The 114,966-nt window shown below is 66.3% G+C and carries 92 protein-coding genes and 1 pseudogene (1 of these 93 only partly in view); 50 read left to right on the top strand and 43 right to left on the bottom strand.

Annotation, left to right across the window (positions count from 1 at the left end):
* From A6723_RS19305 to aldA, 6 genes are all read left to right on the top strand, one after another.
* A protein-coding gene (locus A6723_RS19305) for an IclR family transcriptional regulator (RefSeq protein WP_054907667.1) crosses the window boundary here: on the top strand, window positions 1-745 show its 3' portion. 98 nt of this gene lie to the left of the window's left edge; 745 of the gene's 843 nt are visible here — the last part of the coding sequence; its start codon lies off the left edge, out of view; it ends in the stop codon at window positions 743-745.
* 277 nt (window positions 746-1,022) lie between these two features.
* Window positions 1,023-2,372: an MFS transporter gene (locus A6723_RS19300; RefSeq protein ID WP_054907666.1), complete on the top strand. Its 1,350-nt coding sequence runs from the start codon at window positions 1,023-1,025 to the stop codon at window positions 2,370-2,372.
* Between the two features lie 125 nt (window positions 2,373-2,497).
* The gene (locus A6723_RS19295) at window positions 2,498-3,451 is read left to right on the top strand and encodes an AraC family transcriptional regulator (RefSeq protein ID WP_054907665.1); all 954 of its coding nucleotides are present in this window, start codon (window positions 2,498-2,500) and stop codon (window positions 3,449-3,451) included.
* Between the two features lie 786 nt (window positions 3,452-4,237).
* The gene (locus A6723_RS19290; RefSeq protein WP_064979849.1) at window positions 4,238-5,758 is read left to right on the top strand and encodes an aldehyde dehydrogenase family protein; all 1,521 of its coding nucleotides are present in this window, start codon (window positions 4,238-4,240) and stop codon (window positions 5,756-5,758) included.
* A gap of 541 nt (window positions 5,759-6,299) precedes the next feature.
* The gene (locus A6723_RS19285) at window positions 6,300-8,483 is read left to right on the top strand and encodes a PQQ-dependent dehydrogenase, methanol/ethanol family (RefSeq protein WP_054910247.1); all 2,184 of its coding nucleotides are present in this window, start codon (window positions 6,300-6,302) and stop codon (window positions 8,481-8,483) included.
* 37 nt (window positions 8,484-8,520) lie between these two features.
* Window positions 8,521-9,957 carry an aldehyde dehydrogenase gene (aldA, locus tag A6723_RS19280; protein WP_054910246.1) on the top strand — a complete coding sequence of 479 codons (1,437 nt, stop codon included), beginning with the start codon at window positions 8,521-8,523 and terminating at the stop codon, window positions 9,955-9,957.
* A gap of 360 nt (window positions 9,958-10,317) precedes the next feature.
* On the opposite strand, the gene A6723_RS19275 is transcribed toward aldA, so the two are convergent.
* Complete coding sequence (locus A6723_RS19275; RefSeq protein ID WP_139093017.1) at window positions 10,318-12,246, bottom strand: sigma-54-dependent Fis family transcriptional regulator; 1,929 nt, start codon at window positions 12,244-12,246, stop codon at window positions 10,318-10,320.
* Between the two features lie 402 nt (window positions 12,247-12,648).
* Between A6723_RS19275 and pqqA the strand changes: the two genes are divergently transcribed.
* The 8 genes from pqqA to A6723_RS19240 all read left to right on the top strand — a co-directional run bounded on the left by pqqA (window position 12,649) and on the right by A6723_RS19240 (window position 20,578).
* Window positions 12,649-12,720, top strand: coding sequence for a pyrroloquinoline quinone precursor peptide PqqA (gene pqqA, locus A6723_RS31375; RefSeq protein WP_003106462.1), 72 nt, complete (start codon window positions 12,649-12,651; stop codon window positions 12,718-12,720).
* A 47-nt stretch (window positions 12,721-12,767) separates the two neighbouring features.
* Window positions 12,768-13,682, top strand: a complete 915-nt coding sequence (pqqB, locus tag A6723_RS19270; protein WP_054910244.1) for a pyrroloquinoline quinone biosynthesis protein PqqB — start codon at window positions 12,768-12,770, stop codon at window positions 13,680-13,682.
* Between the two features lie 25 nt (window positions 13,683-13,707).
* Window positions 13,708-14,457, top strand: a complete 750-nt coding sequence (pqqC, locus tag A6723_RS19265) for a pyrroloquinoline-quinone synthase PqqC (protein ID WP_054910243.1) — start codon at window positions 13,708-13,710, stop codon at window positions 14,455-14,457.
* Window positions 14,457-14,735, top strand: a complete 279-nt coding sequence (gene pqqD / locus A6723_RS19260; protein ID WP_017518379.1) for a pyrroloquinoline quinone biosynthesis peptide chaperone PqqD — start codon at window positions 14,457-14,459, stop codon at window positions 14,733-14,735. Before pqqC ends, pqqD begins: the two co-directional genes overlap by 1 nt.
* A complete protein-coding gene (gene pqqE, locus A6723_RS19255) occupies window positions 14,707-15,855 on the top strand; it encodes a pyrroloquinoline quinone biosynthesis protein PqqE (RefSeq protein WP_054910242.1) in 1,149 nt (382 codons plus the stop codon). Before pqqD ends, pqqE begins: the two co-directional genes overlap by 29 nt.
* 2 nt (window positions 15,856-15,857) lie before the next feature.
* Entirely contained in the window at window positions 15,858-17,651 is a 1,794-nt protein-coding gene (locus tag A6723_RS19250; RefSeq protein ID WP_054910241.1) for a S9 family peptidase, read from the top strand.
* A gap of 85 nt (window positions 17,652-17,736) precedes the next feature.
* Window positions 17,737-18,900: an alcohol dehydrogenase-like regulatory protein ErcA gene (gene ercA / locus A6723_RS19245; RefSeq protein WP_054910240.1), complete on the top strand. Its 1,164-nt coding sequence runs from the start codon at window positions 17,737-17,739 to the stop codon at window positions 18,898-18,900.
* The gene (locus A6723_RS19240; protein ID WP_054910239.1) at window positions 18,884-20,578 is read left to right on the top strand and encodes a NahK/ErcS family hybrid sensor histidine kinase/response regulator; all 1,695 of its coding nucleotides are present in this window, start codon (window positions 18,884-18,886) and stop codon (window positions 20,576-20,578) included. Before ercA ends, A6723_RS19240 begins: the two co-directional genes overlap by 17 nt.
* Before the next feature lie 15 nt (window positions 20,579-20,593).
* Here the strand turns inward: A6723_RS19240 and A6723_RS19235 are convergent, their stop codons facing one another.
* Window positions 20,594-23,044 (bottom strand): PAS domain-containing sensor histidine kinase, encoded by a 2,451-nt coding sequence (locus A6723_RS19235; RefSeq protein ID WP_054910238.1) that lies wholly within the window; start codon window positions 23,042-23,044, stop codon window positions 20,594-20,596.
* Between A6723_RS19235 and A6723_RS32165 the strand changes: the two genes are divergently transcribed.
* The 6 genes from A6723_RS32165 (at window position 23,043) to A6723_RS19210 (ending at window position 31,473) form a co-directional block, all read left to right on the top strand.
* Window positions 23,043-23,207, top strand: coding sequence for a hypothetical protein (locus A6723_RS32165; protein WP_175405565.1), 165 nt, complete (start codon window positions 23,043-23,045; stop codon window positions 23,205-23,207). The two genes, A6723_RS19235 and A6723_RS32165, sit on opposite strands and share 2 nt — an antisense overlap.
* Before the next feature lie 190 nt (window positions 23,208-23,397).
* Entirely contained in the window at window positions 23,398-26,871 is a 3,474-nt protein-coding gene (locus A6723_RS19230; protein WP_054910237.1) for a response regulator, read from the top strand.
* Window position 26,872: 1 nt separating this feature from the next.
* On the top strand, window positions 26,873-27,691 hold the full coding sequence (locus A6723_RS19225) for a protein-glutamate O-methyltransferase CheR (RefSeq protein WP_054910236.1): 819 nt from the start codon (window positions 26,873-26,875) through the stop codon (window positions 27,689-27,691).
* Entirely contained in the window at window positions 27,688-28,275 is a 588-nt protein-coding gene (locus tag A6723_RS19220) for a chemotaxis protein CheB (RefSeq protein WP_054910235.1), read from the top strand. Before A6723_RS19225 ends, A6723_RS19220 begins: the two co-directional genes overlap by 4 nt.
* Window positions 28,265-29,449 carry a hybrid sensor histidine kinase/response regulator gene (locus A6723_RS19215; RefSeq protein WP_054910234.1) on the top strand — a complete coding sequence of 395 codons (1,185 nt, stop codon included), beginning with the start codon at window positions 28,265-28,267 and terminating at the stop codon, window positions 29,447-29,449. Before A6723_RS19220 ends, A6723_RS19215 begins: the two co-directional genes overlap by 11 nt.
* A 74-nt stretch (window positions 29,450-29,523) precedes the next feature.
* Entirely contained in the window at window positions 29,524-31,473 is a 1,950-nt protein-coding gene (locus A6723_RS19210) for a PAS domain-containing sensor histidine kinase (RefSeq protein WP_054910233.1), read from the top strand.
* Between the two features lie 27 nt (window positions 31,474-31,500).
* Here A6723_RS19210 and A6723_RS19205 read toward each other — a convergent pair whose 3' ends face one another.
* The 3 genes from A6723_RS19205 to A6723_RS19195 all read right to left on the bottom strand — a co-directional run bounded on the left by A6723_RS19205 (window position 31,501) and on the right by A6723_RS19195 (window position 35,449).
* Entirely contained in the window at window positions 31,501-31,815 is a 315-nt protein-coding gene (locus tag A6723_RS19205; protein WP_054910232.1) for a hypothetical protein, read from the bottom strand.
* 144 nt (window positions 31,816-31,959) lie between these two features.
* The gene (locus tag A6723_RS19200; RefSeq protein ID WP_054910231.1) at window positions 31,960-33,531 is read right to left on the bottom strand and encodes a sensor domain-containing diguanylate cyclase; all 1,572 of its coding nucleotides are present in this window, start codon (window positions 33,529-33,531) and stop codon (window positions 31,960-31,962) included.
* A 463-nt stretch (window positions 33,532-33,994) separates the two neighbouring features.
* A complete protein-coding gene (locus tag A6723_RS19195) occupies window positions 33,995-35,449 on the bottom strand; it encodes a sodium:solute symporter family protein (protein ID WP_054910597.1) in 1,455 nt (484 codons plus the stop codon).
* 381 nt (window positions 35,450-35,830) lie between these two features.
* On the opposite strand from A6723_RS19195, the gene A6723_RS19190 reads away from it, so the two are divergent.
* The 3 genes from A6723_RS19190 (at window position 35,831) to A6723_RS19180 (ending at window position 38,064) form a co-directional block, all read left to right on the top strand.
* A complete protein-coding gene (locus A6723_RS19190; RefSeq protein WP_054910596.1) occupies window positions 35,831-36,439 on the top strand; it encodes a DedA family protein in 609 nt (202 codons plus the stop codon).
* A 67-nt stretch (window positions 36,440-36,506) separates the two neighbouring features.
* Window positions 36,507-37,391, top strand: coding sequence for a Dyp-type peroxidase (locus tag A6723_RS19185; protein WP_054910595.1), 885 nt, complete (start codon window positions 36,507-36,509; stop codon window positions 37,389-37,391).
* Between the two features lie 253 nt (window positions 37,392-37,644).
* Entirely contained in the window at window positions 37,645-38,064 is a 420-nt protein-coding gene (locus A6723_RS19180) for a cupin domain-containing protein (RefSeq protein WP_054910594.1), read from the top strand.
* Between the two features lie 55 nt (window positions 38,065-38,119).
* On the opposite strand, the gene A6723_RS19175 is transcribed toward A6723_RS19180, so the two are convergent.
* Window positions 38,120-39,454: an MFS transporter gene (locus tag A6723_RS19175; RefSeq protein ID WP_054910593.1), complete on the bottom strand. Its 1,335-nt coding sequence runs from the start codon at window positions 39,452-39,454 to the stop codon at window positions 38,120-38,122.
* Between the two features lie 550 nt (window positions 39,455-40,004).
* Between A6723_RS19175 and quiC the strand changes: the two genes are divergently transcribed.
* Window positions 40,005-41,930 (top strand): 3-dehydroshikimate dehydratase QuiC, encoded by a 1,926-nt coding sequence (quiC, locus tag A6723_RS19165; protein ID WP_054910591.1) that lies wholly within the window; start codon window positions 40,005-40,007, stop codon window positions 41,928-41,930.
* A 102-nt stretch (window positions 41,931-42,032) separates the two neighbouring features.
* Window positions 42,033-42,701 carry a TetR/AcrR family transcriptional regulator gene (locus A6723_RS19160; RefSeq protein WP_054910590.1) on the top strand — a complete coding sequence of 223 codons (669 nt, stop codon included), beginning with the start codon at window positions 42,033-42,035 and terminating at the stop codon, window positions 42,699-42,701.
* A 143-nt stretch (window positions 42,702-42,844) separates the two neighbouring features.
* On the opposite strand, the gene A6723_RS19155 is transcribed toward A6723_RS19160, so the two are convergent.
* The 6 genes from A6723_RS19155 to A6723_RS19130 form a co-directional block, all read right to left on the bottom strand.
* The gene (locus tag A6723_RS19155) at window positions 42,845-43,693 is read right to left on the bottom strand and encodes a shikimate dehydrogenase (protein WP_054910589.1); all 849 of its coding nucleotides are present in this window, start codon (window positions 43,691-43,693) and stop codon (window positions 42,845-42,847) included.
* 5 nt (window positions 43,694-43,698) lie between these two features.
* Window positions 43,699-44,139 carry a type II 3-dehydroquinate dehydratase gene (gene aroQ / locus A6723_RS19150; protein WP_054910588.1) on the bottom strand — a complete coding sequence of 147 codons (441 nt, stop codon included), beginning with the start codon at window positions 44,137-44,139 and terminating at the stop codon, window positions 43,699-43,701.
* Window positions 44,140-44,584: 445 nt separating this feature from the next.
* Window positions 44,585-46,009 carry a dihydrolipoyl dehydrogenase gene (gene lpdA / locus A6723_RS19145; RefSeq protein ID WP_054910587.1) on the bottom strand — a complete coding sequence of 475 codons (1,425 nt, stop codon included), beginning with the start codon at window positions 46,007-46,009 and terminating at the stop codon, window positions 44,585-44,587.
* Window positions 46,009-47,292: a dihydrolipoamide acetyltransferase family protein gene (locus tag A6723_RS19140; protein ID WP_054910586.1), complete on the bottom strand. Its 1,284-nt coding sequence runs from the start codon at window positions 47,290-47,292 to the stop codon at window positions 46,009-46,011. The genes lpdA and A6723_RS19140 overlap by 1 nt, the downstream gene beginning before the upstream one ends.
* Window positions 47,293-48,345, bottom strand: a complete 1,053-nt coding sequence (locus A6723_RS19135; protein WP_017518320.1) for an alpha-ketoacid dehydrogenase subunit beta — start codon at window positions 48,343-48,345, stop codon at window positions 47,293-47,295.
* On the bottom strand, window positions 48,342-49,574 hold the full coding sequence (locus tag A6723_RS19130; protein WP_054910585.1) for a 3-methyl-2-oxobutanoate dehydrogenase (2-methylpropanoyl-transferring) subunit alpha: 1,233 nt from the start codon (window positions 49,572-49,574) through the stop codon (window positions 48,342-48,344). The genes A6723_RS19135 and A6723_RS19130 overlap by 4 nt, the downstream gene beginning before the upstream one ends.
* Window positions 49,575-49,846: 272 nt before the next feature.
* Between A6723_RS19130 and A6723_RS19125 the strand changes: the two genes are divergently transcribed.
* Window positions 49,847-50,308 (top strand): Lrp/AsnC family transcriptional regulator, encoded by a 462-nt coding sequence (locus A6723_RS19125; RefSeq protein WP_024762520.1) that lies wholly within the window; start codon window positions 49,847-49,849, stop codon window positions 50,306-50,308.
* 166 nt (window positions 50,309-50,474) lie between these two features.
* Here A6723_RS19125 and A6723_RS19120 read toward each other — a convergent pair whose 3' ends face one another.
* Complete coding sequence (locus A6723_RS19120) at window positions 50,475-51,437, bottom strand: GlxA family transcriptional regulator (RefSeq protein ID WP_054910584.1); 963 nt, start codon at window positions 51,435-51,437, stop codon at window positions 50,475-50,477.
* Window positions 51,438-51,698: 261 nt separating this feature from the next.
* On the opposite strand from A6723_RS19120, the gene A6723_RS19115 reads away from it, so the two are divergent.
* The gene (locus A6723_RS19115; protein ID WP_054910583.1) at window positions 51,699-51,941 is read left to right on the top strand and encodes a DUF2790 domain-containing protein; all 243 of its coding nucleotides are present in this window, start codon (window positions 51,699-51,701) and stop codon (window positions 51,939-51,941) included.
* Window position 51,942: 1 nt separating this feature from the next.
* On the opposite strand, the gene A6723_RS32700 is transcribed toward A6723_RS19115, so the two are convergent.
* The 10 genes and pseudogenes from A6723_RS32700 to A6723_RS19070 form a co-directional block, all read right to left on the bottom strand.
* Window positions 51,943-52,698 carry a methyl-accepting chemotaxis protein gene (locus A6723_RS32700; protein WP_371914065.1) on the bottom strand — a complete coding sequence of 252 codons (756 nt, stop codon included), beginning with the start codon at window positions 52,696-52,698 and terminating at the stop codon, window positions 51,943-51,945.
* A 102-nt stretch (window positions 52,699-52,800) separates the two neighbouring features.
* Window positions 52,801-52,965: pseudogene (locus tag A6723_RS32695) on the bottom strand (HAMP domain-containing protein); the annotation flags it as partial.
* A 1,119-nt stretch (window positions 52,966-54,084) separates the two neighbouring features.
* Complete coding sequence (locus tag A6723_RS19105) at window positions 54,085-55,425, bottom strand: alginate export family protein (RefSeq protein WP_054910581.1); 1,341 nt, start codon at window positions 55,423-55,425, stop codon at window positions 54,085-54,087.
* Between the two features lie 227 nt (window positions 55,426-55,652).
* Window positions 55,653-56,600: a helix-turn-helix domain-containing protein gene (locus tag A6723_RS19100; RefSeq protein ID WP_054910580.1), complete on the bottom strand. Its 948-nt coding sequence runs from the start codon at window positions 56,598-56,600 to the stop codon at window positions 55,653-55,655.
* Window positions 56,601-56,692: 92 nt separating this feature from the next.
* Window positions 56,693-57,727, bottom strand: coding sequence for a phosphotransferase enzyme family protein (locus A6723_RS19095; RefSeq protein WP_054910579.1), 1,035 nt, complete (start codon window positions 57,725-57,727; stop codon window positions 56,693-56,695).
* A 10-nt stretch (window positions 57,728-57,737) separates the two neighbouring features.
* Window positions 57,738-59,012 (bottom strand): aspartate aminotransferase family protein, encoded by a 1,275-nt coding sequence (locus A6723_RS19090; protein ID WP_054910578.1) that lies wholly within the window; start codon window positions 59,010-59,012, stop codon window positions 57,738-57,740.
* A complete protein-coding gene (locus A6723_RS19085; protein WP_054910577.1) occupies window positions 59,005-60,324 on the bottom strand; it encodes an amino acid permease in 1,320 nt (439 codons plus the stop codon). Before A6723_RS19085 ends, A6723_RS19090 begins: the two co-directional genes overlap by 8 nt.
* Before the next feature lie 346 nt (window positions 60,325-60,670).
* Window positions 60,671-61,003, bottom strand: a complete 333-nt coding sequence (locus A6723_RS19080; protein ID WP_054910576.1) for a DUF1508 domain-containing protein — start codon at window positions 61,001-61,003, stop codon at window positions 60,671-60,673.
* 147 nt (window positions 61,004-61,150) lie between these two features.
* Window positions 61,151-62,416 carry a carbohydrate porin gene (locus tag A6723_RS19075; RefSeq protein ID WP_054910575.1) on the bottom strand — a complete coding sequence of 422 codons (1,266 nt, stop codon included), beginning with the start codon at window positions 62,414-62,416 and terminating at the stop codon, window positions 61,151-61,153.
* A gap of 92 nt (window positions 62,417-62,508) precedes the next feature.
* The gene (locus A6723_RS19070; RefSeq protein WP_054910574.1) at window positions 62,509-64,947 is read right to left on the bottom strand and encodes a glucose/quinate/shikimate family membrane-bound PQQ-dependent dehydrogenase; all 2,439 of its coding nucleotides are present in this window, start codon (window positions 64,945-64,947) and stop codon (window positions 62,509-62,511) included.
* A gap of 339 nt (window positions 64,948-65,286) precedes the next feature.
* Here A6723_RS19070 and A6723_RS19065 point away from each other — a divergent pair, with 339 nt between their 5' ends.
* The 4 genes from A6723_RS19065 to A6723_RS19050 all read left to right on the top strand — a co-directional run bounded on the left by A6723_RS19065 (window position 65,287) and on the right by A6723_RS19050 (window position 70,370).
* A complete protein-coding gene (locus A6723_RS19065; protein ID WP_139093019.1) occupies window positions 65,287-67,284 on the top strand; it encodes a TonB-dependent receptor in 1,998 nt (665 codons plus the stop codon).
* A 301-nt stretch (window positions 67,285-67,585) separates the two neighbouring features.
* Window positions 67,586-68,209: a hypothetical protein gene (locus A6723_RS19060; protein WP_054910573.1), complete on the top strand. Its 624-nt coding sequence runs from the start codon at window positions 67,586-67,588 to the stop codon at window positions 68,207-68,209.
* Window positions 68,210-68,627: 418 nt separating this feature from the next.
* Complete coding sequence (locus A6723_RS19055; protein ID WP_054910572.1) at window positions 68,628-70,013, top strand: FAD-binding oxidoreductase; 1,386 nt, start codon at window positions 68,628-68,630, stop codon at window positions 70,011-70,013.
* 12 nt (window positions 70,014-70,025) lie between these two features.
* The gene (locus A6723_RS19050; RefSeq protein ID WP_054910571.1) at window positions 70,026-70,370 is read left to right on the top strand and encodes a cupin domain-containing protein; all 345 of its coding nucleotides are present in this window, start codon (window positions 70,026-70,028) and stop codon (window positions 70,368-70,370) included.
* Here the strand turns inward: A6723_RS19050 and A6723_RS19045 are convergent.
* On the bottom strand, window positions 70,360-71,847 hold the full coding sequence (locus tag A6723_RS19045; protein WP_054910570.1) for a PucR family transcriptional regulator: 1,488 nt from the start codon (window positions 71,845-71,847) through the stop codon (window positions 70,360-70,362). The two genes, A6723_RS19050 and A6723_RS19045, sit on opposite strands and share 11 nt — an antisense overlap.
* A gap of 255 nt (window positions 71,848-72,102) precedes the next feature.
* Here A6723_RS19045 and A6723_RS19040 point away from each other — a divergent pair, with 255 nt between their 5' ends.
* Window positions 72,103-73,143 carry an ABC transporter substrate-binding protein gene (locus A6723_RS19040; protein WP_054910569.1) on the top strand — a complete coding sequence of 347 codons (1,041 nt, stop codon included), beginning with the start codon at window positions 72,103-72,105 and terminating at the stop codon, window positions 73,141-73,143.
* Window positions 73,144-73,495: 352 nt separating this feature from the next.
* Here A6723_RS19040 and A6723_RS19035 read toward each other — a convergent pair whose 3' ends face one another.
* Together A6723_RS19035 and A6723_RS19030 are read right to left on the bottom strand one after the other, a co-directional pair.
* Window positions 73,496-74,857, bottom strand: coding sequence for an MFS transporter (locus tag A6723_RS19035; RefSeq protein WP_054910568.1), 1,362 nt, complete (start codon window positions 74,855-74,857; stop codon window positions 73,496-73,498).
* A 208-nt stretch (window positions 74,858-75,065) separates the two neighbouring features.
* The gene (locus A6723_RS19030; protein WP_054910567.1) at window positions 75,066-76,796 is read right to left on the bottom strand and encodes a response regulator; all 1,731 of its coding nucleotides are present in this window, start codon (window positions 76,794-76,796) and stop codon (window positions 75,066-75,068) included.
* Between the two features lie 155 nt (window positions 76,797-76,951).
* Here A6723_RS19030 and A6723_RS19025 point away from each other — a divergent pair, with 155 nt between their 5' ends.
* Window positions 76,952-78,508, top strand: a complete 1,557-nt coding sequence (locus A6723_RS19025; RefSeq protein WP_064979848.1) for an EAL domain-containing protein — start codon at window positions 76,952-76,954, stop codon at window positions 78,506-78,508.
* A 32-nt stretch (window positions 78,509-78,540) separates the two neighbouring features.
* On the top strand, window positions 78,541-78,945 hold the full coding sequence (locus tag A6723_RS19020) for a hypothetical protein (protein ID WP_054910717.1): 405 nt from the start codon (window positions 78,541-78,543) through the stop codon (window positions 78,943-78,945).
* Between the two features lie 71 nt (window positions 78,946-79,016).
* On the opposite strand, the gene A6723_RS19015 is transcribed toward A6723_RS19020, so the two are convergent.
* From A6723_RS19015 to A6723_RS18995, 5 genes are all read right to left on the bottom strand, one after another.
* A complete protein-coding gene (locus A6723_RS19015; RefSeq protein ID WP_054910716.1) occupies window positions 79,017-80,552 on the bottom strand; it encodes an MDR family MFS transporter in 1,536 nt (511 codons plus the stop codon).
* Window positions 80,542-81,702, bottom strand: coding sequence for an HlyD family secretion protein (locus A6723_RS19010; protein WP_054910715.1), 1,161 nt, complete (start codon window positions 81,700-81,702; stop codon window positions 80,542-80,544). Before A6723_RS19010 ends, A6723_RS19015 begins: the two co-directional genes overlap by 11 nt.
* Window positions 81,699-83,186: an efflux transporter outer membrane subunit gene (locus tag A6723_RS19005; protein WP_054910714.1), complete on the bottom strand. Its 1,488-nt coding sequence runs from the start codon at window positions 83,184-83,186 to the stop codon at window positions 81,699-81,701. Before A6723_RS19005 ends, A6723_RS19010 begins: the two co-directional genes overlap by 4 nt.
* Window positions 83,187-83,299: 113 nt before the next feature.
* Complete coding sequence (locus tag A6723_RS19000) at window positions 83,300-84,034, bottom strand: helix-turn-helix transcriptional regulator (protein ID WP_082450875.1); 735 nt, start codon at window positions 84,032-84,034, stop codon at window positions 83,300-83,302.
* Between the two features lie 195 nt (window positions 84,035-84,229).
* Window positions 84,230-85,183, bottom strand: coding sequence for an AraC family transcriptional regulator (locus tag A6723_RS18995; RefSeq protein WP_139093016.1), 954 nt, complete (start codon window positions 85,181-85,183; stop codon window positions 84,230-84,232).
* A 92-nt stretch (window positions 85,184-85,275) separates the two neighbouring features.
* On the opposite strand from A6723_RS18995, the gene A6723_RS18990 reads away from it, so the two are divergent.
* Window positions 85,276-86,109, top strand: coding sequence for an oxidoreductase (locus A6723_RS18990; protein WP_064979847.1), 834 nt, complete (start codon window positions 85,276-85,278; stop codon window positions 86,107-86,109).
* Window positions 86,110-86,117: 8 nt separating this feature from the next.
* Here A6723_RS18990 and map read toward each other — a convergent pair whose 3' ends face one another.
* The 7 genes from map to A6723_RS18955 form a co-directional block, all read right to left on the bottom strand.
* Window positions 86,118-86,888 (bottom strand): type I methionyl aminopeptidase, encoded by a 771-nt coding sequence (gene map / locus A6723_RS18985; RefSeq protein WP_054910710.1) that lies wholly within the window; start codon window positions 86,886-86,888, stop codon window positions 86,118-86,120.
* Complete coding sequence (locus A6723_RS18980; RefSeq protein WP_054910709.1) at window positions 86,885-87,094, bottom strand: ParD-like family protein; 210 nt, start codon at window positions 87,092-87,094, stop codon at window positions 86,885-86,887. The genes map and A6723_RS18980 overlap by 4 nt, the downstream gene beginning before the upstream one ends.
* 93 nt (window positions 87,095-87,187) lie before the next feature.
* Window positions 87,188-88,468 carry a CaiB/BaiF CoA-transferase family protein gene (locus A6723_RS18975; RefSeq protein WP_054910708.1) on the bottom strand — a complete coding sequence of 427 codons (1,281 nt, stop codon included), beginning with the start codon at window positions 88,466-88,468 and terminating at the stop codon, window positions 87,188-87,190.
* A gap of 26 nt (window positions 88,469-88,494) precedes the next feature.
* The gene (locus A6723_RS18970) at window positions 88,495-89,817 is read right to left on the bottom strand and encodes an MFS transporter (protein ID WP_054910707.1); all 1,323 of its coding nucleotides are present in this window, start codon (window positions 89,815-89,817) and stop codon (window positions 88,495-88,497) included.
* 60 nt (window positions 89,818-89,877) lie between these two features.
* A complete protein-coding gene (locus A6723_RS18965) occupies window positions 89,878-90,876 on the bottom strand; it encodes an acyl-CoA dehydrogenase (protein ID WP_054910706.1) in 999 nt (332 codons plus the stop codon).
* Window positions 90,877-90,884: 8 nt separating this feature from the next.
* A complete protein-coding gene (locus A6723_RS18960; protein WP_371914064.1) occupies window positions 90,885-92,033 on the bottom strand; it encodes an acyl-CoA dehydrogenase family protein in 1,149 nt (382 codons plus the stop codon).
* On the bottom strand, window positions 92,030-92,503 hold the full coding sequence (locus tag A6723_RS18955) for a MaoC/PaaZ C-terminal domain-containing protein (protein WP_054910704.1): 474 nt from the start codon (window positions 92,501-92,503) through the stop codon (window positions 92,030-92,032). The genes A6723_RS18960 and A6723_RS18955 overlap by 4 nt, the downstream gene beginning before the upstream one ends.
* A 110-nt stretch (window positions 92,504-92,613) precedes the next feature.
* On the opposite strand from A6723_RS18955, the gene A6723_RS18950 reads away from it, so the two are divergent.
* A complete protein-coding gene (locus A6723_RS18950) occupies window positions 92,614-93,525 on the top strand; it encodes a LysR family transcriptional regulator (protein ID WP_054910703.1) in 912 nt (303 codons plus the stop codon).
* A 28-nt stretch (window positions 93,526-93,553) separates the two neighbouring features.
* On the opposite strand, the gene A6723_RS18945 is transcribed toward A6723_RS18950, so the two are convergent.
* A complete protein-coding gene (locus A6723_RS18945) occupies window positions 93,554-94,468 on the bottom strand; it encodes a LysR substrate-binding domain-containing protein (protein ID WP_054910702.1) in 915 nt (304 codons plus the stop codon).
* Window positions 94,469-94,603: 135 nt separating this feature from the next.
* Between A6723_RS18945 and A6723_RS18940 the strand changes: the two genes are divergently transcribed.
* The 5 genes from A6723_RS18940 to A6723_RS18920 all read left to right on the top strand — a co-directional run bounded on the left by A6723_RS18940 (window position 94,604) and on the right by A6723_RS18920 (window position 100,128).
* Window positions 94,604-95,431 carry a MaoC family dehydratase N-terminal domain-containing protein gene (locus tag A6723_RS18940; protein ID WP_054910701.1) on the top strand — a complete coding sequence of 276 codons (828 nt, stop codon included), beginning with the start codon at window positions 94,604-94,606 and terminating at the stop codon, window positions 95,429-95,431.
* Window positions 95,432-95,480: 49 nt separating this feature from the next.
* Window positions 95,481-96,641, top strand: coding sequence for an acyl-CoA dehydrogenase family protein (locus A6723_RS18935; RefSeq protein WP_054910700.1), 1,161 nt, complete (start codon window positions 95,481-95,483; stop codon window positions 96,639-96,641).
* Window positions 96,642-96,660: 19 nt separating this feature from the next.
* Complete coding sequence (locus A6723_RS18930; RefSeq protein ID WP_054910699.1) at window positions 96,661-98,010, top strand: MmgE/PrpD family protein; 1,350 nt, start codon at window positions 96,661-96,663, stop codon at window positions 98,008-98,010.
* A gap of 79 nt (window positions 98,011-98,089) precedes the next feature.
* On the top strand, window positions 98,090-99,280 hold the full coding sequence (locus tag A6723_RS18925; protein ID WP_054910698.1) for a CaiB/BaiF CoA-transferase family protein: 1,191 nt from the start codon (window positions 98,090-98,092) through the stop codon (window positions 99,278-99,280).
* A gap of 14 nt (window positions 99,281-99,294) precedes the next feature.
* Window positions 99,295-100,128: a CoA ester lyase gene (locus tag A6723_RS18920; protein WP_054910697.1), complete on the top strand. Its 834-nt coding sequence runs from the start codon at window positions 99,295-99,297 to the stop codon at window positions 100,126-100,128.
* Window positions 100,129-100,247: 119 nt separating this feature from the next.
* Here the strand turns inward: A6723_RS18920 and A6723_RS18915 are convergent, their stop codons facing one another.
* Complete coding sequence (locus A6723_RS18915; RefSeq protein WP_054910696.1) at window positions 100,248-100,907, bottom strand: MarC family NAAT transporter; 660 nt, start codon at window positions 100,905-100,907, stop codon at window positions 100,248-100,250.
* Between the two features lie 169 nt (window positions 100,908-101,076).
* Between A6723_RS18915 and A6723_RS18910 the strand changes: the two genes are divergently transcribed.
* Window positions 101,077-102,804, top strand: a complete 1,728-nt coding sequence (locus A6723_RS18910; RefSeq protein WP_054910695.1) for a SulP family inorganic anion transporter — start codon at window positions 101,077-101,079, stop codon at window positions 102,802-102,804.
* Window positions 102,805-102,853: 49 nt separating this feature from the next.
* Here the strand turns inward: A6723_RS18910 and A6723_RS18905 are convergent, their stop codons facing one another.
* Window positions 102,854-103,594: a hypothetical protein gene (locus A6723_RS18905; RefSeq protein WP_054910694.1), complete on the bottom strand. Its 741-nt coding sequence runs from the start codon at window positions 103,592-103,594 to the stop codon at window positions 102,854-102,856.
* A 141-nt stretch (window positions 103,595-103,735) separates the two neighbouring features.
* Here A6723_RS18905 and katE point away from each other — a divergent pair, with 141 nt between their 5' ends.
* From katE to ligD, 3 genes are all read left to right on the top strand, one after another.
* Window positions 103,736-105,958, top strand: a complete 2,223-nt coding sequence (gene katE, locus A6723_RS18900) for a catalase HPII (protein ID WP_082450873.1) — start codon at window positions 103,736-103,738, stop codon at window positions 105,956-105,958.
* A 120-nt stretch (window positions 105,959-106,078) separates the two neighbouring features.
* Window positions 106,079-106,510, top strand: coding sequence for a hypothetical protein (locus tag A6723_RS18895; RefSeq protein WP_054910692.1), 432 nt, complete (start codon window positions 106,079-106,081; stop codon window positions 106,508-106,510).
* Between the two features lie 3 nt (window positions 106,511-106,513).
* The gene (gene ligD, locus A6723_RS18890; protein WP_054910691.1) at window positions 106,514-109,042 is read left to right on the top strand and encodes a DNA ligase D; all 2,529 of its coding nucleotides are present in this window, start codon (window positions 106,514-106,516) and stop codon (window positions 109,040-109,042) included.
* Between the two features lie 25 nt (window positions 109,043-109,067).
* Here the strand turns inward: ligD and A6723_RS18885 are convergent, their stop codons facing one another.
* Window positions 109,068-109,445 carry a Rho termination factor N-terminal domain-containing protein gene (locus A6723_RS18885; RefSeq protein ID WP_054910690.1) on the bottom strand — a complete coding sequence of 126 codons (378 nt, stop codon included), beginning with the start codon at window positions 109,443-109,445 and terminating at the stop codon, window positions 109,068-109,070.
* A gap of 204 nt (window positions 109,446-109,649) precedes the next feature.
* Between A6723_RS18885 and A6723_RS18880 the strand changes: the two genes are divergently transcribed.
* Window positions 109,650-112,109: a glycogen/starch/alpha-glucan phosphorylase gene (locus tag A6723_RS18880; protein ID WP_054910689.1), complete on the top strand. Its 2,460-nt coding sequence runs from the start codon at window positions 109,650-109,652 to the stop codon at window positions 112,107-112,109.
* Between the two features lie 4 nt (window positions 112,110-112,113).
* Here the strand turns inward: A6723_RS18880 and A6723_RS18875 are convergent, their stop codons facing one another.
* A complete protein-coding gene (locus tag A6723_RS18875) occupies window positions 112,114-112,518 on the bottom strand; it encodes a hypothetical protein (protein WP_054910688.1) in 405 nt (134 codons plus the stop codon).
* A gap of 181 nt (window positions 112,519-112,699) precedes the next feature.
* On the opposite strand from A6723_RS18875, the gene A6723_RS18870 reads away from it, so the two are divergent.
* The 4 genes from A6723_RS18870 to A6723_RS18855 all read left to right on the top strand — a co-directional run.
* Entirely contained in the window at window positions 112,700-113,218 is a 519-nt protein-coding gene (locus tag A6723_RS18870; protein ID WP_024762551.1) for an MgtC/SapB family protein, read from the top strand.
* Entirely contained in the window at window positions 113,208-113,474 is a 267-nt protein-coding gene (locus A6723_RS18865; RefSeq protein ID WP_054910687.1) for a hypothetical protein, read from the top strand. The genes A6723_RS18870 and A6723_RS18865 overlap by 11 nt, the downstream gene beginning before the upstream one ends.
* The gene (locus A6723_RS18860) at window positions 113,462-114,343 is read left to right on the top strand and encodes a Ku protein (protein WP_054910686.1); all 882 of its coding nucleotides are present in this window, start codon (window positions 113,462-113,464) and stop codon (window positions 114,341-114,343) included. The genes A6723_RS18865 and A6723_RS18860 overlap by 13 nt, the downstream gene beginning before the upstream one ends.
* 44 nt (window positions 114,344-114,387) lie before the next feature.
* The coding region (locus tag A6723_RS18855) for a maltotransferase domain-containing protein (protein ID WP_256546942.1) at window positions 114,388-114,966 on the top strand (579 nt) is incomplete at its 3' end.

Here is a 114,966-nt window from a genome sequence, read left to right as displayed (position 1 = left end):
CATGACCTCGCTGGCCCGCGGCCTGGCGGTGATCCACGCGTTCCAGGAGCGCAAACGGCACCTGACCATCGCGCAGATCAGCCACCGCACCGAGATTCCCCGCGCCGCCGTGCGCCGCTGCCTGCACACGCTGATGAAGCTGGGCTACGTCACCTCTGACGGCCGCACCTATTCGCTGTTGCCGAAGGTGCTGACCCTCGGTCACGCCTACCTGTCGTCGACGCCGCTGGCGGTCACCGCGCAGCCGATCCTCGACCGCCTGAGCGAGCAACTGCACGAGGCCTGTTCGATGGCCACGCTCGAAGGCGACGAGATTCTCTACATCGCCCGCTCGGCCACGCCGCAGCGTCTGATCTCGGTAGACCTGAGCGTCGGCAGCCGCCTGCCGGCGTACTGCACCTCCATGGGCCGCATCCTGCTCGCCGGGCTGAATGACGAAGCCCTGGAGGACTACCTGGCCCACGCCGACCTGCAGGTGAAGACCAGCCGCACCGTGCATACCCCGGAAATGCTCCGCGCGAGCATCGCCGAGATCCGCCAGCAGGGCTGGGTGATCATCGATCAGGAATTGGAAGTCGGCCTGCGCTCCATCGCCGTGCCCCTGAAGGACTCCGCCGGCCAGGTACTGGCCGCGCTGAACGTCGGCACCCACGCCGGGCGCGTGTCACGCCAGGAGCTGGAAACGCGCTTCCTGCCGGTACTGCTTGAGGCCAGCCGTGAGCTGGGCACGCGGCTGTTCCATTGATTGCCTTGCGCGGTCCGTCTTGCGGTAATCCCGTTCGCTAACCGCCCACAGTGGCGATTATCGAATTGATCGGCTGAACGTCTCTTCGTACTGTTGCTCGACCCGTCCAGCCGGACGGGCAATAACAACAATGAGCGTCAGCCATGGCCCCTGTGTGCCTGCCCCATCCGCCGGTCCGTGCGTCCACCGGCTCGCGCCTCATTCCTGTCCAGCTTGCGGGAGTGCAGGGCGATCCAGCCGGCCTTCCCGCGACGACGCCTTCGCAGGAAGTCTTCGCATGACCAGTTCCGCCCACGTGCCCGCTGCCGGCACCCTCGACGTCCAGTCCTTCATCAACGCCCAGCCGCTGTCGCTGTACCAGTGCCGCATCGTGCTGCTGTGCTTCCTCATCGTCTTCCTCGATGGTCTGGACACCGCCGCCATGGGCTTCATCGCCCCGGCGCTGACCCAGGACTGGGGCATCGACCGTGCCAGCCTTGGCCCGGTGATGAGCGCCGCGCTGATCGGCATGGTCTTTGGCGCCCTGGGCTCCGGCCCGCTGGCCGACCGCTTCGGGCGCAAGGGCGTGCTGGTGGTGGCGGTGTTCCTGTTCGGGCTGTTCAGCCTTCTGTCGGCCTACAGCAGCAACCTCGAACAACTGATGGCGCTGCGCCTGCTGACCGGTATCGGCCTGGGCGCGGCGATGCCCAACGCGACCACGCTGCTCTCGGAGTACACCCCCGAGCGCCTCAAGTCGCTGCTGGTGACCAGCATGTTCTGTGGTTTCAACCTTGGCATGGCCTCGGGCGGTTTCGTCTCTGCCAAGCTGATCCCGGCCTACGGCTGGCATAGCCTGCTGTTGCTCGGCGGAGTGCTGCCGCTGGTGCTGACGGTGGTGCTGCTGGTCTGGCTGCCGGAATCGGCGCGTTTCCTGGTGGTGCGCAATCGCGGAGCGGACAGGGTCAAGCGCGTGCTGGCGCCGATTGCTCCGGCCGAGGTGGTCACGGCCCGCGAGTTCAGCGTGCCGGAACAGAAGACGGTGCAGAGCCGCAACGTGTTCAAGGTGATCTTCTCCGGCACCTACAGCGCGGGAACCCTGCTGCTGTGGCTGACCTATTTCATGGGCCTGGTGATCGTCTACCTGCTCACCAGCTGGCTGCCGACGCTGATGCGTGACGCCGGCGCGAGCATGGAGCAGGCCGCCTTCATCGGCGCGCTGTTCCAGCTCGGCGGGGTGCTCAGTTCGGTGGCGGTGGGCTGGGCCATGGACCGCTTCAACCCGCACAAGGTCATCGGCATCTTCTACTGCCTGGCAGGCGTATTTGCCTACTTCGTCGGGCAGAGCCTGGGCACCGTCACGTTGCTGGCGACCCTGGTGCTGGCTGCCGGCATGTGCGTGAACGGTGCGCAGTCGGCCATGCCGTCTCTCGCCGCGCGCTTCTACCCGACCCAGGGGCGCGCCACCGGGGTGTCCTGGATGCTCGGCATCGGCCGTTTCGGTGCCATCCTCGGTGCCTGGATCGGCGCGACCCTGCTGGGCCTGGGCTGGAACTTCGAGCAGGTGTTGACCGCGTTGATGGTGCCGGCCGCCATCGCCACGGCGGCGGTGCTGGTCAAGGGGCTGGTGAGCCACGCCGACGCTACCTGAGCAGTGAGCGGGGCAGGGATTGTGTTGCCATTCATCTCTGCCTCGCGCCGACCCTGCTGCACTTGCATAGACTGGATGCACCGCAACGCAGATTGCGGCCACTAACAACAACTGTGAGTGCCTGTATGCAAAGCCTGCTGAGCGAGCGCAGCCGAGTGTTCGAGCGCGCTGATCCCTATGCGGTATCCGGCTACGTCAACCAGCATGTGGGCACCCACGACCTGCGCCTGCCGGCGCACGGCCATCCCCAGGCCAGCCTCAACCACCGCCGCTTCGCCAGCCTCGACCTTTGCCGTATCAGCTATGGCGGCGCGGTGCGCGTCACCTCGCCAGCGTTGGAAAGCATCTTCCACCTGCAGATTCTCCTCAGCGGCCACTGCCTTTGGCGCGGCCAGCGGCAGGAGCATTACCTGGCGCCGGGGGAGCTGCTGCTGATCAACCCGGATGATCCGGTCGACCTGACCTACTCGGACGACTGCGAGAAATTTATCCTGAAGGTTCCGGTGACCCTGCTCGAAGCCATCTGCGCCGAGCAGCGCTGGAACGCACCGCGCGGTGGCGTGCGTTTCACCGAGAATCGCTACCGGCTGGGCGAACTGGAGGGCTTCGTGAACCTGTTGTCGATGGTCTGCCAGGAGTCCGAAGCTGGCGAACGTCTGGCTCGGGTGGACGAGCACTACCAGCAGATTGTCGCCAGTAAGCTGCTGACCCTGTTGAAGACCAATGTCAGCCGCGAGCCCATCGCTGGCGGCAGCGCCTCCTTCGAGCGCATCGAGGCGTACATCGAAGGCCACCTGCGCGAGGACATCGATGTCGAAGCCCTGGCGCGCCAGGCGTCCATGAGCCTGCGCTCGTTGTACGCGCTGTTCGAGCGCCAGGCCGGCACCACGCCGCGGCAATATATCCGCCGGCTCAAGCTGGAGCGTATTCGCTCGTGCCTGGCGGACCCGGCGTGCAATGTCCGCAGCGTGACCGAGTTGGCGCTGGACTATGGCTTCCTGCACCTGGGGCGGTTTGCCGAGGGGTATCGGCAGCAGTTTGGCGAGTTGCCTTCGGAAACTTTCAAGCGTCGCACCTGAGCCGTTCCTGCTGGTTAGCCTTGGTTCCAAGATTGGATTGGTGTGCCGTTTGGGCGTCCTGCGCCGCATCGGCGTGCGCTCGGACTCTTTGTTTCGCCCCCTCGGGCGAGTCACTTTGGCAAACGACGAATGGCCGCCCCGCCCACCAAAGATCTTGCCCCGGACATCCGGTTTTTCGCTTAGGCGAAAAATTCCCTCGTTGAAGCGCAGTTTCAGGGGCCCGAACTAGGCGTCCCCCCACGAAGGGCCATCCCTGGCCCATCGCGGCTCTCGCGACATCCATGTCGCTCAACCCCTGAAACTCCGCTTCAACGAGGCCTCCTGAACGGGGGTTCGGCGTGTGCGGAAGTCTCTCTGGAAACCTTCAAAATCCAGGGCCAGGGCCAGGGCCAGGGCCAGGGCCAGGGCCAGGGCCAGGGCCAGGGCCAGAGCCAGAGCCGTGTTGTGGAGTTCCCGTAGGAGCGGACCTTGTCCGCGAAATCCTTCGCGGCGGACCTAGCGCTGATAAGCAACATCAGATGCTCGCCGCCACCTGTAGGAGCGAGCTTGCTCGCGAACCACCCGGCACCTTAGGGCGCATAACGCGACAGCGTTATCCGCCGTGGTGGCGTCGGCGGATAATCCGTTCCGGGTTAGGCGCCCTACAACCTGCGACGCTCGCCGCATCTACTACCAAATGAGGAACCCATCCCTCCCATGGGTGCATTCCGGGCCGGGAAGGGCGCTGCCTAAGATCGCTCCATGACCTGGCCGATGGAGGCCGGGACCCGACAGGAGAGCATCCCCATGATCTACGCCCCACCCGGAACCCCAGGCGCCGTCGTCACCCTCAAACCGCGCTACGGCAACTACATCGGCGGCGAGTTCGTCGCGCCGGTGCTGGGCCAGTACTTCAGCAACACCTCGCCGGTGAATGGCGAAATCATTGCCGAGTTCCCGCGCTCCACCGCCGAAGACATCGACAAGGCGCTGGACGCCGCCCACGCCGCTGCCGGCAGCTGGGGCCGCACGTCGGTGCAGGACCGCGCGTTGATCCTGCTGAAGATCGCCGACCGCATCGAGCAGAACCTCGAGCAACTCGCCGTCGCCGAAACCTGGGACAACGGCAAGGCCGTGCGTGAGACCCTGAATGCTGACGTACCGCTGGCCGCCGACCACTTCCGCTACTWCGCCGGCTGCATCCGCGCMCAGGAAGGCRGCGCCGCCGAGATCAACGACAGCACCGTCGCGTACCACATCCATGAACCGCTGGGCGTGGTCGGGCAGATCATCCCGTGGAACTTCCCGCTRCTGATGGCCGCGTGGAARCTCGCCCCGGCSCTGGCCGCCGGCAACTGCGTGGTGATCAAGCCGGCCGAGCAGACCCCGCTGTCGATCATGCTGCTGGCCGAGATCATCGGCGACCTGCTGCCGCCGGGTGTGCTGAACATCGTCCAGGGCTTCGGCAAGGAAGCCGGCCAGGCGCTGGCCACCAGCAAGCGCATCGCCAAGATCGCCTTCACCGGCTCGACCCCGGTCGGCTCGCACATCCTCCACTGCGCGGCGGAGAACATCATCCCGTCCACCGTGGAGCTGGGCGGCAAAAGCCCGAACATCTTCTTCGAGGACATCATGAACGCCGAGCCGGCGTTCATCGAGAAGGCCGCGGAGGGCCTGGTGCTGGCCTTCTTCAACCAGGGCGAAGTCTGCACCTGCCCGTCGCGGGCGCTGGTGCAGGAGTCGATCTTCGAGCCGTTCATGGTCGAGGTGATGAAGAAGATCAAGGCGATCAAGCGCGGTAACCCGCTGGACACCGACACCATGGTCGGCGCCCAGGCCTCGCAGCAGCAGTACGAGAAGATCCTCTCCTACCTCGACATCGCCCAGAGCGAAGGCGCCGAGTTGCTCACCGGCGGCTCCAGCGAGCGCCTGGAGGGCGACCTGGCCAGCGGTTACTACATCCAGCCGACCCTGCTCAAAGGGCACAACGGCATGCGCGTGTTCCAGGAAGAAATCTTCGGGCCGGTGGTGGGCGTGACCACCTTCAAGGACGAAGCCGARGCMCTGGCGATTGCCAACGAYACCGAGTWCGGCCTKGGCGCCGGCGTCTGGACCCGCGACATCAACCGCGCCTGGCGCATGGGGCGTGGCATCCAGKCCGGCCGCGTRTGGACCAACTGCTACCACCTGTACCCGGCSCACGCCGCSTTCGGTGGCTACAAGAARTCCGGCGTKGGCCGCGARACCCACAAGATGATGCTCGACCACTACCAGCAGACCAAGAACCTGCTGGTGAGCTACGACATCAATCCGCTGGGCTTCTTCTAAAGCTTGCAGTAACCCGGCGGACCTTCCCCCATCAGGTTCGCCGGCCCTTTCCGCTGTACCCCGCCTGGCACTCCACCAGGCATTTCTTGTGTCGACGCGCCTGTTCGGGCGGCCGTCCGCTTCCGTACCCATTCCACGGGTGACGGCCTTCGTCGAACGCGGCTCCGGCCGCGTTTTCTTTTTCCGGATGAGTCGTTGTTCGCGAGCAAGCCCATGCGCCGAAATGTCCGGACAAGCACGTTCCGTAGGATGGGTGGAGCGCAGCGATACCCATGCGGACGGCGCGCGAAATCGATGGGTATCGCTGCGCTCCACCCATCCTACAAGGGCTTTTGCGGCGTCCCGCACCTGCAACACCTGCCGCCGATGAGCGCAACACCTGTAGCGCGCGCAACACCCGTACAGCATCCGGCAGACAACGCCAGAAGCCCCGAACCGCAAGCCCTCCAGCCCAATTCGAAAAGCCTGGCACAGCGGTTGCTCTGAGCCTTGCAAGCCGCGGCGAACGATCCGCGGCACCAACAAGAATCGGAGAACCTCCATGAGATCGATTGGCCTGTCTGTGCCTTCCGTTCGCCTGCAACCCGCCCTGCGTCATTCCCTGCTGACCGCCTCGCTGCTGATGGCCGGTCTGTCCGCCAACCTGCAAGCCGCCGAGGGGCCGGCCAACGTCGATGGCCAGCGCATCGCTGCTGCCGACAAGGAACCGGGCAACTGGATGACCACCGGGCGCACCTACGACGAGCAGCGCTACAGCCCGCTCAAGCAGATCGACCAGAGCAACGTCGGTGGCCTGGGGTTGGCCTGGAGCCACAAGCTGGATATCGACCGCGGCGTGGAAGCCACACCCATCGTGGTCGACGGTGTGATGTACACCACCGGGCCGTTCTCCATCATCTACGCGCTGGACGCCCGCACCGGCGAGTTGCTGTGGAAGTACGACCCGCAGTCCGACCGCAGCCGCGCTGGCGAAGCCTGCTGCGACGCGGTGAACCGTGGCGTGGCGGTGTGGAAGGGCAAGGTCTATGTCGGCGTGCTCGATGGCCGCCTGGAAGCCATCGACGCCAAGACCGGCAAGCGCGTGTGGAGCGTCGATACCCGCACCGACCCCTCGCGCAGCATCACCATCACCGGCGCGCCGCGCATCGTGAAGGGCAAGGTGATCATCGGCAACGGCGGCGCCGAATTCGGCGTGCGCGGTTATATCACCGCGTACGATGCCGAGACCGGCAAGCAGGACTGGCGCTTCTTCACCGTGCCCGGCGACCCGAAGGAAATGCCCAAGGGCAAGGGCATGGAAATCGCCGCCAAGACCTGGTTCGGCGATAACTACGCCAAGCAGGGCGGTGGCGGCACCGTGTGGGACTCCATGTCCTACGACCCCGAGCTGAACCTGCTGTACATCGGCGTCGGCAACGGCTCCTCGTGGAACCCGCGCATCCGTAGCGAAGGCAAGGGCGACAACCTGTTCCTCTCGTCCATCGTCGCGATCAATCCCGATAACGGCGAATACGTCTGGCACTACCAGACCACGCCTGGCGATGCCTGGGACTTCACTGCCACCGCGCACATCATGCTGGTGGACATGGAGATCGACGGAAAACAACGCAAGGTGCTGATGCAGGCGCCGAAGAACGGCTTCTTCTACGTCATCGACCGCGAGACCGGCAAGCTGCTCTCGGCCAACAACATCGTGCCGATCAACTGGGCCAAGGGCGTTGACCTGAAGACCGGCCGGCCGATCCGCAACGAGGCGGTGTCCGACTACTGGAAGGACCCGCAGAAGAAGGCGCGGCTGATCCAGCCGGCGTTCTGGGGCGCCCACGACTGGCAACCGATGTCGTACAACCCCAATACCGGGCTGGTCTACATCCCGGCGCACATCATGTCGGCGATGTACCAGGACGTCGACGGCGCGCCGCCGCGCTCCAAGTTCAAGAGCATCTACCAGCTCGACGTCAACACCGGGATGATGCCGGAAGACCCGGAGGGCCTGCGCAAGATCGCCGACACCTGGACCGGCAAGCTGATCGCCTGGGATCCGGTGAAGCAGGAACAACGCTGGGAAGTGCCCTACAGCACCATCTTCAACGGCGGCACCCTGAGCACCGCCGGCAACCTGGTGTTCGAAGGCACCGCCGACGGCCGCGTGGTGGCCTACGCCGCCGAGACCGGCAAGAAGCTCTGGGAGTCCCCGGCCAACACCGGCGTGATGGCCGCACCCATCACCTATGAAGTGGACGGCGAGCAATACGTGACCTTCATGGCCGGCTGGGGCGGCGCCTTCTCCACCTTCGCCGGCGCCCTGTCGCTGCGCGCCGGGGTCAAGCCCAACGCCCAGGTGCTGACCTACAAGCTCGGCGGTACCGCCAAGCTGCCGGACATCAACTACAAGTGGGCCGACCGCAAGCCCGAGCCGCCAGCGCTGACCGGCACCACCGCGCAGATCGACCAGGGCCGCGAGCTGTTCAATGGCAGTTGCTCCCAGTGCCACGGCATCAACGCCATCAGTGGCGGCGTAGTACCCGACCTGCGCACCCTCAGCGCGGAAAACCACCAGCGCTTCCTCGGCATCATCTACGGCGGACGCATCCCCGACGGCATGCCCTCGTTCCAGGGCCACCTCGACCTGCAACAGGCCGAGGCCGTGCACCAGTACCTGATCAAGCGCGCCTACGACCTCAAGGAACAACTGGCCGGTGCGCAGAAGACCGCTGCCAAGTGATGGCTCCCCAAGAAACAGCCCAGCAGGAGACTGATTCATGACCGAAGTAACGACCTACCAGCACTACATCGACAACCGCTTCGTCGCCGGCGAGCCGTTGATCGAAGTGCACAACCCGGCCAACGGCGAGCTGCTGGCGCGCATCCCGGAAGCCAGCGCGGCGCAGGTGGACAGCGCCATCGGCGCCGCCCGCGCGGCGCAGAAGGGCTGGGCGGCCAAGCCGGCCATCGAGCGCGCCGGCTACCTGCGCAGGATCGCCGAGAAGGTCCGCGCCAACGCACCGCGCCTGGCCAGGATCATCACCGCCGAGCAGGGCAAGGTGCCGGCACTGGCGGAAGTGGAAGTGAACTTCACCGCCGATTACCTCGACTACATGGCCGAGTGGGCGCGCCGCCTGGAAGGCGAAGTGCTGACCAGCGACCGCGCCGGCGAGCACATCTTCCTGCTGCGCAAACCGCTGGGCGTGGTGGCGGGCATCCTGCCGTGGAACTTCCCGTTCTTCCTCATCGCCCGGAAGATGGCGCCGGCGCTGCTGACCGGCAACACCATCGTCATCAAGCCCAGTGAAGAAACGCCGATCAACTGCTTCGAGTTCGCCCGCCTGGTGGCGGAAACCGACCTGCCTACCGGCGTGTTCAACGTCGTCGGCGGCACCGGAGCCAGCGCCGGCAGCGCGCTGACCAGCCACGCCGGGGTGGACCTGATCAGCTTCACCGGCAGCGTCGCTACCGGCTCGCGGATAATGGCCGCGGCCGCGCCGAGCATCACCAAGCTGAACCTTGAACTGGGCGGCAAGGCGCCGGCCATCGTCCTGGCCGATGCCGACCTGGACCTGGCGGTGAACGCCATCAAGGCCTCGCGGGTGATCAACACCGGGCAGGTGTGCAACTGCGCCGAGCGCGTCTACGTGCAGCGCCAGGTGGCTGACCAGTTCATCGAGAAGATCGCCGCCGCGATGGCCGCCACCCGTTTCGGCGACCCGAACGTGCAGGCCGACCTGGACATGGGCCCGTTGGTCAACCGCATCGGCCTGGACAAGGTCGCGCAGATGGTCCGCACGGCGACCGGGCAGGGCGCCCAGGTCATCACCGGCGGCGCGGTGGCCGACCTCGGCCAGGGCTTCCACTACCAGCCCACCGTGCTGGCCGGCTGCTCGGCCGGCATGGAGATCATGCGCAAGGAAATCTTCGGCCCGGTGCTGCCGATCCAGGTAGTGGAAGACCTCGACGAAGCCATCGCCCTGGCCAACGACAGCGACTACGGCCTGACCTCATCGATCTATACCCGCAACCTCAGCGCCGCGCTCAAGGCCAGCCGCGAGCTGGACTTCGGCGAGACCTACATCAACCGCGAGAACTTCGAGGCGATGCAGGGCTTCCATGCCGGCACGCGCAAGTCCGGCATCGGCGGCGCGGACGGCAAGCATGGGTTGTACGAGTACACCCATACCCATGTGGTGTATGCGCAGGAGTGAGTGGCAGGGGGCTTCCAGGAGCCCCTCTCCCTAACCCTCTCCCGCAAGCGGGAGAGGGGGCTGGATCGGCGTGGGCGCAACCACGGTTTTTTCCTGATCCAAATGTGCCAGGAAACACGGCGGGGACGCTTCCCTCGAATACCCCCTCTCCCTTCAGGGAGAGGGCTGGGGAGAGGGTGTCAAGACGCGCACGGAGTTTCCTGGGGAAGGGAATGCTGTCTCCGAAAATGCATCACCGTTTCGACTGGGCGGGCCGTCCTTGCCAGGTGCGGTCCGCTCCTTTTTCCCTGCGCCTGCAGGTGGCCGTTGCGTAGAGCGGGTTAGCCAGCTGATCAGCGGACGCAGGGGAAAGGGAAAGGATCAATACAGCGCATTGGGCTGCACGATGCCGTGCTTCTTCATCTTCCGATACAGGGTCGACCGGGCAATGCCGAACTGTTCCGCTACCGCACTGATGTTCCATTGCCGCTCGCGCAGCACGGCCAGCAAGTGGCGGGCTTCGTCATCGTCCAGGCGGGCGGCGAGGGCGCCATTCTGCGGTTCCGGCATGGCCATGACGGCGGGAGCCGCCTGATGCAATTCCATCGGCAGGCAGTCCAGGTCGATGCGGCCGTCCTCGGCGAGGGCGGCGGCATAGCGCAGGCAGTTCAGCAATTGGCGGATGTTGCCCGGCCAGGGATGGCTGCGCAGCTGTTCGCGTACGCCGGCGTCCAGGCGCAGGTTGCCGCCCAGGCCAGCCAGCAGGCTGTCGATCAGCGCCTCGCGGTCGCTGCGTTCGCGCAGGGCCGGCAGCTGCAGGGTCATGCCGGCGAGGCGGTAGAACAGGTCTTCGCGGAAGCCCTTGGTGCGGATCATCTCGGCCAGGTTCTGGTGGGTGGCCGAGACCACTTGCACGTCCAGCGCCACCGGCGCTTCAGCGCCCAGCGGGAGGATTTCCCGCTCGGCCAGCACGCGCAGCAGGCGCGTCTGCAGGTGCGCCGGCATGTCGCCGATCTCGTCGAGGAACAGGGTGCCGCCATTGGCCAGCTCCAGCTTGCCCTTCATGCCTTTCTTGCTGGCGCCGGTGAAGCTGCCGCCGCGGTAGCCGAAGAGTTCGCTCTCGATCAGGCTTTCCGGGATTGCCGCGCAGTTCAGCGCGACGAAGGGCCCGGCATGCCGCGCGCTGGCCTGGTGGATAGCGCGGGCGAAGGCTTCCTTGCCGGTGCCGGTCTCGCCAGTGACCAAGATGGAAATGCCCTTGTCGAGCACCCTGCGCAGCTTGCGCACGCCGTCCTGCAGGCGCGGGTCGGTGCCGGCGAGCCGGGTGAGATCGGGATGTTCCGGGCTGTTCGAGCCGTTGCGCAGGGGCGTACTGCGGCGTGGCGGGCTGGCCGGTGTGCGCAGGCCGACGTCCACCAGCGCATGGTCGGCCAGGGTGCGCAGGCGGATACCGCGCGCGCCGCCCTTGCTCAGGTCCAGCAACTGATCGACGTCCGCCTCCAGCAACTGCTCGATGCGGCTGCCCAGCAGCTCGCCCCGGCTGGCGGTGAAGGCGGCGTGGTTGGCGCCGATCACCCGGCCCTGTTCGTCGAGGGCGATGAGCTGTTCGTTGGCCAGGTCCGACACCTCGTCGCGGGCCTTCACCGAGAGCGTCAGGCGGTCGCGGTAGCGCTGGCGGAAGCTGGCGTTCTCGATCAGCCGGGCATACAGGATCACCAATTGCAGTGTCAGGTACTGCGCGTCCTTGGGCCCGTCGTTGTACAGGCAGGTGGCGTTCAGGCAGCCGCGCAGCTGGTGCTGGGCATCGAAGATCGGCGCCACCGAGCAGCTCAGGCGGAAGTTGCTCACCAGGAAGTGCTCCTGGCGGTGGATGGTCAGCGCTTCGCCGGCGGCCAGGGCGGTGCCGATGCCGTTGGTGCCGGCGATGGATTCGTCCCAGCGCGCACCGACGATCAGCCCGGCCTGGGTGTAGCGGTCGCGCTCGCTGGGCAGGCGCGCGTCGAGGGTGATGCCGTTTTCGTCGCTGAGCAGCACCGCGAAGCCAGCCGGCAGCACGCGCCGGGCGAGGCCGGTGACGCCCTGGCTGGCGATGGCCAGGTAGTCCTGGTGCAGGCTCTGGTGCTCGCGGATTTCCCCGGCGGTGAGGATGTGTTTTTCCGCCCGTGCGCGGGGGTCGAGATGGTGCTCCATCACGCTGCGGTACCAGGAGCGCGCGATGGCGCCCTCGGGCTGGATGTCACGTTCGCCGAAGTGATCGGCGATGAAGGCGGCAAGGTCGTTCGGGCAGTTTTCCAGGGATTGCGGGTGCATGGTCACTCCCGGCGGCCGTCAGTCGGACTGCGGCGCATTGTTTTTGTAGGGGATCGGCTTCGCGTGGGACCGATCCTAGGACTGAGGCTCTTGGGATTGGACAGTCTAGACCGGTCGGTCACGGGCGACGAGAGCCCGAGCAAGGCCTGTGCCGAATCACACCGCGCGGAGCGCCGAGCCCCGCGCCAGACCGCCCGCCGCCCAAGGGCGCGGGCGCAACCGGGCAACGGCTGTCGCAGCGATGGGACAGTTGTAGCGGCGGGGCGCGACAGCTGTCGCCGGCCTGCTACCAAATCAGGGGGGAATCTCCTTCGAAAGTATCATTCGGAGCCTTCCCCCCTGGTGTTTAACTCGACCTGCCGGTTTTGCCGGCACCATGCCTAACAAAAAGAGGACAGACCCATGTGGACCAAGCCTAGCTTCACCGACCTGCGCCTTGGCTTCGAAGTGACCCTGTACTTCGCCAACCGCTGATCCACTCGGCCCCGGTCCGCCGGGGCCCCTGCCCACGGGGCACTGTCATGCACATCCGAATTCTCGGGTCGGCCGCCGGCGGCGGCTTTCCCCAGTGGAACTGCAATTGCCGCAACTGTCGCGGCGTACGCGACGGCAGCGTGATTGCGCAGCCACGCACCCAATCCTCCATCGCGCTGTCCGACGACGGCGAGAACTGGATTCTCTGCAACGCATCCCCCGACATCCGCGCCCAGCTGGCGTCCTTCCCGGCCCTGCAGCCGGCGCGGCGCCTGCGCGATTCGGCGATTGCCGCCATCGTCCTGCTGGATAGCCAGATCGACCACACTACCGGCCTGCTCAGCCTGCGCGAAGGTTGCCCGCACGAGGTGTGGTGCACCCAGATGGTCCACCAGGACCTGTCCACCGGCTTTCCGCTGTTCCCCATGCTGTCGCACTGGAACGGCGGGCTGAAGCACAACCTCATCGAGCTGGACGCCGAGCCTTTCGTCATCCCGGCCTGCCCGGGCCTGCGCATCACCGCCATCGCCCTGCGCAGCAGTGCACCGCCGTACTCACCGCACCGGGGCAATCCGCATCCCGGCGACAACATCGGCCTGTTCGTCGAAGACACCGCTACCGGCGGCAAGCTGTTCTATGCGCCGGGCCTGGGGCAGGTGGACGACGGCCTGCTGGCCTGGATGCGCCGCGCCGACTGCCTGCTGGTGGACGGCACGCTCTGGCGCGATGACGAGATGCGCGTCTGCGAGGTGGGCGACAAGCTCGGCAGCGAGATGGGCCACCTGGCCCAGAGCGGCCCCGGCGGCATGATCGAGGTGCTCGACGGGATCGACGGGGCGCGCAAGGTGCTCATCCATATCAACAACACCAATCCCATCCTCGACATCGCCTCGCCCGAACGCGCCGAACTCGACGCGCGCGGCATCGAGGTGGCGTTCGACGGCATGGGTATCTTCCTGTGACGGCCCTTTCAGAAGGAGCCTCGCGATGACCCGCGAAGCCATGAGCCCCGCCGAATTCGAGCAGGCCCTGCGCGCCAGGGGCGCCTGCTACCACATCTTCCACCCCTACCACGTGGCCATGTACGAAGGCCGCGCCACCCGTGAGCAGATCCAGGGCTGGGTGGCCAACCGCTTCTACTACCAGCTGAATATTCCGTTGAAGGACGCGGCGATCCTCGCCAACTGTCCGGACCGCGAGGTGCGCCGCGAATGGCTGCAGCGCATCCTCGATCACGACGGAGCTCCCGGTGAGGAGGGCGGCATCGAGGCCTGGTTGCGCCTGGCTGAATCCGTGGGGCTGGACCGCGAGCAGGTGCTGTCCCAGGAACTGGTGCTGCCCGGCGTGCGCTTCGCCGTGGACGCCTACGTCAACTTCGCTCGCCGCGCCAACTGGCAGGAAGCGGCCAGCAGTTCGTTGACCGAACTGTTCGCCCCGCAGATCCACCAGTCGCGCCTGGACAGCTGGCCGCAGCACTACCCGTGGATCGACGCCAGCGGCTACGACTACTTCCGCAAGCGCCTGTCGCAGGCGCGCCGCGACGTCGAGCACGGCCTGCGCATCACCCTGGAGCACTACCGCACCCGCGAGGCCCAGGAGCGCATGCTGGAGATCCTGCAATTCAAGCTCGATGTGCTCTGGAGCATGCTCGACGCCATGAGCATGGCCTATGAACTGCAGCGCCCGCCGTACCACACGGTAACGAGCGAGCGCGTATGGCACAGGGGGTTGCTGTGATGAGTCTGCCTTCGCTGGACAGCGTACCGGCGCTGCGCCGGGGGTTCCGCCTGCAATTCGAACCGGCCCAGGGCTGCCACGTGCTGCTCTATCCTGAAGGGATGGTGAAGCTCAACGACAGCGCCGGGGCGATTCTCGGTCGCGTCGACGGGCAAGCCGACGTCGCCGGCATCATCGATGGCCTGCGTGCCGATTTCCCCGGCGTGCCGGGCATCGACGAAGACATCCTGGCATTCCTCGAGGTGGCCCATGCGCAATTCTGGATCGAGCTGCGCTGAGGCGCCGGTAGGGCCACCGCTCTGGCTGCTGGCCGAGCTGACCTACCGCTGCCCGCTGCAGTGCCCGTACTGTTCCAACCCGCTGGACTTCGCCAGGGGCGGCGAGGAGCTTTCCACCGAACAATGGATCGAGGTATTCCGCCAGGCCCGCGAGATGGGCGCGGCGCAGCTGGGCTTTTCCGGCGGTGAGCCGCTGGTGCGCCAGGACCTCGCCGAGCTGATCGCCGCCGCGCGTGGGCTGGGTTTCTACACCAACCTGATCACCTCCGGCATCGGCCTCAACGAGAAGCGCCTGAAGGAGTTCGCCGACGCCGGGCTCGACCATATCCAGATCAGCTTCCAGGCTGCCGACGAGGAGGTGAATAACCTGCTCGCCGGCTCGCGCAAGGCGTTCGCCCAGAAACTCGCCATGGCTCGCGCGGTAAAGGCCCACGGCTACCCGATGGTGCTGAACTTCGTCACCCACCGGCATAACATCGACAGCATCGACCGCATCATCGAGCTGTGCATCGAGCTGGAGGCGGACTTCGTCGAGCTTGCCACCTGCCAGTTCTACGGCTGGGCCGAGCTGAACCGCGCCGGCCTGCTGCCGACCCGCGAACAGCTGCAACGGGCCGAACGTATCACTGCCGAATACCGCGAACGCCTGGCCGCCGCCGGCAATCCGTGCAAGCTGATCTTCGTGGTGCCGGACTACTACGAGGAGCGCCCCAAGGCCTGCATGGGCGGCTGGGGCAGCGTGTTCCTCGATGTCACCCCGGACGGCACCGCGCTGCCGTGCCACAGCGCACGACAACTGCCGGTGAAGTTCCCCAACGTGCGCGAGCACAGCCTGCAGCACATCTGGTACGAATCCTTCGGCTTCAACCGTTTCCGCGGTGATGCGTGGATGCCCGAGCCGTGCCGTTCCTGCGACGAGAAGGAACGCGACTTCGGCGGCTGCCGCTGCCAGGCGTTCATGCTGACCGGCGATGCCGAAGCCACCGATCCGGTGTGCGCCAAGTCGGCCCACCACGGGATCATCCTCGATGCCCGCCGCGAGGCGGAAACCGCCGCCATGCCACTCAGCGCGCTGACCCTGCGCAACGAGCGGGCCTCGCAGCTGATCTGCAAGGCCTGAGGATGCACGACAGCGACTGGAGCGCCGAGCGCGCGGTAGCCGCCGCGGGGGACTTTGCCGAGCTGCACGTGGCCCACGGCGGATTGCTGTGGGCCGCGTTCGACCCTGTCAGTGCGCGCTGCCGACTGTTCCTGCGCCGCGAAGGACAGAGCCGCGAACTGACGCCACCGGGCGCTTCGGTACGCAGCCGCGTCTACGAGTACGGCGGCGGCTCCTGCTGCCCAACTGCCGACGGCGTGGCCTGGGTGGAAGAGGGCGACCAGCAGGTGTACTGGTTGCGCCTGGGCGGCACGCCTAGGCCGATTACTCACAGCGACGATTGCCGCTACGGCGACCTCCATTTCGTTCCGGCATGGAATGCACTCCTGGCGGTGGAAGAGGAGAACGGCAGCGGCGGGGTGAGCCATTGTATCGTTCGTCTCGACGCCGATGGCCGGCGCCGGGTGATTGCCTCCGGCGCGGACTTCTACGCATCGCCGGTGACGGAGCGCAATGGCGAGCGTATCGCCTGGGTGGAGTGGGATCGCCCGCACCAGCCCTGGACGCGCACCCGCCTGTGCGAGTCCTTCGCCGGCGAAGAGCGCTGCCTGGCCGGGCAGGCCCGCCACGAGTCCATCCAGCAGCCGCGCTTTGCCGAGGATGGGCGCCTGCACTGGCTGAGCGACTGCGCCGGCTACTGGCAGCCGTACCACGAGGTCCTGGGGGCCTTGCCGTGCGCCGCCGCCGATCACGCCAGCGCGCCCTGGCAATTGGGCGGGCATACCTACCTGCCGCTGCCGCGCGGTAACCTGCTGGCGACCCGTTACGAAGAGGGGCGCGGGGTGCTGGTGCTGTATGACGGACGTGGCGGCGAGCGCCGGTTGGCGCCGGAGTACAGCCGCTTTCGCTCGCTGGCAGCGGATGAGCGCCACTTCTATTGCATCGCCGCTGCGCCGGATCGCTTGCCGACGCTGCTGGCGATCCGCCGGGTGGACGGTTCCACCCAGGTACTCGCCGGTGGCGAACGGCCGCTGCCGGAAGCCGAACTGTCCCGCGGCGAGGCCTTCCATTACCCGGTGGGCGAAGACGAATGCGGGCACGGGTTCTTCTATCCAGCGCATGGCAACCGACCGGCGCCGCCGCTGGTGGTATTCCTCCACGGCGGGCCGACCTCCGCCTGTTACCCGGTGTTCGACGGGCGCATCCAGTTCTGGACCCGCCGCGGCTTTGCCGTGGCGGATCTCAATTACCGTGGCAGCAGCGGCTACGGCCGCGCCTATCGCGAGCGCCTGCACCTGGGCTGGGGCCAGGTGGAAGTGGAAGACATCGGCGCAGCATTGGATTGCCTCGGCAACGCCAGGCGCATCGATCGCCAGCGTGTCTTCGTGCGTGGCGCCAGTGCCGGCGGCTATAGCGCACTGATGGCGTTGGCGCGGCTGGACGGTCTGCGCGGGGGCGCCAGCCTGTATGGCGTCAGCGATCCGCAGGCACTGGCGCGGGTGACCCACAAGTTCGAGGCGGACTACCTGGACTGGTTGATCGGCGATCCGCAGCAGGACGCCGGGCGTTACCGCGAGCGAACCCCGGTGCTGCTGGCCGGGCAGATCAAGGTGCCGGTGATCTTCTTCCAGGGCGAACTGGACGCGGTGGTGGTGCCGGCGCAGACCGACGCGATGGTTGAATCCCTGCGTCGGCGCGGCGTGCCGGTGGAAGTGCATCGCTATGCCGGGGAGCGCCACGGCTTCCGCCAGGCCGCCAATCTTGCCCACGCGCTGGAGGCGGAGTGGCGTTTCTACCAGGCGTTGCTGGAGGTCTGAACCGTCTGCCAAGGTCGCATTGCAATACCTGACGGATACAGTAGGCTGCCGGAAATATCCCATAACAATAACGACAGAGCCCCCGATGCCTCACGAGCTCAGCCAACTGCGTAAATTCGTCTCGCCTGAGATCATTTTTGGTGCCGGATGCCGGCACAATGTCGCCAACTACGTGAAAACCTTCGGTGCGCGCAAGGTACTGCTGGTGTCGGACCCTGGGGTGGTCGCCGCCGGTTGGGTCGCCGATATCGAGGCCAGCCTCGCCGCCCAGGATATTCCCTTCTGCCGCTACACCGAGGTGTCGCCCAATCCGCGTGTCGACGAAGTGATGCGCGGCGCCGAGGTCTACCGCAGCGAAGGCTGCAACGTGATAGTCGCGGTCGGCGGTGGCAGCCCGATGGACTGCGCCAAGGGCATCGGCATCGTCGCCGCCCACGGCCGCAATATCCTCGAGTTCGAGGGCGTGGACACCCTGCGTGTGCCCAGCCCGCCGCTGATCCTGATCCCGACCACCGCCGGTACTTCGGCGGACGTCTCGCAGTTCGTGATTATTTCCAACCAGGACGAACGGATGAAGTTCTCCATCGTCAGCAAGGCCGTGGTGCCCGATGTGTCGCTGATCGACCCGGAAACCACCCTGACCATGGACCCGTTCCTCTCCGCGTGCACCGGCATCGACGCCCTGGTACATGCCATCGAGGCCTTCGTCTCCACCGGCCACGGCCCGCTCACCGACCCCCACGCGCTGGAGGCGATGCGGCTGATCAACGGCAATCTGGTGCAGATGATCGCCAACCCGGCGGACATCGCCCTGCGCGAGAAGATCATGCTGGGCAGCATGCAGGCCGGGCTGGCGTTCTCCAACGCAATCCTCGGCGCGGTGCACGCCATGTCCCATAGCCTGGGCGGCTACCTCGACCTGCCGCACGGGCTGTGCAATGCGGTGCTGGTGGAACACGTGGTGGCCTTCAACTACAGCGCCGCGCCCGAGCGCTTCAAGGTGATCGCCGAGACCTTCGGCATCGACTGCCGGGGCATGACCCACGCGCAGATCCGCCAGCGCCTGGTAGAACACCTGATCGCCCTGAAGAACGCCGTGGGCTTCCACGAGAGCCTCGGCCTGCACGGCGTTGGCAGCTCGGACATTCCGTTCCTCTCGCGCCACGCCATGCAGGACCCGTGCATCCTTACCAACCCTCGCGAATCCAGCCTGCGCGATGTCGAGGTGGTGTATGGCGAGGCCCTCTGACGAGCAGCAGCAACAAGCCCTGGCCGGGCTGCTCGGTCTGGGCAGCCATTCCGCGCGCAAGAGCCATTACCCGGAACTGGTGGCGCGCCTGGACGAGCTGGAAACCGAGCGCAACCGCTATAAATGGCTGTTCGAGCACGCCGTCCACGGCATCTTCCAGGCCAGCCTGAGCCAGGGCCTGCGCGCCGCCAACCCGGCGCTGGCGCGGATGCTCGGCTACGACGACCCGCAGCAGGTGTTGTGGAGCCTCGCCGATATGGCCAGCCAGCTGTTCGTCGAGGGCGAAGCGGAGATGCGCCGCATCCTGGCGCTGTTGCGCGAGCGCGGCGGCCTGTTCGGCTATGAGACACGCCTGCGTCGCCGCGATGGCAGCCACGTCATCGTGCTGATGAACCTGCTGATCAAGCCCGATGAAGAGGGGCTGGTGGAAGGCTTCGTCGCCGACATCACCGAGCGCGTGCTGGCCCAGCAGCGCCTGCAGAGCCTCAACGAGGAACTGGAACAGCGCGTCGCCGCGCGCACCCGCGAGCTGGAGGGGCTGAACCAGCAGCTGCGCGAGGCCCGCGACGCTGCCGAGGCTGCCAACAACAGCAAGGACAAGTACCTCGCTGCCGCCAGCCACGACCTGCTGCAACCGCTGAACGCCGCGCGCCTGCTGGTTTCCACCCTGCGCGAACGCAAGTTGCCGGGTTCCGAGCAGGTGCTGGTCGAGCGTACGCACCAGGCGCTGGAAGGCGCCGAGGACCTGCTCACCGACCTGCTGGATATCGCCCGCCTGGACCAGAGTGCGATCCGCCCGGACCTGGATGTCCATCCGCTGGATGAGCTGCTCGGCCCGCTGGTCTCGGAGTTCGACGAAGTGGCGCGCGCGGCGGGGTTGCGTCTGCGCTCACGGATACCGGCGCTGGCGGTACGCACCGATCACCGCCTGCTGTCACGCATCCTGCGCAATTTCCTCAGCAATGCCTGCCGCTACACCGAGCGCGGCAGCGTGATGCTGGCGGCACGCCGACGCGGCGATAACGTGCGCATGGAGGTCTGGGACACCGGGCGTGGGATTCCGGCAGACCAGCTGCAAGCCATCTTTCTCGAATTCAACCAGCTGGATGCCGGCCGTGCAGCGGAGCGCCGAGGTGTCGGGCTGGGGCTGGCGATCGTCGACCGCATCGCCGGTATCCTCGGTTGCCGCGTGCAGGTGCGCTCGGTGCCGGGGCGTGGTTCGGTGTTCGCCATCGAGGTGCCGCTGGTACGCGATCTGCCGCAAGCCGGGCCGGTCGAGAACGGCCCGCGCCCGGTCACTGGCGATCCGCTGCCGGGCCGCCGCCTGCTGGTGATCGACAACGAAGAGGCGATCCTCCTCAGCATGGCCGCGCTGCTCGGGCAGTGGGGCTGCGAGGTGCTGGTGGCGACGAACTACGAGGAAGCGCTGAAGGCGCTGGATGGCAAGGCGCCGGAGGTGATCCTGGCCGATTACCACCTGGACCATGGCCGCACCGGCTGCGAGGCGGTGCGCGGGCTACGCGAGCATTTTCGCCGCGAGCTGCCGGCGGTGATGATCACCGCTGACCGCAGCGACGATTGCCGCCGGGCACTGCAGAGGCTGGGGATGCCGCTGCTGAACAAGCCGGTGAAGCCGGGCAAGTTGCGCGCCGCCTTGAGCCTTCTGCTGAGCCACTGACGGCAGCGGTGTCGGTCAGCCGTCCTTGCGTCCGAGCATGCCGTTGACCTTGTCGCGCAGGGCGTCGATGGAGAAGGGCTTGGCGATCATCGACATGCGCGTGGCCAGCTCGCTGCCATCGATCTGGACGATCTCCGCGAAGCCGGTGGCGAACAGGATCGGCAGCTCCGGCCGCGCTTCCCGCGCGGCGGCGGCCAGTTCCTCGCCGTTCATGCCCGGCAGGCCGACGTCCGTGAGCAGGAGGTCGATGGCGCTGTCGCCCTGCAGGATCGGCAGCGCCTGTTCGGCGTCTTCGGCTTGCAGGACCTGGTAGCCGATCTCCTCCAGCACTTCCACGGTGAGCATGCGCACCAGATCGTTGTCCTCAACCACCAGCACGCAGAGTTGCTGGCTGGTCGACTCGGTGGGGATGACGGGAACGTCGGGGATATTGACCACGGAACTGCCTCTCGGGAAGTAAAGAGTGACGCAGGTGCCCTGGCCAGGCTCGCTGCGCAGGCGGATATGACCGCCGGACTGTTTGATGAAGCCATAGACCATCGACAGGCCCAACCCGCTGTTGGGGCCGATGCCCTTGGTGGTGAAGAAGGGGTCGAAGACGTGCGCCAGGGTCGACTCGCTCATGCCCTGGCCACTGTCCTGCAGGGTCAGCCCCAGGTAGTCGCCGGCCGGCACGTCATGGTCGCCGACGGCGATCTCCTGCCGCTGCAGGGTGATCTCCAGACTGCCGCCGCCGGGCATGGCGTCGCGGGCGTTTTCTACCAGGTGAAGCATCGCCTTGTGCAGTTGGTCGCTGTCGGTCAGCACGCTTTGTTCGTCAGCCAGGACGAGCGTCAGGGTGACGTCCGGGCCGGCGCGTTCAAGCAGCTCGCCCTGCCAGTCGCGCAATTGCTGGCCGAGGTCCACCGGATGCATGGCCAGGGCCTGGCGACGGGCGAAGGCGAGCAGGTTGTGGGTCAGCTCGGCGGCGCGCTCGGTAGCCTGGGTGGCGGCATGGAGGATATGGCCCAGTTCCGGCTGTGCATTGGCCGGCGCACGCCGGGTGATCAGGTCGAGGCTGAAGCGGATGCTGGCCAGCAGGTTGTTGAAGTCGTGGGCGATACCGCCGGTCAACTGGCCGACAGCCTCCATGCGCTGGGCATTGTGCAGCGCGGCCTGCGCCTGCTCCAGCAGCTCGACGCCGCGCTTGTGCTCGGTGATGTCGCGGCCGCAGCCGTAGATCACGCCGTTTTCCTCGGTGGCGTGCCAGGAAATCCAGCGGTAGCTGCCATCGGCATGGCGCATGCGGTTCTCGAAGTGTTGCAGGCGCTCGCCACGGGCCAGCGTGGCGCGGATGTCGATGCTGGGCGTGAGGTCGTCCGGATGCACCAGCTCTTCGCTGTTACGCCCGATGAGCTGCTCCTCGCTCCAGCCCAGCAGGCTGCTCCAGGCCGGGTTGACGTTGCGCAGGTGACCCTGGTGATCGAGCACGCAGAGCAGGTCCTGGCTCACCGTCCAGACGCGATCACGCTCCAGGGTGCGCTGGCGGGCTTCTTCCTGCACCGCTTCCTTCAGCCGGCGTTCTTCCGTGCGCTGGGTGGCCGCGGCCAGGGCGTGGCCGAGCAGGCCGGCCAGCTCGTTGAAGAAGGTCGCATAGCTTTCGTCCAGGCGCCGGCGCGGGCTGATGCCGAAGACCGCGAGGCTGTCGCCGTGACCGTTCAGCGGGGTGGCGTAGGTGCTGTCGAGTACCTCCGGCCAGGGCGCGAAGGCACGCACGTGCTGGCTGCCCAGGGGCGACTGGTGAGCCTCCTTCAAGCCGTTGAACAGGTGCAGCGGGTCGTCTTCGAGCGTCAGTTGCGCGGGCGCGAAGCGGTCGTTGGTGTCGGTGCCGCAGGCGCCGAGCAGGGTGCCGGCGCGGTAGAGCAGGCAGAACGGCACGTCATGGCTGGCTTCGGCAAGCAGGGTGAAGGCCTGGGCGCAGATCTGCTCGCTGTCGTCGGCCTGCCCCAGGCGCTCGGCGAGGCGCGTGAGCAGGCGCTGGCGGCGTTGCTGGATGACATTGCCGGTGGTTTCCACGGCGGTATTGAACAGCCCTATGGGCTTGCCATCCTGGCCGAAGATCGGGCTGACGTTGTAGGTGAAGTAGGCTTCCTCGACATAGCCGAAACGCACCATGGGCAGCAGGCGATCTTCCTCGTGGGCGGCCACGCCGGTCTGCAGGATGCCGTTGTACATGGGGTCGAGGATCGACCAGATATCCGACCAGGCCACGCGCGCCGGCTGGCCCAGGCAGCCGGGATGCTTGTCGCCGGGTATCGCACTCCAGGCATCGTTGTACAGCAGAATGAATTCCGGGCCCCAGTAGATGCATACCGGCAGGCGCGAATTGAGGCCGACTTCGAGGATACCCTTGAGGATGGCCGGCCACTGGTCCATGGGGCCGAGCGGGGAGGATGCCCAGTCATGCTGACGGATCAGCGGTGCCATGGCGCTACTGCTGTTGAGGAAACTGCCTGGCGAAATGGGGGGATTCCCCTGGGAGCTTGGCATCGAGCAAACCCTGCGGCCGATTGATCTTCTGTTCCTTGTCGGACGTTGGAAAGGCCCTTTGACAGAAGATTCCACTTTTCTCCCCGGCGACGGCAAATAATTCGAACGCGCGCGCGGGATCGGCTGTCAATTGGCCAGCCGGTGTGTAGCCTACAACGCTTCAGGTTATTATTTCTGCTGTTTTAAGAGCATTCTTACAATAACTTCAAACACTTACCTGGTTCATGTCGTCGACGCCGCCACACCGGCCGATCGCTTCCAGGGAAGGTCCGCCATCAGGGAATCCATCGATGAACCAGAAAGCCATCGCCGACGAAAGCGCCTTCCGCCGCATCCTGGCGCGCAACATGGCGCTGCCGCTGGGCATCTGCCTGTTGGGCGCGGTGCTGTTCATCGGGCTGATCCTCTACATGCTCAATGTGCTGGGCTGGGTCGAACACACCGACCGGGTGATTTCCAGCGCCAACGAGATGCAGCGGCTGAGCGTCGACCAGGAGAGCGGCCTGCGCGGTTTCCTGATTACCGGTGATCCGCGCTTCCTCGAGCCGCTGGAACAGGCACGGCCACGCATCAATGCCGGGCTGAAGAGCCTCTCGGAGCTGGTCGCCGACAACCCGCCGCAAGTGGACCGGGTTTCGCGCCTGACCTCGATGCAGGACGAGTGGATGACCTTCGCCCAGCAGATGATCGAGCAGCGCCGCCAGGGCCTGGACACTGCCGACGCGATCAAGGCCGGGCGCGGCAAGAGCATGATGGATGCCATTCGCGCGCAGTACGGCTCGCTGATCAATACCGAGCAGCAGTTGCGCCACGACCGCAACCAGTTCGCCTCCAGCCTGTCCACCGGCGTGGTGATTCTCTACCTGCTGTTCAGCATCGTGGTCGGCACCTTGCTGGCCTATTTCGGACGCCGGCAGCTGGTCAGCCTGTCCGAATCCTATTCCGAATCCCTGCGCCGCCAGATGCTGCACAATGAACAGCTGCAGCAGCAGGCATGGCTGCGCGACGGCCAGAGCCGACTGGGCGACCAGTTGATCGGGCAGCAATCCCTGCCTTCGCTGGGGCGCAGCCTGATGGAATTCCTCGGTGACTTCGTCGGCTCGCCCATCGGTGCGTTGTATGTGCGCGACGACCATGGTGGCCTGTTGCGCGGTGCCACCTACGGTTTTGCCCACGCGGAAGACGGCACGCAATATTTCGCCGCCGACCAGAGCCTGATCGCCCAGGCTGCCCGGCAGCGCAAGCTGCGCGTGATGGAGGGCCTGCCGGCGGATTACCTGAAGGTCAACTCGGCGCTGGGCAATGGCTCGCCGGTCAGCGTCGCCCTGCTGCCGCTGCTCAACGAGGGTGGCGTGGTGGGCGTCCTGGAGCTGGGCTTCCTGCGTACGCTGAGCGAGCGCGAGCAGGCGTTCCTCCAGGGTGTCGCGGAAACGCTCGGCAGTGCCGTGGCCGCAGCCCTGCACCGCCAGCGCCTGCAGGACCTGCTGGCGGAGACCCAGCAGCTCAATGAAGAACTGCAGGTGCAGCAGGAGGAACTCAAGACCGCCAACGAGGAGCTGGAAGAGCAGTCGCGGGTGCTCAAGGAGTCCCAGGCGCACCTCGAAGCCCAGCAGGCCGAGCTGGAGCAGACCAACGAGCGACTGGCCGAGCAGACCCAGGAACTGGCCGCCCAGCGCGACGACCTCGACGGCAAGAACACCGAGCTGAACCAGGCACGCCTGGACCTGCAGGGCCGTGCGGACGAGCTGCAGCGTGCCAGCCGCTACAAGTCCGAGTTCCTGGCCAACATGTCCCACGAACTGCGTACGCCGCTCAACAGCTCGCTGATCCTCGCGCGCCTGCTGGCGGACAACGAGCAGGGCAACCTGGACGACGAGCAGGTGAAGTTCGCCGAGTCGATCTACGGCGCCGGCAACGACCTGCTCAATCTGATCAACGACATCCTCGACATCTCCAAGGTCGAGGCCGGCAAGCTGGAGGTGCGCCCGGAGAACGCCAGCGTGCGCCGCCTGGTGGAAGCGGTGGAGACCATGTTCCGCCCGCAGGCCGACGACAAGGGCCTGCGCTTCGTCGCCGAAGTCGCCCAGGACGCGCCGACCCAGTTGTTCAGCGACCGCCAGCGGGTCGAGCAGATCCTCAAGAACCTGCTCTCCAACGCCTTCAAGTTCACCGACGCCGGCGAAGTTTCCCTGCGCGTGAGTGCAGCGCCCGAGGGGCTGCGTTTCGATGTGCGTGACAGCGGCATCGGCATCGCCGAGGACCAGCTCGCGCGCATCTTCGAAGCCTTCCAGCAGGCCGACGGCGCCACCAACCGCCGCTACGGCGGCACCGGCCTGGGGCTGTCGATCTCCCGCGACCTGGCGCACCTGCTGGGCGGCAGCATCATCGTCAGCAGCGAGCCGGGCAAGGGCAGCGTCTTCAGCCTACTGTTGCCGCTGAACTACCAGGCGCCGGCTGAAGAGGAAGCCGCCAGCGCCCCCGTGCCGATCGTGGCGAAGGCGGTTGCCGTTGCCCCTCCGGTGGTGCGTGCGCCTGCTGCGGCAGCCTTCGCCGACGATCGCGAGCAGGTCAATGTCGGCCAGCGCTGCGTGCTGGTAGTGGAGGACGAACCGAAGTTCGCCCGCATTCTCTATGACCTGGCCCGCGAGCTGGGCTACCGCTGCCTGGTGGCCATGGGCGCCGAGGAAGGCCTGCGGCTGGCCGACGAGCACGCTCCCGACGCCATCCTGCTGGACATGCACCTGCCCGACGAATCCGGCCTCGCCGTGCTGCAACGCCTGAAGGCCAACCCGCGTACCCGCCATGTGCCGGTGCACGTCGTCTCGGTGGAAGACCGCAGCGAAGCGGCCCTGCACCTGGGCGCCATCGGTTATGCCCTCAAGCCCACCACCCGCGAGCAGCTGCGCGAGGTGTTCGGCAAGCTGGAGGCCAAGCTGACCCAAGAGGTCAAGCGCATCCTGCTGGTGGAAGACGACCCGCTGCAGCGCGACAGCGTCTCGCGGCTGATCGGCGACGACGACATCGAGATCACCGCGGTGGAGCAGGGCGAGCAGGCCCTGGAGCTGCTGCGCAAGAACATCTACGACTGCATGATCATCGACCTGAAGCTGCCGGACATGCAGGGCAATGAACTGCTGCGGCGCATGGGCGAGGAGGACATCTGTTCCTTCCCGCCGGTGATCGTCTACACCGGACGCAACCTGACCCGCGACGAGGAGGCCGAGCTGCTCAAGTACTCGCGCTCGATCATCATCAAGGGCGCGCGTTCGCCGGAGCGCCTGCTGGATGAGGTGACGCTGTTCCTGCACAAGGTCGAGTCGCAACTCTCCAGCGAGCGCCAGCGCATGCTGCGCACCTCGCGCAACCGCGACCGGGCCTTCGAAGAGCGGCGCATCCTGCTGGTGGACGACGACGTGCGCAATATCTTCGCCCTCACCAGTGCCCTGGAGCACAAGGGCGCCCGCGTGGAAGTGGCGCGCAACGGCCGCGAGGCCATCGAGAAGCTCGGCGAGGCCGGCGATATCGACCTGGTGCTGATGGACGTGATGATGCCGGAGATGGACGGCTACGAGGCGACGCGCCTGATCCGCCAGGACCCGCGCTGGAAGAAGCTGCCGATCCTCGCCGTGACCGCCAAGGCGATGAAGGACGACCACGAGCTGTGCCTGCGCGCCGGCGCCAACGACTACCTGGCCAAGCCCATCGACCTTGACCGCCTGTTCTCCCTGATCCGTGTATGGCTACCCAAGCTGGAGCGCATCTGAAATGCCTGATCGCAGCCAGGACATCGAGCTGCGCCTCCTCATCGAGGCGATCTACCTGAAGTACAGCTACGACTTCCGGGACTACTCCGGTACCTCGCTGAAGCGCCGCGTGCTGCATGCCACCAAGCTGTTCGAGTGCCGCAGCATTTCGGCGCTGCAGGAGCGCATCCTGCACGACCCGCACGCGTTCCACGAACTGCTGCAGTACCTCACCATCTCGGTGAGCGAACTGTTCCGCGATCCCAGCTACTTCCTCGCGCTGCGCCAGGAAGTGGTGCCGGTGTTGCGTACCTACCCGTCGCTGCGCCTCTGGGTGGCGGGTTGCAGCACGGGCGAGGAAGTACACTCGCTGGCCATCCTGCTGCACGAGGAAGGCCTGCTCGAGCGCACGCTCATCTATGCCACCGACATCAACCCGCGCTCGCTGGAGCAGGCGCGGCGTGGCATCTATGCGGTGGACGACCTGGCCCAGGCCAGCGAGAACTACCGCGCCGCCGGTGGCAAGGGCTCGCTCTCGGACTACTACACGGCGGCCTACGACGGCGCGCTGTTCGACAAGATGCTGCGTGCCAACGTGACCTTCGCCGACCACAGCCTGGCCACCGACAGCGTGTTTTCCGAGACGCACCTGATCTCCTGCCGCAACGTGCTGATCTATTTCAACCGGCAGTTGCAGAACCGCGCCATCGGCCTGTTCCACGAATCGCTGTGCCACCGCGGCTTCCTCGGCCTGGGCAGCAAGGAAAGCCTGGATTTCACCGACTTCGCCTCGGAGTTCGAGGTGGTGAACCGCCGCGAACGGGTGTTCCGCAAGCGATGAACACGCAACGCGATATCCAGGCCGTGGTCATCGGCGCCTCCGCAGGCGGCGTGGATGCGCTGTTCCAGCTGTTCGGCGGGTTGCCCGCGGACTTCGTCCTGCCGATGGTGGCTGTGCTGCATCTGCCGGAGAACCACGAGAGCCAGTTGGTGGAACTGTTCGCCCGGCGCCTGGCCATCCCCGTGGAAGAGGCCCGCGACAAGGCGCCGATGGAGGCCGGCAGGCTTTACTTCGCTGCCGCCGGTTACCACCTGTCCATCGAGCAGGACCGCACGTTTGCCCTGAGCCGCGAGGCGCCGAGGAACTTCTCCCGGCCTTCGATCGACATCCTCTTCGACTCGGCGTCTGACGCTTATCGGGACAAGCTTGCCGGCATCCTGCTGACCGGAGCCAACCAGGACGGTGCCGAGGGGCTGGCGCGAATCCAGCACCAGGGTGGACTCAGTATCGTCCAGGACCCGGCCGAAGCCGCCGTGTCCACCATGCCGGAGGCGGCGATTGCGCTGCACGCCCCGGACTACATTTTGCCGTTGCGTGAGATTCACGCACTCCTGACCCGAATGGGCACCCAACATGCTGCGTAACCAGGGAAGCAAACTGCTGATCGTCGACGACCTGCCGGAGAACCTGCTGGCACTGGAAGCGTTGATCAAGGGCGAGGGGCGCGAGGTATTCAAGGCCTCCTCGGCGGACGAGGCGCTGTCGTTGCTGCTGGAACACGAATTCGCCCTCGCCATCCTCGACGTACAGATGCCGGGCATGGATGGCTTCGGCCTGGCCGAGCTGATGCGCGGGACCGCGCGCACCAAGAACATCCCCATCGTCTTCGTCACCGCCGCCGGGCGCGAGCTGAACTACGCGTTCAAGGGCTACGAGAGCGGCGCGGTGGATTTCCTCTACAAGCCGCTGGACAACCACGCGGTGCGCAGCAAGGTGAACGTCTTCGTTGACCTCTACCGCCAGCGCAAGGTGCTCGACCAGCACGTTGAGGCACTGGAGCAGGCGCGCACCGAGCAGGACAAGCTGCTCGCCGAGCTGCGCGAAACCCAGGTGGAACTGCAGCGCGCGGTGAAGATGCGCGACGATTTCATGTCCATCGTCTCCCACGAATTGCGCACCCCGCTCAATGGCCTGATGCTCGATACCCAGCTGCGCCGCCTGCACCTGGCCAAGGGCAAGCTGGAGCACTTCGCCCAGGAGCGCCTCGGCGTACTGTTTGAGCGCGATGAGCGCCAGCTCACCGGGCTGACCCGGCTGATCGAGGACATGCTCGATGTGTCGCGCATCCGTACCGGCAAGCTGTCGATCCGCCCGGAGCTGGCCAATCTCACGGAAATTGCCCAGCGTGTGCTGGGCAATTTCGCGGTGCAGGCCCAGGCTGCCGGCTGCGAGCTGAGCCTGAACGCGCCGGAGGCGGTGGAAGGTGTCTGGGACGCCTATCGCCTGGAACAGGTGATCAGCAACCTGGTCAGCAACGCACTGCGTTATGGTCCCGGCCAGCCGGTGGAGGTGAGCGTCGCGGCGCAGGACGGCCAGGCGCAACTTGGCGTGCGTGACCATGGCGACGGTATCAGTGCCGACGAGCAGCGGCGCATCTTCCAGCAGTTCGAGCGCGGCGCCGGTGCAGCCCGCGTCGCCGGCCTGGGCCTGGGTTTGTACATCTCCGAGCAGATCGTGCAGGCCCATGGCGGTCGTATCGAAGTACGCAGCGAGCCGGGGCAGGGCGCGGCGTTCAGTGTCTACCTGCCGCTGGACTGAGCGCCGTCCGGCGGCATTCGAAGTGACGTGCCTGCACCTATGCTTTGCTCCAATGAGCCAAGAGAGCAGATTTCATGCCCGAAACGACTGCCAGCACCGCCCAACTCGTCGAAGACGCGCGCTACCGCCTGCTGGTCGAGGCGGTAACCGACTATGCCATCTACATGCTCGACCCGGATGGTCGAGTCAGTAGCTGGAGTTCCGGAGCACAGCGCCTGAAGGGCTATGCCGCCGATGAAATCCTCGGCCAGCACTTTTCAAGGTTCTATACGCCCACCGACCGCGAGGCCGGCCTGCCCGAGCTGGCACTGGGCGAAGCGGCGCGGGTCGGCCGCTACGAGAGCGAAGGTTGGCGCCTGCACCGCGATGGCAGTTCGTTCTGGGCCCACGTGGTGATCGACGCCATCCGCAGCAGCGAAGGCGAGTTGCTGGGCTTCGCCAAGATCACCCGTGACCGCACCGAGCAGCATGAGACCGAGCTGGCCCTGCGGCGCAGCGAGCAGCAGTTCCGCCTGCTGGTCAATGGCGTGACCGACTATGCGCTGTACATGCTCGATGCCGAGGGCAACGTCACCAGCTGGAACTCCGGGGCCGAACGAATCAAGGGCTACCACCCGGAGGAAATCATCGGCCGCCGCTTCGATTGCTTCTACTGCGACGAGGACCGCCAGGGCGGCGTCCCGCAGGCCAGCCTGGACACTGCACTGGTCGAGGGGCGGTACGAGGAGGAGCGCCAGCAGATGCGCAAGGATGGCTCGCGCTTCTGGGCCAATATCGTCATCGACCCGGTGTTCGACGATACCGGCAAGCTGCTCGGATTTGCCAAGATCACCCGCGATATCACCGACAAGCGCCGTGCGCAGGAAGAGCTGGAGCGCGCCCGCGACGAACTGATCCAGTCGCAGAAGATGGAGTCCCTCGGCCAGCTCACCGGTGGCGTCGCCCATGATTTCAATAACCTGCTGACCGTGATCCTCGGTGGCCTGCAACTGCTGGAGCGGCATTTGCCGCGGGACAACGAAAAGGTCCAGGCCATCTGGCGCAACGCTCTGGAAGCGACCCGCCGGGGTGCCCAGTTGACCCAGCGGATGCTCGCCTTCGCGCGCAAGCAGCGGCTGTTCCCGCAGCCGATTCTGCTGCCGGCGCTGCTGCAGGACATGAGCGAGCTGCTGGTCAGCTCGCTGGGGCCGACCATTACCCTGGAAACCCGCTTCCCGCTGCAACTGGATTGCGTGATGAGCGACCAGAACCAGCTGGAGCTGGCGATCATCAACCTCGCAACCAATGCCCGCGATGCCATGCCCGGCGGCGGCAACATCACCTTTTCGGCACGCAACGCGCAGGTTGGGCCGCACCAGAGCGGCAAGCTGGCGCCGGGAGAATACGTATGCCTGGCCGTGACCGATTCCGGGCAGGGCATGGATGAGGACACCCTGCGCCGCGCGGCGGAGCCCTTCTTCACCACCAAGGCCACCGGCAAGGGCACGGGGCTGGGGCTCTCCATCGTTCATGAGCTGGCCCAGCAGCAGGGCGGCGCACTGCTGCTGCGCAGCACGCCCGGCACGGGCACCACGGCAGAAATCTGGCTGCCGGCGGTCAAGCCCAAGGCCGAACCGACGGCGCCGGAGGTGGCGGTCGCCGTGGAAGCAAGCGCCGACCTGAACGAGCCGCTGGGCCTGCGGGTACTGGTGGTCGATGACGATGCTCTGGTGCTGGCCGGTACCAGTGCGCTGCTGGCCGACCTGGGTTGCCAGGTGGCCCGTGCCGAGTCTGCACGCACGGCGCTCGGTCTCCTGGAGCAGTCGTCCTTCGACCTGCTGATCACCGACTTCGCCATGCCGGACATGGACGGCATGCAGCTCATCCAGCAGGTTCGTCTGCTTCAGCCGGCGCTGGCCTGCGTACTGACCACAGGCTACGCCGGGCGGCCGGATACCCTCGCCGATTCGGTGCCACGGCTGCCCAAGCCGTTCGACCGCGATCAGTTGCTGGTGCTCCTGCTGAGGGTGAAGGGCGGGGATTAGCCCGCCCGCGCCATGCGTCGCAGGCGTTCAGCGGCGCGGGTGCAAGCCTTCGGTGGTATCGGCCTCGATCAGCGAGCCAGGGTCTTCATTGCCCGGATCGTTGATCAGCGGGGCCAGATCGCCCTGGGGCATCAGGCCCTCGCTGCGAGCCCGGCAGTTGAGCAGGGGCAGCAGCTCCCGCTGGAATTGTTGCTGCTGCTCCTCGGAGAGGGCGGCAAAGCCGTGGTTGAGGATGTACTGGGCGAGGATAGCCGGGTCGCCATTGGCTTCCAGCTTGCCTTCGTCGAGCAGGCGACGAAGCCCATCGGTAAGTTCCGCGTCCTGATGATCGTTCCAGCCCATCGTCGGTACCTCCTTCGATTGACTACTCCGATGACCGGGTGGCGCAGGTGGACCGAAGAGCGCGCGCCGTGTTCAACAGAGACTGGCGGTGCGACCCGGGTGTTCAGCGGGAGGGACGAACGGTTCGCCAACGGTTTGCCCCGGCTAGGGCTTCTCGCTGCTGACAACGCGGTTGCGGCCGCTCTGCTTGGCGCTGTACAGGCGCTGGTCGGCGCGCTTGAGCACGGTCTCGGTGGACGTCGGCGCGCTGCCGCTCTCGGCCACGCCGATGGACAGCGTCACCTTGCCGACCTGGGGAATCATCGTGCTGGCGACCGTTTCGCGGATCCGCTCGGCAATGTTGCGGGCCGCTTCCAGGCTGGTGCCCGGTAACAGCAGGACGAACTCTTCGCCGCCGGAGCGGCACGCCAGGTCTTCTGCCCGGGAGGAGTCGCGCAACACACCGGCGACCCGGCGCAGGGCCTCGTCGCCGGCGTCGTGGCCCCAACTGTCGTTGACCTGCTTGAAGTGGTCGATATCCAGCAGCAGCACCGCATAGGGCAGGCCGGACTGTTCCAGTGTCGCCAGGGCGGCGGCCAGCGCGCGGCGGTTGGCCAGGCCGGTGAGGGCGTCGCTCTGGGCTTCCTGGCTGAGCCGGCCGAGCTTCTGCTGCATGAGCCCGACACCGGTCAGCAGTGCCTGGCGGATGGCGGCGGCCTCGCGGTACCAGGTCCTGATGCTGCGCAGCTCGCCCGGGGTTTCCGGCGCCGACAGGCGCTCGGCGCTGTAGGCCAGTTGCCGCAGCGGCCGGGTGATCAACAGGGCGCCGCCCCAGATCAGCAGCACGCCCAGCAGGCTGGCGGGGATCAGGCCGAAGAACATGTCCTTCATCAGCAGGCCCAGTGGCGCCAGGCTCAGGTCACGGGGCTGCTGCGCCACGACGGCCCAGTTGGCGCCGGGCACCTGGGCGTAGCCGGCAAGCATCTCCACGCCCTGGGTGTTGGGCACTTCCATTGCGCCGGTTTCTCCGCGTAGCGCGGCTTCCACCGTCGGGCTGCCCTTGAGCAGTTCGCCGACGCGTGGTGCCTCCGGGTGGTGCAGCAGGCGGCGGTTGGCGTCAGTGACGAAGGCGTAGGTGCCCTCGTGGTGGAAGTGGCTGCCGATGATGGTGTGCAGCACGCTCTGCTTGAGGATGTAGACCGAGCCGCCGACCAGCCCGAGGTACTCGCCGGTAGGGCTGACGATAGGCTGGGAGATGAACACCACCAGGTTGCCGGCGATGGAGACATACGCCTGGCTGACCGCCGGCTGCTTGAGTTGCAGGGCCTGCTGTACGCCTACCGAGCGCAATGTGGTGCCGACGATCTGCAGCGAATCCGGGTAGGCCTCCAGCACCTTGCCGTGAGCATCGACGATGGCGATGGAGTTGAAGTAGGTGTCCTGGGATTGCAGGCGCATCGCTTCGGCGCGCAATACCCCGCGATCACCCTGGTGCGTTGCGAGGATATTGGCGCTGAAGGCCAGGTTGCGCTGCGCCGAATCGATGAATTCGCTGATGCTGGAGGCGACCTTGGCGGCATAGGCGCGGTTGGCCTCCAGGGTGGTATGGATCAGCGCCGAACGTTGCACGGTATAGGCCACGACCAGGCTGTTGCCGAGGGTCGCCAGGGCGGCGAGCAGGACGAAGACCAGGATCAGCAGCCGCAGGGTCAGCGGCTTGCGGCTCCAGCGCTTCATGCAGCCACCGCGGGTGGGCGAGGCGCTCGGGGGGCTCCGTCGAGGGGGCAGTTCTCTGCGCCGTGGCGCGATGTCAGGTGGCTCTCCATGGGCCGGGCTCCGTGCTGGGGCGGGCTGCCTGATCCGTCTGTCCTCGACGGGTCGAGGTTCAGGATAGGCAGGGATACGCCGCCAGTCACCTGTTCGGGGCCGGTTCCGCCAGCCAGGCGGATCAGCGCGGCGGGACAGGCCGGCGAGATCACGCCTGTTGGCGCAGGCATGCGGCGTGCCCCGAAACCTCGCTTCGATGCCTTCAACGGCCTGTCTCCGGGTCGCTCCAGGGGGCGTTCGACTGGAGGTGGCGCGCCGCGGCGTTCCTGGCTGTTCGATTACGGGAGTGCCGACGCAGGGAGCACCTCTGCAGATTCGCCGCCCATGAAAAAGCCCCGCACGTGGCGGGGCTTCTTCTACAACTAGGGGGCGATCAGTTGGCGGCTGCGGCAGCGGCCATGTCCGATACGCTCTCGCCACGGTGCTGGCTGAACTGCGGGGCCAGCGAGCCGATGATCATGCCGATGGCGCTGCAGATCAGGCCCACCAGTTGCGGCGGCCAGAAGTCACCTTCCTGATGGCCCAGTTCCAGCGACACCCAGCCGATCAGGCCGCAGGCGATGGCGGTCAGGGCGCCCTGGGTGGTGGCACGCTTCCAGAACAGGCCGAAGAACAGCGGCACCACGGCGGCGACCAGGGTCACCTTGTAGGCGTTGCCGACCATCTCGTAGATGCTGGCGTTGGACAGCAGGGCGAACAGGCAGGTGGCGACGGTCATCGCCAGCACGCTGCAACGCATGGCCAGCAGGGCCTGGCGGTCGTTCATGTTGGGCAGGAAGTGCTTGACGATGTTCTCGGTCAGGGTCACCGACGGGGCCAGCAGGGCGCCCGAGGCGGAGGACATGATGGCCGAGAGCAGGGCGCCGAAGAACATGATCTGGGCGAACAGCGGGGTACGTTCCAGGATCAGGTGCGGCAGGATCTGCTGGGAGTCTTCGGCCAGCCAGTGCTTGACCATCTCCGGTTCGATCATCGAGGCGGCGTAGATCAGGAAGATCGGCAGCATGCAGAAGACCAGGTAGCAGCAGGCACCGGTCATGGTGGCGCGCTGGGCGATCTTCTCGGTCTTGGCCGACATCACGCGGGCATAGACGTCCTGCTGCGGGATCGAGCCGAACATCATCGTCACCGCTGCGCCGAGGAAGGCCACGATGTCCTTCGCCGAGGTGCCGTGGAGGAAGGTGAACTTGCCTTCGCTGGCGGCGTGGCTGATCACGTTGACCGGGCCGCCGGCCATGTCACCGATCAGCCAGACGAGGTAGAACAGGCCGCAGACGATGATGATCATCTGCAGGAAGTCGGTCAGCGCCACGGACCACATGCCGCCGAACAGGGTGTGCAGCAGGACGATGATGGTGCCGATGATCATGCCCTGGGTGGTGGTCAGGCCACCGTCGGAGAGCACGCTGAAGACCACGCCCAGCGCGGTGATCTGCGCGGCGACCCAGCCCATGTAGGAAATGATGATCACCAGGCTGGTGAAGATTTCCACGTGCTGGCCGAAGCGCTTGCGGAAGAAGTCACCGATGGTGAGCAGGTTGAGACGGTACAGCGGGCGGGCGAAGACCACGCCGACCAGCATCAGGCAACCGAAGGAACCGAACGGGTCTTCGATGATCCCGGCGAAGCCTTCTTCGAGGAAGGTGGCCGGGATGCCCAGCACGGCTTCGGAGCCGAACCAGGTGGCGAACACCATGGTCACGACGAGGGGGAAGGACATGCTACGACCGGCGGCCGCGTAGTCCGAGGAGTTGTGCACGCGGGTGGTGGCGTAGAAACCGACAGCTACGGTGATCACCAGATACACCGCTACAAACCAGATCAGCATTTGTTCGTTCCGTTGGCTCGCCGGGAACCATGCTGCCGAGACGAAGCTCGGGCAGGTAGGCCACGACTGACAAAGTTGTTTTTGTTGGGTTGCGCGGCCGAGGTCATCCGGTGCACCAGGCAGTGAATCCGGAAAAACGTAACCAGTTGCGACAACGGGCCGCAGTCTGCCAAATCCGTTAAATATGTCAAACACTTGAATCGTCCATGAGCGAAAAAAATTACATTGCTGGACGAATGGTTACGCTAAAGGATTGATTTGATTGGTTGCTAACGATCAAAAGTGACTGTTTAGTCTTTTATTTTTTACAGTCGATGTTCGATAAGCAGAACAGCTTGGGAGCCGCTAGGCTCTTGGCACGGCACGCTTTCAAGGACTTTCATGTTCGAGCATTTCGACCTGGCGCAATTGCTTTCCCAATACGGCTACCTGGCGCTGTTCGTCGGTTGCCTTCTGGAGGGCGAGACGATCCTCATCCTGGCCGGCCTGGCGGCCCACCAGGGCCTGCTGGCCTACGTGCCGGTGGTGTTTTGGGCGACCCTGGCCGGCACCCTGGGTGACCAGTTGCTCTACTGGACCGGCCGCCGCGCCGGCGACCGCGCTGTGCCCTGGCTGCAGCGGCGTGGGCTGGCCGTGGAGCGGGTCACCGGGCTGATCGAGCGACATCCGCTGCTGGCGATCTTCTCCGTGCGTTTCCTCTATGGCATGCGCCTGGCCGGGCCGTTGCTGATCGGCGCGAGCCGGGTAGGGCCGCTGCGCTTCCTGCTGATCAACCTGCTCGGTGCCTTCTGCTGGGCGCTACTGTTCGCCAGCGCCGGCTACTGGGCGGGGGAGGTGCTGGAGCGCTGGCTGGGCAACCTGCGGCCGTACCGGCTGCCGATCTTCCTCGCGGTACTGGTGCTGGTGGGTGGATTGGAGCTGTGGCGGCGCCATCGGCAGCGGCGCAAGGCGCATTCCGGCGCAACCCGGGAAAGTTTGCACAAGCCTTGATACAGAGCGGTTTGGATTCGTGCGCGGCGCGATTAGAATCGCCGCTCTTTCGATCAAGGACGCTGTCATGAGCCTTTACCAGCCCGGCATTCTCGCCACCCCGGTTCCCGCCCACGCCCGCCATCTGTTCTTCGATGTGAAATCGCTGCAGGACCTGCCCGCCGCGCTGGATCGCCTGCTGCAGGTCGCCGATGGCGAACGCGCGGTGGTGGGGTTTGGCGAGTCGCTGGTGCGCGCGCTGGGCCGCCGCATCGAGGGGCTGCGTGAGTTCCCGGCCATTTCCGGCGTGGGCGTCGACAACCCGTCCACCCCGCACGCGCTGTGGGTCTGGCTGCGCGGTGAGGATCGTGGCGAACTGCTGCTGCGCACCCAGGAGCTCCAGGCATTGCTGGCCCCGGCCCTGGAGCTGACCAGCCTGACAGAAGCCTTCCGCCATGGCAGCGGCCACGACCTGACCGGTTACGAGGACGGCACCGAGAATCCGCAGGATGACGACGCCATCGCCGCCGCCATCGTCGAGGGCGACGCAGCGGGCCTGGTCGGCGGCAGCTTTGCCGCGATCCAGCAGTGGCGTCACCAGCTGCAGGACTTTGCCGCGCTGCCGCAGCACGAGCGCGACGACATCATGGGGCGCCGCCTGAGCGACAACGAGGAGCTGGACGACGCGCCTGAGTCCGCCCACGTCAAGCGCACCGCCCAGGAGAGCTTCGAGCCCGAAGCCTTCATCGTGCGCCGCTCCATGCCCTGGACCCAGGGCCAGGACGCGGGACTGATGTTCCTCGCCTTCGGCCGCACCCTGGACGCCTTCGAGGTGCAGCTGCGCCGCATGAGCGGCCTGGAAGACGGCATCACCGACGCGCTGTACCGCTTCAGCCGCCCGCTCACCGGCGGCTACTACTGGTGCCCGCCGCGCAAGGACGGGCTGCTGGACCTGAGCGCGCTGCTGGGCTGATTCACCTGCTGCCTATGAAAGCCCCGCCAGTGTGCGGGGCTTTTTTGTGGTCGCTGGCGCGCTGGTTCGCGAGCAAGCTCGCTCCTACAGAAGAGCCTCGCGGTAACCCTTGTAGGAGCGAGCTTGCTCGCGAACAGCACGGCACCGCCACCCGTCGCAATGGCACCCCGATCTTCGGCGGAATTGGCTGTTGGTCCGATGCACCCCGAGGCGTAGCGTGAACACCACGTTCCCACTGCCCGAGGTACCCGCCATGCACGCATCCACATCCCTGAAACTGTTGTTCGCCGGCCTCGGCCTGGCGCTGAGCCTGCCGGTATTCGCCCATGGTGACGCGGCCAATCCGGAGAAAATCGACGTCCAGCAGGAGCAGAAGCTCCCCGATGCCGCCGGCAAGAAGGGCCTGATGATCACGGTTGCCTACGAGCCGGGTCAGGCGTCCGGTGCACACGTGCACAGCGGCTCGGTGTTTGCCTACGTACTCGAGGGCGCGGTGATCTCCCAGCTCGAAGGGCAGAAGCCGGTGACCTACCAGGCCGGCCAGTCCTGGTACGAAGCACCGAACACGCCGCACCTGGTCTCGCGCAACGCCAGCGACAAGAAGCCGGCCAAGTTGCTGGTGTGGATGCTGCTGGACGAAGGCGCACCGGTGCTCACGCCGTTGAAAAAGTGAATGCCCGAATGAAGAACCCCGCCAGTTGGCGGGGTTCTTCATTCGGGCGTGCGGATCACTCCGGCGCGCCGGGCACCTGGCGCGGGGCCATGAAGAACATCCAGGCCAGGGCCAGGAAGTACATGGTCGGGATCAAGGTGAAGAGGATCGCGTAGTTGTTGTGGGTGACGGTGAGGATGTAGCCGACGATCTGGGTCATGAACATGCCGCCAATCGCCGCGCACATGCCGCCGAAGCCGAACACCGTGCTCATCATGTGCTTGGGCGTGTAGTCCATCACCAGGCTCCAGATGTTCGCCGTCCAGGCCTGGTGCGCGCCGACCCCCAGGGCGATGGCGGCCACGGCGATCCACAGGCCGCTGGCCTTGGCGGCGAATATCACGCCGATGATGCAGCAGGCGCAGATGAACATCGACAGCAGGCGTGCATGGATGGGCTTCATGCCACGACCGATCAGCCAGGACGACAGGATGCCGCCGCCGATGCTGCCGAAGTCGGCGGTCAACCAGATCAGCATCAGCGGGATGCCCATCTGGGTGACGCTGATCCCCAGGCCGTATTGCTGGTTGAGGAACGGCGGCAGCCAGTAGAGGTAGAACCAGAACACCGGTGCGGTCAGCGAAAGGGCCACGGCGAAGGCCCAGGTGCCGCGCATGCGCAGGATGGTGGAGAAGGGCACGCGCTCGGCCGGCGGTTCGACGGCATCCTGGATGTAGTCCAGTTCACTCTGCTTCACCGTCGGGTGCTCTTCGGGGTTGAAGTACTTCAGGCTCCACAGCACCACCCAGACGAAGCCCAGCGCGCTCATGCAGAGGAATGCCGCCTGCCAGCCCCAGACCGAGAGGATCAGCGGCAACAGGGCGGGGGTGACCATGGCGCCAACGTTGGTGCCGGCATTGAAGATGCCGGTGGCCACGGCCCGTTCGCCGGCCGGGAACCACAGGCGCGTGGTCTTCACGCAGGCCGGGTAGTTGGCTGCTTCGGTGAGGCCGAGGATGAAGCGGCAGACCATGAAACCGGCCGCTGAACTGGCCAGGCCGTGGGCGCCGGTGGCGAAGCTCCACAGCAGCACGGCAAAGAAGAATGCACGCTTCACGCCGATGCGGTCGATCAGCCGGCCCTGCAGCACGAAGCCAATGGCATAGCCGACCTGGAACCAGAAGTTGATGTTGGCGTAGTCCATGGCCGTCCAGGCCATTTTCTCGGCGAGGATCGGCTGCATCACGCCCAGGGCAGCGCGGTCGATGTAGTTCAGGGTGGTGGCGAAGAACACTAGGGCGAGCATGCCCCAGCGCACCTTGCCGACGGCCATGGCGCCACGCACCTTGCCGAAGAGGGAAGAGCCGTGCGGAGCGACCGCAGCGAGGGGAGCGGATTGCGTATGGATCATGATCGGGCCATCCGTTATCGGGCTGACGCGCAGCCTCGGGAATTATTGTCGTGCCGCAGGCGGCCCGCGTGCTCCACCGCCGATCGGCTAGAGCTGCAGGAAAGACGTGCGGTGGCTGGCGAAAATCAGTGCGCGCGGCAGTGGCCGAGCAGTGTGCACAAACCCGGCATCAGGCGGGCCAGGATGGTTTGGCGGTGGGGAATGGAGGCGGCGAGGCGAGGGGGAGGTACGTACATGAGCATTTACCCGTTCTTGAAATTGTTATGGATGACACGCAGGCCATCTCGCAGCGGCTGAGGGACTTCTCTTCGATAAAGAGCCCGGTGAAGGCAGTGCCGGGGGAGCAGCCGGGTTGCGTCGACGTGGCTAAATCTTGAGCAGCGGCCGTAACAGCGTCAATTCGATAAACGGCCTTTGGTTCGGTAATCGAACACAAAACTAACCAGTTAGTACACTTTAAATTGCTGCCGGCCCGGACCGCCAGAATAATCAGACTCAGCCGGAGACCGATTCCAACAAGCCCCTCACCCCGCCCGGCAGGAGTCCACCGATGCAACGTTCGATCGCCACCGTTTCCCTCAGCGGAACCCTGCCGGACAAGCTCGAAGCCATCGCCGCCGCCGGTTTCGACGGCGTGGAAATCTTCGAGAACGATCTTCTCTACCATGGCGGCAGCCCGCGCGACGTGCGCCGCCTGTGTGCCGACCTGGGGCTGGCGATCACCCTGTTCCAGCCGTTTCGCGATTTCGAGGGCTGCCGTCGCGATCGCCTGCCGCGCAACCTCGACCGCCTGGAGCGCAAGTTCGACCTCATGCAGGAGCTGGGCACCGACCTGGTGCTGATGTGCAGCAACGTTGCGGCCGACTCCCTGGGCGAGCGCGAATTCCTCCTCGAGGACCTCGGCCTCGCCGCCGAGCGTGCGGGTGCCCGCGGGCTGCGCGTGGGCTACGAAGCCCTGGCCTGGGGGCGTCATGTGAACACCTGGCAGCAGGTCTGGGACCTGGTGCGCGAGGTGGACCACCCGGCGCTGGGTGTGATCCTCGACAGCTTCCACACGCTATCGCTCAAGGGTGACCCGGCCGGCATCGCGCAGATTCCGGGGGAGAAGATCTTCTTCGTGCAGATGGCCGACGCGCCGATCCTGGCCATGGACGTGCTGGAGTGGAGCCGGCACTTCCGCAACTTCCCCGGGCAGGGCGAATTCGACCTGCCGGGCTTCCTCGGGCCGATCCTGAAGAGTGGTTATCGCGGGCCGCTGTCGCTGGAAATCTTCAACGATGGCTTCCGCGCCGCGCCGCCGCGCGCCAATGCCGCCGATGGTCTGCGCTCGCTGCTGTACCTGGAAGAGAAGACCCGCGATCGCCTGCTCGGCGAAGGCATGCCGCAGGAGCAGCTGGACTGCCTGTTCGCGCCGCCACCGGCCAGCCAGCTGGAGGGTGTGGAGTTCCTCGAATTCGCCGTCGACGAAGCCCTTGGCGCGCGCCTTGCCAACTGGCTGGAGCGCCTGGGCTTTGCCCGCGCCGGCGAACACCGCTCCAAGGCGGTGAGCCTGCTGCGCCAGGGTGATATCAACATCGTACTCAATGCCGAACCCTATTCCTTCGGCCACAGCTTCTTCGAGGCCCACGGCCCGTCGCTGTGCGCCACCGCGTTGCGCGTGCGGGACGCCGCCAGCGCGCTGGAGCGTGCGCAGGGCTACAAGGGCCAGCCGTATCGCGGGCTGGTCGGCCCCAACGAGCGGGAGATTCCTGCGGTGCGTGCGCCGGACGGCAGCCTGATCTACTTGGTTGAAGAGCACCTGGTGGGAGAGCGCGCCAACGGGCAGACCATCTATGACGTGGACTTTCGTCTTGACCCCGAGGCCAAGCCGAGCGGCCGCTTGCAGCGCATCGACCACATGGCCATGGCCCTGCCGGCGGATGGGCTGGACAGCTGGGTGCTGTTCTATAAAGGCCTGTTCGACTTCGAGGCCGACGACGAAGTGGTGCTGCCCGATCCCTATGGCCTGGTGAAGAGCCGCGCCCTGCGCAGCGCCAACGGCAGTGTGCGGTTGCCGCTGAACATCTCGGAGAACCGCAACACCGCCATCTCCCACGCGCTGTCCAGTTACCGCGGCTCCGGTGTGCACCACATCGCCTTCGCCTGCGAGGACATCTTCGCCGAGGTGGCGCGGGCGAAGGACGCCGGTGTTCCCCTGCTGGATATTCCGCTCAACTACTATGACGATCTCGCCGCTCGCTTCGACTTCGACGACGAGTTCCTCAGCGAGCTGGCCTACTTCAACGTGCTCTACGACCGCGATGCCAATGGCGGCGAGCTGTACCACGTCTATACCGAACCGTTCGAGGGGCGCTTCTTCTTCGAGATCATCCAGCGTCGCGGCGGCTATGCGGGATACGGCGCAGCCAACGTCGCCGTGCGCCTGGCGGCCATGGCACAGGCACGCAACGGCACCACGCGCCGGCGGAAGGTCTGAGCCTGCTGCGCTTTGCCTGAAGGGCGCGGGGGCGCGCATAATCCGCGCATCCTTTCACCGCACAGCCGGCGCCCTGGCGCCGGCGGACCGATGCCCAAGCCCATGACTGCCGACAGCGCCACCCAGCCTATTCCTGCCGAAACCGCCCGCCGGGGCCGCAAGAACAACCCGGAGAAGACCCGCGAGGATATTCTCCAGGCGGCCATCGTCGAGTTCGTCCAGCAGGGCCTTTCCGGTGCGCGGGTGGACGCCATCGCCGAGCGCATGAACACCTCGAAGCGGATGATCTACTACTACTTCGGCAGCAAGGAACAGCTCTACCAGGCCGTGCTGGAGAAGCTCTACGGCGATATCCGCGGTACCGAGCAGACACTGCACCTGGCCGAACTGGAGCCGCTGGAAGCCATGCGCCGGCTGGTGGATTTCACCTTCGACCACCACGACCGCAACGTCGATTTCGTGCGCATCGTCAGTATCGAGAACATCCACTACGGCCAGTTCGCCTCCGGCTCCGAGGCGATCCGTTCGATGAACAGCAACATCCTGCGCACCATCGAGGACATCCTCCAGCGCGGCGCCGCCAGCGGCGCCTTCCGCGCCGGCCTGCCGGCCATCGACGTGCACATGCTGATCAGCGGGTTCTGCTTCTATCGCGTGTCCAACCGCCACACGGTCGGGTCGCTGTTCCAGGTCGAGCTGGAAGACCCGGCGATCAAGGCGCGGCACAAGGACATGATCATTGAGGCGGTGTTGCGCTACGTGCAGCCGTAACCAGATCTGGATCTGGAGCGAAGGCTGTTCGCGAGCAAGCTCGCTCCTACCATCGGCACCGCATTCCCAGGGGGGCTGTAGGAGCGAGGGGGACGCCTAGTCCTTGCTCGCGAATCGGGTATTCACCGATCCAGGGCATCGCACTACATCGCAGCGAAGTGCGCCAGCATCCTTTGCGCGTTGGCCTCGACACCACTGAACAGCTCGAACGCCTTCACCGCCTGGAACACCGCCATGTTGCCGCCATCCAGCGTGCGGCAGCCAAGGCTGCGGGCGTGGCGGAGCAGTTCGGTCTCCAGCGGGAAATAGATGATCTCCGCCACCCACAGGCGCGAGTGCAGAAACTCCAGCGGTAGCGGCGCGCCGGGCAGCTTGGTCATGCCGACTGGCGTGGTGTTGACCAGCCCGTCTGCCTCGGCGAGCGCACCGGCCAGGTCATGACCGACCTGCGCACGTTGGTCACCGAAGTGGGCGTTGAGGTTGTCCGCCAGCGCCTGAGCGCGGGCTGCGTCCACCTCGAAGATGGTCAATTGCGCCACGCCTTCGCTGAGCAGCGCATGCGCTACCGCAGCGCCCGCGCCACCGGCCCCCAGTTGCACCACACGTTCGCGCGGCGCATCGCTGAGGTTGCGCCGGAAGCCTTCGGCAAAACCCAGGCAGTCGGTGTTGTGACCGATGCGTCTGCCGTCACGCAGTACCACGGTATTCACCGCACCGATGCCGCGCGCTTCATCGGAGAGTTCGTGCAGCAGCGGAATCACCGCCTGCTTGCAGGGAAAGGTGATGTTCAGCCCGGTGTAGCCCATGCGCTCGGCGGCGGCGAGCAAATCGGGCAGGGCGGCTGAGTCGATGCCCAGGGTGTCCAGGTCGATCAACCGGTAGAGGTAGCGAAAACCCTGGGCGTCGCCTTCGCGCTCGTGCAGCGCCGGGGTGCGCGAAGCCTGGATGCCGGCGCCGATCAGGCCGGCCAGGACGGTGCGGTGCTCGCTCATCGGGCTCACTCCTGCAGCAACTTGGTGAAGTGCTGGATGCCGGCGCGGTAACCGTCGCTGCCCAGCCCCGCGATCACGCCCACGGCGATAGCGGAGATGAACGAGTGGTGCCGGAATTCTTCCCGCTTGTGCACGTTGGACAGGTGCACTTCGATCACCGGCAATTCCACGGCGGCCAGCGCATCGCGGATCGCCACCGAGGTGTGTGTCCAGGCAGCGGGATTGATCAGGATGCCGGCGCAGCGGCCGCGCGCCTGGTGAATCCAGTTGATCAGCTCGCCTTCGTGGTTGGTCTGGCGGAATTCGATCTGCAGGCCGCTCTCTGCACCGGTGCGCTGGCAGAGCGCGGCGATGTCGTCGAGGGTTTCGTGGCCATAGGTGGCCGGCTCACGGGTACCGAGCAGGTTTAGGTTCGGCCCGTTGAGCACGAGCAGGATGTGGGGCATGGGGAATGGCTCCGTTGTTCTTGTATGGCCGTAGAGGAAAGGCCTGTAGGAGCAAAATGTACCAAATGGTTAATTTGGTCAATGCGGGGGCGGTGATGCGGAGATGGTGACGAAAATTCCCTATAACTCGTCAAAACGCCGGAAACGTTGATGATTCACCAGGCTACGTGATCCCCTGTGCACAGGTGTGCAGAATCACATTCCGTGCGGTGATCGACCATCGGTAGGAGCGGGCTCCGCCGGTGATCGGTTCAAGCCCGCCGAGGTTTTCCAGGGAGCACGATGCCCCTGTAGGAGCGAGCTTGCTCGCGAACAAACTTCCGCCGTGGGGCGACAGGTTCGCGTGGGAGGACTGGGCGCCCCTCGGTCCTGCAAAAAAAAGACCCGCCAATCGGCGGGTCAGAGGGGGAAGCCTGGAGGCTATCAACCTTGGAGAGTGCAGGCTTCAGACGTGCAAGGCATGCCCCAGCGCGCGCAGCGCAGCTTCCTGCACGGCTTCGCCAAGGGTTGGATGGGCGTGGATGGTGCCGGCGATGTCTTCCAGGCAGGCGCCCATTTCCAGGGACTGCACGAACGCCGTGGACAGCTCCGACACCGCCTTGCCCACCGCCTGCCAGCCGAGGATCAGGTGGTTGTCCTTGCGCGCCACCACGCGGACGAAACCGTCGCCGGATTCCAGGGTCATGGCGCGGCCATTGGCAGCGAACGGGAAGTTCGCCGTCAGCACCTCGTAGCCAGCGCCCTGTGCCTGCTCGGGCGACAGGCCGACCACCACCACTTCCGGATCGGTGAAGCACACCGCCGGGATCGCCGTCGGGGTGAAGGCGCGGCGCTTGCCGGCGATGATCTCGGCGACCATCTCGCCCTGGGCCATGGCGCGGTGGGCCAGCATGGGCTCGCCGGCGATGTCGCCGATGGCCCAGACGTCGCGCATGGAGGTGCGGCATTGTTCGTCGATGCGCACGGCGCGGCCGTTCATGTCCAGGCGCAGGGTGTCGAGGTTCCAGCCGGCGGTATTGGGGTGGCGGCCGACGGCGACCAGCACCTGGTCAGTCTCGATCACCCGTTGCGATCCGGCGCCATCCTGCACGCGCAGGCCTTTGCCGTCCGGCTCCAGGCCCATCACGCTGTGGCCCAGGTACAGCTCGATGCCGAGCTTGCGCAGGGCGTTGGCCACCGGCTTGGTCAGCTCCTCGTCGTAGGTCGGCAGGATGCGCGGCTGCGCTTCCACCACCGTGACCTCAACGCCGAGCTTGCGGTAGGCGGTGCCCAGTTCCAGGCCGATGTAGCCGCCGCCCACCACCGCCAGGCGTTTGGGCAGGGCCTTGGGCGCCAAGGCTTCGGTGGAGGAAATCACGTTGCCGCCCACCGGCAGGAAGGGCAGCTCGACGGATTTCGAACCGGCCGCCAGCAGCAGGTGCTCGGTGTGGATGTGCTGGGTGCCGCCTTCGCTGAGATCGACTTCGACGGTCTTGCCGTCGACGATCCTGGCCCAGCCGTTGACCACGGTGACGCCGTGCTTCTTCAGCAGCGCGGCAACGCCGGTGGTCAGGCGGTCGACGATGCCGTCCTTCCATTCCACGGTGCGCTGGATGTCGATGCTCGGCGCCTGCACGCTGATGCCCAGCGGCGACTTGCCGGCGAATTCGCGGGCCTTGAGGTATTCCTCGGCGGCGTGGATCAGCGCCTTGGACGGGATGCAGCCGATGTTCAGGCAGGTGCCGCCGAGCGAGGCGCCTTCCACCAGCACGGTGCGGATGCCCAGCTGGCCGGCGCGGATCGCCGCGACATAGCCGCCGGGGCCGCCACCGATCACCAGCAGGGTGGTTTCGAGAGTCTGGTTCTGTTTCACGTCTCTGGCTCCACTCATCAGTCGATGAACAGGGTGGCGGGATGTTCGAGCAGGGCGCGCACGGCCTGGATGAAGGCCGCTGCGTCCATGCCGTCGACCACCCGGTGATCGAAGGAGGAAGACAGGTTCATCATCTTGCGCACGATGATCTGCCCATTGATCACCATCGGCCGCTCGACCATGCGGTTGACGCCGACGATGGCCACCTCCGGGTAGTTGATCACCGGTGTGCTGACGATCCCGCCGAGCGCACCGAGGCTGCTCAGGGTGATGGTCGAGCCGGACAGTTCCTCGCGGCTGGCCTTGCCATGCCGTGCCGCTTCGGCGAGGCGCGCGACTTCTGCGGAGTTGCCCCACAGGTCGCGGGATTCGGCGTTGCGCAGCACCGGCACCATCAGGCCGTTGTCGCTCTGGGTGGCGACGCCCAGGTGCACCGCGCCGTAGCGGGTGATCACGTCGGCATCGTCGTCATAGCGCGCATTGAGCTGCGGGAAGTCGCGCAGGGCGACGACCATGGCGCGGGCGATGAAGGGCAGCAGGGTGAGCTTGCCGCGCGCCGCGCTGTGCTTGGTGTTGAGATGGACGCGCAGGGCTTCCAGGTCGGTGACGTCGATTTCCTCGACGTAGCTGAAGTGCGGGATGCGCCGCTTGGCCTCGGCCATCTTCTGCGCGATCTTGCGGCGCAGGCCGATTACCGGGATCTGGTGCTCGTCATGGCGCGCGGCGTAGCCGGAGGCAATGGTCGCGCCGCCGTGTTCGAGGAAGTGCTCCAGGTCTTCCCGGAGGATGCGCCCGGCCGGGCCGCTGCCCTGGACGAACTGCAATTCCACGCCCAGGTCGCGGGCACGCTGGCGCACGGCCGGCGAAGCCAGCGGCTTCTCACCTGGCGCGCGGCGCGGAGCCGGCGACGGAGCAGGGCGCGCGGCCGGGGCGACGGGTTTGTTCTCGACGCGGGGCTCAATCTTGGCCGCCTCGGCGACCGGCTCAGGCTTGGCCGCCGGCTGGGTTGGTGCTTGTTCCTGTGCCTTCGGCTGCGCGGCCTCCTTGTGGTTGCCGTGGCCTTCCACTTCCAGGCGGATCAGCTCGCCGCCCACGGCCATGACCTGGCCCGGTACGCCGCCCAGGGCGAGGATCTTGCCGGCCACCGGCGAGGGGATTTCCACGGTGGCCTTGTCGGTCATGACTTCCGCCAGCAACTGGTCCTCGTGGACCTCGTCGCCGACCTGGACATGCCACTCCACCAACTCGACCTCGGCGATGCCTTCGCCGATGTCCGGCATCTTGATGACGTGAGTGCCCATTCAGACCTCCATGGCGCGCTTGAAGGCCGCGCCGACGCGTGCGGGGCCGGGGAAGTAGTCCCATTCCTGGGCGTGCGGGTAGGGCGTGTCCCAACCGGTGACGCGGGCAATCGGGGCTTCGAGGTGGTGGAAGCAGTTCTCCTGCACCAGTGACATCAGCTCGGCGCCATAACCACAGGTGCGCGTGGCTTCGTGGACGATGACGCAGCGGCCGGTCTTCTTCACCGACTCGACGATGGTGTCCAGGTCCAGCGGCCAGAGGCTGCGCAGGTCAATGATCTCGGCGTCGATGCCGGTTTCCTCGGCGGCGGTCTGGGCCACGTAGACGGTGGTGCCGTAGGTCAGCACGGTCAGCTCGGAGCCGGGGCGGGCGATGGCGGCCTTGTCCAGCGGGACGCTGTAGTAGCCCTCGGGCACCTGGCTGGCCGGGTGCTTGGACCAGGGCGTCACCGGGCGGTCGTGGTGGCCGTCGAACGGGCCGTTATACAGGCGCTTGGGTTCGAGGAAGATCACCGGGTCGTCGTTCTCGATACAGGCGATCAGCAGGCCCTTGGCGTCGTACGGGTTGGACGGCATGACGGTACGCAGGCCGCAGACCTGGGTGAACATCGCCTCCGGGCTCTGGCTGTGCGTCTGCCCGCCGTAGATGCCGCCGCCGCAGGGCATGCGCACCACCATGGGCACGGTGAAGTCGTTCACCGAGCGGTAGCGGATGCGCGCAGCTTCCGATACCAACTGGTCGGTGGCCGGGTAGACGTAGTCGGCGAACTGGATTTCCACCACCGGGCGCAGGCCGTAGGCGCCCATGCCCACGGCGGCGCCGATGATGCCGCTCTCGGAGATCGGCGCGTCGAATACGCGGGAGGTGCCGTACTTCTTCTGCAGGCCCTCGGTGCAGCGGAACACGCCGCCGAAGTAGCCGACGTCCTGGCCGAACACCACGACGTTGTCGTCGCGCTCCAGCATTACGTCCATCGCCGAGCGCAGCGCCTGGATCATGGTCATGCTGGTGACGGCCTGGGCGTTCTCGTGTTGCGGGTTCATGGCATTCATACCCCAAGCTCCTGGCGCTGCCGGCGCAGGTGCTCCGGCAGGTCCTTGTAGACGTCGTCGAACAGGTTGGCGGCGCTGAACACGTGGCCGTCGACCAGCGAGCCGTGGCGCTCGGCCTCTTTCTGCGCGGCGATCACTTCGGCTTCCAGTTCCTTCTTCAGCGCTTCGTGCTGGTCGTCGGACCAGATGCCGAGGCCGACCAGGTGTTGCTTCAGGCGGGCGATGGGGTCGCCCAGGGGGAAGTTGGTCCAGTCGTCCGCGGGGCGGTACTTGGATGGATCGTCCGAGGTGGAATGCGGGCCGGCGCGATACGTGACCCACTCGATCAGGCTCGGGCCATGGCCACGGCGGGCGCGCTCGGCGGCCCATTGCGAGGCGGCGTAGACCGCGAGGAAGTCGTTGCCGTCCACCCGCAGCGAAGCGATGCCGCAACCCACGCCACGGTTGGCGAAGGTGGTGCCTTCGCCCCCGGCGATGGCCTGGAAGGTGGAAATCGCCCACTGGTTGTTGACCACGTTGAGGATCACCGGCGCGCGGTAGACGTGGGCGAAGGTGAGGGCGGTATGGAAGTCGGATTCGGCGGTGGCGCCGTCGCCGATCCAGGCGGACGAGATCTTGGTGTCGCCCTTGATCGCCGAGGCCATTCCCCAGCCGACGGCCTGGATGAACTGGGTGGCGAGGTTGCCGGAGATGGAGAAGAAGCCCTTCTCGCGGCTGGAGTACATGATAGGCAACTGGCGGCCCTTGAGCGGGTCCTGCTCGTTGGAGAGCAGCTGGCAGATCATGTCTTTCAGCGGGTAGTCGCGGGTGATCAGGATGCCTTGCTGACGGTAGGTCGGGAAGGTCATGTCACCGTCGCGCAACGCCATGGTGTGGGCGGTGGCGATGGCCTCTTCGCCCAGGCACTGCATGTAGAAGGACATCTTCTTCTGGCGCTGGGCGGTGAGCATGCGCGCGTCGAAGATGCGCGTCTTGAGCATCAGGCGCATGCCGCGCAGCAATTGCTCGTGGCTCAGCTCCGGGGCCCAGGGGCCAACGGCGCTGCCGTCCTCGTCGAGCACGCGCACCAGGCTGAAGGCCAGGTCGGTGGTCTGCGCCGGTTCGACGTCGATGGCGGGCTTGCGTACCTCGCCGGCGGGCGAAAGATGCAGGTAGGAGAAGTCAGTCTTGCAGCCCGGGCGTCCGGTGGGTTCGGGGACGTGCAGGCGGAGTGGGGCATAGTCGGTCATGGCGGTCTCCAGTTGTGATCGTTGGGTGTGGATCAGCAGACGGAAGAAGCCATGCCTGGCGGGCGCACCCGGCCGGGTCGGGCTACGGTGCAGGTGCCGCGCAGGGTTGCGCAGCGGGTGGTGACATCACTCATGGTGAGGTCCTCGGTTGTTGTAGTTGTGGTTTCAGTATAGGTGTGACCGATTGGTTTTTTGCTCCAAATTGACTAGCTCAGAGCTTACGGATTAGTGTGTTTGCACTATAAAAACAGCACTGAGTAGTACGAGCAAAAATGGCTGATCTCGACCGCACCGACCTGAAGATCCTCCGCGCCCTGGCCGACGATGGCCGCCTGTCCTGGCGCGATCTGGCGCAGAACATCGGCCTGTCGCTGACCCCGACGCTGCGCCGGGTCCGCCGTCTGGAGGAGGAGCACTACATCCAGGGCTATTTCGCCCGGCTCGACGAGGAGCGCCTGTCCGGCGGCATGAGTGTGTTCGTCTCGGTGTCCCTGGAAAAACAGACCGGCGACTACCTCGCCCGGTTCGAAGAACGCATCGTCCAGGCGCCGCAGGTGATGAGCTGCTTCCAGATGACCGGCGACGCCGACTACATGCTGCGGGTGGTGGTGAAGGACCTGTCGGCCTACCAACTGTTCCTGACCAATACGCTGACGCAGATTCCCGGCGTAGCCGGGATCAAATCGGCCTTCGCCTTGAAGTCGGTGATGCTGCGCTCGGCGCCGCCGATCTAGCTGGGTAGTTCCCTGTAGGAGCGGATTTATCCGCGATCAGGCGGGCGCCGCGCCAGCCAGAGGTTCGCGAGTTTTGTAGGATGGGGTGGAGCGCAGCGATACCCATGCTGCGGCGCGCCGAATTGATGGGTATCGCTGCGCTCCACCCATCCTACGTCGAGGCAAATCAGCCGTTGCGGCGGAATTGCTCGCGATACTGCGTCGGCGTCACGCCTAGGCGCTGCACGAACACCAGGCGCATCCGCGCCGGGCTGCCGAAGCCGCAGCGCCAGGCGATCACTTTCAACGCCAGGTCACTGCCTTCAAGCAATCCACGGGCCGCATCGATGCGGGCGCGCTGGACGAACTCGGCCGGCGTCACCCCCGCATCGCGGACGAAGATGCGGGCGAAGCTGCGTGGGCTCATCGCCACTTCGGCGGCCAGTTGTGGCACGCCCAGCGGCTGGTCCAGATGCTCCTGCACATAGCGCTGGATGCGTGCCACTGGCGAAGCCTCGTCCGCCGGCGCCTGCAGGAAGGGGCTGAACTGCGATTGCCCGCCCTGGCGCTGGGCGACCACCAGCAGGCGCTTCGCAACGGACAGCGCCACCGCCGCGCCGTGATCCTCCGCCACCAGCGCCAACGCGAGATCGATGCCCGCGGTGACGCCCGCCGAGGTCACCAGCGCGCCATCGCGGACATGGATGCGATCCGGCTCGACCTGCGCCAGAGGGAACAATTCTGCCAGCCGCCGGGCATCGCTCCAGTGCGTCGTCACGCGCTTGCCGTCCAGCAGTCCGGCGTGGCCAAGCAGGAAGGCGCCGGTGCAGATCGACCCGTAGCGCGGCGCCTGGGCGCAGGCTATGCGCAGCCAGTCGAGCAACTCCACTGAGGGTGATTCCTCAGGCAGTGTCGGGCCGCCCGGCACCAACAGGATATCGGCCGCGCCGTCGCCCTGGTCGATGGCGGCATCCGCTCCCAGCAGCTGGCCATTGGAGGCGCGCAAGGGGGTGGGCTGTGCGGCGAGAGTCACCACCTGATAACCCTGGCCGGCAGGCACGAAGGCATTGGCTTCGGCGAACACATCCAGCGGCCCGGAAACGTCCAGCGCCTGCACGCCGGGGAACAGCAGCATGGCCACGCGTTTCATGGCGCCTCCCGATCTGATCGATGGCGTTCATTCTTGCGGTGGAACGGCCTGGCTGCAATCGGCCGATGGAAACGAATGCTGCCATTCTGGCAACGGAGGGCGTCACAATCACAGCCAGAGGTACGCCCGCAAGGCAATATTATTGCGTGAATCGAAGAAATCCGTTGTTGAAGTCGATCTGTGTAGGAAAGGTCGCATCAGCTAGATTTATGGCAGTGGGCCACGATCGACGCGACCCGCGTGATCCCTGAGGTGCCTGCCATGAAATCCACTCTCTGCGCGCTGTTCGCCATCCCCGCCGTGCTGCTGTCCTTCACTGCCTTTGCCGATGAGGCGGCCGTCTACCACTACGGCATGCCGCTGGACGTCGCCAAGGTGCTGAGCATCAGCCAACCCAACGAGCGCTGCGAAGTCAGCCAGGCCACCATGGTCTACCTGGACTCGCAAGGCCAGCAGCACACCCTCAAGTACCTGCGCCAGACCCCGCGCTGCAGCGACATCTGAGTCAGGCGCGGAACTGCTCCACCAATCCCTGCTGCCGGCTGGCCAGTTCGTTCAGTGAACGGCTGGCGCCGGCGGCCTGCTGTGCGTGCTCGGAAATGGTCTGGGTGACGTCGCGGATACCGGCGATGTTGCGGTTGATCTCCTCGGCGACGCTGCTCTGTTCTTCTGCCGCGCTGGCGATCTGCAGGTTCATCTCGCTGATCAGGTTCACTGCCTCGCCGATGCGCCGCAGCGCGTCGATGGCCTGGCGCGCCTGGTCGACGTTGCCCTGGGCCTGGGCGAAACTGCCCTGCATCGCGCTGGTGACCGAGTGGCCGCGCGCCTGCAGGTTCTCGATCACCTCGCGGATTTCCTCCACCGATTCCTGGGTGCGCCGGGCCAGCCCGCGCACTTCATCGGCGACCACCGCGAAGCCGCGCCCGGCATCGCCTGCGCGCGCCGCTTCGATGGCGGCGTTGAGGGCGAGGAGATTGGTCTGCGCGGCGATGCCGCAGATGACTTCCAGGATCGAACCGATCTGCTCGTTGCTGGCCGCCAATTGTTGCAGCTCAGCCATGGCCTGGTGCATGCCGCTGGCCAGCAGGTCGATGCCGCTGTTGGTCGCGTCGAGGGTGCGGAAGCCGTCATCGCAGGCTTGTTCCGCCGTGCGCGCGGCTTCGGCGGCGCGAGCGGCGCTGCGGGCGGAATCCTGCGCGGTGGCGGACATCTCGTGCAGCGCGGTGGCGACCTGGTCGATCTCGCGGAACTGCTGCTGCATGCCGTCACTGGTCTGCCGGGCGATCTGCGCGGAGCGGTCGGCGGTGGCATGGGCTTCGCGGGTGGCTGACTGCACAGCGGCGATGCTCGGTTGCAGCTTGTCGAGGAAGCGGTTGAAAGCGGTGGCGAGGCGGCCCAGTTCGTCACGGCGCGGGTAGTCGAGGCGGCGGGTGAGGTCGCCTTCGCCATCGGCGATGTCTTCGAGCATGCGCGCCAGACGCAGGATCGGCCGGCTGATGCCCAGCGCGGTGAGCGCCACCAGCAGCATGCCGAGCAGGCCGGCGGCGACACCGATGCCGATCTCCAGTGCAGTACTGCGCCAGCGCAGGTCGTCCAGCGTGCCCTTGAGACGTTCCGCCGGGGCGAGCATCACCGAACGCGGCACGCTGAGCAGGATTCCCCACGGGGCAGCATCCGGCACCGGGGCGAGGCTGTGCAGTACGTTGATGGAGTCGCCGTCGTCGCTGGACTGCGAGCGCCCGGCGGCAATCTCGGCGAGCACGGCCTTGTCGTCGAACTTCTGCCCCAGCTTCGACGCATCGCCGCTGTCGCTGGCGACCAGCCCGTTGGGACTGAGAATGCGGATGCGACCCTGGCCGTCGAACAGGCTGCGGCTGCCCTCCACGCTGCTTTGCTGGAGGGTGGCGAGGTCGATGTCGAAGCCGATGGCGGCAATCGCCTTGCCGTTTTCCAGCAAGGGCAGGGTGACGCTGGTGACCAGCCGGCGCTGGCCGGAGGCTTCGTCGAAATACGGGTCTAGCACACAGGGGCGGGCGTGCCCGGTGGAGCAGGTGAAGAAAGCGTTGTAGGGCTGGCCGCTGGGGCCGGGCGTGGTATCCCCGAGGACTTGCTCGGTGCCGATCACCCGCTGGGTTTCCTTGCCGTTCTGCAGCAGGTAGAGGGCGAAGCGTCCGGTTTCGTTGCTGCCCAGGTCTTCACGGGCGGTGAACTGGTGGTCGGCGGCGTCCAGCGCATCGGGCTGGAACACCAGGAACAGGCCGAGCAGCTCCGGGTGCGCGCCGAGGGTTTCGGCCATCGACTGGTTGAGTGCGGCACGCAGCGCGGCAGGGTCGAGGACACCCTGACGCTGCTGTGCACGCAGGGTCTGCACGGTGCGCAGCAGACCCTCGCCCAGCAACAGGTTGTTCTGCAGGCGCTCGCGGATCAGCAGCGCCTGCACCTGGCCCTGGGTTTCCAGGTTGTGCTGCGCGGCGGCGGCGAAGAGTTCGCCGCTGTCGCGCTCGATGGTGCGGCTGTCCTGCCGCGCCTGGTACAGCGAGAGGCCGATCAGAACGCTGGAGACCAGCAGCAGGCAGAGGCCCGCCAGCCAGGTGATGCGACCCTGGATAGAAGTCAGGAGGCTGGGCATGGCGGGCTCGCTTTCGGGTCAGAAGGTGGTGGAGAACATCAGCTGGCTGTACAGGTTGCTGTTGTCATTGCCGATCTGGGTGCCGCCTTCGTCGGCGCTTTTCTTCGGCTGGTACAGCCCCACCAGCGGGATGATCATCAGGTGGTCGTTGACGGCCCATTCCGCATACAGGTCCAGCTCGCGGGCATCGGTATTGCCCAGGTCGGTGTCGAGGGTGTGGAAGTCGAACCATTGCAGGCCGATATTCACGTTCTCCAGCGGGCTGACCTTGGCGCCGATGTTGTTGACGCGGGTGTTGCTGTTGAACGGGCCGGAATAGTTGCCCGCCACCTCGCCCTGGAACCAGGTGCCGAAACCACGGCTGAAGCCGTAGAACAGCGGGTCGTAGCCTTCCGAGAAGCGGCTGAAGCGGTAGCTGACGTAGGGCTTCCAGGCGACGTCGGAGAAGGTCCAGCCGGCTTCGAGGTACCAGGCGTTCTCGCGGTCGTCGCTGTACTGGGCCTTGTCCTTGTCCTGCCAGGCGTATTCGCCGGAGAGGAACAGGTTTTCGACGCCGGCATTGCCGGTGGCGCGCAGGCTGTAGGTCTTCATGTCCTTGCGGTCGAGCTGGATCGGCGAGGCGTAGCGTTCGTCGACGTCGGTGACGTCGATGTAGGTCAGGCCGAAGGTGGCTTCCGGGGCGACGTGCTCCAGGGTGGCGACGTACAGCTCGGAGTTGGCCTGGGCGCGGTTGTCGGACTTCAGGCGCATCAGGTCGCCACGCCAGCCTTCCTTGCCGCCGATGCGCAGCACGGCGGTTTCGTCGAAGTCACGGCGGCCGGCGAGGTAATAGGCGCCGCCACGGTTGTATTCGCCATCGGCCAGGCCCTTGCCCATGTTCAGGGCGTCGCCATCGATCAGGAAGCCATCGCCGACCACGATGTTCTGGCGGCCGAAGGACAGGTCGATGCCATCATCGCCCAGCACCTCGAAGAGCTTGCCCGAACGCCAGCCGGCGTAGGCATCTTCGATCTTGGTGGTGCGCTCGGAACCGTCGCTGAAGCCAGCGGCATCGCCGTCGCCCCAGGTGGCGGAGCTGAGCAGGTTGAACGCGCCGTAGGCGGTGCCTGCGTCGCCGAGTTTCTGGTCGCCGCTCAGGCCGTACTTGATGAAGCCTTCCTGCCAGGAGGACGAGCCCTCATCCAGCGTGCCGGTCATGTTGTAGCGCTCCTGGCTGTGGAACAGCCCGAAGGTCGCTGAAAGATCGGCGTTCAGGTGCGTGTCGTCGGTGGCGTACAGCTGGTAGGCGCTGGCGGAGCTGCTGGCGCCGGCGATGAGCAGGGCGAGCAGGGTGGGACGCAGCACGGCGGCGTGGGTCATGGCGAAGGCATCCGTTTCGTTATTGTCGATTGGGGGGATGAGACTTCTGCCGATGCTAAGTAAGGGCTGGCGTTGTGCCGTTGCGTGTGTCTGCCAAGTGATTGGGTGTGGTTGCCAGATCCGACAGTGGTCCTTTTTGTAGGAGCGAGCTTGCTCGCGAACGAGCCATCCGACGGCGCCAGCGTCAAGCGGGTTCGCGAGCAAGCTCGCTCCTACAGGGGCAGGATTTAGCGCGAGCGCGAGATCAGTGACGGCTGTTCCGCGTACAACCGCTTGTACAAGGTCGAAAAATGGCTGGAACTGGCAAAGCCCAGGTCCAGCGCCAGGTGGGTGATGCTCTGCTGCGGTTCCTGCTTGAGCCTGCGGCGCGCCTCGGCCAGGCGCAGGCTGAGGAAGAACTGCTGCGGCGTGCTCTGGCAGATCTGCCGGAAGCAGTACTGCAGGGTGCGTTGGCTGGTGTTCAGGCTCTGGCTCAGTTCCAGCAGCGACAGTGGTTGGGCGAGGTCCGCCTGCATGCGGTCGATGGCCGCGAGTACCAGCCGGCGATGCTGCTGCAGCGAGCGCGGCGCGCCATCGCGGGCGCTGCCGGGGAGGATTTCCTCCAGCGCCTGCAGGACATGGCTCAGCACGCGGGCGACGGCGTGGCCGGCCTGCTGTGGATCGGCGGTGCGCCAGGGCTCCTCTTCGAAGGAGGCGATGGCGCCGCACAGGCTGCGCCGCAGGTTGCCGGCGCCACTGGGTGAGAGTTGCAGGCGGCGTTGCTCCAGCGCGCGCTCGAACAGTTCGCGCTCCTCGGCGCCGAGCAGGCGTTCCAGTTGCGGCTGGCTGAAGGTCAGGCCGAGCATGTGGATTTCCCCGGCGGCGCAGATTTCCAGCTCGCGGCCGCCTTCGAGCACCAGCAGGGTGTCGTCGTGCAGTGCCTGGCCGTTGAAGCGCGAGTCGTCGCTGGCGCGCAGGGGAATGCCGATCACCAGGTGGCCGGCCGGCGGCGCCATGTTTTCGTGCAGGTGCAGGTTGGAGTGTTCGTAGATCAGCGAGGCGTCCGGCAACTGCACATGCAGCAGCTCCGCCTGCAGGCGGCCGTGGCCGAGCTGGGTGTAGTCCTGGCTCCAGCCCGCGAGGGCGCAGGCCAGTTCATCGGAGTCGGTTGCCTGGTGGCGGGCTATGCCGGTCATGACGGTTCACCTCGGTTGTGCGCCGAGTATCGGTCAGCGCTGGCGTGCAGGATTGTGCCTGCACGCCAGGGGCTTGTGGCGCTCTGCCAGATTCAGCGGCTCGCCAGGTAGGCGCGGGCCAGGGTGCAGGCGCGCTCGATCAGCATCGGCGCCAGCTCCTTCGCGGTCTGGCTGTTGCGTCGGGTGTGCACCCAGCCCAGGTACGTCGTGCCACGCAGGGCGAGGAACAGCGGCAGGGCGGCGCGGTCCGCGGCGGAGAGCGGCTTGACCGAGTGATAGCCGGCCAGCAGCGCGGCTTCGATCTGCGCCAGGCGTGGGTCGTCCTGGCAGAAGTACAGCGCCGTGGCCAGTTCGAACATGTGCCAGCCGAAGCCGGCGTCGTCGAAGTCGATCAGCTGCACCTCGCCCGCCTCCAGCAGCAGGTTCTCCGGCACCAGGTCAGCGTGGATCATGCCGAAGTTGCCCAGGCTGCGGCCGTAGCGGCGCAAATCCATGCGCGCCTCCTGGCGGGCGCGCTGGAGCAGCTCGCGCTCATCGTCGGCGAGCAGGTCGAGTTCCCAGAAGCGGCCCCAGAACGGATTGGCGCCGACCAATCCCTCTTCGTCCCAGGCGTGCCGGGTGAACTCGTTGGGCTGTCGCCACTGGGCCGAATTCAGGTGGATGCGCGCCGCCACGGCGCCAGCCTTGTGGAACAGCGCCTCGATGTCACCGTCGGCGCTCAGGCCCTGTTCCGCCGAACCCAATGTGCTGCCGGACAGCCAGCCAAGCATGTCGACGTAGCGCGGCTCATCGAGCGCGGCGCTGCGCACTTCGGCCAGGTGCTCGCCATCGCGGGTGCGGATGATGGTCGGCACGCCAATGCCGCCGGCGGCCAGTTGCTCCATCCAGGTCAGCTCGGAGCGCAGCGCCGCTTCGCTGTGGTAGCCGCCGCGGTGCACGCGCAGGGCGCTGCGCGTGCCGTCGCTGCGCGTGGCGCAGAACACGGCGTTCTCGCGGTACTTGAGCAGTTCCAGGCCGACGAAGTCGCCGTCCCAGTGGCGCAGGGCATCCAGCGCCAGGTCGCGCAGGCAGGCGACTTGCTGGTCGTGGTCGAGCGCTGCGAAATCGGCCTTCGGGAAGTCGTTCATGCAGTTTTCCTCAGAGTTCGCTAAGGACCTGGTCCAGGGTGTCGATGAACAGCTCGCCGTGTTCGGCCTGGAAGGGCAGCGGCGGGCGGATCTTGAGGATGTTGTCGGCGCCACCGATCTTGCTGATCAGCACGCCGCGCTGGCGCATGGCGTTGACGATACGTCGCGCTTCGAGCCCGGCCGGCTCGCGGCTGGTGCGGTCGCGCACCAGTTCCACGGCGAAGAACAGGCCCTTGCCGCGCACGTCGCCGATGATCGAATGGCGCTCGGCCAGGCGATGCAGTTCGGCGCTGAGCTTCGCGCCCTGACGCAGGGCGTTGCCTTGCAGGTCTTCCTCGGCGATCACGTCGAGTACGGCCTGGCCGACGGCGGCGGCCACTGGCGAGCCGCCGAAGGTGTTGAAGTACAGGTTGGCGCGGCCGAAGGTCTCGACGCGCTCGCGCGAGGTCACCAGCCCGGCCAGGGGGAAACCGTTGCCCATGGGTTTGCCGAGGGTGACGATGTCCGGCACGAACGGGTGCGCCTGATGGCCCCACAGGTGCTCGCCGGTGCGGGCGAAGCCCGATTGCACCTCGTCGGCGATCAGCAGGCCGCCTGCATCGCGCACCAGCTTGGCCACGCGCGCCAGGTAGCCGGCCGGCAGGCGCGGGATGCCTTCGTTGGCGAACAGCGTGTCGATCAGCATGGCGGCCAGGCCGACGCCGGCGGCCTGTAGCTCGGCGATGGCTTCGGCGACCTTGGCCACGTAACGATCGGCGACTTGCTCGGGCGTACCGTCTGCCTGATACAGGCAGGGAATCGGCACCGCCCGCGCATGGGCCGAGAACGGCTCGGAGCTGGGCAGTGCCGTGGTTACCGCCGCCAGCGAGGTGGTGTTGCCGTGGTAGTTGTAGTCGCTGACGATCACGCCCTTGTTGCCGGTGACGAAGCGCGCCATGCGCAGGGCCAGCTCGTTGGCCTCGCTGCCGGTGCAGGTGAACATCAGGCTGTCCAGCGGCTCGGCGAAGGTCGCGGTGAGGTTCTCGGCGTAGCGCACTACGCGCTCGTTGAGGTAGCGGGTATGAATGTTCAGCGTCGCCGCCTGCTCGGCCATGGCCGCGACCACTTTCGGGTGGCAATGGCCGACGCAGGGCACGTTGTTGTAGCAGTCCAGGTAGCGCTTGCCGTTGGCGTCGATGAGCCAGACGCCTTCGCCTTTCACCAGCTCCAGCGGCTCGTCGTAGAACAGCGGCGAGGCATCGCCCATGACCTGGTGGCGGCGTTGCAGCAGGGTTGGTTCAGACATTCTCGACATTCTCCAGGGGCTTGCCGGCGCGGGTGGCAGCGCGCAGCAGGTAGTTGAGGATCAGTGCAGCGACCACCAGCGCCAGGGCGCTGAGCATGGCCACTTCCAGCTGGAAGCAGGCAGCGATGACCACGAGGGTCAGCAGCATGCCGACGCTGGCGATCACAGGGCCGCCACGCAGGCGGAACGGGCGCGCCAGGCCGGGTTGGCTGCGGTGCAGGCGCAGGTACGCGGCGAACAGCACCAGGTGGCAACTGCCCAGCAGCAGGACGATGCACAGCAGGAGTTTTTCCGGCGGCACCAGGGTCAGCGGCAGGCCGATCACGGTCAGCACCAGCAGGGCGACGTAGGGCGCGCCTCGGCGGTTGGTGCGGGCCAGCGCGGCAGGGAAGAAGCCGTCGCGGGACAGAGCGAACAACTGACGGGAAGCCGAGAACACCACCGAGAAGAAGGTCGCCAGCAGGCCGCACACGGCGCCGGAACCGACCAGCAGCGGCAGCCAGTCGCGCTCGCCGTACAGCCCGCCGTGGGTCATGGCGGCGTACAGCGGATCGCCGGCGTTGCCGACTACTTCCACGCCGGCTGCGCCCGGCGCGCTGATCACCACGGTCAGGGCCGTCAGCAGCAGGGTACCGACAGCGGCGATGATCCCGCGCGGCATGCTGCGGCCGGGGTCTGCAGCTTCCTCGGCAGCGGAGGCGACCTGCTCCAGGCAGATGAACATCCAGATGGCGAACGGCACGCAGGCGAACACGCCGGCGACGCTTACGCCCGGCAGTGCGCTGCCAGCCGTGGGCAACAGGTTTTCCCAGTGCACGTGGGGCAGCATGGCGCCGCCGAAGGCCAGCAGGGCGATGGCGGCCACGGCGCCGGCCAGCAGGGTCAGGCCCAGGGCCTCGCCGACGCCGATGATGTGGATACCGATGATCACTGCGAACAGGCCGATGCGCACCGGCCAGCCGCCGAAGCCGAATACCGACTCCATGTAGGCGGCGAGGAAGTTGGCAGCCGCGCCCGTGCCGATGGTCAGCGCCAGCGCGCACGCCGCGCCGACCAGGTAGCCGACGAAGGGGCCGAAGGCCAGCTGCGCGTAGGCGAACACGCCGCCGGCATGGGGCCGAGCAGTGGAGAGTTCGCACACGCACAGCGCCAGGCCGCCGCAGAGTACGGCCATCAGCAGGGTGGCGACGAGCATGTTGGCCCAGCCGCTGCTGGCCAGGCCGTAGTTCCAGCCGGAGAACTGCCCGGCAATGACCAGTGAAATGCCGAGCCCGGCGATCTGGGGCCAGCGGAGTACGCCTTGTTTGAGCATGGTGGTTGTCCCTTGCCTGTAATTGATCGAGAGGGTGAACGGCAGTCAGCCGCGAGCGCCGGGGCGCAGCGGGCAAGGGAGGGCATCGGCGTGCGCCGACGGATGAATGCGTGGAGTCATGGGGCGGGCCCTTCTTGTTGTTTTGTGGGTTGCACGCTCCCGGCGTCGGATGCGTCGGGCAGGCAGAAGGTACGAAGGGGGCGGGGTGGGGCGATATCAGAATTCCGCAAAGACGCGGGCGCTGGCGTTGCCGGCCGATTCGGCGCAGCGGGGGATGGCTATGCGCAAAACCAATCGCCCACAAAAAAGCCCCGCATTGCGCGAGGCTCTTTCATTCACTCGTCACTCAGGCGTGTGCACGCAGCTCCGAGCTGAGGCCGGCCTGGGCGATCGTTGCGATCGCCTGGTCACGTGCGGCCTCGGAGTCGTACAGCTTGCTGGTCAGCAGTTCTGCACCGGTGTTATCGCGGATCACGAAGAAATTCTTGCCGCCGGGGGACATCTGGCGCTTGTAGCGCTCGACGGCCGCACAGGAGCTGCGGAGGCTGTTGATGGCCTGCTCGGCTGCCTCCTGTGTCGGGTAGGCCAGAGTTTCCAGCAGAGTACCGTGGGCAGTGTTCTTGAGCAGAACGCGACGGTTGCCGCTGCTGAGTTCCTTGATTTCATACCAACCGGGCATGTGTAGCTCCATATAACCGGTGTCAACGTCCTGCGGGTGTTCCCGCAGGGTGACAGGCCAGTTTAGGAGTACAGGCGCGCTATTTGTATAAGAAAAGTCCTATGAATCATGGGGTTACTGTATCAATTTGTCTCAGGATCGCTTTTCTCAGAAGCTGGCTTTCACCTGCAGGCCGAGCAGCAGGGCGTTGTCGATGTCCTGGCCGGAGAAGGCCCCCGGTTCGATGACGTACTGCAGGTCCGGGCGCAGGGTCAGCCAGGGCGTGGCCTGGTAGCCGTAGCTCAGCTCGATGAGCTGTTCGCCGCTGTCCAGGTTCGGGTAGTCCTGGCCGTTGGCGAGGGCGTTGTTCTCCTGCACTTCGCGGCTGCGCGGGTTGGGTACGGCGCGGCCGTAACCCAGCGCGAGACTGTCTTTCGGGCGGCCTTCGAAGGGCTTGTAGAGCACTACACCTGCGCCGTACCACTTGGTGAAGGGCGAGGCGGCGCTGCTGGCGGCCGAGGCCTGGCCGAACAGGTGCAGGCTGCGGCCCTCGGAGGCCGGATCGTTCCACACCGACTGGTCGACCAGCAGGTAGTGGCCGCTGCGCCCGGACTCTTCCTTGTTGCTACCGATGCGCTGCACGTCGGAGCTGTCGTAGTACCAGCCCAGTTTGTACTCACCGGGCAATTCGCCCTGAAGTTTGTAGACCAGCTCGATGGGCACCACAGTGCCGGTGGTGTGCTTGGGCGTGAGGTGCCAGGCGCGGCTGGAGTTGCCGTTGCTTTCCGGGTCGACGTTGAACGCGGCGATGCGCAGTTGCCAGTCCGGAGCGAAGCTGTATTTCACCCGTGCGCCCAGGTGCGCGTTGGGGTAGTTGGTCCAGCCGCTGCCGCCGGACATGTTCAGCGGGTGGCCGCAGAAGCCGGCGTTCATGAAGTTGCAGAGGATGCCGCTGTCGAGCCCGCCGACGTCATTGCCCATGGCCATGTAGCCGAGCTTGAGGTTCACCGCCTGGCCCAGGTCACGCTCGTAGCTCAGCTCGGTCAGGCGGGTATAGAGGCCGCCGTAGTTTTCCTGGATCGGCAGGCGGTTGCCCACCAGGTCCTCCGAGGCGCTGTTGCCGCGGCGGTCGTTGATGGTCAGCTGGACCTTGCCGCCATTCTCCAGGCCGTAGAGTTTCGACAGGTCGAACTGCACGCCCAGCTTGATGTTCTGCGAATAGCGCGCGGAACGGTGCAGGCCGCCGTGGGCGTTGTAGGCGGTCTCGCCGCTGTAGTCGCCGGTGAACTTGACGCCATCTTCTTCCAACTGGTGGCGCAGGCCGCCCCAGTCGCCGGTCATCGTGGATCGTTCGAGCAGGCCTTCTGCGGCCAGCGCAGGCAGCGAGGCGACGCACAGCAGCAGGCCGGGCGTGAGGCGAAGGGAAGTGCGCATGGAATATCCTGAGCTTGAAGCGAATAAAAAAGGCGCGGTGGGAGTGCCGCGCCGGAAGGAGGCGCCCGCACGAGGCGGGCGCGATGGGAGGGTTACTGGCTGGCTGTCGGGGTGTCGGGCAGCGCGTAGGCCATCACGTAGTCGCCACGGTCGGTGGACTGGCGCGCACCGCCGGCGGTGATGACGACGAACTGCTTGCCGGTCTTCGGCGACACGTAGGTCATCGGGCCGCCCTGGCTGCCGACAGGCAGGCGGGATTTCCAGATTTCCTTGCCGTTGCTGCTGTCGTAGGCGCGCAGGTAGAAGTCCTGGGTGCCGGCGATGAACACCAGACCGCCCTGGGTGGACAGCGTGCCGCCAAGGGTCGGCAGGCCGATGGGGATCGGCAGGTGCATGCGGATACCCAGCGGGCCGGTGTCTTCCACGGTGCCCACCGGTACCTGCCAGGCCACCTGGCGGGTCTTCAGGTCGATGGCGGTGAGGGTGCCGAACGGCGGCGCCTGGCACGGGATGCCGGCCACCGAGAGGAAGCGATTCTTGTTCACCGCGTAGGGCGTGCCCTTGAGCGGCACGGCGCCCATGCCGGTGTTCAGTGCCTCGCCACCGCCGGCGGCCGCGCCCTTGTTGGCCGAAGGGATCATCTGGATCCACAGGCCCAGGCGCATATCGTTGACGAAGATGAAGCCGTGCACCGGGTCGGTGGACAGGCTGCCCCAGTTCATGCCGCCCAGGGAGCCGGGGAAGCTCAGCGACAGGTCAGTGCCCGGCGCGGTGTAGAGGCCGTCGTAGCGCATCTTCTTGAAGTCGATGCGGCACAGCAGCTGGTCATAGGGCGTGGCGCCCCACATGTCCGACTCGCTGAGGGTCTGTGCGCCGATCTGCGGCATGCCAACGGACTTCGGCTGGGTCGGCGAGTAGGGCTCGTCGGGGATGTTGCCCGGCTTGACCGGCACATCCTTGACCTCGGTCAGCGGCTTGCCGGTGGCGCGGTCGAGTACGTAGATCTGCCCGGCCTTGGTGCCGATGACGACTGCCGGAACGGTCTTGCCGTCAGCCACGGGGAAATCGACGAGGCTCGGCTGCATCGGCAGGTCGAAGTCCCAGAGGTCGTTGTGCACGGTCTGGTAGACCCACTTTTCGGCGCCGCTGGTGGCGTCCACGGCAAGGATCGAAGCGCCGTAGGTGTGGTCGAGTTTCGTCCGCTCCACGCCATAGATGTCGGTGGAGGAACTGCCCATGGGCAGGAAGACGGTGTTCATCGCCGGGTCGTAGGACATCGGCGCCCAGCTGTTGGGCGTGCTGCGTACGTAGCTCTTGCCGTCCGCCGGGGCCTGCTTGTCTTGCGGGTTGCCCGGGTCGAAGGCCCAGCGCATGGCGCCGGTGATGACGTCGAAACCACGGATCACGCCGCCGGGCATGTCGGTCTGGACGTTGTCCGCGACACGGCCGCCGACCACCACCGTGGTGCCGGCCATCAGCGGAGCGGAGGAGAGCTGGTAGTAGGAATCGGGTACGTCGCCCAACCCTGCCTTCAGATCGACCTGGCCGTTAGTGCCGAAGCCCTGGCAGAACTCGCCGGTGTCGGCGTCGACAGCGATCAGGCGCGCATCGATGGTGTTGGTCAGCAGGCGACGCTGGCAGTTGGCGCCGGCCGGAACGCTGGCGGCGATAACCGGCGTGCTGTTCGGCTGGGTCGGCTGTGCGATTTCCTTGGTGGCATCGAAATAGGCCATGCCACGACAGCGTTGCCAGACCTTGGACTGGGCGTTGATCTCGTTCTTCCACAGCTCCTTGCCGGTGTCCGCGTCCAGCGCGATCAGGTTGTTGTGCGGGGTGCAGATGAACACCTTGTCGCCGACCTGCAGCGGGGTGAGCTGGTCTTCCGCACCGTTGCCGTCGCTGATCGCCACGTCGCCGGTGTGGTAGGTCCAGGCCACCTGCAGCTTGTCGACGTTGCTGCGATTGATCTGGTCCAGCGCAGCGAAGCGGCTGCCACCCTCGGTGTTGCCGTATTGCGCCCAATCCTTCTGCGCATGGGCCGGGTCCACCGGCGTCAGGCCAGGGCCCTTGCCGGTGGGCGCGACGCTGGGATGGGCGACGAACATGTTACCGGCGGCGATGGCCACCAGTACCGCCAGCACAGCAGCGATGCCATAGGCACCACGACCAGCGTTGCGGCCTGCCGAGCGGGCCAGCAACGGATAGACCAGCGCGACCACCACGCCAATGGCGCTGAACATGAACAGCCGCGAGAACAGCGGCCAGAACACCAGGCCGGTGTCGGACACGGCCCATAGCGCGGTGCCAATCAGGAAGGCGGCAAACAGCCAGGCGCCGACCGGCTTGCGCAACGCGATCAGCAGGCCCGAGAGCGCCATGGCCAGGCCACCGACGAGGAAGTACCAGGAGCCGCCAAGGCTGACCAGACGGACGCCACCGGCGGCCAGGGCGAGGCCGAGGAGGGCGATGATCAGGCCCAGGCCGAGGAGGATGAATATGCTCGCGCGGGAGGTGCGCTGTACCGGTTTCATACAGAAGGTTCTCGCTGTTGGATTCGCCGATTATACGCTTAGCATGCTAATTAACTAGATAGTACAATCGTCGAAGAGGCAAAGGCGGACGAATGAAATAGCCTTTGCATACTCGATAACCCGCAATATCCCGACCCACGAAAGGCCTGTGCAGCGGCTGCCGAGACTGGCAGCATCGCCGTTCGGTCCTACAGAAGAATCCTAGTCGCCGTGCCTGCTAACCGCTCTGTCGTACCCGCCCGACTCAAACTGCTGCCGCTGTTGATCTGCGGTGTCGCCCACGGCCAACTGGCCCGCGCCGAACCGGCGGAAACGGACAACGAAACGCTGCTGGCCCCCATGGTGGTCACCGGCGCCTATGCCCCGGTGTCGAGCTTCGACCTGCCGTTCTCCATCGATACCGTGCAGCAGCCGCAACTCAGCGATGGCCAGCTCGGCGTCAATGCCTCCGAAGTGCTGCAGCGGGTACCCGGCCTGGTGGTGCAGAACCGCCAGAACTACGCCCAGGACCTGCAGATTTCCTCCCGCGGCTATGGCGCGCGCTCAGCCTTCGGCATTCGCGGGCTGAAGCTGCTCAGCGACGGCATACCGGCCAGCACGCCGGACGGCCAGGGCCAGGCGGCGACGCTGAACCTGGACGTCGCCGACCGCATCGAAGTACTCCGTGGCCCGGCTTCGACGCTCTACGGCAGCAACAGCGGCGGGGTGATCCAGATGTTCTCCCGCGACGGCTACGGCCCGCCGAAAGTCGGTGCGGAAACCACCTTCGGCAGCGACGGCTTCAACAAGAACCACCTCTATGCCGAGGGCGGCACCGAGCAGGCCGGCTTCCTGCTCGACGCCTCGCGCATGGACACCGACGGCTACCGCGACCACAGCGCCGCGCGCCGCGACCAGACCTTCGCCAAGCTCAACTTCAAGCCCGACGAAGACAGCCGCCTGGCGCTGATCTACAGCAGCCTGGAGCAGAACGGCACGCAGGACCCGCTGGGCCAGACCTGGGACGCGTACCAGCACGACCCGCGCTCGGTGGCAGCGGCGGCCGAGACCTACAACACGCGCAAGAGCATCGACCACCAACAGATGGGCATGAACTACGAGCGCTACTTCGGCGACGCGACCCTGCAGTTCAACCTCTACGCCGGCCAGCGCAGCGTGGTGCAGTACCTGTCGATCCCCAGGGGCGTGGCTTCCAACGCCCAACGTGGTGGCGGGGTAGTGGACTTCGATCGCGAATTCCACGGCGGCACCCTGCGCTGGATCCAGCCGGTACACGGCGTGCCGGGTGAGCTGACCGTCACCACCGGGGTGGACTACGACCGCAGCGAGGACGACCGCAAGGGCTTCCAGAATTTCAGCGGCGACCAGCTGGGTGTGAAGGGCGAGATGCGCCGCAACGAAAACGACATCGCCACCAGCCTCGACCCCTACGTGCAGGCGCGCTGGGAGCTGGGCAACTGGACTTTCGACGCCGGCCTGCGCCACAGCAGCATGAAGATGGAAGTGGACGACCATTACCTGAGCAACGGCGATTCCAGCGGCTCGAAGACGTACCAGCAGAACAACCCGTCGCTCTCGGTGATGTATGCCTTTACCCCGAACCTGCATGGCTATGTCAGCGCCGGCAAGGGCTTCGAGACGCCGACCCAGGCAGAGATGGCCTACGCGCCAGGGCTGGCGGAAAGCTTCAACTTCGGCCTCGACCCGGCCACCAGCACCCAGTACGAAGTCGGCCTCAAGGCGAAGGTCGCCGGCGATACGCGGGTCAACGCGGCGATCTTCGAAATTCGTACCGACGACGAGATCGTCGTCGCCAGCTCCACCGACGGCCGAACCAGCTACCAGAACGCCGGCAAGACCCTGCGCCGGGGCTTCGAGCTGGGCGTGCAGAGCGACCTCTCCGAACACTGGCAGGCCAACCTCGCCTACACGCGCCTGGATGCTACCTACGACGAGGACTTTGTCGAGAGCGGCAGCGTGATCGAAAAGGGCAACCACCTGCCCGGCGTGCCCGGCAGCAGCCTGTTCGGCGAGCTGGTATGGAAGCCCCGGGACGGCATCAGCATGGGCTTCGAGGGCCAGTACCGCAGCAAGGTCTACGTCGAGGACAGCAACGAGGACAAGCCGGCGCCCAGCTACGCGGTGTTCAACTGGCGCACCCGCTTCGAGCAGCATGTCGGGCCCTGGACCTTCCACCAGTTGGTGCGGCTGGACAACCTGCTGGATCGCCAGTACGTCGGTTCGGTGATCGTCGGCGACAGCAACGGTCGTTACTACGAGGCGGCGCCGGGGCGGTCGTGGTACGCGGGGGCGGGGCTGGAGTATCGCTTCGACTGAGCGTCCTGACCGAGGTTTTGCGTCGGGCGCATAACGCGACAGCGTTATCCGCCGCAAGCCGGTCGGCGGATAACCTGTTCCAGGTTATGCGCCCTACGGTCCTGATCGGTGCCGTGCGGGTTCGCGAGCAAGCTCGCTCCTACAGGTAAGCTCCGCAGCGCTCTTCGTAGGACCGAGGGGGACGCCTAGTCCTTGCTCGCTAACCCGCATCCCTCCACGTCCGATCATCGTCTGCATGCAGCCATGATTGCGCCAAATCCTCTATCCTCGCGTCCTTTGCATTTCGTGAGACGAGTTCGTAATGGGCAAATGGGCAATCGGGGCATTGTTGATGTGCGTGGCGGGCTGGGCGTCGGCGGCTGACCCGCTGTTCGGCAAGTACAACTACGGCGCGGCGCAGAAGGGTTTCGGCAAGCAGCAGGGCTTCGTCGAATGCCTGCAGCCCATGGGCGTCACCGCGCGCTGCAAGGACGGCGTCGACTACGCCGGCACGCGCTATCGCCTGGCGCTGACCTTCGACAAGCAGAAGCTGGTGGAGGCGGTGTTGTACACCGAATACAACGACGCCGCGTACCGGCGTGTGCTGCAGGAAGTGGCCAAGCGCTTCATGCTGGTGGCCATTGCCGACGACAAGAACGTGGTCGACGTTCTGGCGCATACCCTGAACCCGAACCGCACCGAGGCTGACGCCAAGGCTATCGGCGACTTCGAGACCCACGCGCTGCGCAGCGGCATGATCAGCTACCGCCTCTACGAACAGCTCGACAAGTACATCAAGCCGGGGCTGGACGCGCGCCAGGTATTGGCGACAGTGCCGGCGAGCATTCGCGTGGCCGAGGTCACGGTGAAGCATGGCAAGTCGGAGAACTGGCTGATCGTGAAGTTCGCCAAGCCGGGCCTTGCGCCGAAGAAGGCCAAGGGTTGAGCGCAGGGGCGGGCTTCACCTGCGATTGCTGCGCCCCTGACACCTTGGCGCGGCTTGAAGACATCGCGGACGGAGTCCGCTCCCACAACTGAGTCCTGTGCTCTGGTCGGCCCTCACCCTAACCCTCGCCCAGAGGGAGAGGGGAGCGTTCGATGCAGGATGAAACCTCCGCGTCAGTTGGCACGGCCTGCCCCTTCTCCCTTCGGAGCGGGGCGCGCAGCCAGGGCTGGGCTGAGGGGAGTAAGCGCAGGCGCGGAGCCCGGCGAACGGTCCCGTCAGGCGCAATGGCATGGATGCGCCCCCAATGGCTTCATATCTTCGTATGAGGCATTCCCCCGGATTGCATGGAATGGACGATTGTTCGCCACTGGCCTGACACAGGACAGTGGCGCACTACCGTTCAATCTGGAATCCGCACATGAAACGTTCCCTGTGGCTGGAGGAAATCGCCTCCGAGCTGACTCCGCTGCCCGCGCTGGACGGCCCACTCGAGGTCGACGTAGCCATCGTCGGCGGCGGCTTTGTCGGCCTGTGGACCGCGCTGCGCCTGCTGGAGCTCAAGCCTGACTGCCGTATCGCCATCATCGAGCGCGACATCTGCGGTGGCGGCGCCTCCGGGCGAAACGGCGGCTTCGTCATGTCCTGGTGGCCAAAGATCAGCTCGCTGGCCGCACAGTGCGGCAAGGATGAGGCGCTGCGCCTGGCTCGTGCCTCGGCGGCGGCCATCGGTGAGATCGAGGAATTCTGCAAGGCCCACGATATCGACGCGCACTTCCGCCGCGCCGGCTGGTTATGGACCGCCACCACCAATGCGCAGCGCGGTGCCTGGAAGGGCGTGCAGCAGACCTGCGAGCGCTTGGGCGAGCCGGTTTTCCAATCGCTTTCCAACAGTGAAGTGGCCCGCCGCGCCGGCTCGCCGAAGCACCTGGAAGGCGTACTGGAAGCCAGCAACGCCACCGTGCAGCCGGCACGTCTGGTGCGCGGCCTGCGCCGGGTGGCGCTGGAGAAGGGTGTGCGGATCTTCGAGAACACCCCGATGCTCAGCCTGGATCGCGGCCAGCCGGCCGTGATCCGCACGCCCGGCGGCGAATTGCGCGCCCCCAAGGTAGTGATGGCGACCAATGCCTGGGCGGCGGCGATTCCCGAACTGCGCCGCACTATCCTGCCGGTGACCAGCACGGTGGTCGCCACCGCGCCGATTCCCGAGCGCCTGGAGCAGATCGGCTGGACCGGCGGCGAAGCCGTCACCGATTCGCAGCTGATGGTCGACTACTACCGTACCACCCAGGACGGCCGTATCGCCTTTGGCAAGGGCACCGGGATGATCAGCTTCGCCAGCCGCATCGACGAGAGCTACGACCACAACCCGCAGCTCAATGACGACACCGAACAGGACCTGCGCCGCACCTACCCGCAGCTGGACGACGTGCCGGTGACCCACAGCTGGTCCGGGCCCATCGACCGTACCTACGACAGCCTGCCGGTGTTCGGCCACCTGAACGGCGCGCCGCACATCGTCTACGGCATCGGCTGGAGCGGCAACGGCGTCGGCCCGAGCCGCCTCGGCGGGCGCATCCTCGCCAGTCTCGCGCTGAGCATCGATGACGAATGGAGCCGTTGCGGCCTGGTCGGCCGCCAGCCCAAGCGCTTCCCGCTTGAACCGGTGCGCTACATCGGCGGCCTGATGGTGCGCGGTGCGGTGCAACGCAAGGAACAGGCCGAGGCGCAGAACCGCAAGGGCGCCTGGCTCGACCGGACCCTGGCCGGCTTCGCTCCGGCGGGCCTCGAAGACAAGGACCTCTAGGAGAACAGCCCCATGCCCCAACCGATCCTGCTCACCGGCACCGCCGGACTCGAACTGCCGACGCCGCAACCGGTGAAGGAACCCCTGGGCACCCCCGTGTCCAGCACCGCGACCTACGCCGAGGAAGGCGAGGGTGGGCTGCTCACCGGCGTCTGGGAATGCACGCCCGGCCGCTGGCGGCGCCAGGTACTGTCACGGGAGTTCAGCCATTTCATCAGTGGCCACTGCCTGTTCATCCCGGACGACGGCGAGCCCATCGAACTGCGCGCCGGCGACGCCGTGCTGTTCCCGGCGAACTGTCAGGGCACCTGGGATATTCGCGAGACGGTACGCAAGAGCTTTGTGATCATTCCCTGATCCCCAGGTCCATCCCGGCAATCTGCGCCGAGCGCAGCGCGATCCAGAGGACGGCCACGTCCTCGGTGGAATCCAGCGAGCGCTCGGTGATTTCCTCGATGCGGCGGATGCGGTAGACCAGCGTCTGCTTGTGTACGTTGAGCAGCTGCGCGGCTTTCTGCCAGGAGCGGTTCTGTTCGAGGAAGACGCGCAGGGTGTGCTGCAACTGGCCACCCTGTTGCGCGTCGTAATCCGCCAGCGCACCCAGCACCCGGCGATGTACGCGGCGGGCTTCCTCCAGGCTTGCCGGCAGCCAGGACTGCTCGCCCTGCGCATCGGCGTAAGCCACCAGCGGTCGCTGGCGGTTGGCATGGGACAGCGCCAGGCGTGCCTCACGCAGCGCCTCCACCGCGCGCAATGCATGGCCCAGCGGGTTGCTATGGCCGAGCATGCAGTCCAGCTCGGCCTGCAGGGCCTGCGCCTGTGCCGGATCGTTCAGCAGCAGGATCAGCTCGTTGCCCTGGTGGCGCACCAGCAGCCCCATTCCCAGCCGCTGCAGGCGCTGCTGCCAGTGCATCGGCAGTTCGCCGGCGGCGCGCGCAAGCACCAGGCAGGCGGCATCCACCGGGCAGTTCAGCTGCGCCAGGCGCTCCTGCGCGGCGCGTTCGGTGAGACGCTGCTGCAGCAGGTCATCCAGCAACTCCGATCCCAGGCGCAGCATGCGCTCGTGCTCGACCTGGGCGCGTTCCAGCTCGATGCCCAGCACCGCGACGATGTGGTGCAGCAGGCCGTAGTCGAGCAGCTCGCCGCCGGTAGCGAGAATCTCGCAGGTGGCCAGTGACGGCAGTGGCATTACCAGCGCTTCTTGCTCGCCATTGCTGCAGCGGGTCACGGTGTCCGGCACCGAGCGACGCTGGGCGAGGGTTGCCCGCCAACTGTCCGGCAGCGGCGGCAAACCCTCCTGCCAGGGCTGCAGGGTGGCCGTATCGAACAGGTAGAGCTGGGCGCGTACGTCGCTGCACAGCCGCCGCAGCAGCCCGGCAAGGCCGAGCCCGCGCAGGCCGATGCGTGCGCTTTCATAGATGCGGGTGACGGCGCTGCGGCGTTCGTGCTCTTCCTGCTTGCTGGCGTCGACGATGGCGCGGGTGACGGCGGAGAAGGGCACCGCGTAGTCGGTCATCAGCAGCGGGAAACCCAGCCGGCAGGCTTCGTCCTGCAGGGCCTGGATATCCGCCGGCGCCTGCATGTTCTCGCCGATCATCAGCCCCGATATCCGCGCCCCGGCCAGGCGTTGCAGGTAGTCGCGCTGCGCCTGCGCCTGCGCGGGAATGCCGATGCCGGTGGTCATCAGCAGGTCACCTTCGCCGAGCCATTGGGTGGGGTCCGCCAGCTCGCACACGTGCGCCCAGCGCAGGCGCCGGCCGACGCCTTCGCTGCCGCCAAGCAGGCGGGTGCGCAGGGAGGCGTTGTCGAGGATGTCCTGGATATGGAAAGGCATGGCGGGTCCGCAGCGAAGAGAAACGGCCGGCAAGCATGCCACCAAGCGCGAGGCCTTGTCGCGCCTGGCTTGAGTGGGGATCGCAGGCTTCGTACCGGGATACGAGTGGGGTCTTCCGAATTGTAGTTCCGTCTGATTGTGGAGCTTGCCCGCGTGCCCCAAGACTAGCTGGCAGTGCGCCATGCGGGCCCTTGGAGGCCCCGGATGGCGCCGCCTGCCGCAAGGCGGGCCGTCTACTCACCGGAGACCATAACAATGAACAAGATCCTGAGTTCCTCCATCGCCTGCGCCCTGGGTTGCGCGGCGACTTTCCCTGCCTTCGCCGACCTCACCGTGGTCTCCCACGGCGGCGCCAACAAGGCCGCCCAGGTCAAGGCCTTCTACCAGCCCTACATGCAGCAGAGTGGCAGCCGGCTGATCGCCGACGAGTTCAACGGCGAGATGGCCAAGGTCAAGGTGCAGGTGGACACCGGCAGCGTTTCCTGGGACGTCGTCGAGATGGAGATGCCGGAACTGGCGCGCGCCTGCGATGAAGGCCTGCTGCAGGAAATCGGCGAACAGCCGGGCATTGCCAAGCTCGCCCCTGAACTGCTGGACGGTGCCGTACAACCTTGCGGCGTGGGCTTCTTCGTCTGGTCCACGGTGCTGGCCTACAACGCCGACAAGCTGAAGAGCGCGCCCACCGGCTGGGCGGATTTCTGGGACACGCAGAAATTCCCCGGCAAGCGCGGCCTGCGCAAGGGCGCCATGTACACCCTGGAGTTCGCCCTGATGGCCGACGGCGTGGCGCCGAAGGATGTGTACGCCGTGCTCGGCACCAAGGAAGGCCAGGACCGCGCCTTCCGCAAGCTCGACCAGATCAAGCCGAGCATCCAGTGGTGGGAAGCCGGTGCGCAGCCGCCGCAGTACCTCGCGTCCGGCGACGTGGTGATGAGCTCCGCCTACAACGGCCGGATCGCCGCCGTGCAGGATGAAAGCCAGCTGCGCGTGGTGTGGAACGGTGGCATCTACGATATGGACGCCTTCGCCATTCCCAAGGGTGCGAAGAACACCGAGGAAGGGCTGCGTTTCATCCAGTACGTATTGCAGACCGAGCAGCAGAAGAACTACGCGCAGCAGATTGCCTACGGCCCGGTGAACCGTGCTGCCGTCCCGCTGGTGGACGCCGCGCGCCGCAGCAATATGCCCACCGACGAGGCCAACCTGGCCGGCCAGGTGGCGATGAACGCGGCCTTCTGGGCCGACCACGGCGAGCAGCTGGAGCTGCGTTTCAACGCCTGGGCCGCCAAGCAGTAAGTCTTCCCAGTGTGCGGTCCCGCCCGCACTTTCAGGCCACCTTCGGGTGGCCTTTTTTGTGGGTGGAGGGGCGGGATTTCGAAGTGAGACGACTGCTTCGGTGCTCGATTTTCGTCTGTGCAGCCGGATGCCACGTGCCTTCGATGTTGGCGAGCAAAGGACTAGGCGTCCCCCTCGGCCCTACAGATGGGCTTGGCAATTTTTGTAGGAGCGAGCTTGCTCGCGAACCAGGGCCTGCACGGCCGGGAACGGCTTGCGGACAAGGTCTGCTCTTGCGGGAAAGCCGGTAGCTCGCCCACAAAAAAGCCCATCGGGATCACCGATGGGCTTTGGGGTCAGGCTGGATAACGAATCAGGTCGCCAGGCTCAGCGATGCCGACTGCTGCAGCGAGCGGCCCTTGGTTTCCGGCGCCCAGGCCAGGCAGATGAAGAACGCCAGCAGGGTGATCGCCGCACCGATCAGCAGGGTCGCCTGCAAACCGATGGACTCGATGCCGATCGGCATCAGGTAGGTGCCGGTCGCCGCGCCGATGCGGCTGAAGCCCACGGCCACACCCACGGCAGTGGCGCGCACGGAGGTGGGGAACAGCTCGTTGGGGTAGATCCACTCCAGGATGCTCGGCCCGCCGGAGACGAAGGCATAGAAGGCAAAGGCGCCGACGATGAACCAGGCCGGCGCGTCCGCCCACAGGCCCAGGGCCAGCAGCGGCAGCGCCATCAGCGCGAAGGGCACCACCACCATGGGCCGGCGGCCCCAGGTTTCCACCAGTTTCAGCGCCGGGATCACGCCGATGGCGAAGAGGATGGCGATCATCAGCTCGCCCAGGGTCGAGGAGTTTTCGCCTTTGATGCCGGCAGTCAGCAGGATCATGCTGCCGAAGGTGTAGAGCACGTACTGCGGGGTGATCTGCGCGAAGTAGAGCATGCCGCACATGATGGTGCGCTTGAGGTAGCCGCCCGAGGAAATCATCTTCAGGTCGCTCTTCCACGAGCGATGGCGGCCGCCGTCGTTCAGTTCGGCGACGTCAGCCGGGGTGATCACCACCTCCTTGCCGTAGACCAGCTTGATGACCTTCTGCGCTTCCTCGATGCGGCCCTTGCTGGCCAGCCAGCGTGGCGATTCCGGGATGCCGCGGCGGATCAGTACGACGATGATGCCGACCACCGCGCCGCTGAACAGCATCCAGCGCCACAGCGAATGGTCGCCCGTCCAGGAAACCATCAGGTAGCCGACGATGAAGGCGGTCATGGCGCCGCAGGACCAGGCCAGGCCGGACACGCCGATCATGAAGCCACGGCGCTTGGACGGGGTGAACTCGGTCAGCAGCGAGGTGGCGATGGGGTAGTCCGCGCCGACCGCCAGGCCGATGACGAAGCGCAGCACGATCAGTTGCCAGGCCTCGGTGACGAAGGCAGACAGGCCGCAGGCGATCACCAGTATGGTGAGGTCCAGGGCGTACATGGTTTCCCGGCCGATGCGGTCGGTGATGGCGCCGAACACCGTCGCGCCGAAGAAGATGCCCAGCAGCGAGGCGGCGCCGATCAGGCCGGTTTCCACCGAAGTGGCGGCGATGTCCTGGCCGAAGCCGATCAGCGCGATGCCGATCAGGCTGAGGATATAGCCGTCCAGGAACGGCCCGCCGCAGCAGGCCAGCAGCAGCTTGCGGTGAAATTTCGATACCGGGGAATGTTCAATGACATCAAACACGCTCATGGGTACAACCTTTGTTGAATTTATAAGTGGCCGGGCAGGCGGCTGCCGAGAGTCGGCAACGGGCGGCAGGAGCCCGCGTTCAGCGGCCGGCAAGGGGAGGCAAAGGTTGCAGGGGTGGGTCAGGGCGGACAATCCACCCAAGGTAAGAAGCGCCGCGTAGGGGCCTGTACGATCGTATGAGCGCCTGTGGTTGCGCCCGCCGCAGGTTTCAGCCGGCGGGTTGCAGCAACAGGTGCACGGTCGCGCTGCAGGCCTGGCCGGGCAGGTGGGACACCTGCAGCTCGCCGCCGATGCTGTTGATCAGGTGCTGGGCGATGCTCAGGCTGAGGCTGCTGCGCGCCGGGTTGCGGGCGGGGTAGTCGCGGGTCAGCTCGGAGAGTGAGTACGCGCGCATTTCGCGGCGTCTGCTGCCCGGCAGGCCTTCGACGGTAATGCGCACGGCCATCTGTTCCTGCTTCGGGGTGGCGGCAATGCATAGCCGGACACTGCCGTCATCGGTCAGGTCGATCACGTACAGGCCCAGGTGCCGCAACGCCTCGCGCAGGGACTTGGCATCGACCAGCAGCCGCTTGCGCGAGCGACTGTCGGTTTCCAGCTTCAAGGCCAGTTGCTTCTGCCCGGCCTGGCCGTGCAGGGCTTCGAGCACCTCGCTGGCGAGTTCGTCAAGCCGCGTGGGCAGCAGCGGGACTTCATCCTGGGCGATGAGCGCGCGCTTGAGCGAGGCGCCATGGACTCGCAGCTCGTCGAGAATCGCTTGGGCCTGTTCGAGGGCCGGGCCGCCAGGCTGCCCCAGGGTATCGGCCAGCGCCTGGATGCGTTCGTTCAGGTGCGTAGTCGCGCTGGTGAACAGGTCGGTCAGTTGCTGATGCGCCAGTTCGCCAGCTTCGGCGCGGCTGCGCAGCTCTTCGAGCTGGTCGTAGCGTTCGGTGATGTCGGTGCTGCAGCAGATCATCCCGAGCAGGTTGCCTTCGCCATCCCGGTAGGGCGTACCCCAGTGATGCAGCACACGGCGCTCACCGTGGACGGTGAGCTCGATGTCCTTGTTGAAGGACTGCTCCTCACTGATCGCGCGCTGCAGGAAACGCAGCATGTTGCGGGCGTCGCTGGGCGAGTACCAGTCCACCTCGGTGGTGCGGGTGCCGAGCACGTCGTCCAGCTCCGCCTGGTACAGCTCCAGGTGCGCCGGGTTGGCATAGACAAGACGTGCCTCGGTATCGCGAACGTAGAAGGCCGCCGGCAGGCTTTCGACCATGGAGCGCCACAGGGGCGTTCCGCCGGCATCGGGGTCGGAGCCATGGGCATCGCTGGCGGGCGCCGCGAGGTGGTTGCGGCGGGCGAAGTCGATCAGTTCGAGCATGCTGGAAAGGTTGAGCTTGCTGCGCATGCGCGCCCGGTAGGTGCTGACGGACTTTTCGCTGATGGTCAGCTCGTGGGCGATCTCCTGGTTGCTGTAGCCGCTGGCGAGCAGGCTGAGCACGCTCAATTCACGGTTGGACAGCGAGGCCACGCGCTCGGCGTCGTTCTCGTGCAGGCTGCCGCGGTGCACGCTGCCGAGCATTTCGGCCGGGAAGTAGCTGTGCCCACGCAGGACAACACCCAGTGCTTCCTTGAGACGCTCGATGTCCTGGTGCTTGCTGACGAACCCCGAGGCGCCCGCCTGCAGGAAGCGGCCGACGTAGTGTTCCGAGTCCTGGGTGCTGTAGCCCAGGATCGGCAACGTCAGCCCCCGTGCGCGCAGACGCGAGATGACATCCAGGCCGGTGAGCTGCGACAGGTCGATATCGATGATCAGCAGATCCGGGGCCAGGCGCGTGGCCAGGCTCAGGGCTTCAAGGCCGTTGCAGGCTTCCCCGACTACCGTGTGGCGCTCCGCCTGCAGCAGCATGCGCACGGCGTAGCGGGTCATCGGGTGTTCGTCCGCGATCAGTATCCGCGCCATCTCTATCCCTCTGGTCTGCTCTCCACTCTAGGGCATGGCGGCGGCTTTCGTGTAGTCATTTTCCTACAAGTCGTGACTGGATTTCGCATCCTCAGTTCATGGCCACTGGGAAAGAATGCCTGCAAAGACTCCCCATTCCCCTCAAGGTGACCCACATGAGTCGCACTCGAATCGTCAGGGCCGGCATCCTCGCCGGCTCGCTGGGTGTCGCTCTGGTCATGGCCGGCAGCGGCTTCCTCGCCTGGCACCTGGTCATGCAACACACCGCTGAACGCCTGGAAAGCCTGGCAAGGCTTGCCTCCGAACGCGCGGACCAAACCCTGGCCCAGGCCGCGACCGCGCTGCGGCAACTGAACCGCTCGCCGTTGCCGCCCTGCTCGGTGGAGGGCATCGAGCAGATGCGCCTGGTGGCCATCGACACGCTGGCGGTGAAGGCGGTCGGTTATGTCGAAGAAGAGGTGTTCGTCTGCAGCTCCTGGGGCGCCGTCATGTCCCCGGCACAGCGCTGGCCGGAAGACTTCCGTACCCGCGAGGGCCTTGGCGTGTCGATCAACGTGCAGCCGTTCGTTGTGCCGGCCAAACCCATGCTGGCCCTGCGCGATGCCGCGTTCAACCTGCTGATCGAGCCGGAACACTTCCTCGAGACTTCCCTGGCGCCCGGTGTCAGCCTGGCGCTGGGCACGCCCACGGGGCACTGGCTGGGTACGCCTGCCGCCGGTTTCGCCCAGGTGCTGACGCGCATCCATGGCGAACCGCACTCCGGCTTGCAGGACGGCTACGTGTACGCGCGGGTTGCGCACGGCAATTGGCAGACCGTCGCGGCAGTCACCCGCCAGGAAATTCTCGGCGACCTGTGGCGCGAAATGCTGATGCTTGCACCGCTGGCGCTGGTGCTTTCGGGACTGTGGTGCTGCTTGGTTGTGCGTCGCGTGCGGGCATGGCTGTCGCCCTTGGCCGTACTGTCACGGGCGGTCGCAAAGGGCGAGTTCCACGCCTTCTACCAGCCTATCCTCGACCTGCGCGACGGCCGCTGCATCGGCGCCGAAGCGCTGGTGCGCTGGCGCCGCGCAGACGATTCGCTGGGCATGCCTGACAGCTTTCTTCCGCTGGCCGAATCCAGCGGCCTGATCGAGCCGATCACCGCGCAGGTGATCTCCGGCGTTTGCCGCGAGCTGGGCGCCAGCCTCGTTTCGGGGCAGTTGCAGCACGTGTCGATCAACCTGTCGGCGCGCGATGTAGCCAGTGGCGCCTTCCTCCCGCACCTGACGCAGGAACGGCAGCACGCCGGCATCGCCGCCCAGTGCATCTGGCTGGAAGTGACCGAAAGCAGCCTGCTGAGCATCGATGCGGCGCACCGAACACTGGCGCAGAGCCGCGCGGCAGGGCACCCGATTGCCCTGGACGACTTCGGCACCGGGTACTCCAGCCTGCAATACCTCAGGCGGCTGCCGCTGGACCTGCTGAAGATCGACCGCTCCTTCGTCCAGCCGCTCTCGGCCGGCACGCCTTGCCCGGTGACCGACCACACCATCGCCATGGCGCGCCAGCTGAAGCTGTTGCTGGTGGCTGAAGGCATCGAGTCCGACGAGCAACTGCAGTACCTGCGCCAGCGTGGCGTGCAGTACGGTCAGGGTTGGCTGTTCGGCCAGGCGATGCCGCTGGAAGCATTCTTAACCTTCGTAGCCGGCCACGACTGGCAGGCTGCGTCATGATTTCCCCGTCCCCTGAACACAGGATGATCACCATGAAAGCTTCCCTGCTGCTGTTCTGCCTTGCCACTGTCACCCCTGCGTTCGCGCTGGCTGCCGACACCGTCACCACGGTCCCGGTGCACTTCGCCAAGGGCGCGAGCAGCGCCGCCGTCAAAGGCAGCTTCAAGGGCTACGACACGGTCCTCTACACGCTTTCGGCCAAGGCCGGGCAACACATGAAAGTCGGCGTCACGGGCAGCAGCAACGCCAACTTCAACCTTTTCGCTCCGGGCGACAAGCCGGGCGAATCGACCGCCCTGGGCGCTGGCTCCGTCGGCCAGGACTGGAGTGGTGCGCTGCCAGCCTCGGGAACCTACAGCGTGCAGGTCTACCAGATGCGCGCCAGCGCGCGGCGCGGCGAGACGGTGAACTACAGCATCCACTTCACCATCGAGTAACACCGAGCCGCCTTCCGGGCGGCTCAGGGCTTCTCGGCCCAGGTCGCCAGGAAGGTGGGCATGCAGGCTCCTCAGGAAGTCTTGTTGCCGCGCAGTGCCAACGCGGCAACCGCGCAGGCCAGCAGGGCGATGAAAGAGAGATAGAAGGCATCACCATAGGCCATGAAGAAGGCTTCATGGCGGACGTGCGCGGCGAGGCGGGCGAGGGTTTCGGCTTGTGTCGGCAACCATTCGTTGATGGCGAAGGCGCCGCCGGGTTCGTTCTGCAGGCGCTCCTGCAGAGCCGGCGAGAAGACATCCAGCTGTTCGCCGATACGTTCGGAATGGAAGCGCTCGCGTTGCGAGACGATCTGCGTCAGTGCCGCCGTGCCGACAGCGCCCCCCAGATTGCGCAGCATCGAGAACAGCGCCGAGGCCGAGCCGGCTTCCTGCTTCGACAGGCCGGACACCGCCAGCACCGACAACGCCACCATGATGAAGGGCTGGCCGATGCCACGCACCACGGTCGACGGGATGATCACGTTGGCAGCGCTGTCGGCGTCCAGGTAGACCCCCAGGTAGCACCCCAGGGCCATGATGGCAAAGCCGCTGGCGACCATCAGCTTGGGGTTCAGCCAGCGCATCAGGCGCGGCATCAATGGCGCCAGGACCAGTTGCACGAGGCCGTAGGCGATCAGGCTGACACCGATCTCGCGGGCGTTGTAGCCATGCAGTTGCGAGAGGTAGTTCGGCACCAGGAACACCAGGCCGAAGGTCGCCGCGCCGAAGATGAACATCGCCGCGCTGGCCACGCCGAAGTTGTAGCCTGCCAGCAGGCGCAGGTTGATGAACGAGCGCCGGCCGAACAACTGCGTATGGATGAACAGCAGCAGGGCGATGACGCCGATGGCCAGCATCCAGACGATGAACTCGGAGCCGAACCAGTCCTTGCGGCCGCCTTCCTCCAGCACGATCTGGATCGCCCCCAGGCCGACGATCATGCTGGCGATGCCCAGCCAGTCGCCCTGGCGCAGCTTCTGCAACTGCATGGGCTGCGGGGCGATGGCCCAGGCCACGGCGGCGAGCAGGAGCACGCCGGGGATCAGTTGCAGGTAGAAGATCCAGCGCCAGCTGTAGGCATCGGTGAGCCAGCCGCCGATGGAGGGCCCCGCGGCCTGGGCCACGCTGTTCGACAGGCTGAACAGGGCCATGCCCATGGCCATCCGCGAAGCCGGCAGTTCGGTGATGATCAACTGGAAGGACAGCGGAATCAGCACCGCCCCCGCCGCGCCCTGGATCACCCGGATGCTGATCATGCTCGCGAGGTTGGGTGCGAACGAGCAGGCTACCGAGGCCGCCAGGAAGATGCCGGAGCCGACCAGCATCACCCGGCGCAGCGAGAAAACCTGCACCAGCCAGGCGGTGAGCGGGATCATCACGATCTCCGCGACCAGGTAGGCGGTGGAGATCCACGAGCCTTCCTCGAAGGTCGCGCCGAGCGAGCCCTCGATTTCCGGCAGGGCGGCGCTGGTGACGTGGACGTTCATGCCGGCCATGAAGCAGCCGAACAGTCCGCCGATGACCGCTACCCAGGCCTTCAGCGAAGTCTTTTCCGCCTCACTGGTCATGCCGGCCGGCCTCACTGTCCTGGCGCGTATCCACTTCGGCGATCACCGACATGCCGGGCAGGATCGGTACCTGCTGGCGGGCGTCGGCAGCGAGCGCGATCTTCACCGGGAAACGCTGGACGATCTTGGTGAAGTTGCCGGTGGCGTTGTCCGGCGGCAACAGGGCGAAGAGCGCCCCCGAGCCCGGCGAGAAGCTCTCGACGCGGCCATGCAGCACCACGTCAGGGAAGCTGTCCACGCGAACCTCCACCGGCTGGCCGGGGCGCATCCGGCGCAGTTGGGTCTCCTTGTAGTTGGCCACCACGTAGGACTGTTCCACCGGCACCAGTGCCAGCAACGGCAGGCCGGGCGTGACGTACTGGCGCTGGCGAACCCGGCGCTGGCCGACCACGCCGGCGATGGGCGCACGGATCAGCGTGTCTTCCTCTTCGTGCTCGGCCAGGGCCAGGCTGGCATCGGCCTCGGCGGCACGCGCCTGCTGCTGGGCGAGCAGCGCCAAGGCCTGATCGCGGCTGGCCTGGAGCACGCCCAGGCGCGTGCGCTGGCGGCTGGCAGCGGCCTCCGCACGGCTGACGGCCGAGCGCGCACGGGCAAAGTCGGCGGTGACGCTCTCCAGGCGCTGGCTGCTGGCGGCTTGCTGGGCGACCAGGTCGCGGTAGCGCTGGAAGTCCAGTTGCGCGCGCTGGCGTTCGGCACGGGTGCTGTCGATATCGGCAGCGGCCTGGTCGATCAGCGCCTGCTGCTCCTTCAACTGCGCGTCGAGTGTCACCAGCGCAGCCTGTTGTGCGGAGATGGCGGCACGAGCCTCGGCCTGTCGCGCCCGAGCCTGCCGCAGTCGAGCCTGGTAATCGCGAGGCTGGATGCGTACCAGGGGTGTGCCGGCAGCAACCTTCTGGTTGTCATCCACCAGCACTTCGGCAACGTAGCCGGAAACCTTCGGGCTGATGGTGATCCAGTCGGCGCGCACATAGGCGTCATCCGTTTCCTCCAGGTAGCGGCCGACACTGGCCCAGTACAGGCCGTAGCCCAGCGCGGCAACGACGAGGGCGCCGCCGCCAAGCCACAGCAGGCGGCGCTGGTTTCGCTTCCTGTCGACTTGGGCCGCCCGTTCGGCAGATTCGGCTTGTTGGTCATCGACGGCAATGTTCATCGCGCGGGTCCCTTGGCAGTGGTGGAATGTTCGGCAAGCTGATTGGCGGGCATGTCCTGCCAGCCGCCGCCGAGGACATGGAAGAGTTCGATCTGGCGCTCGACCAGTTGCCGGTCGGCCTCGGCCTTGTCCGCTTCGAGACGGACCATGGCGCGTTCGCTGTCGAGCACATCGAGGAAGTCGAGGGCGCCGGCCTGGTAATTCACCTGCGCCAGGCGGAAGGCGTTGCGGCTGCTATCCAGCGCACTGCCGAGTGCCTCGCGATGGCCGGTCTCGCCGCTGTAGCGCGCCAGGCTCTGGCGAACTTCCTTGAGTGCCACCAAGGCCTGTTGCTGGAAGCGTGCGAGTTGCTGGCGCTCGTGGGCCTGAGCCCCCTCGAGGCGTGCGCGGGTGGTGAGCAGGTTGGGAAAGCTCCAGCTGATCAGCGGCCCGACCGCATAAGTGATCGCCTCGTGATCGCCGAGGTCGTGCATGCGCTCGGCGGAAGCGGTGATCGATGCACCGAAGGACACGCTCGGATAGAAGTCGGCCTGACGCACGCCGACTTCATGCCCGGCGGCCGCCAGTGCGCGCTCGGCGGCGCGAATGTCCGGGCGGCGCTGCAGCAGCGTCCAGCCATCGCCGACCGGAAGCGCCTGACTCAAGCGAGGCACGCTGCGGCAGTCGGTGACAGCAGCGGGCAATTGTCCCGGCTCGCTGCCGGTGAGCACGCTGAGCTCTTCCAGCGCGGCCTGGTGTTCGGCCTGCAGGCGTGGCAGCTGGGCACGGGTTTCCTCCAGCAGGCTGCGCACGCGGTCGACCTCCAGGTCGGTGACCAGCCCGGCGCGGCGCTGGCGGACCGTGAGATCGAGGCTGCGCGCCACGGTCGTGATCGAGTGCTGCTGGATGCTGGCCCGCGCGGCATAGGCGCAGGCATTGGCATAGGCACGGGCGGTACCGGCGGCGATGTTCACCTGCAGTTGGTCATGGGCAGCCTGCGCCGCCTCGGCGTTGGCCTGGGCGGCGAGAATCGACTGGCGCACCTGGCCCCAGAGGTCGAGCTGGTAGTCCAGCGCGAACCCCGGCACCTGGTTCCACTGCGAACCGGCGCGGCCGCCGCTGGCCTTGGCTTCGGTCTGATCATCGCTGGTGCGGCCGTAGAAGGTCTGCCAGCTCGCCGTGGTACTCGGCCAGCGCTGCGCCCGCGCCTGCCCCAGCAGGGCGATCAGCTCATCGACACGGGCCAGGGACGCCTGCAGGTCCTGGTTGTGTTGCAGGGCCCGGGTTACCAGTTGGTCCAGCTGCGGGTCCTGGTACAGCCGCCACCAGCGGGCGGGCGGCTCCTGCGGGTTGGTACCGGTGGCGAGCGTTTGCCAGTCGGCGCCGGGTGAAAGCCGGGAAGTGGGCGCTTGATGATCACTGACCGCCGAACAGCCACTCAGCAGCAGGCCGGCGCCGGCCAGTACGAGCAGCGAATGTCGCGGGTTGAATGCAGGTATGGGCATGTCGGGGAGTCACTTGGTTTCGGACTCCCGCAGGTTAGGGATTCAGTCGGTGCAGCTCTCTCGCACGACCGACAACCAGCCTCGCGAAAATGACAACCGGCCTGCGCCCAGGCTCAGCAACTGGCCGCCTGATAATGGCTGGGCGATTGCCCAAGGATGCGCTTGAAGGTCTGGGAGAAGGCGCTCGGGCTCTGGTAGCCGTGCTCCAGGGCCACTTCCAGTACCGACGCGCCGGCGATCAGCCGTTGCAGGCTGAGTACCATGCGCACGCGGGCGCGCCAATCGCCGAAGTTCATTCCCAGCTCGCGCTGGAACAGGCGGGCGAGGGTACGGCTGCTCATGTTCAGCCGCTGCGCCCAGTCCTCCATGCCGGTTTCATCCGCCGGTGCGCCGATCACCGCGTTGCACAATCGCAGCAGGCGCGCGTCCCTTGGCATGGCGAGGTGAATACCGACCGTCTGCGCCGCGTCCATTTCCACCAGCAGCAGTTCGTGCAGGCAACGGCGGCGGTACTCGTTGCCCTCGCTGGCCTGCACGGCACTGGCGGCCACCAGCAGCTCCCGCAGCAGGGGCGTCACGGCGATCAGCTGGCAGTGCTGGCCGCCCCAGGGCCAGCTCGAAGCGGGCATGAACAGGGTGCGCATCCGCACGCTGCCGAACATGCGGATCTGGTGCTCGGTGCCCGGTGGCACCCAGAGTGCGTGGCCAGGCGGCACCACCCAGTTCTTCTGCGCAGCGCCGACCAGCATCACGCCGGAAATCGAGTGGATCAGCTGCGCCTGGGTGTGGCAGTGGGGCAGGATTTCCTCGCCATCCTGGTGGTCGTAGGCCAGCGCTTCGAGGGACATGGCGCAGGTCATCCTGGCTGACCTGCGCGGCGGGTGGGGGTATCGAGCGGCGTCATGCGGGACTCCTGGTTGAGTCAGCATTCTAAATGAGGCTTTCCGGAATAATTTGGCGTTGTATTGTCGCGACAATAATTAAGGCGCAATAAATCATCACAAATCAGCAGATGCTTGGGTTTTTAGACAAGTTTTCTCTTTTCAGTGAGAGGAGACATAACTCGACGCTTCCTGCGCGGGGGGAATCGCAAAGTTTTCCCGCATGCGCTCGGCCTCTGCCAATGGCGTTCGGCCGAACAGGCGCTTGAATTCGCGGTTGAACTGCGAGGCACTGGCATAACCGACGGCCAGGCTCGCCGCCTGCGCCGTCATGCCCTGGCGCACGATCAGCAGCCGAGCCTGGTGCAGCCGCGTGCACTTGAGATACTGCATGGGCGATGTGCGCGTGACGGCCTTGAAGTGGCTATGGAATGACGGAACGCTCATACCGGCTTCGCTCGCCAGTTGCGGCAGGTCGATGGCTTGCGCGTAGCTCGTATGAATGCGCTGCAGAGCCCTGGCGATATTGCCGAAGCGGCCGCGCATGGCCAGCGCCGCGCGCATGGCATTGCCCTGGGCGCCGGTGAGCACGCGGAAATACAGCTCACGCAGCAGCGCCGGCGCGAGGATTGCCGCTTCCAGCGGCTCGCCCAACGCTTCGAGCAAACGCAGCACCGACTGCTTCAGTGCTGGGGCCATCGGGCTGGAGAACAGGCTGCGCGGCGCGTCCGTGGTGGGAGCGTGGCCCATCTGCTCGATCTGCAACATCAGCTCGGCGGCGAGCTGGAAGTCCAGGTGCAGGTAGATGGCCAGGAGCGGGCGCTCCGGCGTGGCGTCGGTTTCCATGGTGAATGGCACGGGCACCGCAACGGCGAGGTAGTGCTGCTCGTCGTAGAGGTAGATCTCCTCGCCGAAATAGCCGCGCTTGCAGCCCTGGCAGACGATTACGATGCCGGGGTCGTAGAGCACCGGGGTGCGCGCCAGCGGACGATTCGAGCGCAGCAGCCGCACGCCGGGCAGCGCGGTGAGGTTGTAGCCCTCCTGGGGCGCCAGTGCGGCGAGCAGGGCGGCCATGCGTGCCTGCTCGGGGCAGCTTGCTTCGATTTCCGTCTTCATAGAATCAGGCAATAAAGTCAGAGTTTGAGGTCTGCGAAATGGCGGTGACGCTGAGTATTGTGCACTCAATTCCCCAGCAACGGAGTCACCCCATGTCACCTCGCAAGAACCTGCTGATCACCGGCGCCAGCAGTGGCTTCGGCCTCGCACTGGCCCGTGAGGCGCTCGCCGCCGGGCACCGTGTGGTCGGCACGGTGCGCAATGAACAGGCCCGCGCCGAACTTGAAGCCCTGGCACCCGGGCAAATCTTCGGGCGCCTGCTCGACGTGACCGATTTCGATGCCCTTCCGGGCCTGGTCGCGGAGATCGAGGCCAGCGTCGGCCCGCTGGATGTGCTGGTGAACAGCGCCGGCTACGGCCACGAGGGCATCCTCGAGGAATCGCCGCTGGAAGCGATGCGCCGGCAGTTCGAGGTGAACGTCTTCGGCGCCGTGGCGATGATCAGGGCGGTACTGCCGTACCTGCGCCAGCGGCGTCGCGGCCACATCCTCAACATCACGTCCATGGGCGGCTACATCACGATGCCGGGGATCGCCTACTACTGCGGCAGCAAGTTCGCCCTGGAGGGCATCAGCGACGCGCTGGGCAAGGAGGTCGAAGGCTTCGGCATCGTGGTCACGGCGGTGGCACCAGGCTCCTTCCGCACCGATTGGGCGGGGCGCTCCATGGTCCGCAGCCCTCGCTCGATTGCCGATTACGACGCACTGTTCGACCCGGTACGCCAGGCGCGGCAGGAAAAGAGCGGCAAGCAGCCAGGTGACCCGGTGAAGGCTGCGCAGGCGATGCTGGCAGCCATCGAGGCACCAGAGCCGCCATGCCACCTCCTGCTGGGCAGCGATGCGCTGGGCCTGGTGCGGCAGAAGCTTGCAGCGCTGGACGAGGAGTTCACCCGCTGGGAGGCGCTCACCCGATCCACCGACGGCTGAGACGCAGGTCAGTGCCTGGCGTTGCGTTCCTCGGGGCGCAGCGTGAGCACTTCGAAGCCCGTGGCGGTCACCGCCACGGTGTGTTCAAACTGTGCGGAGAGCTTGCCGTCGAGGGTCACCACGGTCCACTCGTCCTTCAGGGTTTTCACGCCCGAAAGTCCCTCGTTGAGCATGGGCTCGATGGTGAAGACCATGCCTTGCTTGAGGATCTGCCCGGTGCGCGGCCGGCCGACATGCAGTACCTGCGGCGGCTCGTGCATCTCGCGGCCGATGCCGTGGCCGCAGTAGTCCTCGACCACGCTGTAGCCGTGCTGCCGGGCGTGCCGCTCGATGGCGTGGCCCACGTCGCCCAGGCGGGCGCCGGGCTTCACCGCGCGGATGCCTTTCCACATGGCTTCGTAGGTGATGTCCACCAGGCGCTTTGCAGCAGGCGAAACCTTGCCGATCAGGTAGGTCTTGCTCGAGTCGGCGATGAAGCCGTTCTTCTCCAGGGTGATGTCGAAGTTGACGATGTCGCCGTCCTGCAGGCGATCCACCTCGGAGGGAACACCGTGGCAGACCACCTGGTTGCGCGAGGAATTGAGTACGTAGGCGAAGCCGTACTGGCCTTTGCTGGCCGGCCGCGCCTGCAGTTCGTCGACGATGTAGCGCTCGACCTGGTCGTTCACTTCCAGCGTCGTCATGCCTTCCAGCGGCAGGCCGTCGACGAAGACGAAGACCTTCGCCAGCAGCCGGCCGGACTCGGCCATCAACGCCAGTTCCGCGTCGCTCTTGATCATTTCGCGCCTGCCGTGGCCGGGTACTTCACCCCGGCCTCCTGCAATTCGCGGGTGACGATCTCGTTGAAGCTGAGGGTCGGCTCCAGCTCGCAGAGCATGCCGATCTTGATCCAGAAAGCCGCCTGCGCGTTGATCGAACGGCAGGCGACGGAGCTGGCGCGGCGCAGCTGGTCATGCAGCTCGTCGTCCAGGTTGATGATGCCCATGGTTCTATCGCCTCGTGGAATGGCTCAATATGAAGAATAACAAAACGTATATAGATCATATTGCCTGAGGCGAGAGAATGCAAAACGGGCGTCTCATCCGGTCTTCGGGATGCGCTCCGCCGGCGGTTCGGGCAGGGCTATTGCGCCTTTGCCGGCCAGCTCCGCCAGTTGCCCGGCAGCCAACCCCAACTGCTCGATCAGTACCTGCGCGGTGTCCTGGGCGAACACCGGAGGCGCCAGGCGATAAGTCGGTGGCGTGGCGGAAAAGCGCGCCGGGTAGCCCAGCAGTGTTACTGCGGTGCCGTCCTGGCGGGTGAGGGTCTGCAGCAGCTCCCGTGCCTGCACCTGCGGATCGGCCAGGGCCTGCTGCAGGTTGTTGATCGGGCCGCCGGGCACGCCGGCCGTTTCCATGGCCGCCAGCAGGTCGGCGGCGCGCCACCCTGCGATGCTTTTCGCCAGCTCTACCTCCAGTTCCCGGCGGTGCTCGCTGCGCCCGGGGTTGCGCGTGAAACGCGGGTCGCTGCCGAGGTCATCGCGGCCGAGCAGATGGCACAACGCTCGGAACTGCCCGTCGGAGCCGCACGCCACGAGGATGTAGTCATCGCTGCAGGCGAAGTCACGGTAGGGCACCACGTTGGGGTGGGCATTGCCCAGTCGCTGTGGAACCTGCCCGCTGACCAGATGATTCATCGCCTGGTTGGCCATCAGCGACAATTGGCTGTCGAGCAACGCACAGTCGATGTGCTGGCCTTCGCCGCTGGTGTGGCGATGGTTCAGCGCGGCGAGAATCGAGATGGTCGCGTAGAGACCGCAGAACAGGTCGCTGACCGGCAGGCCGACCTTCAGCGGCCCGGCGCCGGGCTCGTCGTCGCGGCGACCGGTGATGCTCATCAGGCCGCTCATGCCTTGCACCAGGAAGTCGTAGCCACCCCGCCCGGCGTACGGGCCGGTCTGGCCGAAGCCGGTGACCGAGCAGTAGATCAGCTTCGGATTGATGGCCTTCAGGGCGGCATAGTCCAGGCCGTAGCGCGCCAGGGTGCCGACCTTGTAGTTCTCCACCAGCACATCTGCTGAAGCCGCCAGACGGCGCAGCAGTTCGGCGCCATCGGGATGGCCGAAGTCCACGGCGATGGCGCGCTTGTTGCGGTTGGCGCAGAAGTAATAGGCGGCATCCCAGGTGCTATTGCTGTCTTCGAGGAAGGGCGGCCCCCAGGTCCGGGTGTCATCGCGCCGACTGGGGCGCTCCACCTTGATCACGTCGGCCCCCAGGTCGCCGAGCGCCTGCGTGGCCCAGGGCCCGGCAAGGACCCGCGACAGATCGAGGACGCGCAGGCCGGAAAGCGGGCCCTGCTGGGTGGTTCGGGTATTGCTCATGTTGCTCTCCAATCCGTTTCGAGGCTTCAGTGCAGGTCTTTGCCACGGGTTTCCGGCATGCGCACGAAGGCCACCAGCGTGATCACCGCCATGACCGAGACGTAGACCAGGAACCATTGCTCATGGCCGCGACTCTGCAGCCAGGTCATCAGGTAGGGCGTGGTGCCGCCGAAGATCGCCACCACCAGGTTGTAGGGCAGGCCGATGCCCAGGGCGCGAATGTCGGTGCTGAACAGCTCCGACTTGATCGCCGGGGCAATGGCTGAATACAGGCCATAGAGCAACAGACCGAACAGTTCAACGGCGAGGATCGAGGCGAAGGAGGCGCTCATCGAGCGCACCACCGGGTAGAGCAACGCGGCGTAGCCGAGGGCGAAGACAATCAGCTGCGGGCGCCGGCCGATGCGGTCGGACAGCCAGCCGAACAGCGGCTGGGAAATCATGAACACCACCAGCGCCAGGCTGCTGGCCGCATAGGCAGTGCCTGGCTCCACGCCGAGGGTGCGGATGGCGTGCACCGGCAGGTAGCTGACGAACAGGTAGAAGGCGAAAGCCCCCAGCAGACTGATGCCGACCAGCCGCTTTACCGCTTCCGGATGCTCGCGCCAGAGCGTGCGCAGGGGTTGCTCGACGCGCTGGCCTCTGCGCTGTTCATGGCTCCTGCGGAATGCCGCCGTCTCTTCCACGCCATGGCGGATCCAGAACCCGGCCAGGCTGCCCAGGCCGCCGATGAAGAAGGGAATGCGCCAGCCGTAGTCAATCAACTGGTCTTTGCTCAGCCACTGGCTCAGCACCCAGGCCAGGCCCGAGGCGAACAGCAGGCCGAGGGCGATGCTGGCGAAGAAGAAGCCCGAGTACAGCCCGCGCTGGCTGGCCGGCGCCGACTCGGCGAGGAAGGTCGCGGCAGCGCCGTATTCACCCCCCACCGACAGGCCCTGGATCATCCGTGCCAACAGCATCAGCAACGGCGCGGCAATCCCGATACTGGCATAGGTCGGCATCAGGCTGATCAGCAGCGAGGGCAGCGCCATCATCAGGATGGTCAGGTTGAGCGCAGCCTTGCGCCCGGCGCGGTCGTTGAAGATGCCGATCAGCCAGCCACCCAGCGGACGCATGGCGAAGCCGATGGCGAACACCGCGAAGGAGGCGAGCAGGGCGGTGGTCTCGTTGTCCGAGGGGAAGAACTGGTGGCTGAAATAAAGCGCAAAGGCGGTGTAGACCGTCCAGTCGAACCATTCCACGGTGTTGCCGACGCTGCCGGCAATGATGGTGCGCCAGGCGATGGGGCGGGCGCTGGTTGCCGTCTCTTGCGTTGCGGCACTCTGCGATGGGCTGAGTGTGTGGGCCATGGGTGTTCTCCATTGTCATTGTTATGAGAAGCACGGTGTGCCGCCCGTGGGCGGCACGGGTCAGGCAGCGGGCAGGTGGCGACGAAGGAAGGCCAGGCTGTCACCGGATTCCCGCAGTGCTGCGCGGCCGACCACCGGCTGCCAACAGGCCTCGCTGCCGAAGTCGGATCGCCAGGCGTAGAGGCGCCGGGTGTAGAGCTGCAGGTCGCATTCCTCGGTGACGCCGATGGCGCCGAAGACCGCATGGGCAATCCTGCAGATGCGCACCGCAGCGCTTGCACAACGGGCCTTGGCCACGGCCGCCGGGATGCCCTGTGGCCAGGTAGGCCCGCGCAGGGCCAGTTGCGCGGCCATGCGTGCGGCGAAGACTTCCTCGGCGAGAACGCTGAGCTGCTGTTGAATGGCCTGAAAAGTACCGACCGGCTTGCCGAACTGCTGCCGGGTATTGGCGTAGTCCAGGGTCAGCTGCAGCACCCGTTCGGCGGCACCGGCGATCAGCGCAGCGCTGTAGGCAGCGCCCAGGGCGCTCCAGTCTTTAGCCGAAGACAGCCGTAGCGCGCCTTCAGGCAGGTCGGGCCAGAAGAGTTCCTCCGTGGCGCTGGCGTAGACGCCGTCTGCCCGGCGTTGCGCACTCTCCACCGGCACCAGCCAGGCGCCTTCAGGCAGAGCCGCCAGTACCCATTCGGCCTGGGCGGCAAAGGGTACCGAGTGGCAGCGCAGGCCGTGGCCGACAGACTCGCCGCTCGCAAGCGCGATGGGGCCTTCGGGAAGCGCAAGGCCTTCCTCGGCCAGCGCCAGGCGTACCCACCAGGTGCTGGCAAGCGGAAGCGGCAGTGCCGCGCCACCGGTGGCGAATAGCAGGTGGCAGGCGGTTTCCGCGCTGGCTGCCGCGCCGCCAAGCTCCTCGGGCAGCAGCACGTCGGCGAAGCCGTGTTCGGCCAGGGACCGCCACAGCCCGTCGGCGGGTTCGCCGAGGTCAATGCCGCGTACGCGCTCGGCGGTGACTTCGCCGTCCAGCCACTGGCCGAAGGCGTCGATGATCAGGTTGTCGAGGCTCATGGGGTTTCCTATCGCAGGCCAAGGCCGCGGGCGATCACGCCGCGCAGGATTTCGCGGGTGCCGCCGCGCAGGGAAAACACCGGGGCCATGCGTTCCAGGTAGGCCAGGGTGCGTTGCAGCAGGTGCGGGACGCCGGCGCCATCCACCGCGCCCAGCAGGTCGCCGAGCAGCGCCGGGATGGACTGCTCGAAGCTAGTGCCCAGGTCTTTCACCAGGGCTGCTTCGACCACCGGGCTGCGGCCATCCGCCAGTTGCGCGGCAAGGCTGACCGAGAGCGCACGCAGCACCATCAGCTCACTCAGCAGTTGTCCCAGCAGCCGCTCTTGCCCCGGTTGCGGCTGATCGCGCAGCCAGTTCAACCAGGCGTCGAGGAGGGCGATGCTGGAGTAGATGCGCTCAGGCCCGCTGCGCTCGAAGGCGAGTTCAGCGGTGACCTGCTTCCAGCCGTCGCCTTCCTCGCCGACCAGGGCCTCGGCCGGCAACTGCACGTTGTCGAAGAACACTTCGCAGAAATGCTCAGCCCCTGTGAGGTCGCGGATCGGGCGGATGTTCACGCCCGGCAGCGACAGGTCGACCAATACCTGGGACAGCCCGCGATGGCGGTCCTGAGCGCTGCCGGAGGTACGCACCAGGGCAATCATGTAGTGGCTGTGCTGGGCGTAGGTGGTCCAGATCTTCTGCCCGTTGAGCAGCCAGCCTCCGGCATTGGGCTCGGCGCGCGTACGCACGCTGGCGAGGTCCGAGCCGGAGTTCGGCTCGCTCATGCCGATACAGAGGAACTGCTCGCCGCGGCAGATTGCCGGGAGGTGCAGGCGCTTCTGCGCTTCACTGCCGAAACGCAGAAGCAACGGGCCGCTCTGGCGGTCGGCAATCCAGTGGGCAGCCACCGGCGCACCGGCGCAGAGCAGCTCCTCCACCACCACGAAGCGCGCCAGCGGGTCGAGGCCGGCGCCGCCGTACTCGCGAGGCAGAGTCAGACCGACCCAGCCGCGCTCGGCCAGGGCGCGGCTGAAGCCGGCATCGAAGCCTTGCCAGCTGCGCGCCCGAAGATCAATGGGATAGTCCCCCAGGCGCTCGGCGAGGAAGCTGCGCAGCTCCTCGCGCAAAGCCTCGTGCCGCGCCGGCAGTGCGCGAAAGTCGAGAGCTTCGAGCATCAGCCAGTGCTCCGCTCTGGGCGACCGGCGAGCAGGCGCTTTACCTGGTACTCCATCACCGTCTCCTCGCGCTGGTTGAGTACGAAGACGCGGGAGGTGACCACGGCGCGGTTGTGCTTGGAGGTCGGGCGGACCTCGTCGATCTCCACGACCGCTTCCAGGGTGTCGCCCACCAGTACGGGGCCGCGTACGCTCTTGTGCAGTTCCAGCAGAGCCAGACCGGTGCCTTGCAGCATGGTCTGCATGAGGATGCCTTCGATCAGGCTATAGCTCAGCGCGGCAGGCACCGGGCGGCCCTGGATCGCGCCGTTGAAGGTGCTGTCGATGAAGATCACCTCGGTCTGCCCGGTGACGCCGATGAAACCGATAAGGTCGGCTTCAGTGACGGTTCGGCGGAAGGTGCGGAAGCGCTGGCCGGCTTCGATGTCCTGCCAGTAATAGCCTTGCCCGAGGGCGATTTCGTTGCGTGCCATGCACCACTCTCCTGCTGGGGTTGTTGTCGTCGAGTGGGGTCAGGCTATGGTCAGCGTTCGTACTCATCCAATATTATTTGGAGAACGATTGATACATCAGGAGTATCAGTATGGAGTTGCGCCAGATTCACCAATTCCTCGCCCTGGCGGAAACCCTGAACTTCCGCGAGGCCGCCGAGCGCCTGCACATGTCCCAGCCTCCGTTGTCGGTGTCGATCCGCAAGCTGGAGGAGGAAATCGGCCTGCCGCTCTTCGAGCGCACCACGCGGCAGGTGGCTCTGACCGAGGCGGGCGAGGCGGTGCTGCCGGAGCTGCGCAAGGCCCTGCTGCACCTGCAGCAGGCGCGGCGCTATGCGTTGGAAGCAGGGGCGGGCGAGCGCGGGCAGCTGACGTTGGGCTCGGTCGGGTCGGCGACGCTGTCACTGATTCCACGACTGATTCCCGAGTTTCGCCGACGCTATCCGGGCATCACGCTGGAGCTGCGCGAACTGCCCTCCAGTGGCGTGCTGGAACTGGTGGAGAACGGCCGCGCCGATATCGGCCTGGTGCGTTTCCCGCTGCCGCAGTCGACTCCGCTCAAGCTGATTCCGCTGATCTGGGAACCGATGATGCTGGTCGTGCCGCAGGACAGCCCGCTGGCGTCGAGCGGGCGCACCGCCGTGCACCTGGCCGAGGTCGCCGATCAGCCTCTGATCGACTATCCGCACACCGAAGGCCTGCACTACGTGCTGTTGCAGCTTTGCCAGGCGGCCGGCTTCGTGCCGAAACTGGTGCATTCCACGACCCAGGTGCAGGCCGCCATCAGCCTGGTCGCCTGCGGGCTGGGCGTGGCGCTGGTACCGGCGCTGCATGCGCGCAACTCATCGGCGCCGGTGTGTTTCCTGGAGCTGGAAACACCGCACCAGGAGCGCACCGTTGCGCTCGCCCTGGTGTACAACCCGGACAACGAAAGCCGCGTTGTCCGGCAATTCCGCGATGTAGCGCTGGAGTTGCTGGCGACGGAGGGGCGGTCGCGCGGTTGACGCTATGTCCCGCAGCGATCTGATCGACTCAATGGGATGGCTGGGGCGACTCCGCCGCCGGCATTTCGCGCAATAGGTCGACCAGCGCGCGCGCGCAGGCGGGCAGGGCCTCGCGGTCGCGCAGCAGCACGCTGCGCTCGCGGACCACCCAGGGCTCGTCCAGCGACAGTATTCGCAGGTTCATGGTGCGGCTGTGGCGCACGGCGGCCGTTTCCGGGATGACGCCGATGCCGACCCCGGCCTCGACCATCCGGCAGATCGCCTCGAAGCTGGCTACCTGGATGCGCAGGTTGAGCTCGCCACCCATGCGGTCCACCCGCTCGCGCAGGAAGCTCTGCAGGGTGCTGCCTTCGTGCAGGCCGATGTGCGCGTAGTCCAGGGTATCGGCCAGGGTCAGGCGGGGCAGGGCGCACAGCGGGTGGTCCGGGGCCACGGCCAGCACCAGCCGGTCGGTGCTGAAGTGGACGATCTGCAGGCCCTCGGCACGCACCGGGCCGGCGACTATGCCCAGGTCCGCCGAGCCATCGAGGATGGCGCGGACGATGTCGCGGTTCAGCCGCTCCTGCAGGTCGACACTGACGCCGGGGCGTTCGGCGAGGAAGTCCGCCAGCAACTCGGGGAGAAACTCGGTGCACGCGGTGGTGTTGGCGAAGATGCGGATGTGCCCGACTTGGTCGCCGGCCTGGCCGCTGAAGTCGCTTTTCAGGTGGTCCACCTGGCGCAGGATCAGCCGTGCGTGCTGCAGCAGGCGCTCCCCGGCAGGGGTCAGCTCGACCCCGCGGTTGTCCCGATACAACAGTCGGCAGTCGAGTTGCCCCTCTAGCGCCTTGATCCGCGCGCTGGCGGCCGCGGCGGAAAGATGGGCACGGCGCGCGCCCTGGGTGAGGCTGGGGGCTTCGGCGATATGGATGAAGAGACGCAGGTCGGCGAGATCGAAATGCATGCAACGGGTTCCCGCTAGGCTTGGGGATGGAAGTGGCGTTCGTTTCTGCTTAACGCTGGATTATGAAAATGTGGATTCGCTGAACGCAAGCCCCTGTTGCATCCTCGGCTCACCCACTCTGCCAAGAGGTCACCCATGAGCGATTCGCCGTACGCCGTCTGGATCGGCCGTTCCCAGGAACGCGAGGAAGAATTGAGTGCCGTGCTGGTCCGCCGTCTGGCCGTGACCCTCGCGGAAGACGTACCGGCCGCGGGCGATGCGCTGCCGCCGCTGTGGCACTGGATGTTCTTCCAGGACGAGGTGGTCGAACCCGGCCTGGGCGCCGATGGCCATCCGGCGCGCGGTGGCTTCCTGCCGCCGGCCGATGGGCGCAACCGCATGTGGGCCGGCGGCCGCCTGGAGTTCCATGAGCCGCTGCGCGTCGGCGGGCTGGCGAAGCGCACCACGACCATCCTCAATGTCGAGGAAAAGCACGGCCGCACCGGCTCGCTGCTGTTCGTCACCCTGCGCCATGAATTCCACCAGGACGGCCGCCTGGCCTTCAGCGAGGAACAGGACATCGTCTACCGCGAGCCGACGCCGCCGCGGCTCTCCAGCGGCGACGCGCTTCCCGCCGGCGACTGGAGCGAGGCCGTCGAGCCGACACCGATCCTGCTGTTCCGCTATTCCGCGCTGACCTTCAACGGCCACCGTATCCACTACGACTGGCCCTACGTCACCGAAGCCGAGGGCTACCCCGGCCTGGTGGTGCACGGCCCGCTGATCGGCACCCTTAACCTGCGCGCGTTCTGCCGCGCCAACCCCGAAGCACGCCTGCGCCGTTACGCCTACCGTGGCTTGCGCCCGCTGATCAGCCCCGATCCTTTCGCGGTCGGCGGCCGCCTGAGCGGCCCCGGCAAGGCCGAAGTCTGGGCTGGCAACGGTGCCGGCATCGCCCAGCGCGGCGAAGTGGAATTCGACTGATCGCACCCCTGCGGTGCCCTCCCAACAAGAAAAGAGCAAAGGTGATTCGATGACTTCCACCCCCGAAGAACTCCAGGCCATCCGTGAAGGCGTGCGCGCCCTGTGTGCGGAGTTCCCCGCCGAGTACTGGCGCCGGATCGATGAAGAGAAAGGCTTCCCCGAGGACTTCGTCCGCGCCATGACCGAAGCCGGCTGGCTCTCCGCGATGATCCCGGAAGAATACGGCGGCTCGGGCCTGGGGCTGGCCGAGGCCTCGGTGATCCTGGAGGAGGTGAACTGCTGCGGCGGCAACTCCGGCACCATCCACGGGCAGATGTACAACATGTTCACCCTGCTGCGGAACGGCAGCGCCGAGCAGAAGGCCTACTACCTGCCCAAGCTCGCCAACGGCGAACTGCGCCTGCAATCCATGGGCGTCACCGAACCCACCACCGGCACCGACACCACCAAGATCAAGACCACTGCCGTGCGCAAGGGCGACAAGTACGTGATCAACGGCCAGAAGGTATGGATCTCGCGCGTCCAGCATTCCGACCTGATGATCCTGCTGGCCCGCACCACGCCGCTGGCCGAGGTGAAGAAGAAGTCCGAAGGCATGTCGATCTTTATCGTCGATCTGCGCGAGGCCATCGGCAACGGCCTGACCGTGCAGCCGATCGCCAACATGGTCAACCACGAGACCAACGAGCTGTTCTTCGACAACCTGGAAATCCCCGCCGGTAACCTGATCGGCGAGGAGGGCAAGGGCTTCAAGTACATCCTCGACGGCCTCAATGCCGAACGCACGCTGATTGCCGCCGAGTGCATCGGCGATGGCCGCTGGTTCACCGAGAAGTCCGCGCAGTACGCCCGTGACCGCGTGGTGTTCGGCCGCCCGATCGGGCAGAACCAGGGCGTGCAGTTCCCCATCGCCGAGGCGCACATCGAGATCGAGGCCGCCGACCTGATGCGCTGGCGCGCCTGCGAGGAGTACGACAACGGCAAGAACGCCGGCGCCGCCGCCAACATGGCCAAGTACCTGGCGGCCAAGGCCAGCTGGGAGGCCGCCAACGCCTGCCTGCAGACCCACGGCGGTTTCGGCTTCGCCAACGAGTACGACGTCGAGCGCAAGTTCCGCGAAACCCGCCTCTACCAGGTGGCGCCGATTTCCACCAACCTGATCCTGTCGTACGTGGCCGAGCACCTGCTCGAACTGCCGCGCTCCTTCTGACGAACCGGGACGACAAGCGATGAACAATACCCACGCCCTGGCCGAATTCCTTGCCGGCCTGCGTTACGAAGACCTGCCCGCGGCAGTGGTCGAGTACACCGAAGAACTGTTCCTCGACTGGCTCGGCTCGGCCTTGGCCAGCCAGAACCGCCACCCGATCCCGCTGTTCCAGCGCTATGCCCAGCGCATGGGCCCGGCCAGTGGCAAGAGCCGCGTACTGGTGGACGGCAGCTCGACCTCCGCGTACTTCGCCGCGCTGGTCAACGGCGCCAGTTCGCACCTGGTGGAACAGGACGACCTGCACAACAGCTCCGTGCTGCACCCGGCCACCGTGGTCTTCCCGGCGGCCCTGGCGGCCGCGCAGGAGCTGGGCAAGTCCGGCCGCGAGCTGATCCTCGCCAGCGTCGCCGGCTACGAGGCGGGCATCCGCATCGGCGAGTTCCTCGGCCGCTCGCACTACCGCATCTTCCACACCACCGCCACGGTCGGCACCCTGGCCGCTGCGGTGGCGGTGGGCAAGCTGCTGGGGCTGGACAGCCGGCAGTTCGTCAACTGCCTGGGCAGCGCCGGCACCCAGGCCGCCGGCCTCTGGGAATTCCTGCGCGACGCCGCCGATTCCAAGCAACTGCACACCGCGAAGGCGGCTGCCGACGGCCTGCTCGCCGCCTACCTGACGGCCGACGGCCTGACCGGCGCGCAGAACATCCTCGAAGGCGAGCAGGGCATGGCGGCCGGCATGTCCAGCGACGCCGACCCGAGCCGTCTGGTGGATGGCCTGGGCACCCGCTGGGCGCTCTGCGAGACCTCCTACAAGTTCCACGCCTCCTGCCGCCATACCCATCCCGCCGCCGATGCGCTGCTGGGCCTGATGCAGCGCGAAGGGCTGGCGCACGGCGATATCGCCAAGGTCACCACCCGCGTGCACCAGGGCGCCATCGATGTGCTCGGCCGCGTGGTGGTGCCGCAGACGGTGCACCAGGCGAAATTCTCCATGGGCACCGTGCTGGGGCTGATCGCCGTGCACGGCAAGGCCGGGCTGGTGGAATTCGAGGAATTCTCCCAGGGAGACGCCGAGGTCGCGGCCTTCCGCGAGAAGGTCAGCATGCAGCTCGATGCGGAAGTGGACGGTGCCTACCCGCGGCGCTGGCTCGGCCGTGTCGATGTACTGACCACCGATGGCCGCCAGCTGCACGGCGCCATCGACGAGCCCAAGGGCGATCCGGGCAACGGCTTGAGCCGTGCCGAACTGGAAGACAAGTTCCGCCGCCTGCTGGCCTTCGCCGGCCAGCGCGGCAGCGCCGAAGCGGATCGGCTGGTGCAGGCCAGCTGGCGGCTGCACCAGCTGTCGAACCTCGACGACTTCCACTGAAACAGACTCGCGGGCGGCCAGGCCGCCCGATCCCACCGAATCGTAGAGTCGGCCACCCGGCCGGCGTCTGGAGTTGCCCATGAGTTCGCGTCCCCTCGACGGGATTACCGTCGTCAGCCTGGAACATGCCATCGCCGCACCGTTCTGCACCCGCCAGTTGGCCGACCTCGGCGCCCGCGTGATCAAGATCGAGCGCCCCGGTGTCGGCGACTTCGCCCGCGGCTACGACGAGCGCGTGCGCGGCCTGGCCTCGCATTTCGTCTGGACCAACCGGTCCAAGGAAAGCCTGTCGCTGGACCTCAAGCAGGAGCCGGCGCAGGCCGTGCTGGAGCAGTTGCTGGAGCAGGCCGATGTGCTGGTGCAGAACCTTGCCCCCGGCGCCGCTGCACGCCTGGGCTTGTCGTTCGAAGCGCTGCACGAGCGCTTCCCGCGGCTGATCGTCTGCGATATTTCCGGTTACGGCGAAGGCGGCCCCTACGAGCAGAAGAAGGCCTATGACCTGCTGATCCAGAGTGAAAGTGGCTTCCTCTCGGTCACCGGCGGCCCCGGCGCCGACGAGATGGCCAAGGCCGGGTGCTCGATCGCCGATATCTCCGCCGGCATGTACGCCTACAGCGGCATCCTTTCGGCCCTGCTGCTGCGTGGCAGGACCGGGGAGGGCAGCCGCGTCGAGGTGTCGATGCTCGAAGGCATGGCCGAGTGGATGGGCTTCCCCATGTACTACGCCTTCGAAGGCCAGTCGCAGCCGCCGCGTGCCGGCGCCGCCCACGCCACCATCTACCCCTACGGGCCGTTCCCCACCGGCGATGGCGGCAGTGTGATGCTCGGCGTGCAGAACGAGCGCGAGTGGAAACTGTTCTGCGAGATCGTCCTGCAGCGCCCGGAGCTGGCAACCGATCCGCGTTTCACCGCGACCAGCCTGCGCGTGGCCAACCGCGATGCCCTGCGCGAATCGATAGTCGAGGCCTTCTCGGCCCTGGGCACCGAGCAGGTGGTCGAACGCCTGGAACAGGCGCAGATCGCCAATGCCCACGTCAACGACATGCGCGGCCTCTGGCAGCACCCGCAACTGGCGGCCCGTGACCGCTGGCGCGAGATCGACAGCCCGGCCGGTCGCCTGCCGGCGCTGTTGCCGCCGGTGAACAGCAACGCCTATGCCCCGCGCATGGACGCCGTGCCGGCGCTGGGTGAACAGACGGATGACCTGCTCCGGGAACTGGGGTATACCCCCGGTGATATCCAGCGCCTGCACGAGCAGGGCGCGGTATGACCCAGGAGAGCCCAATGATTCAGGATACCCCGGCGGATTCCATCGTACGGACCGCGTTGTTCGTTCCCGGCAGCCGCCCGGAGCGCTTCGCCAAGGCCTTGGCCAGCGGCGCCGACGCAGTGATCGTCGACTTCGAGGACGCCGTCGAGGCATCGCTCAAGGCCCAGGCGCGGGAAAACCTCGAAAGCTTCCTCGACGCCAACCCGGAGGCGCGCGTGCGGGTACGGGTGAACGCCGCTGGCGATCCGCAGCAGGCGGCCGACCTCGAACTTTGCGGGCGCCTGCCGGGCATCATCGGCATCCTGTTGCCCAAGGCCGAACGTGCCATGCAGGTGCGCATCGCCGCTTCCTCCGGCAAGCCGGTGTGGCCGCTGATCGAGAGCGCCCGCGGCCTGCTCGCGCTGGGGGAGATCGCCGCCTGCGAAGGCGTCGAGCGCCTGACCTTCGGCGGCCTCGACCTGGCGCTGGATATCGGCATGAGCAGCGGCACCCAGGCCGCCGCGGTGGTCTACGACCAGGTACGCCTGAGCCTGCTGCTGCATTCGCGGGTGAACGACCTGCAGCCGCCGCTGGATACCGTGTTCCCCGCCTTCGATGATGCCGAAGGGTTCGCCGCGACCATCCGGCATGGTCGCGACCTCGGCCTGCTCGGCGCCCTGTGCATCCATCCCCGACAGGTCGCTGTGGCCCATGCGGCGCTGGCCCCCGGCGCTGACGAACTGGACTGGGCGCGGCGCGTGGTGGAGGCCTCGCAAGGCGGCGCGGCGGCCTTCCAGGTCGACGGGCAGATGGTCGACGCGCCGGTGCTGGCCCGCGCCCGGCGGCTGCTGGCCAGCGCCGGCGGCTGAACGACAATCTGTAGGAGCGAGCTTGCTCGCGAACCTCACTTCACACCGGGGCATCCGGTGCCATGCGTTCGCGAGCAAGCTCGCTCCTACAAGGTAGCCATCCGCTCGGAACTCATCTGTTACTGCGCATGGGCTGTGATGAAACCCTGGACGACCTCCACCAAGCCGTTGATGGCGAACTGCACGCCCATGCACACGAGCAGGAAACCCATCAGCCGCGAAATGGCGTCGATGCCGGACTTGCCAGTGGCTTTCATGATCAGGTCCGAGGCGCGCAGGCAGCCCCAGAGGATCAGCGCGGTGCAGAGGAAGATCAACGGTGGCGCCACCAGCACCACCCACTGGGGGAAGTTGGTGCTGTGCTTGATGCTGGCCGAGGAACTGATGATCATCGCGATGGTTCCGGGCCCGGCGGTGCTGGGCATGGCCAGCGGGATGAAGGCGAAGCTGGTGCGCTCGGGTGCGGTTTCGTTGGGGTCGGGGGAGGGGACGGGAGTAGGGAACAGCATGCGTGCGCCGATGATGCAGAGGATGCCGCCCCCGGCGATGCGCAGGCCCGGGATGGAGATGCTGAACACCCCCATGATGAACTCGCCGATGTAGTAGGTCAGCGTCATGATGATGAACACGTAGCAAGCAGTGAGCAGCGCTTGCTGGTTCTTCTCTTCGCGACTGAAACCCTGGGACAAGGCGAGAAACAGAGCCACAGTTGTCGGCGGATTGATCAGGGGCAGCAAGGCGAGCAGCCCAAGTAGGATAGCGTCGAACAAACTGCTCATGGCCGGGCGTCTCCAGGCTCGTGTCTGGCAGCAATGAGTTTAGGTGCGAATCGACAATCCGACGGCAAGCCAGGGCCACTGGCCGCTCACAGGCTGAACTACGCTGCGTGACAGCAAGGTCGCTGCCTCGTTTGAACCTTGCGCCGTCTTCGCCTGGAGTGACTCCCCGATGTCCGAAACCCCGCCGCGAGAGCGTTCCGGCTTCGATTGGCAGCGTTGGCTGCCAGGGCTGGCCACCCTGCGCAACTACCAGGCGAGCTGGCTGCCCAGGGACCTGGCTGCCGGCCTGGTGCTGACCACCATGCTGGTGCCGGTGGGCATCGCCTACGCCGAGGCGTCCGGCGTGCCGGGCATCTACGGGCTGTACGCGACCATCATTCCCTTGCTGGCCTATGCGCTGTTCGGCCCGAGCCGCATCCTCGTGCTTGGCCCGGACTCCGCGCTGGCCGCGCCGATTCTTGCGGTGGTGCTGGTGCAGGCGGCGGGCGATCCGCAGCGGGCCATTGCCATCGCCAGCCTGATGGCGCTGATCTCCGGCGTGGTCTGCATGGTCGCGGGGCTGCTGCGCCTGGGCTTCATCACCGAACTGCTGTCCAAGCCGATCCGCTACGGCTACATGAACGGCATCGCCCTGACGGTGCTGATCAGCCAGTTGCCCAAGCTGTTCGATCTTTCCGTCGAGAGCCGGGGGCCGCTGCAGGACCTCTGGTCATTGGGCCGGGCGCTGCTGGGCGGGCAGGCCAACTGGCCGAGTTTCGCGGTGGGTGGTGGCTGCCTGGTGTTGATCCTCGCACTCAAGCGCTACCGGCGCCTTCCGGGCATTCTCATCGCGGTGGTGCTGGCGACCCTGTCGGTCAGCCTGTTCGACCTCGGCAGCCACGGCGTCAAGGTGCTCGGCGAGTTGCCCCAGGGGCTGCCAGAGTTTTCGTTTCCCTGGGTGAGCGGCATCGACCTGGTGGAAGTGCTACTGGGCGGTATCGCCGTGGCGCTGGTGTCATTCGCCGACACCAGTGTGCTGTCGCGCACCTACGCGGCGAGGCTGAAGACGCCGGTTAACCCCAACCAGGAAATGTTCGGCCTGGGCGTGGCGAACTTCGCATCCGGGCTGTTCCAGGGCATCCCCATCAGCAGCAGCTCCTCGCGTACGCCGGTCGCCGAGGCCGCGGGGGCAAAGACCCAGCTCACCGGCATCGTCGGTGCCCTGGCGGTGACCCTGTTGCTGCTGGCGGCGCCCAACCTGATGCAGCACCTGCCTACCAGTGCCCTGGCTGCGGTGGTGATTGCCGCGGCACTGGGGTTGTTCGAGTTCACCGACCTCAAGCGCATCTTCCGCCTGCAACAATGGGAGTTCTGGCTGTCCATGGGCTGCTTTGCCGGCGTGGCGGTATTCGGGGCCATTCCGGGCATCTGCATCGCCGTGGCGATCGCGGTGATCGAGTTCCTCTGGGATGGCTGGCGACCGCACCATGCCGTGCTGGGTAGGGTGGACGGCGTGCGTGGTTATCACGACGTAACGCGTTACCCGAATGTGCGGCGCATTCCCGGCCTGGTGTTGCTGCGCTGGGATGCGCCGCTGTTCTTCGCCAATGCCGAGCAGTTCCAGAACCAGGTACTGGCGGCGCTGAACCAGTCCCCCACGCCCGTGCAGCGCCTGGTGATCGCGGCCAGCCCGGTGACCAGCATCGATATCACCTCCGCCGACATGCTCGCCGAACTGGACAAGATCCTGGAGCAACGCGGGGTGGAATTGCAGTTCGCCGAGATGAAGGACCCGGTGAAGGACAAGATGAAGCAGTTCGAGCTGTTCGAGGGCCTGGGTGAATCGGCATTCCATCCCACAGTGGGAGCCGCCGTGGATGCCTACCTGGCCGACTCCGGCGTGGACTGGGAGCCCTAGGCGCCTGTCGATCAGGCGGCGCCCAAGGCTCACCCTGACAGTGGCGAATCTAGAGCTTCCAGATGGGGCCGTAGGTGCCAAAACACGCGTTCGATAGCGCCTGCTTGCGAACGCCGTGAGTCTGGTAACCGCCGAATTCGTTGATTTCCAGGGTCAATTGCGGAGTCAGCTCCTTGCCGCTCTTGAGGCGGACGCTGTCGAACACCTGCAGCTTCTTGCCGGTATTGACCACACTGGTCTCCATCCAAGCCTCGGGCGTACTGGCTTCATCCAAGCGGGCCAGCAGTGCGTTATAGAGGGGCAGGTAGCGACCGTCGGGGGCCTTGCAGTCGATGTTGATCTTCTTCACCAGGGCCTCGGCCTCGGCGGAGCTGAAATACAACCGGCTGCCAAAATCGCGCTGAAGCCTGTCGACATAGGAACCCTGGTCGCCAGCCCTTGCAGTGGCGACCTTCGCAACATCGGCCGACTGCCCGGCAAGCTCAGCCTGGCAGGCCTGCCGGCTCTTGTAGAACGTGTGCGAAACCCTGACGCCTGACGGTTTGTAGATTGCAGAAGCGATCAGTACCTGGCCGTCGGTACTCAGCAGGTCGCCATCCGGAATGTATTCACCGCCCTTGCCCCAGACGCCATCCGGAAGACCGCTCGGCCACTCGACGCAGGAGGGTTGCCGGATATCGCGGCGCAACTCGTAAACGCGCCCCTGGAGAAAGGCCTGCGTATTTTCGGCAACGCTCGGAAAAGATGTCAGCGACAGGCAGGATGCGATGAATAACCGAGTCCAATTCAAGAAGCGTCTCCTTGTCACCCGGCGACCTGGCGGCGGGCATTTCTGACTCAGGATAGCTGCGTATCGCGTCGACACCGGGCGAAGAAGTCGTCCGGGACGATCAGGGGCGGTGCCGGGCCTGCTTCGGCAAATATCTGAACTCTGCGCCAGAGGTCTGTCCCAACAGGTAGAACCCGGCGCCGACGTCCATCCCAACAGGGCGCCATTCTGCATCCTGATGAGGAGAACCCTGCCGTGGCCAAGAAACCCACCGTAAAGCGAAGCGATCTGGCTGGCACCAACACCACCGACCGCAGCAACCGCAACGAGAAGATCGAGCAACTGGAGCCTTACCGCGAGGACGCCACCGGGGAGGCGCTCACCACCAATACCAACGTGCGCATCGCCGACAACCAGAACAGCCTGCGCGCAGGGGAACGCGGACCTTCGCTGCTGGAAGACTTCATCCTGCGGGAGAAGATCACCCACTTCGACCATGAGCGGATTCCCGAACGCATCGTGCATGCGCGGGGTGCTGCGGCCCATGGCTATTTCGAGTGCTACGAGGATTGGAGCCCGCTGACCAAGGCGGCGTTTCTCGGCAAGGCGGGCCTGCGGACGCCCGTGTTCGTGCGCTTCTCCACCGTGCAGGGGCCGCGTGGCTCGGCAGACACGGTGCGCGATGTGCGCGGCTTCGCGGTGAAGTTCTATACCGAGGAGGGCAACTACGACCTGGTTGGCAACAACATGCCGGTGTTCTTCATCCAGGACGCCATCAAGTTTCCCGACTTCGTCCACGCGGTGAAACCCGAGCCGCACAATGAGATTCCCACCGGCGGTTCGGCCCACGACACCTTCTGGGACTTCGTCTCGCTGACGCCGGAGTCGGCGCACATGGTCATGTGGGCCATGTCGGATCGCGCCATTCCGATTTCCCTGCGGCATATCCAGGGCTTTGGCGTGCATACCTTCCGCCTGGTGAATGCGGCGGGCGACAGTGTGTTCGTCAAGTTCCACTGGCGGCCGAAGTCCGGCGTCTGTTCGCTGGTCTGGGACGAGGCGCAGAAGCTGGCCGGCAAGGACGCGGACTTCCACCGCCGCACCCTGTGGGACGACATCGAAAGCGGCGACTACCCCGAGTGGGAGCTGGGCGTGCAGGTAATCGCCGAAGCGGATCAGGACAAGTTCGATTTCGACCTGCTCGATCCCACCAAACTGGTGCCCGAGGAGCTTGTCCCCGTGAAGTTGCTGGGCCGCATGGTGCTGAACCGCAACCCGGACAACTTCTTCGCCGAAACCGAGCAGGCGGCGTTCCACCCCGGCCATGTGGTGCCGGGCATCGATTTCAGCAACGACCCGCTGCTGCAGGGGCGGCTGTTTTCCTATACCGACACCCAGCTGTCGCGCCTTGGCGGGCCGAACTTCAACCAGATCCCGATCAACCAGCCGCTGTGCCCGTTCCACAACAACCAGCGCGACGGCCTGCACCAGCACATGCTGCACAAGGGCCGCGCCGCCTACGAACCCAATTCCATCGACAACGGCTGGCCCAAGGAAACCCCGCCCGCCACGCGCCAGGGCGGTTTCGCCAGCTACCCGGAAACCATGACCGGCACCAAGGTCCGCGTGCGGGCCGATTCCTTCGCCGACCATTTCACCCAGGCCGCGCTGTTCTACCACAGCCTCAGTGAGGCGGAGCAGGGCCATGTGGTTTCGGCCTATGCGTTCGAGCTGTCGAAGGTCGAGCGAATGGCGATTCGCGAGCGCGAGGTCAACCAGATTCTCGCCAATATCTGCCCGAAACTGGCCGAGCGCGTGGCCCAGCGTATCGGGGTGAAACTCACCAACAGGAAGGCCAAGGCTCCGCAGCCCAAGCCATCGCCGGCCTTGAGCCAGGCGAACCTGCTGGCCGGCGATATCCGCTCCCGCAAGGTGGCGATCCTGGTCGCCGACGGCGTCAACGAAAGCGACGTCAAGGGCCTGCAGGATGCGCTGAAGAAGGCGGGAGCGAGCGCCAAGCTGATCGGCCCCAGCGCCGCCCCGGTGAAGTCCGAAACGGGTTCGGCGCTGGTGCCCGATGCCAGCTGGGACGGCCTGCCGTCGGTGGCTTTCGACGCGGTGTTCGTGCCCGGCGGCGCGAAATCCGTGCAGGCCATCGGTAGCGATGGCCGCGCGCTGCACTACCTGCTGGAGGCGTACAAGCACCTCAAGCCGCTGGCATTCGCCGGCGACGCCGGGAAGCTGCCGGCGCAGCTCGGCCTGCCGGTGGATGAAGGGGTGATCGACGGCAAGTCCGCCAAGGAAGTGTTCGGCAAGTTGCAGAAGGCCTTGCTGCAGCACCGCATCTGGGGCCGCGAGGCCCATGCCGGGAAGATCCCTGCCTGAGCGGAGGGGCGGCGGCCGATGCTGCCGCCCCGTGCCCACCGGGCAGTCAACCTGAACTCCAGCCGCTGGTTCGGCTCAACCGGCCGACAGCCTTTGTCCGAGAACCGCAGGAGAGTCGCCATGACTGAACGACGCCAGCAATACATCGAGATTGACGATACCGAGGACCGCATGGGCAGCGTGCGCGAACTCGACTTCGAGAAACAGCCGGAAGGCCGCATCGGCGACGAGCGCTCGCCGCAGGAGGTGGAGCGCGAATTCCCGCCGCAGCGCCGCCGCGAGATGGGCATGACCGGCGGCGAGACGCTGGGCGACAGCGCCGTCGAGGATGGCGTCAGCATGGATGACCTGGCACCGGAAACCCTGATCGACGAGGACGGGACCGAATCTCCGCTCGATCCGCCGTCCGCCAAGCCGGCAGACCGCGACCTGCGCATCGTTCGCGGCAGCGAGATCGGCGCGGGCGGCGGGCTGGACGAGGCAGAGGAAGGCCGTGTGCACCCACTGGACGGCAAGCCCTGGGACGCCTCGGACCCCGACGAGGAACAGTGATCCATGGCCGGGGCCAAAGCCGTCAAGGACAGCACCCTGAAGGAATACGCGCGCAAACGCGACTTCAGCGGTACTCCCGAGCCGCAGGGCGAAACACCGGCGGACCGGGAAGGGGAGGCTGCCTTCGTCGTGCAGAAGCACGACGCCAGCCACCTGCATTACGACTTCCGCCTCGAACTCGATGGCGTGCTCAAGAGCTGGGCGGTGCCCAAGGGCCCCTGCCTCGACCCCAGCGTGAAGCGCCTGGCCATCGAGGTGGAGGATCATCCGCTGGACTACGCGGGCTTCGAAGGGCATATCCCGGAAGGTCATTACGGTGCCGGCGACGTGATCGTCTGGGACGAGGGCCGCTGGATGCCCATCGGCGATCCCCACGAAGGCCTCGGCAACGGCCATCTCAAGTTCCGCCTGGCGGGCAGCAAGCTCACCGGCAGCTGGAACCTGATCCGCACCCGCATGGCCGGGCGGCAGCCGCAGTGGTTCCTGATCAAGGGGCGGGATGATCAGGCACGGGACTACCCGCGCTACGACATCCTCGCCGAGCAGCCGCTGAGCGTCGTCACCGGAAAGGCATTGCCCAGCGAGGTTGCGCAGCGCAAGCAGGCTTCGGTAAAGCGCGCCGGGCCGGTGCAGCCTGCGAAGAAAAGAGCGGCGGGGAAGGCCAGCCTGTCGGCGGCCATTTCTCCCGAACTCGCCACTCTGGTGGACGCGCCACCGGCAGGCGACTGGCGCTACGAGATCAAGCTCGATGGCTACCGCCTGCTTGCCCGGCTCGACGGCGGCCAGGTCAAGTTGCTGACGCGCAACGGCCACGACTGGTCGAAGAAGCTGCCCGAATTGTGCTCGGCGCTGGCGGCACTGCCGGTGACGTCCGCCTGGCTGGACGGCGAGATACTGGTGATGGACGAGGAGGGTCGCCCGGACTTCCAGCGCCTGCAGAATGCCTTCGACGCCGCGGTCTCGGCGCCCATCCACTACACGTTGTTCGACCTGCTCTGGCTGGATGGCGAGGATTACCGCAACAAGCCCCTGGAGCAGCGGCGCCAGGCGCTGGCACAGGTCCTGCGCGGCAATGGCGATGATCGCCTGCGCTATTCCGAGGACTTCACCGACGACCCGCGCAGCATCCTCGACAGCGCCTGCCGGCTCGGCCTGGAAGGGCTGATCGGCAAGCGTGCGGGCAGCCTGTATACGGGGAAACGCTCCTCCGACTGGATCAAGCTCAAATGCAAGCGCCGGCAGGAGTTCGTGATCGTCGGCTATAGCGAACCCAAGGGCTCGCGCTCATCTTTCGGCGCCTTGCTGCTCGGGCTGCACGACGAGAATGGCGAGCTGCGCTACGCCGGCAAGGTGGGCACCGGTTTCAGCGCGGCCAGCTTGAAGAGACTGCATCAGCAGTTCCAGCCGCTGCAGCGCAAGACCTGCCCGCTGCGGGAGCCGCCCAAGGGGCCCGAGGCCAAGGGCGTGACCTGGCTGCGTCCGGAGTTGCTGGGCGAAGTTGCCTTCGCCGAGATCACCCGTGAAGGCAGGGTGCGCCAGGCGGTGTTCCACGGTCTGCGCAGTGACAAGCTGGCTGAGGCGATAGTCGAGGAAAAACCGAAGAAGGCTGCCCGCGCCGGCTCCACCAGACCCGCGCGCTCGAACAGCGGCAATGTCCTGGAAGGCGTGACCGTCACCCATCCCGAGCGAGTGGTCGATCCCACCAGCAAGCTGCGCAAGATCGATGTGGCGCGCTACTACGACAAAGCCGCGGAATACCTGCTGCCCTGGCTGGCCGACCGCCCGGTGTCCCTGGTGCGGGCGCCCGATGGCGTGGCGGGCGAGCAATTCTTCCAGCGCCATGCCTCGCGTACCGGGATCCCCGGCGCCGAACAACTGGACCCGCAGCTTGACCCCGGTCACGCACCGCTGCTGCGCATCGCCTCGGCCAAGGCGCTGGTGGGCGCCGCGCAGATGGGCGCGCTGGAGCTACATACCTGGAACGCCGCGCTCGATGACCTGGAGAAACCCGACCGCTTCGTCCTGGACCTTGACCCCGATCCGGCGCTGCCCTGGCAGCGGATGATCGAGGCGACCCAGTTGACCATCACGTTGCTGGATGAACTCGGCCTGACAGCCTTCCTCAAGACCAGCGGCGGCAAGGGCATGCATATCCTCGTGCCGCTGCAGCGGCACCATGGCTGGGATGAAGTGAAGGACTTCGCCCATGCCATCAGCCGACACATGGCCCAACTGATGCCGGACCGCTTCAGCGCCGTATCGGGGCCGAAGAACCGTGTCGGGAAGGTTTTCATCGATTACCTGCGCAACAGCAGGGGCGCCAGCACGGTGTGCGTGTGGTCGGTACGTGCACGGGAAGGGCTGCCGGTCTCGGTGCCGATCAGTCGCCATGAGCTTGCCAAGCTCAAGTCGGCACACCAATGGACCCTCGCGAATGTCGACGAGCGTCTGGCAGGCGCCGACCCCTGGGCCGATTGGGCGAAGACCCGGCAACGGTTGAGCGCAAGGATGCGCGGCAAACTGGACGGCTGAGGACGCTAAAACGACACCTCCCGGCTCAGGTGGCTTTTCGCAAGGCGTCGATCAGTTGCTGCTTGCGCATGCTGGAGCGCCCGGCGATGTGCCGGGTGCGCGCACGATTGAGCAGCTCGGCCTTGGTCATGGATTCCAGCGGCTGGTCGGGGCGCGGCACGCCGTGTTTGCTGGCAACGGCGCGACGGGCCGAGCTCTTGCGCGCAGCGGCCTTGGCGGTGGCGCTTTTCTGCTGGCCCGAGCCTCCCTTGCGCTCGCCGCCGCCGGACTGCTTGTTCACGGTCGCCCAGGCTCGCGCCTCGGCTTCCGCCCTGGGCACGCCGCGCTCTTCGTAGCTTTCCTCGATGTGCTCGGCCTTGCGCTTCTGCTTCTCGGTGTACTTGCCTTTGTCGCCGCGTGGCATGGCGGTTCTCCTGTTTCTGATTACCTGGCAGCCCTTTGCCAAGGGCCACATGAAGGGAGAAACCGCTCGTCGCCGATGGTTCGGCGTTTCTGATGAACGGGCCGTGCCGGTCGGCGAAAAGGTCTGAACTCATGGATTTCGCCGGGGACTGATGCACTGGACGCCTCGCGTACCCGCAGCCACTGGCAACCAGAGGAGACGGCAATGGCCCTGGACAGCATTCCCGATCAGTCGGAAGTCGAGACCTTCAAGCATGCGGTGCTCACCCGCCTGCGCTACGCAGTCGGCAAGGACCCGGCGGACGCCTTCGACCACGACTGGTTCGAGGCGGTGGCCCTGGCCGCACGCAAATACCAGGTCGACAACTGGGAGGAGACCACCCGCGCCATCGACCGCAGCGCCCGCAAGCACGTCTACTATCTGTCACTGGAGTTCCTCATCGGCCGCCTGCTGATCGACAACCTGAGCAACCTGGGGTTGCTGGAGGTGGCGCGCCAGGCCCTTTCGGAGCTGGGCGTGGACCTCGACCGCGTGCGCCTGCTGGAGCCCGACGCCGCGCTGGGCAACGGCGGCCTGGGGCGGCTCGCCGCCTGCTTCATGGAGAGCATGGCGACGCTGGACATCCCCGCCCACGGTTACGGCATCCGCTACGAGCACGGCCTGTTCAAGCAGGTGATCGGCGACGGCTGGCAGCAGGAGCACACCGAAACCTGGCTCGACTTCGGCAACCCCTGGGAATTCGAGCGGCCCGAGTGCAGCTTCAGCGTCGGCTTCGGCGGCAGCGTCCACAGCGAGCGCGATGCCCACGGGGTCGAGCGGCAACGCTGGGAACCGGCCGAGCGCGTGCGTTCGGTGGCCTACGACATGCCGGTGGTGGGCTGGCGTACCGCCAGCGTGAACACCCTGCGCCTGTGGCGCGCCCGTGCCGAGGAAACCCTGCGGCTGGACCGTTTCAATGCCGGCGACCACCTGGGTGCGGTGGCGGATACGGTGCGTGCGGAAAGCATCTCGCGGGTGCTCTACCCGGCAGACAGCACCGAGGCGGGTCAGGAACTGCGCCTGCGCCAGGAGTTCTTCTTCGTCAGCGCCTCGCTGCAGGACCTGATGCAACGTCACCTGGGGCAGGGCGAGGACGTCTTCGGCCTGCCCGAGCGGGTGGCCATCCAGCTCAACGACACCCACCCGGCCATCGCCGTCGCGGAGCTGATGCGCCTGCTGCTGGACGAGCGCAGCCTGGACTGGGACGACGCCTGGGCGCTGACGGTAGCGACCCTGTCCTATACCAACCACACGCTGCTGCCCGAGGCCCTGGAATCCTGGCCGGTGAGCCTGATGGAGCGCCTGCTGCCGCGGCACATGCAGATCATCTACCTGATCAATGCCTTCCATATCGACGCGCTGCGTGCCAAGGACATCCACGATTTCGCCCTGCTGCGCTCGGTCTCGCTGATCGAGGAAGACCACGGCCGCCGCGTGCGCATGGGCAACCTGGCGTTCCTCGGCTCGCACAGCGTCAACGGCGTGTCGGCGCTGCACACCGACCTGATGCGCGAGACGGTGTTCCGCGACCTGCACCGGCTCTACCCGGAGCGAATCAGCAACAAGACCAACGGCGTGACCTTCCGCCGCTGGCTGTTCCAGACCAACCCGGAACTGACCCGGCTGCTGATGGAAAACCTTGGCGACGAGGTACTCGACGAGCCCGAAAAGCACCTGCCGGCGCTGGCCGAGCTGGTGGAGAAGTCCTCGGTGCGCCAGCGCTTCGCCCAGCAGCGGCGCAATGCCAAGGAACGCCTGGCGGCACTGGTCGAGGAGCGCCTGGGCGTGCGCATCGACCCGGACGCGCTGTTCGACGTTCACGTCAAGCGCATCCATGAATACAAGCGCCAGTTGCTCAACCTGCTGCATACCGTGGCGCTCTACCAGGACATCCGCAACGACCCCACCACCGACCGCGTGCCACGGGTGAAGATCTTCGCCGGCAAGGCCGCGCCCAGCTACACGGTGGCCAAGCTGATCATCAAGCTGGCCAACGACATCAGCCGGATGGTCAACGGCGATCCCACGGTGCGCGGCCGGCTCAAGGTGGTATTCATCCCCAACTACAACGTCAGCCTGGCGGAATCGATCATCCCGGCGGCGGACCTGTCCGAGCAGATTTCCACGGCGGGGCTGGAGGCCTCCGGCACCAGCAACATGAAGTTCGCCCTCAATGGCGCGCTGACCATCGGCACACTGGACGGCGCCAACGTCGAGATGTGCGAGCGCATCGGCGCGGAAAACATGTTCATCTTCGGCCTCAAGGCCAAGCAGGTGGAGGCACGCAAGCGCGCTGGCGACCTGTCGATGCATGCCGAGATCGCCGCCTCGCCGCGGCTGGAGGAAGCGCTGCGGGCGATCAGCTCCGGGGTGTTCTCGCCGGACGATCCGCAGCGCTATACCGGCCTGGTCGATGCGCTGGTCAGCGACGACCGCTTCCTGGTCTGCGCCGATTTCGACGCCTACTGGGACGCCCAGGAAAAGGTCGAGGAGCTTTGGCGCAAACCGGCGCGCTGGTGGAAGGCCTCCATGCTCAATACCGCCAGGGTCGGCTGGTTCTCCTCGGACCGGACCATCCGGGAGTACGCCAGGGATATCTGGAAGGTGCAGGCGGGGGAGGACTGAGCCGTCACCAGAAACCGCCGGCATGCCGGCGGGAGGCGTAGTCCAGGTGCAGCGCGAAAGCCTCCTGGAAGAACTCCAGCAGGCGGGTGTCGAGCACCCTCTCGTTGAGCGAAGCGATGGAGCCGACCACCCGCTGCACGTCGGCATCGGTCTCGCCGCAGCGGTTCTCATGGCACAGCCGCTGCGTGCTCGGGTCGGCGCTGATGCGACAGACGCAGTCGGCTGCCTGGCAGGCATCGCGCACGGACAACACCAGTTCGGGCAGGTCGCGCCGACCCTCCCGCAGCTCGACGCTGCACTCCAGGCCGTGGTCGCGGGCGAACTCGCCGGCTCGGGCGAAGGCCGGCAGGGCGACCTCCACGAGGGCGTTCTGGTACTCGTTGGCGAAACGCTTGGGGTCGATGCTCATTCCGGTCTCCTGTGCTGAAGGTGCGTTGGCCGGCAGTGCTGCGCCGGGTATGAGCGATGGACCGCGCCGATGGTGAGGTGCACGGATTTTCCGCCGGGCGGTGGAATCGCCGGCGAATTTTCAGCAAACCAATTGCGCGGTCGGCGGGTCTGCACCCTTAAGAGGGACTGCGGAGCCTGTCATGGACACGCTGGATCGCATCTGGGTAACGCTGGTCGCCGAATTCTCCGACCTGAGTGAAGTCGAGCAGATCACTCGCGCCTCGCTGCGCCTGACGCTCGCCGTGGTGCTGGGCGGCGTGGTTGGCTACGAGCGGGAAAGCCAGGGCAAGGCCGCCGGCTTGCGCACCCACATGCTGGTCACCCTGGGCGCTGCGCTGTTCGTGATGGCGATCCACGAGGGCGGTGCGCAGGCCGATGCGGTCAGCCGGGTGATCCAGGGGATCGCCGCCGGCATCGGTTTCCTTTGCGCCGGTACCATCCTCAAGGGCAGCCAGGTGTCCGAGGTGAAGGGGCTGACCACCGCCGCCGGGCTGTGGCTGAGCACGGCCATCGGGATCAGCGTCGGGCTCGGGCACTCCGCCACGGCAGTGCTGGGTACGCTGCTCGCGCTGCTGGTGCTGCATGTTCTGCCACGCTGGCTGGAACGCAACCGACCGCCTGCCGAGCAGGCGGCGAGAGAGGACCGCGATGTTCCGTGAATTCGCCCAGGCCTGTGCCTGGACCGATGCGATGCTGGAGAACGGCCGCTACACCGGCCTGATCGAGTACCAGGTGACCCGCCAGGGCGCGCCGGTCGAGGTGCTCTGGGTCTATGCACCCGGCAGCCGCAACGTGTCGGAGGCGGAGTGGCAGGCGCAGCGCATGCTCGAGCGGATCAGCGATATCGACAGCGCCGGCCGCGTGCATTTCGACGACGGCATCATCCTGCAGGAGAGTTACCCATGGCCCGTGTGATCTGGAAAGGCGCCATCAGCTTCGGCCTCGTGCATATCCCGGTGGCGCTCAACAGCGCCGCGCGTTCCAGCGCCACCGACTTCGACTGGCTGGACGAGCGCAGCCTGGAACCGGTGGGCTACAAACGGGTGAACAAGATCACCGGCAAGGAGGTGCCCAGGGAACACATCGTCAAGGGCGTGGAGCTGGAGAAGGGCCGCTACGTGGTGATCAGCGAAGAGGAGATTCGCGCCGCGCGGCCCGAGGCGACCCAGACCATCGATATCCTCGGCTTCATCGAGATCGGCGAGATTCCCGTGGCGTTCTACGACTCCCCGTATTACCTGACGCCCGAGAAGCGCGGTGAGAAGGTCTACGTGCTGCTGCGCGATACCCTGAGGAAGACCGGCAAGGCGGCGGTCTGCCAATTGGTGATGCACAGCCGTCAGCACCTGGCGATGCTGCGCGACGACGGCGACGCCATCCTGCTGATGACCCTGCGCTGGCCGGCGGACGTGCGCGAGGTGGACGAACTGGGCCTGGCGCTGGACAAGGTCAAGCTGGACAAGCGCGAAACCGAGATGGCCGAACGCCTGGTCAAGGACATGAGTGGCCGCTGGTCGCCCGCGGATTACCAGGACGAGTTCAGCGCGGAAATCCACCGCCTGGTGGAGCAGAAGGCCGCCAAGGGCCAGCTGGAGAACGTGCCGCAGGCACAAGCGAAAGCCAGCGAAGGCGCCGACATCATCGACCTCACCGAACTGCTCAAGCGCAGCCTCAAGGGCGCAGCAAAACCGCGCAGCGCCGCCAGCTCCGCGAAGAAAACGACCCCTACGCCGACGAAGAAGAGTGCCACGAGCAAGGCCGCGCCCAGGCGCAAGAGCAACTGAAACGACCACTGGCGCAATTAGCCTGAACTTGCCGAAGCCCTGCCGTGCCCAATGCCTGTAGCGAGCAATCCACCCACGAGCGCGCATCCGGCGCGCACCGCAGCGAGGAGGGCGCCGCGATGGAACTGGAGAATCCGGCCGATCGGGCCGAGGTTGCCGCCAACGAGGCGCGCATCGTCATCGAAGAGGTAGCGCCGCGTCTGGAAGGTGGGCGCTTCGCCGCCAAGGCCATCGCCCACCAGGCCTCGCGCATCCATGCGCGCATCTTTGCCGATGGCCACGACAAGCTGGCCGCCGAGGTCGCCTGGCGCGAAGGCAAGGGCCAGCCCTGGCAGAAAACACCCCTGCAGCACCTGGGCAACGATCACTGGGAGGCCGATATCACGCCGACCCGAATTGGCCGCACGGAATTCATCGTCCTGGCCTGGATCGACAGCTACGCCAGCTTCCGCTACGAACTGGAGAAGAAATACGCCGCCGGCCAGCTGCTGGAGCTGGAGTTCCGCGAGGGCCTCGACCTGTTCCAGGAGGTACTGCACAACGCGCCACAGGAGGGCGCGGCGGAGCTGGGCGAAATCCTCCGCAGCCTGCAGGACACTACCGAGCGGGAAGCGCGCTTCGGC

This window comes from Pseudomonas sp. AU11447, assembly GCF_001672555.2.
Classification (GTDB): domain Bacteria; phylum Pseudomonadota; class Gammaproteobacteria; order Pseudomonadales; family Pseudomonadaceae; genus Pseudomonas; species Pseudomonas nitroreducens.
Note: the sequence above shows the minus strand (reverse complement) of the source record. Positions and strands in the feature narration are given on the sequence as shown.

Excerpts from the sequence above, each read along its gene's own strand:
- A6723_RS19300 (WP_054907666.1), top strand. The coding sequence starts at position 1,023 with ATGACCAGTTCCGCCCACGTGCCCGCTGCCGGCACCCTCGACGTCCAG.
- A6723_RS19295 (WP_054907665.1), top strand. The coding sequence starts at position 2,498 with ATGCAAAGCCTGCTGAGCGAGCGCAGCCGAGTGTTCGAGCGCGCTGAT.
- A6723_RS19285 (WP_054910247.1), top strand. The coding sequence starts at position 6,300 with ATGAGATCGATTGGCCTGTCTGTGCCTTCCGTTCGCCTGCAACCCGCC.
- aldA (WP_054910246.1), top strand. The coding sequence starts at position 8,521 with ATGACCGAAGTAACGACCTACCAGCACTACATCGACAACCGCTTCGTC.
- A6723_RS19275 (WP_139093017.1), bottom strand. The coding sequence starts at position 12,246 with ATGCACCCGCAATCCCTGGAAAACTGCCCGAACGACCTTGCCGCCTTC.
- pqqB (WP_054910244.1), top strand. The coding sequence starts at position 12,768 with ATGCACATCCGAATTCTCGGGTCGGCCGCCGGCGGCGGCTTTCCCCAG.
- pqqC (WP_054910243.1), top strand. The coding sequence starts at position 13,708 with ATGACCCGCGAAGCCATGAGCCCCGCCGAATTCGAGCAGGCCCTGCGC.
- pqqD (WP_017518379.1), top strand. The coding sequence starts at position 14,457 with ATGAGTCTGCCTTCGCTGGACAGCGTACCGGCGCTGCGCCGGGGGTTC.
- pqqE (WP_054910242.1), top strand. The coding sequence starts at position 14,707 with ATGCGCAATTCTGGATCGAGCTGCGCTGAGGCGCCGGTAGGGCCACCG.
- A6723_RS19250 (WP_054910241.1), top strand. The coding sequence starts at position 15,858 with ATGCACGACAGCGACTGGAGCGCCGAGCGCGCGGTAGCCGCCGCGGGG.
- ercA (WP_054910240.1), top strand. The coding sequence starts at position 17,737 with ATGCCTCACGAGCTCAGCCAACTGCGTAAATTCGTCTCGCCTGAGATC.
- A6723_RS19240 (WP_054910239.1), top strand. The coding sequence starts at position 18,884 with ATGGCGAGGCCCTCTGACGAGCAGCAGCAACAAGCCCTGGCCGGGCTG.
- A6723_RS32165 (WP_175405565.1), top strand. The coding sequence starts at position 23,043 with ATGGCGCTACTGCTGTTGAGGAAACTGCCTGGCGAAATGGGGGGATTC.
- A6723_RS19235 (WP_054910238.1), bottom strand. The coding sequence starts at position 23,044 with ATGGCACCGCTGATCCGTCAGCATGACTGGGCATCCTCCCCGCTCGGC.
- A6723_RS19230 (WP_054910237.1), top strand. The coding sequence starts at position 23,398 with ATGAACCAGAAAGCCATCGCCGACGAAAGCGCCTTCCGCCGCATCCTG.
- A6723_RS19225 (WP_054910236.1), top strand. The coding sequence starts at position 26,873 with ATGCCTGATCGCAGCCAGGACATCGAGCTGCGCCTCCTCATCGAGGCG.
- A6723_RS19220 (WP_054910235.1), top strand. The coding sequence starts at position 27,688 with ATGAACACGCAACGCGATATCCAGGCCGTGGTCATCGGCGCCTCCGCA.
- A6723_RS19215 (WP_054910234.1), top strand. The coding sequence starts at position 28,265 with ATGCTGCGTAACCAGGGAAGCAAACTGCTGATCGTCGACGACCTGCCG.
- A6723_RS19210 (WP_054910233.1), top strand. The coding sequence starts at position 29,524 with ATGCCCGAAACGACTGCCAGCACCGCCCAACTCGTCGAAGACGCGCGC.
- A6723_RS19205 (WP_054910232.1), bottom strand. The coding sequence starts at position 31,815 with ATGGGCTGGAACGATCATCAGGACGCGGAACTTACCGATGGGCTTCGT.
- A6723_RS19200 (WP_054910231.1), bottom strand. The coding sequence starts at position 33,531 with ATGAAGCGCTGGAGCCGCAAGCCGCTGACCCTGCGGCTGCTGATCCTG.
- A6723_RS19195 (WP_054910597.1), bottom strand. The coding sequence starts at position 35,449 with ATGCTGATCTGGTTTGTAGCGGTGTATCTGGTGATCACCGTAGCTGTC.
- A6723_RS19190 (WP_054910596.1), top strand. The coding sequence starts at position 35,831 with ATGTTCGAGCATTTCGACCTGGCGCAATTGCTTTCCCAATACGGCTAC.
- A6723_RS19185 (WP_054910595.1), top strand. The coding sequence starts at position 36,507 with ATGAGCCTTTACCAGCCCGGCATTCTCGCCACCCCGGTTCCCGCCCAC.
- A6723_RS19180 (WP_054910594.1), top strand. The coding sequence starts at position 37,645 with ATGCACGCATCCACATCCCTGAAACTGTTGTTCGCCGGCCTCGGCCTG.
- A6723_RS19175 (WP_054910593.1), bottom strand. The coding sequence starts at position 39,454 with ATGATCCATACGCAATCCGCTCCCCTCGCTGCGGTCGCTCCGCACGGC.
- quiC (WP_054910591.1), top strand. The coding sequence starts at position 40,005 with ATGCAACGTTCGATCGCCACCGTTTCCCTCAGCGGAACCCTGCCGGAC.
- A6723_RS19160 (WP_054910590.1), top strand. The coding sequence starts at position 42,033 with ATGACTGCCGACAGCGCCACCCAGCCTATTCCTGCCGAAACCGCCCGC.
- A6723_RS19155 (WP_054910589.1), bottom strand. The coding sequence starts at position 43,693 with ATGAGCGAGCACCGCACCGTCCTGGCCGGCCTGATCGGCGCCGGCATC.
- aroQ (WP_054910588.1), bottom strand. The coding sequence starts at position 44,139 with ATGCCCCACATCCTGCTCGTGCTCAACGGGCCGAACCTAAACCTGCTC.
- lpdA (WP_054910587.1), bottom strand. The coding sequence starts at position 46,009 with ATGAGTGGAGCCAGAGACGTGAAACAGAACCAGACTCTCGAAACCACC.
- A6723_RS19140 (WP_054910586.1), bottom strand. The coding sequence starts at position 47,292 with ATGGGCACTCACGTCATCAAGATGCCGGACATCGGCGAAGGCATCGCC.
- A6723_RS19135 (WP_017518320.1), bottom strand. The coding sequence starts at position 48,345 with ATGAATGCCATGAACCCGCAACACGAGAACGCCCAGGCCGTCACCAGC.
- A6723_RS19130 (WP_054910585.1), bottom strand. The coding sequence starts at position 49,574 with ATGACCGACTATGCCCCACTCCGCCTGCACGTCCCCGAACCCACCGGA.
- A6723_RS19125 (WP_024762520.1), top strand. The coding sequence starts at position 49,847 with ATGGCTGATCTCGACCGCACCGACCTGAAGATCCTCCGCGCCCTGGCC.
- A6723_RS19120 (WP_054910584.1), bottom strand. The coding sequence starts at position 51,437 with ATGAAACGCGTGGCCATGCTGCTGTTCCCCGGCGTGCAGGCGCTGGAC.
- A6723_RS19115 (WP_054910583.1), top strand. The coding sequence starts at position 51,699 with ATGAAATCCACTCTCTGCGCGCTGTTCGCCATCCCCGCCGTGCTGCTG.
- A6723_RS32700 (WP_371914065.1), bottom strand. The coding sequence starts at position 52,698 with ATGCAGCAGCAGTTCCGCGAGATCGACCAGGTCGCCACCGCGCTGCAC.
- A6723_RS19105 (WP_054910581.1), bottom strand. The coding sequence starts at position 55,425 with ATGACCCACGCCGCCGTGCTGCGTCCCACCCTGCTCGCCCTGCTCATC.
- A6723_RS19100 (WP_054910580.1), bottom strand. The coding sequence starts at position 56,600 with ATGACCGGCATAGCCCGCCACCAGGCAACCGACTCCGATGAACTGGCC.
- A6723_RS19095 (WP_054910579.1), bottom strand. The coding sequence starts at position 57,727 with ATGAACGACTTCCCGAAGGCCGATTTCGCAGCGCTCGACCACGACCAG.
- A6723_RS19090 (WP_054910578.1), bottom strand. The coding sequence starts at position 59,012 with ATGTCTGAACCAACCCTGCTGCAACGCCGCCACCAGGTCATGGGCGAT.
- A6723_RS19085 (WP_054910577.1), bottom strand. The coding sequence starts at position 60,324 with ATGCTCAAACAAGGCGTACTCCGCTGGCCCCAGATCGCCGGGCTCGGC.
- A6723_RS19080 (WP_054910576.1), bottom strand. The coding sequence starts at position 61,003 with ATGCCCGGTTGGTATGAAATCAAGGAACTCAGCAGCGGCAACCGTCGC.
- A6723_RS19075 (WP_054910575.1), bottom strand. The coding sequence starts at position 62,416 with ATGCGCACTTCCCTTCGCCTCACGCCCGGCCTGCTGCTGTGCGTCGCC.
- A6723_RS19070 (WP_054910574.1), bottom strand. The coding sequence starts at position 64,947 with ATGAAACCGGTACAGCGCACCTCCCGCGCGAGCATATTCATCCTCCTC.
- A6723_RS19065 (WP_139093019.1), top strand. The coding sequence starts at position 65,287 with ATGGTGGTCACCGGCGCCTATGCCCCGGTGTCGAGCTTCGACCTGCCG.
- A6723_RS19060 (WP_054910573.1), top strand. The coding sequence starts at position 67,586 with ATGGGCAAATGGGCAATCGGGGCATTGTTGATGTGCGTGGCGGGCTGG.
- A6723_RS19055 (WP_054910572.1), top strand. The coding sequence starts at position 68,628 with ATGAAACGTTCCCTGTGGCTGGAGGAAATCGCCTCCGAGCTGACTCCG.
- A6723_RS19050 (WP_054910571.1), top strand. The coding sequence starts at position 70,026 with ATGCCCCAACCGATCCTGCTCACCGGCACCGCCGGACTCGAACTGCCG.
- A6723_RS19045 (WP_054910570.1), bottom strand. The coding sequence starts at position 71,847 with ATGCCTTTCCATATCCAGGACATCCTCGACAACGCCTCCCTGCGCACC.
- A6723_RS19040 (WP_054910569.1), top strand. The coding sequence starts at position 72,103 with ATGAACAAGATCCTGAGTTCCTCCATCGCCTGCGCCCTGGGTTGCGCG.
- A6723_RS19035 (WP_054910568.1), bottom strand. The coding sequence starts at position 74,857 with ATGAGCGTGTTTGATGTCATTGAACATTCCCCGGTATCGAAATTTCAC.
- A6723_RS19030 (WP_054910567.1), bottom strand. The coding sequence starts at position 76,796 with ATGGCGCGGATACTGATCGCGGACGAACACCCGATGACCCGCTACGCC.
- A6723_RS19025 (WP_064979848.1), top strand. The coding sequence starts at position 76,952 with ATGAGTCGCACTCGAATCGTCAGGGCCGGCATCCTCGCCGGCTCGCTG.
- A6723_RS19020 (WP_054910717.1), top strand. The coding sequence starts at position 78,541 with ATGAAAGCTTCCCTGCTGCTGTTCTGCCTTGCCACTGTCACCCCTGCG.
- A6723_RS19015 (WP_054910716.1), bottom strand. The coding sequence starts at position 80,552 with ATGACCAGTGAGGCGGAAAAGACTTCGCTGAAGGCCTGGGTAGCGGTC.
- A6723_RS19010 (WP_054910715.1), bottom strand. The coding sequence starts at position 81,702 with ATGAACATTGCCGTCGATGACCAACAAGCCGAATCTGCCGAACGGGCG.
- A6723_RS19005 (WP_054910714.1), bottom strand. The coding sequence starts at position 83,186 with ATGCCCATACCTGCATTCAACCCGCGACATTCGCTGCTCGTACTGGCC.
- A6723_RS19000 (WP_082450875.1), bottom strand. The coding sequence starts at position 84,034 with ATGTCCCTCGAAGCGCTGGCCTACGACCACCAGGATGGCGAGGAAATC.
- A6723_RS18995 (WP_139093016.1), bottom strand. The coding sequence starts at position 85,183 with ATGAAGACGGAAATCGAAGCAAGCTGCCCCGAGCAGGCACGCATGGCC.
- A6723_RS18990 (WP_064979847.1), top strand. The coding sequence starts at position 85,276 with ATGTCACCTCGCAAGAACCTGCTGATCACCGGCGCCAGCAGTGGCTTC.
- map (WP_054910710.1), bottom strand. The coding sequence starts at position 86,888 with ATGATCAAGAGCGACGCGGAACTGGCGTTGATGGCCGAGTCCGGCCGG.
- A6723_RS18980 (WP_054910709.1), bottom strand. The coding sequence starts at position 87,094 with ATGGGCATCATCAACCTGGACGACGAGCTGCATGACCAGCTGCGCCGC.
- A6723_RS18975 (WP_054910708.1), bottom strand. The coding sequence starts at position 88,468 with ATGAGCAATACCCGAACCACCCAGCAGGGCCCGCTTTCCGGCCTGCGC.
- A6723_RS18970 (WP_054910707.1), bottom strand. The coding sequence starts at position 89,817 with ATGGCCCACACACTCAGCCCATCGCAGAGTGCCGCAACGCAAGAGACG.
- A6723_RS18965 (WP_054910706.1), bottom strand. The coding sequence starts at position 90,876 with ATGAGCCTCGACAACCTGATCATCGACGCCTTCGGCCAGTGGCTGGAC.
- A6723_RS18955 (WP_054910704.1), bottom strand. The coding sequence starts at position 92,503 with ATGGCACGCAACGAAATCGCCCTCGGGCAAGGCTATTACTGGCAGGAC.
- A6723_RS18950 (WP_054910703.1), top strand. The coding sequence starts at position 92,614 with ATGGAGTTGCGCCAGATTCACCAATTCCTCGCCCTGGCGGAAACCCTG.
- A6723_RS18945 (WP_054910702.1), bottom strand. The coding sequence starts at position 94,468 with ATGCATTTCGATCTCGCCGACCTGCGTCTCTTCATCCATATCGCCGAA.
- A6723_RS18940 (WP_054910701.1), top strand. The coding sequence starts at position 94,604 with ATGAGCGATTCGCCGTACGCCGTCTGGATCGGCCGTTCCCAGGAACGC.
- A6723_RS18935 (WP_054910700.1), top strand. The coding sequence starts at position 95,481 with ATGACTTCCACCCCCGAAGAACTCCAGGCCATCCGTGAAGGCGTGCGC.
- A6723_RS18930 (WP_054910699.1), top strand. The coding sequence starts at position 96,661 with ATGAACAATACCCACGCCCTGGCCGAATTCCTTGCCGGCCTGCGTTAC.
- A6723_RS18925 (WP_054910698.1), top strand. The coding sequence starts at position 98,090 with ATGAGTTCGCGTCCCCTCGACGGGATTACCGTCGTCAGCCTGGAACAT.
- A6723_RS18920 (WP_054910697.1), top strand. The coding sequence starts at position 99,295 with ATGATTCAGGATACCCCGGCGGATTCCATCGTACGGACCGCGTTGTTC.
- A6723_RS18915 (WP_054910696.1), bottom strand. The coding sequence starts at position 100,907 with ATGAGCAGTTTGTTCGACGCTATCCTACTTGGGCTGCTCGCCTTGCTG.
- A6723_RS18910 (WP_054910695.1), top strand. The coding sequence starts at position 101,077 with ATGTCCGAAACCCCGCCGCGAGAGCGTTCCGGCTTCGATTGGCAGCGT.
- A6723_RS18895 (WP_054910692.1), top strand. The coding sequence starts at position 106,079 with ATGACTGAACGACGCCAGCAATACATCGAGATTGACGATACCGAGGAC.
- ligD (WP_054910691.1), top strand. The coding sequence starts at position 106,514 with ATGGCCGGGGCCAAAGCCGTCAAGGACAGCACCCTGAAGGAATACGCG.
- A6723_RS18885 (WP_054910690.1), bottom strand. The coding sequence starts at position 109,445 with ATGCCACGCGGCGACAAAGGCAAGTACACCGAGAAGCAGAAGCGCAAG.
- A6723_RS18880 (WP_054910689.1), top strand. The coding sequence starts at position 109,650 with ATGGCCCTGGACAGCATTCCCGATCAGTCGGAAGTCGAGACCTTCAAG.
- A6723_RS18875 (WP_054910688.1), bottom strand. The coding sequence starts at position 112,518 with ATGAGCATCGACCCCAAGCGTTTCGCCAACGAGTACCAGAACGCCCTC.
- A6723_RS18870 (WP_024762551.1), top strand. The coding sequence starts at position 112,700 with ATGGACACGCTGGATCGCATCTGGGTAACGCTGGTCGCCGAATTCTCC.
- A6723_RS18865 (WP_054910687.1), top strand. The coding sequence starts at position 113,208 with ATGTTCCGTGAATTCGCCCAGGCCTGTGCCTGGACCGATGCGATGCTG.
- A6723_RS18860 (WP_054910686.1), top strand. The coding sequence starts at position 113,462 with ATGGCCCGTGTGATCTGGAAAGGCGCCATCAGCTTCGGCCTCGTGCAT.